Source organism: Enterobacter cloacae complex sp. P17RS (genome assembly GCF_014895885.1).
In the GTDB taxonomy this organism is placed as follows: domain Bacteria; phylum Pseudomonadota; class Gammaproteobacteria; order Enterobacterales; family Enterobacteriaceae; genus Enterobacter; species Enterobacter bugandensis.
Genome location: NZ_JADBQK010000010.1, coordinates 172,830 through 282,384 on the forward strand (window position 1 = coordinate 172,830; position 109,555 = coordinate 282,384).

Annotated in this window: 117 protein-coding genes, 3 tRNA genes, 1 pseudogene and 1 riboswitch (2 of these 122 only partly in view); of the genes and pseudogenes, 68 read left to right on the plus strand and 53 right to left on the minus strand. The window is 57.4% G+C overall.

Annotation, left to right across the window (positions count from 1 at the left end; all coding sequences use genetic code 11):
• Positions 1–445: the 5' end (the start) of a D-alanyl-lipoteichoic acid biosynthesis protein DltD gene (locus tag IM265_RS10860; protein WP_045630047.1), read on the minus strand. Its footprint begins 692 nt before the window's first position; the window shows 445 of its 1,137 coding nt (coding positions 1–445); the start codon lies at positions 443–445; its stop codon lies beyond the left edge, outside the window.
• 279 nt (positions 446–724) lie between these two features.
• Between IM265_RS10860 and IM265_RS10865 the strand changes: the two genes are divergently transcribed.
• Positions 725–812 (plus strand) — tRNA-Ser (locus tag IM265_RS10865).
• Positions 813–856: 44 nt separating this feature from the next.
• Here the strand turns inward: IM265_RS10865 and IM265_RS10870 are convergent.
• Genes IM265_RS10870 through hpxO form a run of 3 tightly spaced genes read right to left on the minus strand, consistent with a single transcriptional unit; the run spans position 857 to position 4,008 of the window.
• Positions 857–1,792, minus strand: coding sequence for a PDR/VanB family oxidoreductase (locus IM265_RS10870; protein WP_193030964.1), 936 nt, complete (start codon positions 1,790–1,792; stop codon positions 857–859).
• 11 nt (positions 1,793–1,803) lie between these two features.
• On the minus strand, positions 1,804–2,838 hold the full coding sequence (gene hpxD, locus IM265_RS10875) for a molybdenum cofactor-independent xanthine hydroxylase subunit HpxD (RefSeq protein ID WP_126817635.1): 1,035 nt from the start codon (positions 2,836–2,838) through the stop codon (positions 1,804–1,806).
• A 15-nt stretch (positions 2,839–2,853) separates the two neighbouring features.
• A complete protein-coding gene (hpxO, locus tag IM265_RS10880) occupies positions 2,854–4,008 on the minus strand; it encodes an FAD-dependent urate hydroxylase HpxO (RefSeq protein WP_048958408.1) in 1,155 nt (384 codons plus the stop codon).
• Positions 4,009–4,247: 239 nt separating this feature from the next.
• On the opposite strand from hpxO, the gene uraD reads away from it, so the two are divergent.
• Together uraD and uraH are read left to right on the plus strand one after the other, a co-directional pair.
• On the plus strand, positions 4,248–4,748 hold the full coding sequence (gene uraD / locus IM265_RS10885; protein ID WP_047368244.1) for a 2-oxo-4-hydroxy-4-carboxy-5-ureidoimidazoline decarboxylase: 501 nt from the start codon (positions 4,248–4,250) through the stop codon (positions 4,746–4,748).
• Positions 4,745–5,068: a hydroxyisourate hydrolase gene (uraH, locus tag IM265_RS10890; RefSeq protein ID WP_069732519.1), complete on the plus strand. Its 324-nt coding sequence runs from the start codon at positions 4,745–4,747 to the stop codon at positions 5,066–5,068. Before uraD ends, uraH begins: the two co-directional genes overlap by 4 nt.
• Here the strand turns inward: uraH and guaD are convergent.
• On the minus strand, positions 5,048–6,364 hold the full coding sequence (guaD, locus tag IM265_RS10895; RefSeq protein WP_193030966.1) for a guanine deaminase: 1,317 nt from the start codon (positions 6,362–6,364) through the stop codon (positions 5,048–5,050). The two genes, uraH and guaD, sit on opposite strands and share 21 nt — an antisense overlap.
• A gap of 101 nt (positions 6,365–6,465) precedes the next feature.
• Complete coding sequence (locus IM265_RS10900; protein WP_047368247.1) at positions 6,466–7,962, minus strand: NCS1 family nucleobase:cation symporter-1; 1,497 nt, start codon at positions 7,960–7,962, stop codon at positions 6,466–6,468.
• 144 nt (positions 7,963–8,106) lie between these two features.
• Between IM265_RS10900 and IM265_RS10905 the strand changes: the two genes are divergently transcribed.
• The 3 genes and pseudogenes from IM265_RS10905 to puuE all read left to right on the plus strand — a co-directional run bounded on the left by IM265_RS10905 (position 8,107) and on the right by puuE (position 10,510).
• Positions 8,107–8,823 carry a GntR family transcriptional regulator gene (locus tag IM265_RS10905; protein ID WP_193030968.1) on the plus strand — a complete coding sequence of 239 codons (717 nt, stop codon included), beginning with the start codon at positions 8,107–8,109 and terminating at the stop codon, positions 8,821–8,823.
• Positions 8,823–9,693: pseudogene (gene hpxA, locus IM265_RS10910) on the plus strand (allantoin racemase). Before IM265_RS10905 ends, hpxA begins: the two are co-directional and overlap by 1 nt.
• Positions 9,611–10,510, plus strand: coding sequence for an allantoinase PuuE (gene puuE / locus IM265_RS10915; RefSeq protein WP_370551780.1), 900 nt, complete (start codon positions 9,611–9,613; stop codon positions 10,508–10,510). Before hpxA ends, puuE begins: the two are co-directional and overlap by 83 nt.
• A gap of 48 nt (positions 10,511–10,558) precedes the next feature.
• Here puuE and hpxZ read toward each other — a convergent pair whose 3' ends face one another.
• From hpxZ to hpxW, 4 genes are read right to left on the minus strand one after another with little or no spacing between them, the layout of a single operon-like run.
• A complete protein-coding gene (gene hpxZ / locus IM265_RS10920; RefSeq protein ID WP_045261685.1) occupies positions 10,559–10,945 on the minus strand; it encodes an oxalurate catabolism protein HpxZ in 387 nt (128 codons plus the stop codon).
• The gene (locus IM265_RS10925; RefSeq protein WP_193030972.1) at positions 10,942–12,339 is read right to left on the minus strand and encodes an AtzE family amidohydrolase; all 1,398 of its coding nucleotides are present in this window, start codon (positions 12,337–12,339) and stop codon (positions 10,942–10,944) included. The genes hpxZ and IM265_RS10925 overlap by 4 nt, the downstream gene beginning before the upstream one ends.
• Entirely contained in the window at positions 12,336–12,524 is a 189-nt protein-coding gene (hpxX, locus tag IM265_RS10930) for an oxalurate catabolism protein HpxX (RefSeq protein WP_063943672.1), read from the minus strand. The genes IM265_RS10925 and hpxX overlap by 4 nt, the downstream gene beginning before the upstream one ends.
• Positions 12,525–12,534: 10 nt before the next feature.
• Entirely contained in the window at positions 12,535–14,118 is a 1,584-nt protein-coding gene (gene hpxW, locus IM265_RS10935; protein WP_193030974.1) for an oxamate amidohydrolase, read from the minus strand.
• A gap of 143 nt (positions 14,119–14,261) precedes the next feature.
• Here hpxW and hpxU point away from each other — a divergent pair, with 143 nt between their 5' ends.
• The 7 genes from hpxU to hpxK all read left to right on the plus strand — a co-directional run bounded on the left by hpxU (position 14,262) and on the right by hpxK (position 20,633).
• Positions 14,262–15,101, plus strand: coding sequence for a MurR/RpiR family transcriptional regulator HpxU (gene hpxU / locus IM265_RS10940; RefSeq protein ID WP_063437633.1), 840 nt, complete (start codon positions 14,262–14,264; stop codon positions 15,099–15,101).
• Positions 15,102–15,292: 191 nt separating this feature from the next.
• Positions 15,293–16,075 carry a transporter substrate-binding domain-containing protein gene (locus IM265_RS10945; RefSeq protein ID WP_063437634.1) on the plus strand — a complete coding sequence of 261 codons (783 nt, stop codon included), beginning with the start codon at positions 15,293–15,295 and terminating at the stop codon, positions 16,073–16,075.
• A gap of 4 nt (positions 16,076–16,079) precedes the next feature.
• Complete coding sequence (locus IM265_RS10950; RefSeq protein ID WP_041912033.1) at positions 16,080–16,745, plus strand: amino acid ABC transporter permease; 666 nt, start codon at positions 16,080–16,082, stop codon at positions 16,743–16,745.
• Positions 16,745–17,401, plus strand: coding sequence for an amino acid ABC transporter permease (locus IM265_RS10955; RefSeq protein WP_014883296.1), 657 nt, complete (start codon positions 16,745–16,747; stop codon positions 17,399–17,401). Before IM265_RS10950 ends, IM265_RS10955 begins: the two co-directional genes overlap by 1 nt.
• Positions 17,382–18,119, plus strand: coding sequence for an amino acid ABC transporter ATP-binding protein (locus IM265_RS10960; protein WP_008499843.1), 738 nt, complete (start codon positions 17,382–17,384; stop codon positions 18,117–18,119). The genes IM265_RS10955 and IM265_RS10960 overlap by 20 nt, the downstream gene beginning before the upstream one ends.
• Positions 18,120–18,132: 13 nt before the next feature.
• Positions 18,133–19,374, plus strand: coding sequence for an alanine--glyoxylate aminotransferase family protein (locus tag IM265_RS10965; RefSeq protein WP_045261679.1), 1,242 nt, complete (start codon positions 18,133–18,135; stop codon positions 19,372–19,374).
• Positions 19,371–20,633: an allantoate amidohydrolase gene (hpxK, locus tag IM265_RS10970; protein WP_182035290.1), complete on the plus strand. Its 1,263-nt coding sequence runs from the start codon at positions 19,371–19,373 to the stop codon at positions 20,631–20,633. Before IM265_RS10965 ends, hpxK begins: the two co-directional genes overlap by 4 nt.
• Here hpxK and IM265_RS10975 read toward each other — a convergent pair.
• Positions 20,599–21,600, minus strand: a complete 1,002-nt coding sequence (locus IM265_RS10975) for a magnesium transporter (protein WP_045630063.1) — start codon at positions 21,598–21,600, stop codon at positions 20,599–20,601. The two genes, hpxK and IM265_RS10975, sit on opposite strands and share 35 nt — an antisense overlap.
• Before the next feature lie 60 nt (positions 21,601–21,660).
• A riboswitch (M-box (ykoK) riboswitch) is annotated at positions 21,661–21,830 on the minus strand.
• A gap of 154 nt (positions 21,831–21,984) precedes the next feature.
• Here IM265_RS10975 and IM265_RS10980 point away from each other — a divergent pair.
• Positions 21,985–22,488 (plus strand): DedA family protein, encoded by a 504-nt coding sequence (locus tag IM265_RS10980; RefSeq protein WP_041910556.1) that lies wholly within the window; start codon positions 21,985–21,987, stop codon positions 22,486–22,488.
• Position 22,489: 1 nt separating this feature from the next.
• On the opposite strand, the gene IM265_RS10985 is transcribed toward IM265_RS10980, so the two are convergent.
• Positions 22,490–23,239 (minus strand): SDR family oxidoreductase, encoded by a 750-nt coding sequence (locus tag IM265_RS10985; protein ID WP_028012645.1) that lies wholly within the window; start codon positions 23,237–23,239, stop codon positions 22,490–22,492.
• A 100-nt stretch (positions 23,240–23,339) separates the two neighbouring features.
• On the opposite strand from IM265_RS10985, the gene IM265_RS10990 reads away from it, so the two are divergent.
• Positions 23,340–23,699, plus strand: coding sequence for a helix-turn-helix domain-containing protein (locus IM265_RS10990; protein ID WP_023335206.1), 360 nt, complete (start codon positions 23,340–23,342; stop codon positions 23,697–23,699).
• A 1-nt stretch (position 23,700) separates the two neighbouring features.
• Here IM265_RS10990 and IM265_RS10995 read toward each other — a convergent pair whose 3' ends face one another.
• Together IM265_RS10995 and IM265_RS11000 are read right to left on the minus strand one after the other, a co-directional pair.
• Entirely contained in the window at positions 23,701–24,495 is a 795-nt protein-coding gene (locus IM265_RS10995) for an SDR family oxidoreductase (RefSeq protein ID WP_028012646.1), read from the minus strand.
• A 125-nt stretch (positions 24,496–24,620) separates the two neighbouring features.
• A complete protein-coding gene (locus tag IM265_RS11000) occupies positions 24,621–25,064 on the minus strand; it encodes a helix-turn-helix domain-containing protein (RefSeq protein WP_028012647.1) in 444 nt (147 codons plus the stop codon).
• 151 nt (positions 25,065–25,215) lie between these two features.
• Here IM265_RS11000 and agp point away from each other — a divergent pair, with 151 nt between their 5' ends.
• Positions 25,216–26,457 carry a bifunctional glucose-1-phosphatase/inositol phosphatase gene (agp, locus tag IM265_RS11005; RefSeq protein ID WP_182035288.1) on the plus strand — a complete coding sequence of 414 codons (1,242 nt, stop codon included), beginning with the start codon at positions 25,216–25,218 and terminating at the stop codon, positions 26,455–26,457.
• A 32-nt stretch (positions 26,458–26,489) separates the two neighbouring features.
• Here agp and IM265_RS11010 read toward each other — a convergent pair whose 3' ends face one another.
• A complete protein-coding gene (locus IM265_RS11010; protein WP_028012649.1) occupies positions 26,490–26,717 on the minus strand; it encodes a YccJ family protein in 228 nt (75 codons plus the stop codon).
• Between the two features lie 18 nt (positions 26,718–26,735).
• On the minus strand, positions 26,736–27,332 hold the full coding sequence (gene wrbA / locus IM265_RS11015) for an NAD(P)H:quinone oxidoreductase (protein WP_041910554.1): 597 nt from the start codon (positions 27,330–27,332) through the stop codon (positions 26,736–26,738).
• Between the two features lie 390 nt (positions 27,333–27,722).
• Here wrbA and IM265_RS11020 point away from each other — a divergent pair, with 390 nt between their 5' ends.
• A complete protein-coding gene (locus tag IM265_RS11020) occupies positions 27,723–27,893 on the plus strand; it encodes a general stress protein (protein ID WP_001273664.1) in 171 nt (56 codons plus the stop codon).
• A gap of 116 nt (positions 27,894–28,009) precedes the next feature.
• Positions 28,010–28,930, plus strand: coding sequence for a DMT family transporter (locus IM265_RS11025; protein ID WP_150143326.1), 921 nt, complete (start codon positions 28,010–28,012; stop codon positions 28,928–28,930).
• Between the two features lie 109 nt (positions 28,931–29,039).
• Here the strand turns inward: IM265_RS11025 and rutG are convergent, their stop codons facing one another.
• The 7 genes from rutG to rutA are packed head-to-tail and all read right to left on the minus strand — an operon-like array spanning position 29,040 to position 34,474.
• Positions 29,040–30,362: a pyrimidine utilization transport protein G gene (gene rutG, locus IM265_RS11030; RefSeq protein WP_047364260.1), complete on the minus strand. Its 1,323-nt coding sequence runs from the start codon at positions 30,360–30,362 to the stop codon at positions 29,040–29,042.
• A 21-nt stretch (positions 30,363–30,383) separates the two neighbouring features.
• On the minus strand, positions 30,384–30,875 hold the full coding sequence (gene rutF, locus IM265_RS11035; RefSeq protein ID WP_206689346.1) for an NADH-dependent FMN reductase RutF: 492 nt from the start codon (positions 30,873–30,875) through the stop codon (positions 30,384–30,386).
• 12 nt (positions 30,876–30,887) lie between these two features.
• Positions 30,888–31,478 carry a malonic semialdehyde reductase gene (locus tag IM265_RS11040; protein ID WP_182035286.1) on the minus strand — a complete coding sequence of 197 codons (591 nt, stop codon included), beginning with the start codon at positions 31,476–31,478 and terminating at the stop codon, positions 30,888–30,890.
• A 9-nt stretch (positions 31,479–31,487) separates the two neighbouring features.
• Positions 31,488–32,288: a pyrimidine utilization protein D gene (rutD, locus tag IM265_RS11045; RefSeq protein WP_028012656.1), complete on the minus strand. Its 801-nt coding sequence runs from the start codon at positions 32,286–32,288 to the stop codon at positions 31,488–31,490.
• 7 nt (positions 32,289–32,295) lie between these two features.
• The gene (gene rutC, locus IM265_RS11050) at positions 32,296–32,682 is read right to left on the minus strand and encodes a pyrimidine utilization protein C (RefSeq protein ID WP_008499822.1); all 387 of its coding nucleotides are present in this window, start codon (positions 32,680–32,682) and stop codon (positions 32,296–32,298) included.
• A gap of 11 nt (positions 32,683–32,693) precedes the next feature.
• Entirely contained in the window at positions 32,694–33,383 is a 690-nt protein-coding gene (gene rutB / locus IM265_RS11055; protein ID WP_063943692.1) for a pyrimidine utilization protein B, read from the minus strand.
• On the minus strand, positions 33,383–34,474 hold the full coding sequence (gene rutA, locus IM265_RS11060) for a pyrimidine utilization protein A (protein ID WP_041910549.1): 1,092 nt from the start codon (positions 34,472–34,474) through the stop codon (positions 33,383–33,385). Before rutA ends, rutB begins: the two co-directional genes overlap by 1 nt.
• A gap of 245 nt (positions 34,475–34,719) precedes the next feature.
• Here rutA and rutR point away from each other — a divergent pair, with 245 nt between their 5' ends.
• Positions 34,720–35,358: an HTH-type transcriptional regulator RutR gene (rutR, locus tag IM265_RS11065; protein ID WP_182035284.1), complete on the plus strand. Its 639-nt coding sequence runs from the start codon at positions 34,720–34,722 to the stop codon at positions 35,356–35,358.
• Here rutR and IM265_RS11070 read toward each other — a convergent pair.
• Both IM265_RS11070 and putA read right to left on the minus strand, forming a co-directional pair.
• On the minus strand, positions 35,355–35,750 hold the full coding sequence (locus IM265_RS11070) for a lysozyme inhibitor LprI family protein (protein ID WP_041910548.1): 396 nt from the start codon (positions 35,748–35,750) through the stop codon (positions 35,355–35,357). The genes rutR and IM265_RS11070 overlap by 4 nt on opposite strands.
• Positions 35,751–35,801: 51 nt before the next feature.
• Complete coding sequence (putA, locus tag IM265_RS11075; protein ID WP_193030976.1) at positions 35,802–39,764, minus strand: trifunctional transcriptional regulator/proline dehydrogenase/L-glutamate gamma-semialdehyde dehydrogenase; 3,963 nt, start codon at positions 39,762–39,764, stop codon at positions 35,802–35,804.
• Between the two features lie 422 nt (positions 39,765–40,186).
• Here putA and putP point away from each other — a divergent pair, with 422 nt between their 5' ends.
• Both putP and IM265_RS11085 read left to right on the plus strand, forming a co-directional pair.
• Entirely contained in the window at positions 40,187–41,695 is a 1,509-nt protein-coding gene (gene putP, locus IM265_RS11080; RefSeq protein ID WP_136486161.1) for a sodium/proline symporter PutP, read from the plus strand.
• Positions 41,696–41,811: 116 nt separating this feature from the next.
• Positions 41,812–42,231, plus strand: a complete 420-nt coding sequence (locus tag IM265_RS11085) for a DUF3574 domain-containing protein (protein ID WP_048960511.1) — start codon at positions 41,812–41,814, stop codon at positions 42,229–42,231.
• A gap of 48 nt (positions 42,232–42,279) precedes the next feature.
• Here the strand turns inward: IM265_RS11085 and IM265_RS11090 are convergent, their stop codons facing one another.
• Entirely contained in the window at positions 42,280–43,464 is a 1,185-nt protein-coding gene (locus tag IM265_RS11090) for a NupC/NupG family nucleoside CNT transporter (protein ID WP_047368266.1), read from the minus strand.
• 251 nt (positions 43,465–43,715) lie between these two features.
• Between IM265_RS11090 and efeU the strand changes: the two genes are divergently transcribed.
• From efeU to phoH, 4 genes are all read left to right on the plus strand, one after another.
• Positions 43,716–44,549, plus strand: a complete 834-nt coding sequence (efeU, locus tag IM265_RS11095) for an iron uptake transporter permease EfeU (protein ID WP_028012665.1) — start codon at positions 43,716–43,718, stop codon at positions 44,547–44,549.
• Between the two features lie 40 nt (positions 44,550–44,589).
• Positions 44,590–45,717, plus strand: a complete 1,128-nt coding sequence (efeO, locus tag IM265_RS11100) for an iron uptake system protein EfeO (RefSeq protein WP_028012666.1) — start codon at positions 44,590–44,592, stop codon at positions 45,715–45,717.
• Between the two features lie 5 nt (positions 45,718–45,722).
• Positions 45,723–47,006, plus strand: a complete 1,284-nt coding sequence (gene efeB, locus IM265_RS11105) for an iron uptake transporter deferrochelatase/peroxidase subunit (protein ID WP_193030978.1) — start codon at positions 45,723–45,725, stop codon at positions 47,004–47,006.
• A 499-nt stretch (positions 47,007–47,505) separates the two neighbouring features.
• On the plus strand, positions 47,506–48,294 hold the full coding sequence (phoH, locus tag IM265_RS11110) for a phosphate starvation-inducible protein PhoH (protein WP_024908976.1): 789 nt from the start codon (positions 47,506–47,508) through the stop codon (positions 48,292–48,294).
• A 145-nt stretch (positions 48,295–48,439) separates the two neighbouring features.
• Here phoH and IM265_RS11115 read toward each other — a convergent pair.
• The 3 genes from IM265_RS11115 to IM265_RS11125 form a co-directional block, all read right to left on the minus strand.
• Positions 48,440–48,527, minus strand: a tRNA-Ser gene (locus tag IM265_RS11115).
• Between the two features lie 137 nt (positions 48,528–48,664).
• Positions 48,665–49,342, minus strand: a complete 678-nt coding sequence (locus tag IM265_RS11120; RefSeq protein WP_025755865.1) for an isochorismatase family protein — start codon at positions 49,340–49,342, stop codon at positions 48,665–48,667.
• Between the two features lie 20 nt (positions 49,343–49,362).
• Positions 49,363–50,223 (minus strand): pirin family protein, encoded by an 861-nt coding sequence (locus tag IM265_RS11125; protein WP_193030981.1) that lies wholly within the window; start codon positions 50,221–50,223, stop codon positions 49,363–49,365.
• Between the two features lie 109 nt (positions 50,224–50,332).
• Here IM265_RS11125 and IM265_RS11130 point away from each other — a divergent pair, with 109 nt between their 5' ends.
• On the plus strand, positions 50,333–51,238 hold the full coding sequence (locus IM265_RS11130) for a LysR family transcriptional regulator (protein ID WP_028012669.1): 906 nt from the start codon (positions 50,333–50,335) through the stop codon (positions 51,236–51,238).
• A gap of 243 nt (positions 51,239–51,481) precedes the next feature.
• On the opposite strand, the gene IM265_RS11135 is transcribed toward IM265_RS11130, so the two are convergent.
• A tRNA-Ser gene (locus tag IM265_RS11135) sits at positions 51,482–51,569 on the minus strand.
• Between the two features lie 232 nt (positions 51,570–51,801).
• On the opposite strand from IM265_RS11135, the gene ghrA reads away from it, so the two are divergent.
• The 4 genes from ghrA (at position 51,802) to IM265_RS11155 (ending at position 54,716) form a co-directional block, all read left to right on the plus strand.
• Positions 51,802–52,740 (plus strand): glyoxylate/hydroxypyruvate reductase GhrA, encoded by a 939-nt coding sequence (gene ghrA / locus IM265_RS11140; RefSeq protein ID WP_193030983.1) that lies wholly within the window; start codon positions 51,802–51,804, stop codon positions 52,738–52,740.
• Between the two features lie 84 nt (positions 52,741–52,824).
• Positions 52,825–53,562: a phosphatase gene (locus IM265_RS11145; protein ID WP_028012671.1), complete on the plus strand. Its 738-nt coding sequence runs from the start codon at positions 52,825–52,827 to the stop codon at positions 53,560–53,562.
• Positions 53,563–53,582: 20 nt separating this feature from the next.
• Positions 53,583–54,137: a molecular chaperone gene (locus IM265_RS11150; RefSeq protein WP_028012672.1), complete on the plus strand. Its 555-nt coding sequence runs from the start codon at positions 53,583–53,585 to the stop codon at positions 54,135–54,137.
• A gap of 96 nt (positions 54,138–54,233) precedes the next feature.
• Complete coding sequence (locus IM265_RS11155; RefSeq protein ID WP_074171828.1) at positions 54,234–54,716, plus strand: DUF1097 domain-containing protein; 483 nt, start codon at positions 54,234–54,236, stop codon at positions 54,714–54,716.
• A 45-nt stretch (positions 54,717–54,761) separates the two neighbouring features.
• Here the strand turns inward: IM265_RS11155 and csgG are convergent, their stop codons facing one another.
• Genes csgG through csgD form a run of 4 tightly spaced genes read right to left on the minus strand, consistent with a single transcriptional unit; the run spans position 54,762 to position 57,103 of the window.
• Positions 54,762–55,595, minus strand: coding sequence for a curli production assembly/transport protein CsgG (csgG, locus tag IM265_RS11160; protein WP_028012674.1), 834 nt, complete (start codon positions 55,593–55,595; stop codon positions 54,762–54,764).
• A 26-nt stretch (positions 55,596–55,621) separates the two neighbouring features.
• Entirely contained in the window at positions 55,622–56,035 is a 414-nt protein-coding gene (gene csgF / locus IM265_RS11165; RefSeq protein WP_028012675.1) for a curli production assembly/transport protein CsgF, read from the minus strand.
• A 23-nt stretch (positions 56,036–56,058) separates the two neighbouring features.
• Entirely contained in the window at positions 56,059–56,448 is a 390-nt protein-coding gene (gene csgE / locus IM265_RS11170) for a curli production assembly/transport protein CsgE (protein ID WP_028012676.1), read from the minus strand.
• A gap of 4 nt (positions 56,449–56,452) precedes the next feature.
• Positions 56,453–57,103 carry a biofilm master transcriptional regulator CsgD gene (gene csgD, locus IM265_RS11175; protein ID WP_028012677.1) on the minus strand — a complete coding sequence of 217 codons (651 nt, stop codon included), beginning with the start codon at positions 57,101–57,103 and terminating at the stop codon, positions 56,453–56,455.
• Between the two features lie 754 nt (positions 57,104–57,857).
• On the opposite strand from csgD, the gene csgB reads away from it, so the two are divergent.
• The 5 genes from csgB to ymdB all read left to right on the plus strand — a co-directional run bounded on the left by csgB (position 57,858) and on the right by ymdB (position 60,318).
• Positions 57,858–58,313, plus strand: a complete 456-nt coding sequence (csgB, locus tag IM265_RS11180; protein ID WP_028012679.1) for a curli minor subunit CsgB — start codon at positions 57,858–57,860, stop codon at positions 58,311–58,313.
• A gap of 41 nt (positions 58,314–58,354) precedes the next feature.
• Positions 58,355–58,807, plus strand: coding sequence for a curli major subunit CsgA (gene csgA / locus IM265_RS11185; protein WP_047368274.1), 453 nt, complete (start codon positions 58,355–58,357; stop codon positions 58,805–58,807).
• A gap of 61 nt (positions 58,808–58,868) precedes the next feature.
• Positions 58,869–59,201, plus strand: coding sequence for a curli assembly chaperone CsgC (gene csgC, locus IM265_RS11190; RefSeq protein WP_193030985.1), 333 nt, complete (start codon positions 58,869–58,871; stop codon positions 59,199–59,201).
• A gap of 150 nt (positions 59,202–59,351) precedes the next feature.
• Positions 59,352–59,672: a hypothetical protein gene (locus IM265_RS11195; RefSeq protein WP_063153821.1), complete on the plus strand. Its 321-nt coding sequence runs from the start codon at positions 59,352–59,354 to the stop codon at positions 59,670–59,672.
• A gap of 103 nt (positions 59,673–59,775) precedes the next feature.
• Positions 59,776–60,318: an O-acetyl-ADP-ribose deacetylase gene (gene ymdB, locus IM265_RS11200; protein WP_193030987.1), complete on the plus strand. Its 543-nt coding sequence runs from the start codon at positions 59,776–59,778 to the stop codon at positions 60,316–60,318.
• Between the two features lie 35 nt (positions 60,319–60,353).
• On the opposite strand, the gene mdoC is transcribed toward ymdB, so the two are convergent.
• Positions 60,354–61,493: a glucans biosynthesis protein MdoC gene (gene mdoC, locus IM265_RS11205; RefSeq protein WP_041910534.1), complete on the minus strand. Its 1,140-nt coding sequence runs from the start codon at positions 61,491–61,493 to the stop codon at positions 60,354–60,356.
• Between the two features lie 254 nt (positions 61,494–61,747).
• Here mdoC and mdoG point away from each other — a divergent pair, with 254 nt between their 5' ends.
• The 3 genes from mdoG to IM265_RS11220 all read left to right on the plus strand — a co-directional run bounded on the left by mdoG (position 61,748) and on the right by IM265_RS11220 (position 66,134).
• The gene (mdoG, locus tag IM265_RS11210; protein WP_028012685.1) at positions 61,748–63,301 is read left to right on the plus strand and encodes a glucans biosynthesis protein MdoG; all 1,554 of its coding nucleotides are present in this window, start codon (positions 61,748–61,750) and stop codon (positions 63,299–63,301) included.
• Entirely contained in the window at positions 63,294–65,822 is a 2,529-nt protein-coding gene (mdoH, locus tag IM265_RS11215; RefSeq protein WP_193030989.1) for a glucans biosynthesis glucosyltransferase MdoH, read from the plus strand. The genes mdoG and mdoH overlap by 8 nt, the downstream gene beginning before the upstream one ends.
• A gap of 84 nt (positions 65,823–65,906) precedes the next feature.
• Positions 65,907–66,134: a YceK/YidQ family lipoprotein gene (locus tag IM265_RS11220; protein WP_013097162.1), complete on the plus strand. Its 228-nt coding sequence runs from the start codon at positions 65,907–65,909 to the stop codon at positions 66,132–66,134.
• A 6-nt stretch (positions 66,135–66,140) separates the two neighbouring features.
• Here IM265_RS11220 and IM265_RS11225 read toward each other — a convergent pair whose 3' ends face one another.
• From IM265_RS11225 to IM265_RS11235, 3 genes are all read right to left on the minus strand, one after another.
• The gene (locus IM265_RS11225) at positions 66,141–66,515 is read right to left on the minus strand and encodes a MysB family protein (protein WP_028012687.1); all 375 of its coding nucleotides are present in this window, start codon (positions 66,513–66,515) and stop codon (positions 66,141–66,143) included.
• A 97-nt stretch (positions 66,516–66,612) separates the two neighbouring features.
• Positions 66,613–67,830: a multidrug efflux MFS transporter MdtG gene (gene mdtG, locus IM265_RS11230; protein WP_150143358.1), complete on the minus strand. Its 1,218-nt coding sequence runs from the start codon at positions 67,828–67,830 to the stop codon at positions 66,613–66,615.
• 140 nt (positions 67,831–67,970) lie between these two features.
• A complete protein-coding gene (locus IM265_RS11235) occupies positions 67,971–68,897 on the minus strand; it encodes a Kdo(2)-lipid IV(A) acyltransferase (RefSeq protein ID WP_047368277.1) in 927 nt (308 codons plus the stop codon).
• Between the two features lie 221 nt (positions 68,898–69,118).
• Between IM265_RS11235 and IM265_RS11240 the strand changes: the two genes are divergently transcribed.
• A complete protein-coding gene (locus tag IM265_RS11240; protein ID WP_048956746.1) occupies positions 69,119–70,168 on the plus strand; it encodes a rhodanese-related sulfurtransferase in 1,050 nt (349 codons plus the stop codon).
• 41 nt (positions 70,169–70,209) lie between these two features.
• Here IM265_RS11240 and IM265_RS11245 read toward each other — a convergent pair whose 3' ends face one another.
• The 9 genes from IM265_RS11245 to mdtH form a co-directional block, all read right to left on the minus strand.
• A complete protein-coding gene (locus IM265_RS11245; protein WP_028012691.1) occupies positions 70,210–70,788 on the minus strand; it encodes a YceI family protein in 579 nt (192 codons plus the stop codon).
• Position 70,789: 1 nt separating this feature from the next.
• Complete coding sequence (locus IM265_RS11250; RefSeq protein ID WP_028012692.1) at positions 70,790–71,356, minus strand: cytochrome b; 567 nt, start codon at positions 71,354–71,356, stop codon at positions 70,790–70,792.
• Positions 71,357–71,574: 218 nt separating this feature from the next.
• Entirely contained in the window at positions 71,575–71,688 is a 114-nt protein-coding gene (locus IM265_RS11255; protein WP_032644857.1) for a YceO family protein, read from the minus strand.
• A 60-nt stretch (positions 71,689–71,748) separates the two neighbouring features.
• The gene (gene solA / locus IM265_RS11260; protein WP_193030991.1) at positions 71,749–72,867 is read right to left on the minus strand and encodes an N-methyl-L-tryptophan oxidase; all 1,119 of its coding nucleotides are present in this window, start codon (positions 72,865–72,867) and stop codon (positions 71,749–71,751) included.
• Between the two features lie 116 nt (positions 72,868–72,983).
• Positions 72,984–73,238 carry a biofilm formation regulator BssS gene (bssS, locus tag IM265_RS11265; protein WP_023299782.1) on the minus strand — a complete coding sequence of 85 codons (255 nt, stop codon included), beginning with the start codon at positions 73,236–73,238 and terminating at the stop codon, positions 72,984–72,986.
• Positions 73,239–73,510: 272 nt separating this feature from the next.
• Entirely contained in the window at positions 73,511–73,756 is a 246-nt protein-coding gene (gene dinI / locus IM265_RS11270; protein ID WP_028012694.1) for a DNA damage-inducible protein I, read from the minus strand.
• Between the two features lie 74 nt (positions 73,757–73,830).
• Positions 73,831–74,877 (minus strand): dihydroorotase, encoded by a 1,047-nt coding sequence (gene pyrC, locus IM265_RS11275; RefSeq protein WP_028012695.1) that lies wholly within the window; start codon positions 74,875–74,877, stop codon positions 73,831–73,833.
• 126 nt (positions 74,878–75,003) lie between these two features.
• The gene (locus IM265_RS11280; RefSeq protein ID WP_028012696.1) at positions 75,004–75,564 is read right to left on the minus strand and encodes a lipoprotein; all 561 of its coding nucleotides are present in this window, start codon (positions 75,562–75,564) and stop codon (positions 75,004–75,006) included.
• Between the two features lie 123 nt (positions 75,565–75,687).
• The gene (gene mdtH, locus IM265_RS11285; protein ID WP_193030993.1) at positions 75,688–76,896 is read right to left on the minus strand and encodes a multidrug efflux MFS transporter MdtH; all 1,209 of its coding nucleotides are present in this window, start codon (positions 76,894–76,896) and stop codon (positions 75,688–75,690) included.
• 236 nt (positions 76,897–77,132) lie between these two features.
• On the opposite strand from mdtH, the gene rimJ reads away from it, so the two are divergent.
• The 4 genes from rimJ to murJ all read left to right on the plus strand — a co-directional run bounded on the left by rimJ (position 77,133) and on the right by murJ (position 80,965).
• Positions 77,133–77,717 (plus strand): ribosomal protein S5-alanine N-acetyltransferase, encoded by a 585-nt coding sequence (rimJ, locus tag IM265_RS11290; RefSeq protein ID WP_013097146.1) that lies wholly within the window; start codon positions 77,133–77,135, stop codon positions 77,715–77,717.
• 9 nt (positions 77,718–77,726) lie between these two features.
• The gene (locus tag IM265_RS11295) at positions 77,727–78,374 is read left to right on the plus strand and encodes a YceH family protein (RefSeq protein ID WP_069732489.1); all 648 of its coding nucleotides are present in this window, start codon (positions 77,727–77,729) and stop codon (positions 78,372–78,374) included.
• A 2-nt stretch (positions 78,375–78,376) separates the two neighbouring features.
• Positions 78,377–79,300: a Gfo/Idh/MocA family protein gene (locus IM265_RS11300; protein ID WP_047368281.1), complete on the plus strand. Its 924-nt coding sequence runs from the start codon at positions 78,377–78,379 to the stop codon at positions 79,298–79,300.
• Positions 79,301–79,429: 129 nt separating this feature from the next.
• Positions 79,430–80,965: a murein biosynthesis integral membrane protein MurJ gene (murJ, locus tag IM265_RS11305; protein ID WP_028012700.1), complete on the plus strand. Its 1,536-nt coding sequence runs from the start codon at positions 79,430–79,432 to the stop codon at positions 80,963–80,965.
• 59 nt (positions 80,966–81,024) lie between these two features.
• Here murJ and flgN read toward each other — a convergent pair whose 3' ends face one another.
• The 3 genes from flgN to flgA all read right to left on the minus strand — a co-directional run bounded on the left by flgN (position 81,025) and on the right by flgA (position 82,501).
• Entirely contained in the window at positions 81,025–81,450 is a 426-nt protein-coding gene (gene flgN, locus IM265_RS11310; RefSeq protein WP_028012701.1) for a flagella biosynthesis chaperone FlgN, read from the minus strand.
• A 4-nt stretch (positions 81,451–81,454) separates the two neighbouring features.
• Positions 81,455–81,748: a flagellar biosynthesis anti-sigma factor FlgM gene (gene flgM, locus IM265_RS11315; RefSeq protein WP_014883360.1), complete on the minus strand. Its 294-nt coding sequence runs from the start codon at positions 81,746–81,748 to the stop codon at positions 81,455–81,457.
• Between the two features lie 93 nt (positions 81,749–81,841).
• Complete coding sequence (gene flgA, locus IM265_RS11320; RefSeq protein WP_028012702.1) at positions 81,842–82,501, minus strand: flagellar basal body P-ring formation chaperone FlgA; 660 nt, start codon at positions 82,499–82,501, stop codon at positions 81,842–81,844.
• Between the two features lie 157 nt (positions 82,502–82,658).
• Between flgA and flgB the strand changes: the two genes are divergently transcribed.
• The 11 genes from flgB (at position 82,659) to flgL (ending at position 92,507) form a co-directional block, all read left to right on the plus strand.
• Positions 82,659–83,075 carry a flagellar basal body rod protein FlgB gene (gene flgB / locus IM265_RS11325; protein ID WP_008500815.1) on the plus strand — a complete coding sequence of 139 codons (417 nt, stop codon included), beginning with the start codon at positions 82,659–82,661 and terminating at the stop codon, positions 83,073–83,075.
• 3 nt (positions 83,076–83,078) lie between these two features.
• Entirely contained in the window at positions 83,079–83,483 is a 405-nt protein-coding gene (flgC, locus tag IM265_RS11330; RefSeq protein WP_013097138.1) for a flagellar basal body rod protein FlgC, read from the plus strand.
• Between the two features lie 11 nt (positions 83,484–83,494).
• Complete coding sequence (flgD, locus tag IM265_RS11335; protein ID WP_041910524.1) at positions 83,495–84,205, plus strand: flagellar hook assembly protein FlgD; 711 nt, start codon at positions 83,495–83,497, stop codon at positions 84,203–84,205.
• Between the two features lie 26 nt (positions 84,206–84,231).
• Positions 84,232–85,440, plus strand: coding sequence for a flagellar hook protein FlgE (flgE, locus tag IM265_RS11340; RefSeq protein ID WP_041910523.1), 1,209 nt, complete (start codon positions 84,232–84,234; stop codon positions 85,438–85,440).
• 20 nt (positions 85,441–85,460) lie between these two features.
• A complete protein-coding gene (locus IM265_RS11345; RefSeq protein ID WP_028012705.1) occupies positions 85,461–86,216 on the plus strand; it encodes a flagellar basal body rod protein FlgF in 756 nt (251 codons plus the stop codon).
• 11 nt (positions 86,217–86,227) lie between these two features.
• A complete protein-coding gene (flgG, locus tag IM265_RS11350) occupies positions 86,228–87,010 on the plus strand; it encodes a flagellar basal-body rod protein FlgG (RefSeq protein ID WP_000625853.1) in 783 nt (260 codons plus the stop codon).
• 57 nt (positions 87,011–87,067) lie between these two features.
• The gene (gene flgH / locus IM265_RS11355; protein ID WP_023311139.1) at positions 87,068–87,766 is read left to right on the plus strand and encodes a flagellar basal body L-ring protein FlgH; all 699 of its coding nucleotides are present in this window, start codon (positions 87,068–87,070) and stop codon (positions 87,764–87,766) included.
• A 12-nt stretch (positions 87,767–87,778) separates the two neighbouring features.
• Entirely contained in the window at positions 87,779–88,870 is a 1,092-nt protein-coding gene (locus tag IM265_RS11360) for a flagellar basal body P-ring protein FlgI (protein ID WP_193030995.1), read from the plus strand.
• Positions 88,870–89,823, plus strand: a complete 954-nt coding sequence (gene flgJ, locus IM265_RS11365; RefSeq protein ID WP_041910522.1) for a flagellar assembly peptidoglycan hydrolase FlgJ — start codon at positions 88,870–88,872, stop codon at positions 89,821–89,823. Before IM265_RS11360 ends, flgJ begins: the two co-directional genes overlap by 1 nt.
• A 75-nt stretch (positions 89,824–89,898) precedes the next feature.
• On the plus strand, positions 89,899–91,539 hold the full coding sequence (gene flgK / locus IM265_RS11370) for a flagellar hook-associated protein FlgK (protein WP_048956760.1): 1,641 nt from the start codon (positions 89,899–89,901) through the stop codon (positions 91,537–91,539).
• 14 nt (positions 91,540–91,553) lie between these two features.
• Complete coding sequence (flgL, locus tag IM265_RS11375; protein ID WP_041910520.1) at positions 91,554–92,507, plus strand: flagellar hook-associated protein FlgL; 954 nt, start codon at positions 91,554–91,556, stop codon at positions 92,505–92,507.
• A 75-nt stretch (positions 92,508–92,582) separates the two neighbouring features.
• On the opposite strand, the gene IM265_RS11380 is transcribed toward flgL, so the two are convergent.
• Positions 92,583–93,797, minus strand: coding sequence for an MFS transporter (locus IM265_RS11380; protein ID WP_045261646.1), 1,215 nt, complete (start codon positions 93,795–93,797; stop codon positions 92,583–92,585).
• 109 nt (positions 93,798–93,906) lie between these two features.
• Here IM265_RS11380 and IM265_RS11385 point away from each other — a divergent pair, with 109 nt between their 5' ends.
• The gene (locus IM265_RS11385) at positions 93,907–94,845 is read left to right on the plus strand and encodes a LysR family transcriptional regulator (protein ID WP_063437654.1); all 939 of its coding nucleotides are present in this window, start codon (positions 93,907–93,909) and stop codon (positions 94,843–94,845) included.
• Between the two features lie 41 nt (positions 94,846–94,886).
• Here the strand turns inward: IM265_RS11385 and rne are convergent, their stop codons facing one another.
• Positions 94,887–97,994 carry a ribonuclease E gene (gene rne / locus IM265_RS11390; protein ID WP_193030997.1) on the minus strand — a complete coding sequence of 1,036 codons (3,108 nt, stop codon included), beginning with the start codon at positions 97,992–97,994 and terminating at the stop codon, positions 94,887–94,889.
• A 572-nt stretch (positions 97,995–98,566) separates the two neighbouring features.
• On the opposite strand from rne, the gene rluC reads away from it, so the two are divergent.
• Positions 98,567–99,514, plus strand: a complete 948-nt coding sequence (rluC, locus tag IM265_RS11395; RefSeq protein WP_028012713.1) for a 23S rRNA pseudouridine(955/2504/2580) synthase RluC — start codon at positions 98,567–98,569, stop codon at positions 99,512–99,514.
• A 79-nt stretch (positions 99,515–99,593) separates the two neighbouring features.
• Here rluC and IM265_RS11400 read toward each other — a convergent pair whose 3' ends face one another.
• Positions 99,594–100,178 carry a nucleoside triphosphate pyrophosphatase gene (locus IM265_RS11400; RefSeq protein WP_063153829.1) on the minus strand — a complete coding sequence of 195 codons (585 nt, stop codon included), beginning with the start codon at positions 100,176–100,178 and terminating at the stop codon, positions 99,594–99,596.
• Between the two features lie 140 nt (positions 100,179–100,318).
• On the opposite strand from IM265_RS11400, the gene yceD reads away from it, so the two are divergent.
• The 12 genes from yceD to holB form a co-directional block, all read left to right on the plus strand.
• A complete protein-coding gene (yceD, locus tag IM265_RS11405; protein WP_021240759.1) occupies positions 100,319–100,840 on the plus strand; it encodes a 23S rRNA accumulation protein YceD in 522 nt (173 codons plus the stop codon).
• A gap of 16 nt (positions 100,841–100,856) precedes the next feature.
• Entirely contained in the window at positions 100,857–101,030 is a 174-nt protein-coding gene (gene rpmF / locus IM265_RS11410) for a 50S ribosomal protein L32 (protein ID WP_003857964.1), read from the plus strand.
• Positions 101,031–101,110: 80 nt separating this feature from the next.
• Positions 101,111–102,145: a phosphate acyltransferase PlsX gene (plsX, locus tag IM265_RS11415; RefSeq protein WP_028012715.1), complete on the plus strand. Its 1,035-nt coding sequence runs from the start codon at positions 101,111–101,113 to the stop codon at positions 102,143–102,145.
• Between the two features lie 6 nt (positions 102,146–102,151).
• Positions 102,152–103,105: a beta-ketoacyl-ACP synthase III gene (locus tag IM265_RS11420; RefSeq protein ID WP_041910515.1), complete on the plus strand. Its 954-nt coding sequence runs from the start codon at positions 102,152–102,154 to the stop codon at positions 103,103–103,105.
• Positions 103,106–103,120: 15 nt separating this feature from the next.
• Positions 103,121–104,050 (plus strand): ACP S-malonyltransferase, encoded by a 930-nt coding sequence (gene fabD, locus IM265_RS11425; RefSeq protein WP_028012717.1) that lies wholly within the window; start codon positions 103,121–103,123, stop codon positions 104,048–104,050.
• Between the two features lie 12 nt (positions 104,051–104,062).
• Positions 104,063–104,797: a 3-oxoacyl-ACP reductase FabG gene (gene fabG, locus IM265_RS11430; RefSeq protein ID WP_010429699.1), complete on the plus strand. Its 735-nt coding sequence runs from the start codon at positions 104,063–104,065 to the stop codon at positions 104,795–104,797.
• Between the two features lie 154 nt (positions 104,798–104,951).
• On the plus strand, positions 104,952–105,188 hold the full coding sequence (gene acpP, locus IM265_RS11435) for an acyl carrier protein (RefSeq protein WP_003857954.1): 237 nt from the start codon (positions 104,952–104,954) through the stop codon (positions 105,186–105,188).
• Between the two features lie 91 nt (positions 105,189–105,279).
• Entirely contained in the window at positions 105,280–106,521 is a 1,242-nt protein-coding gene (fabF, locus tag IM265_RS11440; RefSeq protein WP_045630098.1) for a beta-ketoacyl-ACP synthase II, read from the plus strand.
• 121 nt (positions 106,522–106,642) lie between these two features.
• Positions 106,643–107,458, plus strand: a complete 816-nt coding sequence (pabC, locus tag IM265_RS11445) for an aminodeoxychorismate lyase (protein WP_193030999.1) — start codon at positions 106,643–106,645, stop codon at positions 107,456–107,458.
• Positions 107,455–108,477 (plus strand): cell division protein YceG, encoded by a 1,023-nt coding sequence (yceG, locus tag IM265_RS11450; protein ID WP_041910512.1) that lies wholly within the window; start codon positions 107,455–107,457, stop codon positions 108,475–108,477. Before pabC ends, yceG begins: the two co-directional genes overlap by 4 nt.
• Positions 108,467–109,108, plus strand: a complete 642-nt coding sequence (gene tmk, locus IM265_RS11455) for a dTMP kinase (RefSeq protein ID WP_041910511.1) — start codon at positions 108,467–108,469, stop codon at positions 109,106–109,108. Before yceG ends, tmk begins: the two co-directional genes overlap by 11 nt.
• Positions 109,105–109,555 carry the 5' portion of a DNA polymerase III subunit delta' gene (gene holB / locus IM265_RS11460; RefSeq protein ID WP_045261638.1) on the plus strand. It continues 554 nt past the right edge of the window, so 451 of the gene's 1,005 nt are visible here — the first part of the coding sequence; its start codon is at positions 109,105–109,107; its stop codon lies off the right edge, out of view. Before tmk ends, holB begins: the two co-directional genes overlap by 4 nt.

Consider the following 109,555-nt stretch of genomic DNA (forward strand, 5'->3'; position numbering starts at 1 on the left):
AATTATCCGCATAGATAGCGGGCGGCAGGCCTTTTGAATAAAAGCCGTCAGGCGCCAGAAGCAGCACCACTTTGCTGTTTGCGTTAAGGCTATCTTTAAAACGCGAGAGAAGTAAAAATTGCGTTTCGTCATCGACAAACGCATCGCCATAGGCCACGACGGGCTGGTGCAATTGCTTATTAAAATAATTAAATACGGCGTAATGTTCCTCTTCTGAGGTGGCGACCTCAGACGCACCAAGGAAGAAAATAGCATTCCCTTCTAAAGCATGGGAAATAGTGGCTATTTTTTCCGCCTGTTCTTTTGTCGTCCCTGCCATAGACTTGATCAGCGGCTGGAATTTAAGCGGCGGATCAAAGCTTGTCACCAGCGGGTGAAAACTCAGGACTAAAATGGCCAAAACGGCCATCAGGATATGTAAGCAAAACGTATTTTTGATTTTCATCATCAACCAGTAAGGCGCTATGACAGTAATGCGTTAAAACCCGCATTACCCGGATTTATTACCATTACAAAACACATGGCCGTCTATTTTTTTGGGCATTCTATACCACGGTGATTTAAAAGGATGAGCGTTGCTGTGTAACGGTATGTACAAGGGGGGAAGGGGGGAGGGCAGGAAAGCGTCCGGGTGACTTTTTGCGCAGTCAAACGCCTGCAGGCAAAAATAGAAAAATTCCTGCTTTACAAGGCGCTAATAGATGTTTATAGTGCGCCTCACTTTGGAAGCGTGGCCGAGCGGTTGAAGGCACCGGTCTTGAAAACCGGCGACCCGAAAGGGTTCTAGAGTTCGAATCTCTACGCTTCCGCCAAATTCGAAAACCCTGCGATAGCAATATCGCAGGGTTTTTTCGTTTTACAGCGCAATTACCAGCTCCCCGGAGTGACTCCGCGAACAGCAGAGCGCCACCTGCTGGTCAGCCGCACTTTTTTCTGCCTCCGACTGCACGCTATCCCTGTGGTCCACCACGCCGTCAATCACCGGCGTCAGGCAGGCGCCGCAGATCCCCATTTCGCACGACAGCGGCACGTCCACGCCGTTTTCCTGTAATACCTGAGCGATGGTCTTATCCGCAGGCACCGGCCAGCGCTCGCCGGTAGAGGCAAGTTTGACCGTAAAGATCTCGCCTGCGACGCCGCTTGTGACAGGGGGTGCGGGCTGAAACGCCTCGCTGTGCATATGGGCGTCATCCCATCCCTTCGCCGCCGCCACATCGCGCGCTTTCTCCATAAACCCCGCAGGTCCGCACACCCACGCGTGCAGCCCCGCTTCAGGTGCGGGGAAATGCTCCGCCAGCGTGGTTCGTGGGGTGCTGGTATGAATAATGCAGTCACCGCACTGCGAGAGTTCGCGCGCAAACGCCGCGTTTTCCCGGTTTCTGACGTAATAGTGCAGCGTAAACGGCGTTCCGGTCGCTTTCAGCTGCAATGCCATCGCATACAGCGGCGTAATGCCAATCCCTGCTGCCAGCAGCAATACCCGCTCAGCCTGATGCAGCGGAAACAGATTGCGCGGGGCCGAGATTAAAAGCCTCTGGCCCGGACGCAGCGTTTCGTGAACGTAGCGCGACCCACCGCGCGAGGCGGCTTCTCGCCCCACGCAGATAAGATAGCTCTCGTCGCCACATGCCCCGGTCAGAGAGTACTGGCGGACCACGCCGCAGGGCAGGTGGACATCAATGTGCGCGCCGGGTTGCCACGCCGGTAGCGCGTCGCCGTTTTCGGCCACCAGCCTGACGGCGAGGCTTTTATGCCCCTCGCGCCACAGCCCGTCAACGATCACGTTCAGCATATTGGCCTCCGTCATACCAGGAAAAATTCGCCAAAGCCCATCTTCTTCAGTCCCCGACGGTAGGCAATCGAACTCTTATCTGCCGGAATATGGGCTTCCAGAGTGAGATCCAGCGGCAGACTTTCCGGGCGCTGGGTTTCGACCATCAGGCGATCCTCTTCAAAAATGCGCAGGTTAAAGGCATGCACGTCCTCCACCGGAATATGCAGATCAAAGTTGCGCGCGATGGGCGCGAACATGCGGGTCACCCGTGACGAGACGGGCGAGGCGGCGTTCATAATCACCAGCCGCGATTCACCCGGAAAATGAATCGTCAGGGTGGCGGTAAACGGCAGATGCATTTCAAAATGGCGCAGCCACTGGAATCCTTCTGGCGCCTGCACGGGTGAACTGGCGGGATAGTTGCTCACGGAACTCCAGTAATCGGCCACGAAACCGAAGGGCGTCTCCTGCGGCTGATAGCTAGGGACAAGCTGATTATTGGGATCGGCAAAGGTATCGGTATGGATCCACGCAAAGTGGGCAACATCCAGAAACCCTTCCACCTGGCGCCCGGCGAAGCCGTTCACCTCAAACGCCGGGCAGTTGATCTGCTGAAATCCGTCGTCGCTCCAGTGCGGCATGGTGGGCAGCGGCACGGGATTGTCCGGGTCAAACGCCAGGCAGGTCCAGATCAGGCCGAAGCGCTCTTCCACCGCGTAGTTAATCAGGTTCAGCTTCGCCGGAACGGGCTGGTCGGGGCTGGACGGAATGCGGTTGCAGCGGCCGTCTTCACCAAAGCGTAAGCCGTGGTAGGGGCAGATAATCCCGTGCTCGTCGTGAAAGCCGAGCGTCAGCGGCACGCCGCGGTGCGGACACACGTCCCGGGCAACCACGACCTGGTCGTTAATTCGGTAAATCACCAGCTGTTCATCCAGCAGGGTGGCCTTGACGGGGGCCGGGCCGACGTCGCAGGCGCGCGCAACCGGATGCCAGCATTTCGCCAGGCGCAGCCAGTCCTCTGGCTCAAACGTGCAGTGGGCGGGTGGTGTCGGTTCTCTTTTCATCGTTGTCCCTCTTGTTCAGCCTAACGGGCCGCCCTGAATGGTCTCGCACAGACCGTTGATAATGCGTTCCCCGGTCTCCTCTTTGAGTTCCTGATACCAGGCCTGCGTCAACGCCATATCTTTCCCGTGGGTGACGTCGCAGCGTTTACGCGCTTTCAGCACCAGGTCACGCACCCGGTCGCAGCGCAGGGCTTCGTACTGCCGCAGCGCCAGCGTAATGTTGTGGTTTTCACGCAGGCATTCGCCCAGTACCACGGCGTCCTCCATGGCCGCGCAACCGCCCTGGCCGATATCCGGCGTGGTGCTGTGCCCGGCATCGCCGAGCAGCGCGACGTTGCCGCGTACCAGGCTGTCGAACGGCTCGATGTCATGGATTTCAATGCGGTTGGTGGTATCGGGATCCAGCGCGGCGATAAGCTTCTGCACCGGCGGCGCCCAGCCGCGGAAGTAGCCCGTGAGATCGGCGCGCAGGGTGGTGCGATCCTCCGCCAGGCCCGCGGGCAGCGGCACGTCAAAAAAGAAGTAGAAACGACCGCCGGAGACGGGCATCAGCGACACGCGTTTGCCTTCGCCAACGAAGGTGGTCCACTGGTGCGCCGGGGCAATCTCTTCATCAATCTTCACCAGCCCGTTCCAGTTCACGTATCCGGCGTAGCGGCGCTCCGGGGTATAGCCCAGCACGTACGGACGAACCGCCGAGTGGCTGCCGTCGGCGGCAATCACAAAATCGCCTGTTGCCGTGGTGCCATCGGTAAAGGTGACGCTTACGCCCGCGTCGTCTTCGTGGACGTGTTCCACGCGCTTGCCGAACTGCACCTTGTCGCGCCCCCAGAAGTCCAGCATTTCGCGCTGGAGTTCAGCGCGCGAGACGGGGCAGGGGCGCCCGCCGGTACGCTCAACCAGCGGGGCAAGGCTGAAGCGGGTCAGGGTGTCGCCGCGCCGGTAATCTTTGTAGGCCATAAAACGCATCGGACCGCCGTAGGTTTCGATAATGTCGCCCATGCCGAGGTGCTGCATACACTTCACGCCGTTAGGCCAGATGGAGATGGCCGCCCCGACGGGCCGGATCTCTTTTACGGCTTCGAACACGGTACAGTCGATGCCCGCTTTCTTTAGCGCGACGGCAGCGCTCAGGCCACCAATACCCGCGCCAATGACGATTGCTTTCATGCTTCTCTCCTTTTGCAGGGTGTAAAAACATTCAGCAATTTGCGTACCAGGCTGCAGAGTGGCGAAAACGGCGTTGTAGGAGGTGAGTTTGCACTGCTAAGGTGCGCAAACACGGTGAATATGCCTTTTTATGAATCAATAATTTCCTGTCCAGCCATACAGAATCGACTGTTTCACATCGGCGACAAGAGTGGCGTGGTTTGTGCAACAACCCGGAGGAGGACAATAAAGGAGACACTATGATCGCACTGCACGACTTCAATCATCTTCCTGAGAAAGAGGCTCTCGCGCTGCTCACCCCCTGCGTGGCGCTCCCCGGCTGGGCTGAGGCGCTGGTTTATGGACGGCCTTACCCGAGCCGGAGTGAATTGACGATCGCGGCGCAGGCGCTGATGCAGCGCTGGGATGAGGCGTCGTTAGCGCAAGCCCTGAGCGCGCACCCGCGCATCGGGGAAAAGCCCGCGGGTGCACATGTGGAGGCGGCGCTGTCGCGTCAGGAGCAGGGAGCGGTGAATGACCGTGACGCGGCGCTCGCGCAGGCGCTGCGCGAGGGTAACGCCCGCTACGAGGCCCGCTTCGGCCGGGTATTTCTGATCCGCGCGAAGGGCCGCAGCGGCGAGGAGATATTACAGGCCCTGCGCGCGCGGCTGGAAAACAGCGACGCGCAGGAAGTTCAGGCGGCGCTGGAACAGCTGCGGGAAATTACGCTGCTGCGGCTGGAAGGAGTGATTAGCGAATGAGCACGCTCAGCACCCATATTCTCGATATTTCAACGGGCAAGCCCGCAGCGGGCGTGACGGTTCACCTTGAACGGGAGGGCGAAATCATGGCGACGGGCGTGACCAACGCTAATGGCCGCATCACCGAATTTGTCCCATTCCTGCCAAAAGGACACTATCGGCTGGTGGCGGAGATCGGCGGGTGGTTTCGCGCAACCGGCCGGGAGACGATCTACCCCTGCGCGCAAATTGATTTTGTGACGGAAGAAGCGGCAGACGAGCACTTCCATCTGCCGTTTGTGATTGCGCCAGGCGGGTGGTCAACCTACCGGGGCAGTTGACCACACCCGCTCGCCGTTGACCCAGGTCTCACTGATGTTGCGCTCGTCGCCCAGGGTCATCAGCACAAATAGCTGCTCGTAGATATCCTGACAGCGGCGATTGCGCAGGCGCTGCAGCGGCGTCACGTCAGGATCGATAACCACAAAATCCGCCTCTTTGCCGGGGGCGAAGTTGCCAATCTTATCGTCCAGCCTGAGGGCGTGCGCGCCGCCCAGCGTGGCGTGATAAAACGCCTCGCTGGCGCGCAGGCGGTAGCTCTGAAGCTGGCCGACCTTGTAGGCTTCTCCCAGGGTGCGCAGCATGCTGAAGGTGGTGCCCGCGCCGACGTCGGTGCCGATGCCCATCCGCACCTTGTGCTGCCAGCAGGCGGGCAGGCGAAACAGCCCGCTGCCGAGAAACAGGTTCGAGGTGGGGCAAAACGCCACCGCCGAACCGGTGTCGTGCAGGCACTGCCACTCGCTGTGGTGCAGATGAATCGCGTGGGCAAACACGCTGCGCTCGCCGGTCAGGCCGTAGTGGTGATATACGTCCAGATAGCGCTCGTGCTCCGGCCAGAGATCGTTCACCCAGGCCACTTCGTTTGGGTTTTCGCTGAGATGGGTCTGCAGCCAGGTATCCGGGAACTCCTCTCTGAGCAGGCTGACCGCGGCGAGCAGCTCGGGTGAGGACGTCGGGGCAAAACGCGGCGTAATGGCATACCCCAGCCGACCCCTGTGGTGCCAGCGCTGGATCAGCTCCCGCGTCTGCCGGTAGCTCTGCTTTGCATTTTCGCTCAGGTAGTCCGGCGCGTGCCGGTCCATCATCACCTTTCCGGCGATAAGGCGCATGTTGAGGCGCAGGGCTTCGGTAAACAGCGCTTCGACCGATTGCGGATGCAGCGTGCAAAACACCAGCGCGGTGGTGGTGCCGTTGCTCACCAGTTGGTGAATGAAAAATTCGGCGATCTCTTTCGCGTAGGCTTCATCGGCAAACTGGCTCTCCACCGGGAAGGTGTAGGTGGTCAGCCACTCCAGCAGCTGTTCGCCAAAGGCGCCGATCATCTCCGTTTGTGGATAATGAACGTGGGCGTCGGCAAAACCGGGCAGCAGCAGCCTGCCGCGCAGGTCCGTGTAGCCTTTGTGGGGGTCGAGATACTGCTCGCCCTCCTGCCACGCCATGTGCGCCAGAATTTTTCCGTTCTGGATAAACAGCAGCCCGTCCTCAAGGTAGCGGGCTTGTTGGGCAATCGCGTCTGCGCTGTCGCAGACCTGGGCGATATCGAAAAATGCACCGCGTATCGCAGTCTGGTATTCCATCGTGGGTCCTGCCTTAGTGTTTGCGTAGCGGGGTGAAAAAGCTCAGCAAGAACGATGCCAGAATGAACGGGCCGCAGATAAACTGCGGCCGGAGGGAGGGGTTACTCTTTTTGCGTCGCCACGCGGGAGCTGAACGAGGCCGCGCCTGCCGTCTCGCGCTCTTCCCGCGCCAGCCAGCGGTAGGTCACGCCGCCGAGGAAGACGCCGATAAACCAGCTGAAGTTTGCCACTTCATGCAGGGCCGGGATAAAGCCAATCACCAGACCTACGGCAACGGATGGGATCAGCGCGCCAATGGCCTTCGGGTTAAAGCCGTTGCGGTACCAGTATTTGCCCTTTGGCGTGTCGTCGAACAGATCGTCTACCGACACCTTGCCGCGCTTAATCAGGTAGAAATCGGCAATCAGAATGCCGAACAGCGGGCCGATAAACGCCCCGAGCACGTCCAGGGTGTAATGGATGAGCTCCGGCGAGTTGAACAGGTTCCATGGGGTGAGCAGGATCGAGCCGACGGCGGCAATCATCCCCCCGGTGCGGAAGCTGATCTTCTGCGGCGAGCAGTTAGAGAAATCAAACGCCGGTGAGACAAAGTTCGCGACGATGTTGATCCCGATGGTGGCGGTGATCATCGTCAGCAGGCCAATTGCCACGGCCAGATCGTTACCTACGCGACTGACGGTTTCGATCGGGTCGGTGATCATGCGGCCAAACAGCGACTGGGTGCCGGAGACAATCACCACAGTGACGATGGAGAACAGCAGGAAGTTAAACGGCAGCCCCCAGCGGTTGCCACGGCGGATCTCACCCATGCTTTTGCCGTAGCGGGAGAAGTCGCCAAAGTTGAGCAGCGGGCCGGAGAAGTAGGAGACCACCAGCGCGGTCGCGGTGATCATCTGCCAGGTCTGCTCGCCCGCGCTCAGGGATTTGCTGGCGAGGGTGAAAGAGATCCCGTCAAAACCGGTCTTGTATACAATCCAACCCGCAAGGGCCAGCATCACCACATAGACCGCCGGACCGGCGATATCAATAAAGCGCTTAATGGCGTTCATGCCGTGCCAGAAGACCATCGCCTGAAGAACCCACATGATGGCAAAGCAGATCCAGCCCAGCGGCGACAGGCCCAGGAAGGCACCGGTGGTAAGGCTCGCCAGAGAAGGCCAGAACTTCAGCACCACCAGCATCAGCGCGTTGGCGGCAAGCCAGGTCTGGATGCCGTACCACGCAAAGGCGATAAGCCCGCGGATCACCGCCGGAATATTGGCCCCGAAGACGCCAAACGCCTGACGGCTGATCACCGCATAGGGCACGCCCGCCATCTGGCTCGGTTTTGCTACCAGGTTGGCGCACAGCTGCACAATGCAGATCCCCACCAGCAGGCAGAGCAGTACCTGCCAGCTTGCCAGCCCGAGCGTAAAGAAGCTCGCGGCAACAACGTAACCCCCCATGCTGTGAACGTCGGACATCCAGAAAGAAAAGATGTTGTACCAGCTCCAGTTCTGGTCACGCGTCGGTGCCAGATCCTCATTGCAAAGACGTGGGCTGTAAACCGCACCGGAATCAGCGGCCGTACTCTGCTGTGCGTTTTGACTGTTTGGCATGAAACCTGCTCCTGTGAATGAAAACCCGTTGAGTGGGAGTGCAAACGGTGTTGCAGGATCCAGGCCAAAATAATAAATCTTGTATGCAATATTTTATTTTTATGTATACGATTCGATAACGGAAAGTAAAATTCGGAGTGGTGAATGAACAACATAAACGCCCTGCAGACCGCGCCAGACCTGCATGACAAAGACGAAACCATCTTCCAGGCGCTGATGACCGCGATTGTGGAACATCAGCTGCTGCCGGGGAGCAAATTGCCGGAAGAGGCGCTGGCCGAGGTGTTTGGCGTGAGCCGCACGGGCATCCGCAAGGTGCTTCAACGACTCGCCGCTGTGCAAATGGTCACCCTGACGCCCAAACGTGGTGCACAGGTCGCCAGCCCGACGGTGGAAGAGGCGCGGTACATCTTCCGCACCCGCGCGCTGCTGGAGGTCGCTAACCTGCCGGACGTGCTGGCGCACTGTCAGCCGCCGCACCTTGCCGCGCTGGAGGCCATTATTCGTAAGGAGCAGCAGGCGCACGAGGCGTACGACGGCCCGGCGGCAATCCGACATTCCGCCAGTTTCCACATACAACTGCAGGCCATCTCCGGCAACCAGGTGCTGACGGAGATGGTGACAAGCCTGAGCCAGCGCTCCTCGCTGGTGATTGCCACCTGGGGCGCGCCGTGGCGTCAGGGCTGCCGCTGCAACGACCACGAACAGCTTGTAGATCTGCTGCGCCAGAAGGCGCTGCAGCCGCTAAGCGATGCCCTCATGCACCATTTTGAACACATCGTTGCCAGCCTCTGCTTCGAGCGGGCGGGCGAGTGCCTGCCTGATTTTGCCCGGCTGTTTGCCGGCCACAAGGAGTCGTAATGTCTGTCTGTATACAAGTGATCAACCCCAACACCAGCCTCGCGATGACGGAAACCATCGGCGCGGCGGCCCGTGCGGTGGCGGCGCCGGGAACGGAGATCCTCGCGGTCTGTCCGGGCGCGGGCGTGCCGTCTATAGAAGGCCACTTTGATGAGGCCATCGCCGCCGTCGGTGTCCTGGAACAGATCAAAAAAGGCAGGGAGCAGGGCGTGGACGGTCACGTGATTGCCTGCTTTGGCGATCCGGGACTGCTGGCGGCGCGCGAGCTGGCGCAGGGGCCGGTTATCGGCATTGCCGAAGCCGCTATGCATATGGCGACGCTGGTGGCGACGCGCTTTTCGGTGGTCACCACGCTGCCGCGCACGCTGATTATTGCTCGCCATCTGTTGCACCAGTATGGCTTTCAGGACCACTGCGCAGCGCTGCACGCCATCGACCTTCCGGTGCTGGCGCTGGAGGACGGCAGCGGTCTGGCGCAGGAGAAGGTGCGCGCGCGCTGTATACAGGCGCTGAAAGAGGATGGCTGCGGCGCCATCGTGCTCGGCTGCGGCGGCATGGCGACGCTGGCGCAGGAGCTGACCCGCGAGCTGCGCGTGCCGGTGATCGACGGCGTCAGCGCGGCGGTGAAGATGGTGGAATCGCTGGTGGCGCTGGGGCTCTCGACCAGCAAGCATGGGGATCTGGCCTTCCCGGAGAGCAAACCGTTAAGCGGGCAGTTTCAGGCATTGAATCCATTTTAACTTTTGGGGGTGGTATGGGGCTTTTCGAACAGGATTATCCGCGGGATCTGCGCGGCTACGCGGGCAACCCGCCGCACGCGCGGTGGCCGAATCAGGCGCGCATCGCGGTGCAGTTTGTGCTCAATTATGAAGAAGGGGCGGAAAACCACGTTCTGCACGGCGATGCCGGGTCCGAGCAGTTCCTGTCGGACATCATCGGCGCGGCCAGCTATCCGGACAAACATATGTCGATGGACTCCCTTTACGAATACGGCAGTCGCGCCGGGTTCTGGCGGATCCACAGTGAATTTCAAAAACGCGGCCTGCCGCTGACGGTCTTTGGCGTGGCGATGGCGCTGGCGCGTCACCCGGAGATTGTTGAGGCGATCAAGGCCGCGGATTACGACGTGGTCAGCCACGGCTGGCGCTGGATCCACTATCAGAATATGGACATCAGCCAGGAGCGCGAACATCTGCACAAGGCGGTGCACGTTCTGACCGACCTGTTCGGCAAGCCGCCGACGGGCTGGTACACCGGGCGCGACAGCCCCAACACCCGCCAGCTGGTGGTGGAGCACGGTGGTTTTGACTACGACAGCGACTACTACGGCGATGATTTGCCCTTCTGGACGGAAGTGACCTGCGGCGACGGCACCCAAAAGCCGCACCTGATTGTGCCCTATACGCTGGATGCGAACGACATGCGCTTTGCGACCGCGCAGGGTTTTAACACCGCCGAGCAGTTTTATACGTACCTGAAGGACAGCTTTGACGTGCTGTACGAGGAGGGGGAGAGCGCGCCAAAGATGATGTCCATCGGCATGCACTGCCGCCTGCTGGGAAGGCCGGGACGTTTTCGCGCGCTGCAACGGTTTCTGGATTACGTGCAGCAGCACGATCGGGTGTGGGTCTGTACCCGCCAGCAGATTGCTGACCACTGGCGGGAAGTGCATCCGTTTCAGAAGTAATTGTGCGATGTTTTGCCGGGTGGCGGCTGCGCCTTACCCGGCCTACGGCTACGACATCAAACTCACCTGCGCCGCCACGATCCGCCACCCGCAGGCAAACCTTACCCACGTCTGCTGCTGGCGGCCAATCCGCTCCGTACCTTCACGGGTAAACTCGGTGCTGCACACGGCATAATCCTCCCCGAAGGTGGTAATCACGGTGTGGCGCAGCGTCCGCTGAAGCCCAGCAGACGGGCGCGCCGCCCTAAAGGCGCGGATTTCATCGATCCCGTACAGGTTTTCACCCGCCCCCAGACGCACCGTGTTTTTGTCGTGCCAGAACAGCTCGTCCAGCACGGCAATGTTGTTACTCACCAGCGCGTCTTCATAGCGATAAAACGCGGCGGTCACCTCGGCAACCACCCACGGCAGGTTAATGTCATCGTGATTGATCATGCTGCAACCTCCGCCGGGCGGGCATCGGTGATGCCGCTCTCTTCCAGCACGTGCGCGACGCGCAGGCAGGCCTGCTCGTTAAACGGCGCGGCAATCAGCTGCAGGCCAATCGGCGCGCCATGTGCGGTGCGCAGCGGAACGGTGGTCACGGGCAGGCCCAAAAATGAAATCGGCTGGGTCAGCATCCCCATGCTGGCGCGGATGGGGAGCGGCTGACCGTTAATCTCCATGGTTTGCTCGCCGATCCGCGTGGCGCTGCGCGGCGTCGCGGGGGCGATCAGCACGTCGGCCTGGGCAAACAGTGCGTGAAACGCCTGCCGCGCCTGCGCGCGGAACCGCTGGGCCTGAATATACCAGGCGGAGGGGATCATCGCGCCTGCCAGCAGTCGCTCCCGGGAGTGCGGCTCAAAGCGCTCGGGCTCGCGGCGAAGCGCGGGCAGGTACTGATTTCCCCCTTCGGCGGCGCTGATGATAAACGCCGCGGAGCGCGCCAGCTCGGCGTCCGGAAACTGCAGCTCATCCTGCACGTCGAGCGCCTTCGCCACCCGCGCCACGGCGTCTCTGGCCTGTGCGTCGCACCAGGTGGTGAAGTAGCCGCCGAGCACCGCGCAGCGCAGGCCGTCAAGCCCGCGGTCTAGCAGGGGGCGCGTCTGCTCGCGCGAGCTCTCTGCCTGAAAACGGTCGCTGCTGTCCCGGCCCTGCAGCGCGTCGTACACGGACGCCAGGTCGCACACGCGGCGGGCGAAGGGGCCTATATGATCCAGGCTCGCGACAAACGGATGGCTGCCGGATCGTGACAGGCGGCCAAAGGTGGGCTTGAGGCCATAGATGCCGCACAGGGAGGCTGGAACGCGAATCGACCCGTTGGTGTCGGTGCCGAGCGAAAAGTGCACCAGCCCGGCGGCTACGGCGGCGGCTGAACCGCCAGAGGACCCGCCCGCAATGCGCGTCAGGTCGTGCGGGTTACGCGTCGCGCCGTAGTGGCTGTTCTCGGTGGTAAAGCCGTAGGCGTAGGCGTCCATATTCACCATGCCGGACAGCAGCCCGCCCGCGCTGCGCAGCTGGCGCACCGCGAAGCTGTCAGCGGCCGCAGCGGGACGCTGGCTGAACAGCTCGGCGCCCGCGAGGGTGGTGTGTCCGGCAACGTCGAACAGGTTTTTCACCGCGTAGGGCACGCCCGCCAGCGGCGGCAGGGGGCGCTTCTCGCGGCGCAGGGTGTCGATGTTCTCGGCCTCGGCGAGCATGCGTGCTTCCGTCACGGTGGTCCAGGCATTGATCTGCGGATTAACTCGCTCAATCGCCTCCAGCGTCTGGCGGGCAATCTCATGGGCGCTCAGCTCGCCCGCGCTCAGCGCCTGTTGAATGTCGCTGATACTCATCTCGTGTAGCGTCATGCTTTATACACTCCTGCGATCTCCAGACGGTCGTCGAGCGGCCGCGCCATCAGCGGGGCGGCCATGCTGGCAATGCGGCTGAACTGCAACTGCAGTTCGGCGCGGCGGGCATCGTCCAGCGTCACGCCGAGCACGGACTCCATTTGCGCAAGATACGCCTGCCAGTCGGGTTGTTGTGTCGTCATTGTTTTCTCCTCAGTATCCGGCGGCCGCGCCGTTGCTGCGCGGGTCAAACGCCCCTTCAAACAGCCCGTTGGGGTGGCGGACAATCGCGCCCGCGTGGCCCATAGCTTCGCTAAAGTCCGGGAAGCGTTCGACCTCATGCCCCCGCGCCCGCAGTTCAGCGATCGTCTCAGCGCTAAAGCGTCCTTCCAGCTTTAACGTGTCCGAGGTTTGCCCCCAGGTACGCCCCAGCAGCCAGCGCGGGCGGGTGATGCTCTCCTGCAGCGGGACGCCCTGAACCACGTAGCGGGTAAAGAGCGCGGCCTGGGTTTGCGGCTGTCCGTCACCGCCCATCGATCCGTAGACCATTACGCGCCCGTCCTTAAGACGCGCCGCCGCCGGGTTCAGGGTATGGAAAGGCTGTTTGCCCGGCGCGAGGGCCAGAAGATGAGCGGGGTCGAGGCTGAATGACGCCCCCCGGTTCTGCCAGACGAGGCCGGTATCGGGCAACACCACGCCGCTGCCGAACTCGTGATAAATACTCTGGATAAACGACACGGCAAGCCCGCTGTTATCCATCACCCCCATCCACACCGTATCGCCGGGCCCTTTTCCGGTTCCCCACGGCGCGGCGTGGCCGTCGTCAACCCTGTCGGCAAGCGCCTGCAGGGCTGAGGGATCCAGCAGTTTCTGAATCTCGGTTTTCAGCTCACGCGGGTCGGTAATGTGGGCATCGCGCAGGCCAAAGGCCAGCTTGGTGGCTTCAACGATGCGGTGAATGGTGTCCGCGTCGTCGGCCTCCGCCATATTCAGGCGGTCGGTGATGCCGAGTATCGCCAGCGAGACCAGCCCCTGCGTCGGCGGGGCGTGGTTAAAGATCTCCCCCTGCTGATGCTGCAGCTTCAGCGGCGCGGTGCGCCGGGCAACGTGCGCGTTAAGATCGGCCAGCGTCACGGGCATGCCCAGCGTCTCCATACCGTGCGCCAGCACGTTCGCCAGCGGGCCGCGATAAAAGCTGTCCAGACCGTCCTCTACGAGGCGCGTCAGGGTTGAGGCCATGGCGGGCTGATAAAAACGGCTCCCGACCTGCGGCGGCTTACCGTTCACCAGCCACGTTTCCGCGAAGCCGGGGATGGCCTTAAGCTCGTCGAATTTACTGGCCGTGGCATGGGCCTGTGAGGCCGTGACCGGGGTGCCGTTCTGCGCATAGTCAATGGCGTCGGCCAGCAGGCGGGCCAGCGGCAGCGACTTGCCGGTCATCTCACGGGAGACCTTCAGCGCCTCGTCCCAGCCGCTCACCGTGCCGGCGACGGTCAGCGCCGCCTGCGGTCCGCGATGAGGAATGTGCGTGTGCCCGTCGTAGGCGGCAAGCGTCGCGCGCGATCCCGCCGCGCCGCTGGCGTCAATGGCGATGGGGTCGCCTTCTGGCGGCACGATAAGCCAGAAGCCATCGCCGCCCAGCCCGTTCATGTGGGGGTAAACCACGGCGATGGTGGCCGCCGCCGCGACCATCGCTTCAATCGCGCTGCCGCCTTCGCGCAACACCGCCAGCGCGCTCTGGCTGGCAAGATGGTGGGGCGCAACGGCCATGCCGTGCGTGGAGACGTTGCTTTGCATGAGAAGTCCTCGTAACACTGAAAGTCACAAGGCGCTGCAAAAGCTGTTCCAGTTCTGAAAGAAAAGTTTCAGTAAACTGGCACGTATAATGAATACGTATAAAGAAAGGTATAATGTGATGAAACAAAAGTTACAGAGGCGCTATGGAACAACTGGATGAACGTCTGAAAGCACAATACCCGTCGCTGTCGCCGCAGGAGCAACGGGTGGCAGACTTTATATTCGACCATTTTGACGACCTGATCAGCTACAACAGCGCCGAGCTGGCGCAGCTGAGCGGGGTGTCGAAAGCCACGGTCAGCCGCCTGTTTAAGCGTCTGGGCTATGAGAAATATAAGGATATGCGCGACGAGCTGCGCACCCTGCGCCAGAGCGGGATGCCGCTCACCGATAACCGCGACGCAGTGCAGGGCAACACGCTGCTGGCGCGCCACTACAAGCAGGAGATGGCGAACCTGACCCAGTGGGTTAATGCCCTTGATGCGCAGCAGTTTGCCGACGCCATGACCTGCATGGTCAAGGCGCGGCGCATTGTGATTATCGGCATGCGTAACGCCTATCCGGCGGCGCTGCACCTGCGCCAGCAGCTGCTGCAGGCGCGCGGTCAGGTGCTGGTCCTGCCGCAGCCGGGGCAGAGCCTGAGCGAGGAACTGGTGGACCTAACGCCGGACGATCTTGTGGTGATGATGGCCTTCCGCCGCCGCCCGCGCATCATTCGTCCGCTGATGCAGCAGCTTCAGAGTAGTGGTATTCCGGTGCTGCTGATGTGCGAGCCGCAGGCCCACAGCCTATTTCCGCTGGCGAGCTGGCAGCTCTGCGCCCCGCTGGACAGCGTCTCCGCCTATGACAGCTATTCCTCGGTCAACAGCCTGATCAACCTGCTGGCGAACGCCTTCCTGCATGACATTCTCGATAAAGGCCGCCCGCGCATTCACGAGATTGCCTCCCTCTACCAGCAGCTGGACGAACTCGAACAACGATAATGGGGCATCAGGCTGGTGCTTTGCATTGAAATGGTGCAATTGAACGGGGCGAAAATAGAGAGTATTTTCGCCCCGTCCGCGTTTTATAAGGCTTTAAGAGAAAATTCCCCGCTTCGCCTTATCTGGCACATTAGTTGCAAAATCACATTCAAAGAATCTTTTGTTTCATGTTAACGTTACGGGGAAGCACCATGAAAAAACTGTTTATTGCACTGGCCGGGGCCGCATGTCTCTTCACTCAGCTGCCCGCAAAGGCCGACCAGCTTCAGGATATCGAGAAGCGCGGCACCATTCGCATTGCCGTTCCGCAGGATTTCCCGCCGTTTGGCTCGGTAGGGACCGATCTGCAGCCGCAGGGCTACGACATAGACATGGCGCGCTATCTGGCGAAACAGATGAAGCTCAAGCTGCAGCTGGTGCCGGTGACCAGCGCCAACCGCGTGCCGTACCTGCAAACCGATAAGGTGGATCTGGTCATTTCCAGCCTCGGTAAAAACCCGGAGCGCGAGAAGGTGATCGACTTCAGCCGCGCCTACGCGCCGTTCTTCCTCGGCGTGTTTGGCCCGAAAGGGGCCGAGCTGAAGGACGCCGCCGCGCTGAGCGGAAAAACCATCGGCGTGACGCGCGGGGCGGTGGAGGATATGGTGCTGACCGGCCTGGCACCGAAAGACGCCAACGTGAAACGCTACGAAGACAACAACACCACGCTTTCGGCCTACCTCTCCGGTCAGGTGCAGTACGTGGCGACCGGCAACCTCGTGGTGGCGGCCATTTCGCGCCAGAACGCGGATAAAGCCCCGGTGCCGAGCTTTATGCTGAAAGACTCACCGTGCTTTATCGGCCTGAAGAAAAACGAACCGGCCCTGAAGGCAAAAGTGGACGCGCTGATCGAGCAGGGCATCCAGGACGGCACGCTGAACGGCCTGTCCGAGCAATGGCTGAAGGCCCCGCTGCCGGCAAACCTTGGCGCCTGAGCCGATGACGGAGCAACTTGATTTTTCAGCCCTCTGGCCGCACTGGCCGGAGCTGCTGGCCGGGCTGTGGGTCACCATTCAGCTGACGGTAATGGCAACCGTCGGCGGGCTGGCAATCGGGATTTTCGGCGCGGCGATCCGCAGCGGACGCACCACCTGGTACAGCCGGATCTGGGGCGGCTACGTGGAGATCATCCGCAACACGCCGTTTGTGGTGCAGCTGTTTTTCATCGTCTTCGGCCTGCCGAATCTTGGCCTGAAGATGACGGCGGGGGAGGCGGCGCTATTGGCAATGGTGGTGAACCTGGGCGCGTACAGCACCGAAATTATCCGCGCGGGCATTCAGGTCACGCCGAAAGGACAGTGGGAGGCCGGGCGCGTGCTGGGGCTAACCCGTCTGCAGACGTTTATTCGCGTGGTGCTGCCGCCCGCGCTGCAGCGCATTTATCCGGCGCTGGTGAGCCAGTGCATCATCGTGATGCTCGGTTCGTCGGTGGTGTCGCAGGTCTCGTATGAAGAGCTGACCTTCGCCGCTAACCTCATCCAGTCCAGAACGTTTTTGAGCTTTGAGGTCTATCTGGTGACAACCGGGATTTACTTAGCGCTGTCGATTACCCTGCGCCAGCTGATGATGGCGGCAGGACGCAAATGGCTGGGGGTGCAGGCATGATGACCACCTTTACCGACTGGGACATTATTCGCAACCTGCTGCTGGCCGGACGCTGGACGGTACTGCTGTCGCTGGTGGCGTTTGTCGGCGGGGCGGTGGTAACGCTGCCGCTCCTGCTGCTGCGCCTGACGGGCGGACGCACGGTGAAGCGCATTATCCGCGGCTATATCGAGCTGTTTCAGGGCACCCCGCTGCTGATGCAGCTGTTCCTGGCCTTCTTCGGCGTGGCGCTGTTCGGCATCGACGTTTCGCCGTGGACCGCCGCCTCGCTGGCGTTAACCTTTTACACTAGCGCATTTCTGCTCGATATCTGGTACGGCAGCATTCGCGCCCTGCCGAAGGGGCAGTGGGAAGCCTCGCGCTGCCTGGGCCTGACCTTCGGCCAGACCCTGTTTCGCGTGGTCGCTCCGCAGGCGCTGCGCATCGGCATCGCCCCGACGGTGGGCTTTGCGGTGCAGGTGATCAAAGGTACCGCGCTGGCGTCGATTATCGGCTTCATCGAGCTGACCAAGGCCGGCACCATGCTGACCAACGTGACCTATCAGCCGTTTAAGGTCTTTGCGCTGGTGGCGCTGGGCTACTTTATTCTGTGTTATCCGCTGTCGCGCTACAGCCGCTATCTGGAGACCAAATTCAATGCCTCTCATCACCATTAATCAGGTGCAGAAGTACTACGGCGATAACCACGTGCTCAAGGGCGTCGATCTGGATATCGATATGGGCCAGGTGATCTCCATTATCGGGCGCAGCGGATCGGGCAAAAGCACGCTGCTGCGCTGCATCAACGGCCTGGAAGGGTATCAGGACGGAAGCATCAAGCTGGGCGGCATGACCATTACCGACCGGGATTCTCAGGCGCGTGAAATCAGCCGCTCGGTCGGGATGGTGTTCCAGAGCTTTAACCTGTTCCCGCACATGACGGCGCTGGAGAACGTGATGCTCGCCCCGCGTCGGGTGCTGAAGAAAAGCGCCGCCGAATGCCGCGAACTGGCCCAGCGCATGCTAGAGAAAGTGGGGCTTGGCGATCGTCTGGATTACTACCCGTCGAGCCTCTCCGGCGGCCAGCAGCAGCGCGTGGCGATTGCCCGCGCGCTGGCGATGTCGCCTAAAGTTTTACTCTGCGACGAGATCACCTCCGCGCTCGACCCGGAGCTGGTGGGCGAAGTGCTCAAGGTGCTGGAGCAGCTGGCGGCCGAGGGGATGACCCTGATTCTCGTGACCCATGAAATGAATTTTGCCCGCGAAGTGGGCGACCGCGTGGTGTTTATGCACCAGGGGAAAGTCTGGGAGCAGGGCGACAGCAAAACGCTGTTCGCCAACCCGCAGACCACGGAACTGAAGCAGTTCATCTCCTCCGTGCGCGGCCTCAACTGATAAGGACTTAACAATGGATATCGCACGCTTTCCGCAAATCAACCCGCCCCAGCGCCTGCTGATGGGGCCGGGGCCGATCAACGCCGACCCGCGCGTGCTGCGCGCTATGTCGAGCCAGCTGATCGGCCAGTACGATCCGGCCATGACCCACTACATGAACGAGGTGATGGCGCTCTATCGCGGCGTGTTTCGCACCGAGAACCGCTGGACGATGCTGGTGGACGGCACCTCCCGGGCGGGGATTGAAGCCATTCTGGTCTCCGCCATCCGCCCCGGAGATAAAGTGCTGGTGCCGGTCTTTGGCCGCTTTGGACACCTGCTGTGCGAAATTGCCCGCCGCTGCCGCGCGGAGGTGCACACCATCGAGGTGCCGTGGGGCGAGGTGTTTACCCCGGACCAGGTCGAAGATGCGATTAAGCGTATTCGTCCGCGCCTGCTGCTGACCGTGCAGGGCGACACCTCCACCACCATGCTGCAGCCGCTCGCGGAGCTCGGCGCCATCTGCCGCCGCTACGACGTGCTGTTTTACACCGATGCCACCGCATCGCTCGGCGGCAACGCGCTGGAGACCGACGCATGGGGGCTGGACGCCGTCTCGGCCGGGATGCAGAAGTGCCTCGGCGGCCCGTCGGGTACGTCGCCGATCACCCTGAGCGCGCGCATGGAGGAGGCGATCCGCCGCCGCAAATGCGTTGAGGAGGGCATTCGCACCGACGCCCACCGCGACGGCGACGAGGAGATGATCTACTCCAACTACTTCGATCTCGGCATGGTGATGGACTACTGGGGGCCGGAGCGCCTCAACCACCACACCGAAGCGACCACCGCGCTGTTTGGCGCCCGCGAGTGCGCGCGTCTGATCCTGCAGGAAGGGCTGGATAACGGCATCGCCCGCCACAGGCTGCACGGCGATGCGCTGCTGAAGGGCATTCAGGCGATGGGGCTGGAGACCTTTGGCGATCTGAAGCACAAGATGAACAACGTGCTGGGCGTGGTCATCCCGCAGGGCATCAACGGCGACCAGGTGCGTAAGCTGATGCTGGAGGATTTCGGGATTGAAATCGGCACCTCGTTTGGCCCGCTGCACGGCAAGGTGTGGCGCATTGGCACCATGGGCTATAACGCGCGCAAGGACTGCGTGATGACCACCCTGAGCGCGCTGGAGTCGGTGCTGAACTACCTGAAATTCACCACCACGCAGGGTGCGGCGATGCAGGCCGCGTGGGACCACTATCGCCGCGAGACGCCGCAATGAGCCCGGCGGCAGAACGGGTGATGGCCCGCGCCGACGCGCTGGCCACCATCAGCGAAACCCCGGATGCGCTGACCCGGGTCTATCTCTCCACGCAGCATCTGCATGCCAACCAGCTGGTGGGGCAGTGGATGAGCCAGGCGGGAATGACCGTCTGGCAGGACAGCGTGGGCAACATCTGCGGACGCTATGAGGGGGCGCAGGAAGGGGCGCAGGCGGTGCTGCTTGGATCGCATCTGGATACCGTGCGCAACGCGGGACGCTACGACGGCATGCTCGGGGTGCTCACGGCCATTGAAGTGGTGGACAGCCTGCATCAGCAGGGAATGCATCTGGCGCAGGCCATCGAGATTGTCGGCTTTTGCGATGAAGAGGGCACCCGCTTCGGCATTACGCTGTTAGGCAGCCGGGGGCTGACGGGCACCTGGCCGCAGGGCTGGCTGGAAAAAACTGACGCCAGCGGCATCAGCGTGGCGCAGGCGATGACCCAGGCGGGGCTCGATCCTGCCCGCGTGTCGCATGCCGCAAGGCGTCAGGAAGATTTCAGCGCCTATCTCGAGCTGCATATTGAGCAGGGGCCGTGCCTTGAGCAGGAGGCGCTCGCACTTGGCGTGGTGGAAGCCATTAACGGCGCCCGTCGCCTGAACTGTCGCTTCACCGGCGAGGCCGGACATGCGGGAACCGTGCCGATGCTCCACCGCAGAGACGCGCTGGCCGCCGCCGCCGAGTGGATGGTTATCATTGAAAACGCTACCCGACAGCAGGGCGGCAACCTGGTGGCGACGGTCGGGGAATTGCGCTGTCTGCCGGGAGCGGTGAACGTGATCCCCGGTGAGGTTCAGCTCTCGCTCGATATTCGCGGCCCGCAGGATGCACCGCTGGACAGGTTGCTCAACGACCTGCTGGAACATGCCCGGGCGATCGCATCGCGCCGCGGGCTGGCATTTAGCGCCGAGGAGTTTTACCGCATTGCCGCCACGCCGTGCGATCTGCACTTGCAGAACGTGCTGGGGGAGGCCGTAAAATCGGTACAGGGACGCTCGCTGTCGCTGCCCAGCGGCGCGGGCCACGATGCGATTGCCATCGCGGAACGCTGGCCGGTGGGCATGCTGTTCGTGCGCTGCAGGGGCGGAGTCAGCCACCACCCGGCGGAATCGGTGATGGCTGAGGATGTTGCGCTGGCGATTGAGGCGTTTTCGCGTGCGGTGATTCAGCTGGCGGATCGCGTTACTCCAGCCCCAGCGTATACTGCGCGATCTTAAAGTAGATAATCAGCCCGGTACCGTCGATAAGCGTCGCGATAAACGGCGCGGAGACGACCGCCGGGTCAATGCCGCAGCGCTTGAGCACCATCGGGATCACTGACGACACAATCGCGCTCCAGAGCGTAATGCATACCAGCGTCAGGCTGACGATAAGCGTGATTTCCAGCCCGATACCCATCATCCAGGCGCGGATGCACCCGGCAATACCGAGCGTCACGGCAATCATCAGCGAGGTGGTCATCTCTTTGCGCAGCACGCGGCCCACGTCGCGCAGATGCACTTCACCCAGCGCCATGGCGCGCACCAGCGTGGAGGTGATCTGCGTTCCGCTGTTGCCGCCCGTGCCGATCAGCAGCGGAATAAAGAACGCCAGCGCGATGGCAGACTCCAGCGCCTCTTCGAAGTGCTGGATCACCGAGCTGGTGTAGGCTTCCGCGACAAACAGCAGCAGCAGCCAGACGGAGCGTTTCTTCCACAGGCTGAAGGCGCTGGTTTCCAGATAGGGCTTCTCCAGCGGCAGCGTTGCCCCCTGAAGCTGGGCGTCTTCGGTGACGTCATCTTCCAGCAGATGGGCGATTTCGCGCTCGGTCAGGCAGCCGACGAGCTTGCCGTGGGTCACCACCGGCACGACGTCCGCGTCGCCGTGGGCCAGAAGTCCGGCGACATCGGCTCGTTCATCTTCCGGTTTGACCTGCAAAAACTGTGAAATCATCAGGCTTTTAATTGGCTGCACGGTATCCGTGACCTGCAATAATTTGCGTACCGCAATCATGCCCGCCAGGCGTCCATGGTCTTCAATAAAAATATGCGACGGAATATCATCGTCTTTTAATTTTTCGAAGAATTGCTCGCGCGCCAGCGCCACGCATAATGAAACGTCGAGGACAATAAAATCGGTATTCATATATTGCGCGACCGCGCTGTCATTGAATGCCAGGTTGTGGTTGTGAATAGCGTAAGACATAGTGAATTCCCTTTGAATAATAAAATCTCTCAGGGGCGAGCAAGACAGGGCATGTCGGAAAGGAGATCCCCACGTCCTGGGTTCAGCACTGTACACCGTATCCCGCAAGGGAAGTTATACTGACAAAGCCTTGATTCGACAGTGCCTGTTTTACCCTGTGCCGGTTCTCTCGAACCCACCAGAGCGATAACGTGTATTTGTACAGGAGCCTCGCCATAACGAGATCGTTGTAAAGTGTGAGGAATAATACGCTTGTTTAAATTTATCGCTCAGGAAATTAAATAATGTTTAAGAAAGGTTTAGGTAAATCTTATTAATAAAATGTTGAGGGTTTATTTAAGGTTATTCCTTTTAAATGGAGGATTAATTAACGGGGGAAGGAAAATGGCGTGGTTTGATAATCTGCTGAATCATTTTGCGCTTTATCCGGCACATCTGTTCGCGCTGTTATTCGTAATGGCGCTGAGCAAGTCCACGGTGCTGATCTCCTCCGTGCTGCCGCCCGCCTCGGTGATGCTGCTGGCGGGCATCGGCGTCAGCCAGGGGAGCATGCACCCGGCGCTGGCGTGGCTCGCCGTGGTGCTGGGGGCAACGGCGGGATCGGTGCTGAACTACCATATCGGCCAGCTGATGGGGCATACCCGGCTGGTCGCGCGCTTTACGGCGAAGCATGCCGCTACGTTTTTACGGGTTCAGCATCAGCTGCAAAAAAACGGTGTCATCGTACTGTTTACGTCGCGCTTTCTGGCGGTGTTGCGTTATGTCGTGCCGCTGGCGGCGGGGATGCTCAGGCTGAACGCCGTCAAAGTTTACGCCGTCAGCCTGCTTTCCGCCTGTGCATGGGCGGCGCTGTATGTCGGCGCGGTCACCGGCATCAGCGCCTTTTGAGTTACAGACTCCCCATTCCGCCGTCCACCAGCAGTTCCGTTCCTACCGTGTAGCTCGACTCGTCGGACGCCAGATAGAGCGCGGCTTTTGCCAGCTCCGTCGTCGAGCCCATTCTGCCGAGCGGCACCAGCTTGATGATCTCCGCCATCATCGCGTTAAGCGTCTCTTCGCTTAAGCCCGTCTTCGTAAATGCCGGCGTTTCCACCGGACCGGGGCTCAACCCGTTGACGCGGATCCCGCGCGGCAGCAGCTCCGCCGACAGCGTACGCGCCAGCGACAGGAGGGCGGCCTTGCTCGCGGCATACACGCTGCTGGTGGGCAGGCCGATGCGTGCGCTCACGGAGCCGCAGAGGATCACCGACGACGGATTATTCAGCAGCGGCAGCAGCGCCTGAATTAAAAAGAACGGTCCCTTCAGGTTGATGCCCATCAGGCGGTCCCACGCATCCTCCTGCCAGGCTTCCAGCGGCGCGTGCGTCACGTCGCCAGCGTTGAGAAACACCGCGTCCAGGCGTGGCCAGCGAGCGGCGAGAGTTTCCGCCAGCGCTTTTTGCGACGCGATATCGCCTGCGTCGGTTGGGATCACCCAGGCCTTATCGCCCAGAATGCGCTCTGCTTCGGCGAGGGTGTCCGGGTTGCGTCCGGTCACGGCGACGCGCGCCCCTTCGGCGATAAACGCCTGCGCGGTGGCAAGACCAATGCCGCTGGTGCCGCCGGTAATCAGCGTATATTTATCGGTTAAACGACCCATGTTCTTCTCCTGAAATGTCACTGGAGAAAGCACTATAGAAACGTTAGTATCGAAAGGAAACCAGGTACCAAATGAATACTAACGAGGCAAGAGGTGTGCTATGGCAGAAATGCTGGAGGTGTGCTGCGAAAAAAAATCTGAGGCGTATACCTGCCCGATGACGCAGTTTGTCAACCTGATATCCGGTAAGTGGGCGATCCCCATTCTCTATCGCCTGATTGTGTTCAACACGCCCGTACGCTTTGGCGATCTGCTGCGTGCCGCTGCCCCCATCACGCAGAAAGAGCTGACGAAGCAGCTCCGCCTGTTTGAGCAGCGCGGGCTGGTGACGCGGACGGTCTACCCGGAGATCCCCCCGCGCGTGGAGTATCAAATTACCGAGCTGGGGTTAACCCTGCAGGACGCACTTTCGCCGCTGGCCGCCTGGATGAGCGAGTACGGCGACCAGCTTGAGCGTTAGGCTACTGTTTCACGTAGCGCGGTGCCGGAACCCCGGTGCGCGCGCTGTTAAACAGCTCAAGGCGCGCCGCTTCGTAGCGATCCCACAGGGCGGCGTCATGCATCGGCGGAATAGTGATCTGTTCGCCCTGATCCAGACCCGCCAGTGACGCATCGACCATATCGTCGGTGGTCATCACCGACCCTTCCGGCAGATCGTTCACCGTAACCCCTGAATGGCTCCAGATCTCCGTCGCCGTCGCGGCGGGCAGCACGGCCTGAATGCGCACGCTGCTATCGGCAAATTCTTCCTGCAGTCCGCGGGTAAAGCTCAGTACCCAGGCTTTGGTGGCGCTGTACAACGCGCTGCCCGCACGGACATGGAGCGATAACACCGAGGCGATATTGATCAGCGTCCCGCGATTGTTCTGCGCCAGGCGGGGCAGGATAGCGTAGGTCAGACGCATCAGCGCCGTGGTGTTGAGGGTGTTGATGGCCTGATGCTGCGCCACATCGCCCGCGAGGAACGGGGCCATCTGCGCGGTGCCCGCGTTGTTTACCAGCGTATCGATGGCGGTATTGTGGCGCAGTTCATTTTCCACGGCGCGGATCCCGGCTTCATCGCTGAGATCGGCCACCAGTATAGCGACGGCCACGCCATAGCGCGCGCGCAGGTCGGCGGCGAGGGTTTTCAGGCGATCCTCGCGGCGGGCGACCAGGACCAGGTTAGCGCCGCGCGCGGCCAGGCGATCGGCATAGACGGCCCCGATCCCGGAAGAGGCGCCGGTAATTAAGGCGGTGGTGATTTGCGTAGTCATCATGTGTTACCTCAAAGCAAAGTAGGTTATTTGGTTTCAATATGAAACTGAATTAACTCTCTGCTATTTGGTTTTATAATGCAACCATTTTGCCGGGCATTTTGTGCTTTTGCCGTTGGGAACGATCAGGAGGGGAGTTTAGCCACGATCTCTTCAGGCGTCAGCTCGCGCCCATCGTCGGCGATAAGCGCCAGTTTACGCAGGGGTTTGCGCTGTTCGCTATCGACGAGAACGGTGCCGCATTCGTTTTCCGCGAACAAAAATTCATTGCCCCACTGGGAGAGAGCAACCAGCACCGTCTGGAGCGCGCGTCCCTTGTCGGTCAGAACGTATTCCTGCCAGGCGCTGCCGTCGGAGGCGGGCTGAAGCCGGAGGATGCCTTCATCGACCAGCAGCTTCAGCCGCGAGGTGAGCATGTTTTTCGCGATACCGAGGCTTTTCTGAAACTCACCGAAGCGTTTAATCCCGCGCAGCGCGTCGCGAACGATCAGCAGCGACCACCAGTCGCCAATGATATCCAGCGAACGGGCGACGGGGCAGGTGCTCTCTTCAAGGCGGGTGCGTTTCACGGTCAGGTCTCCGGTGGGTGTGGTTTTATTATAAAACTAATTAGCGCCCACCGTAAGCACGTTAATCATCAGTTTGAGAAATGCTTCCCGAAAAAACTGTCACGAATCTGTCACACTCACTGGAACATTAAAAAAACGTGAGGAACGAGGGATGAGAAAAGCACTACTCGCAGTGGCCGTGGCAGGTACCATTTCAATGACCTTTGGCGCACAGGCGCAGGAGACGCCGAAAGGCTATCAGCTGGAGCAGGTGTTAATCATGAGCCGTCACAACCTGCGCGCGCCGCTCGCCAACAACGGCAGCGTGCTGGAGCAGTCCACGCCGAAGCAGTGGCCGGAGTGGGACGTGCCGGGCGGTCAGCTCACCACCAAAGGCGGCGTGCTGGAAGTCTATATGGGCCATTACATGCGCGAGTGGCTGGCAGAGCAGGGGATGGTGAAGACGGGAGAGTGTCCGCCAGCGGATAGCGTTTATGCTTACGCCAACAGCCTGCAGCGTACTGTCGCCACCGCGCAGTTCTTTATCACCGGCGCGTTCCCGGGCTGCGACGTTCCTGTGCACCATCAGGAAAAAATGGGCACCATGGATCCGACCTTCAATCCGGTGATTACCGATAACTCGCCGGAATTCCGCGAAAAAGCGCTGAAGGCGATGGAGACCGAGCGGCAGAAAATGCAGCTTGGCGAAAGCTATAAGCTGCTGGAGCAGATGACAAATTACGCCGATTCCCCGTCCTGCAAAGAGAAAAAAGTCTGCTCGCTGGCAGACGCGAAAGATACCTTCAGCGCCGACTATGAAAAAGAGCCTGGCGTATCCGGGCCGCTGAAGGTGGGTAACTCGCTGGTGGACGCGTTCACGCTGCAGTATTACGAAGGTTTCCCGGCCGACCAGGTGGCCTGGGGTGAAATCAAGACCGACCAGCAGTGGCGCGTGCTGTCGAAGCTGAAGAACGGCTATCAGGACTCGCTGTTTACCTCCACCGAGGTGGCGCAAAACGTGGCGAAGCCGCTGGTGAAATATATCGATAAAACGCTGGTCACCGAACAGGCGAAAGCGCCTAAGATTACTCTGCTGGTAGGGCACGATTCGAACATCGCTTCACTGCTCACCGCGCTGGATTTCAAGCCGTATCAGCTGCATGACCAGCAGGAACGGACCCCGATTGGCGGCAAGATTGTCTTCCAGCGTTGGCACGACAAAAACAGCAATCAGGAGCTGATGAAAATTGAGTATGTCTACCAGAGCGGGGAGCAGCTGCGCAACGCCAGCGTGCTGTCATTGCAGTCGCCCGCGCAGCGCGTGACGCTGGAGCTGAAGGGCTGTCCGGTGGACGCGAACGGCTTCTGTCCGGTTGATAAATTCAATGCGGTCATGAATAACGCGGCGAAGTAAAAGAGAACCCCCCGCATGGCGGGGGGAAACGCTTAGACGTTTTTACGTTCGATGGTTTGCTCGCCCCAGAAGAGCGAGTCTTTGTCCGTTTTTTCGAAGGCGCGAATCAGCACTTCATCGTTGCCTTCTTCCCAAATCTGCTCGGCCAGCTTTTCGTCGTAGTTCGCGACTTCAAAGATGGCTTCGGCAATCTCCGGAGAGGTGTTGCGTAAACTTGCCCATTCGCCCACGTGGTGAGCTTTGGATTCCTGTGTTGGCATACTTTTCCTCCTGTTGGGTTAGCCGTTCAGTTTTTTAGCGAGACCCGCGACGTATTCACCCTGATAGCGGGCGATAGAGAGTTCTTCATTGCTTGGCTGACGTGAGCCATCCCCACCGGCAATGGTGGTTGCGCCGTACGGCGTCCCGCCGCGCACCTGAGAAACGTCAAACAGCTCCTGCGCGCCGTAGCCAATTGGCACAATCACCATCCCATGATGAGCAAGGGTAGTCCAGGTTGAGGTAATCGTCTGCTCCTGGCCGCCGCCGGTGCCGGTAGAGCTGAATACGCTGGCGAGTTTGCCGTACAGCGCCCCGGATGCCCAGAGCCCGCCGGTTTGATCGAGGAAGGTACGCATCTGGCCTGACATATTGCCGAAGCGGGTCGGGGTGCCGAAGATAATGGCATCATACTCCGCCAGCTCCTGCGGGGTGGCGACCGGGGCATTTTGTGTTTTTCCCCCGGCTTTGGCGAACGCTTCCGCCTGCATGGTTTCCGGTACGCGTTTTACCACAACCTCAACGCCGTCCACTCTGTTTGCACCTTCTGCTACCGCGTGAGCCATGGTTTCAATGTGTCCATACATGGAATAATAGAGCACCAGAACTTTTGCCATTTTGCATCACTCCTCGTTGGTTTTTCTGACAGCGGATCGCTGCGTTCATTTAAAGATATGACATCACGGCCAGACTGCAAAAATGAACGACATTTCTTTGATTTATAACAACATGGTTACAATACGGTGCTGTAGCAAAATGAAACAACTTTCTGGTCGTCGAATTTTAAAATGATAAGAAAGGCTTATAGATTTCCGTCGCGTTATCTGACCCGAAAGGCGGATATCATGTTGCAGAATATTACCCGTGGCTTGCCGGATAGCCTCAGTCCACTAAGCTTAGTTTCACGCGGCACAGATAAAGGCCCTGTCCTTTAGCCGCGAGGTGAAAGAATCCTCTTTTACTGAATGCAATATGATGTCTAATGTTTCACACTCTGGAGGTTAGAGATGGCAAACCATCGTGGTGGTTCAGGTAATTTCGCTGAAGACCGTGAAAGAGCATCAGAAGCAGGTCGTAAAGGTGGCCAGTCTAGCGGGGGTAACTTCAAGAACGACCCTCAGCGCGCATCAGAGGCTGGTAAAAAAGGGGGTAAAAATAGCCACGGCAGCAATAAGTAGTACGCCGGGTTGACTCCCTGCCGCCGGGTTTCCCGGCGGTTTTTTTGTGTCTGCAACATTGAACTGTAACCAAAGGCAACGCACACTACAGAATTGATCTCACTTGTTGGTGTCGCATGTCCGTCTCACGCTTTAAATTCTCCATAAAACCGCAGGAAGCTATCCTTATTCTCATCACCATGTTCTGGGGCGGGACCTTTCTTGCCGTCCAGTACGCGGTGACCCTCAGCGATCCGTTCTTTTTTGTCGGCCTGCGCTTTGCGACGGCGGCGATAGCCGTGGGGCTGATCTCCCTTAAAACGCTGCGGGGTCTGACGCTGAAGGAACTCAAGGCCGGCGTGGCGATTGGAGTTGCGATAGCGATGGGCTACAGCCTGCAGACGTGGGGATTGCAGACCATCTCCAGCAGCAAATCCGCTTTTATTACCGCCATGTACGTGCCGCTGGTGCCGCTGCTGCAATGGTTATGCCTCGGGCGGCTACCGGGGCTGATGTCCTGCATTGGCATCGTGCTGGCGTTTATCGGCCTGATTTTATTAGCCGGGCCGGAAAATAACCTGCTGGCGCTGGGGCCGGGCGAGATCATTACCCTCGTCGGGGCCATTGCCATCGCGGCGGAAATTATTCTGATCAGCGCCTGGGCTGGGAAAGTGGACGTCAAGCGCGTGACGGTGGTGCAGCTCGCGACGGCGTCGCTGGTGGCCTTCGCGACGATGGTGCCAGCCGGGGAATCCGTGCCGCCGATGTCCACGGGGCTGGTGGTGGTCGCGCTGGGGCTTGGCATCTTCAGCGCCATTATCCAGGTGACCATGAACTGGGCGCAGCGCAGCGTATCGCCAACGCGGGCGACGGTGATCTACACCGGTGAACCGGTCTGGGCGGGGATTTTCGGACGACTGGCCGGCGAGCGTTTACCGCTGCTGGCGCTGGTGGGCGCGGCGTTTATTGTCGCCGGGGTGCTGGTGAGCGAGTTGAAGTTAAAAAAACGACGTAAGGCGATTGCCGGGGTAGGTGCTGAACAAGGTGCAGATAGCTAACAACGCGCACGCTACCGTTTTGCCCGGCGGCGCTACGCTTGCGCGGGCCTACATCCCAACTGTAGGCCGGGTAAGCGTAGCGTCACCCGGCAAGAAAGTGACACACATATCAGGTGGACGGGGTGATGGCTTCCCCCTGCGCCACATCCCCTTTCCGGCGGCTCAGCAGGGCGTTAAGCAGGATCGCGCCGAAGGTCGCCGTACCAATCCCGCCAATCGTAAACCCGCCCAGCGTCAGGGCAAAATCGCCCGCGCCCAGCACCAGCGTGACGGCCACCATGATCAGGTTGCTGTTCTGGCTGAGGTCAACCCGATGCTGCACCCAAATGCGCGCCCCGGCCACGGCGATCAGCCCGAACACCACAATCGACGCGCCGCCGATGACCGGTGACGGAATGGTGTGGATCAGTGCGCCGAACTTCGGTGAGAAACCAAGAAGGATCGCCATTACCGCCGCCGCCACGAAGACCAGCGTTGAGTAGACCTTGGTCACCGCCATCACGCCGATGTTTTCCGCGTAGGTGGTCACGCCGCTGCCGCCCACGGAGCCTGAGAGCATGGTCGCCAGCCCGTCGCCGACGAACGCGCGGCCCATGTACGGATCCATGCTGCGCCCGGTCATTCCCGCCACCGCCTTCAGGTGCCCTAAGTTTTCCGCCACCAGGATCACCGCCACCGGGGCGATAAGCATCATCGCCTGCGTGTTAAAGGTGGGCGAGGTCACCTGCGGCAGACCGAACCAGGCGGCCTGATGGAGCAGGGTAAAATCGACCGGCTTGCCCATGCCGAACACGTTCGCCAGCAGGGCGTAGATCAGACAGGCGACAATCAGCCCGACCAGGATCAGCAGACGCTGGATCATCCCGCGCGTAAAGACTGCCACCAGGCCGATGCACAGCACCGTGATCACCGCCATCCAGCTTTCAAACGGCGAAGCGGAGACGCTTTTCACCGCAATCGGCGCGAGGTTCAGGCCTATCGCCATCACCACCGCGCCGGTGACGACGGGGGGCATCATCCGTTCGATCCAGCGCGTGCCGATCTTCATCACAACGAGACCAATCAGGGTATAGACCAGCCCGCAGGCGATGATGCCGCCGAGGGCCACGCTCAGGTTGGGGTTGATCCCCTGGCCGTTAAAACCGGTAGTGGCGATGACCACGCCGACAAAGGCGGCGCTGGAGCCCAGGTAGCTGGGCACGCGCCCGCCGGTAACAAAAAAGAACAGCAGGGTGCCGATTCCCGACATCAGAATAGACAGGTTGGGATCGAGCCCCATCAGCATCGGCATCAATACCGTCGCGCCAAACATCGCGACTGCATGCTGGACGCCCATCACCATGGTTTGCCCGAGCGGGAGGCGTTCATCCGGCGCGACCACGCCTGCTTCAGTAGAGGTCGATTTCAACTGCCAGTGGGGAAATCCGAACATGGTCTGTCTCCTTAAAGCGCCTTAGCAGGCGGGTCGCATAAGCGCGTGGTAGCTGCGGTCAAACCACACCAGACCTTGCGGGGCGGGGTGGCGAATAATCGATACGATGTCGCAAAACAGAATGTCGTGAGTACCGACGCTGACCACCTGACTGATGCGGCAGTCAAACGAGGCCAGCGCATCCTCCAGACGCGGGCAGCCCGTGTCGCCCGTCTGCCAGCGGGCGGCGGTAAAGCGTTCCGCCATCGGCGTTTTGCCGCCAAACAGATTGGATAAAGGCTCCTGTCCGGCGCTCAGGGTATTCACGCACAGGGTGCGGTTTTCGCTGAACGTGGGCCAGACCGACGCGCCGCGGTTCAGGCACACCAGCAGGGTGGGAGGGGAATCCGTGACGCTGCATACCGCGCTGGCGGTAAAGCCCGCCATCCCCGCCGGGCCGTCGGTGGTGATGATGTTGACCGCCGCGCCGAGGCAGGCCATGGCGTCGCGAAAGGTTTGTTTATCCGGTGTCATCACGATCGCTCCTTACGCCAGTCCGCAGGCATCGTCGAAGGTCAGGCGCGGCAGGCGCCCGTAAAGTTTGCGCGTATCGCCATAGCCAATGTTGATCAGCAGGTTGCTTTTAAGCGTTGTGCCGGTGAAAAAGGCCTCGTCGACCTTTTGTCGGTTAAAGCCCGACATCGGGCCGGTGTCCAGCCCCAGGGCGCGACAGGCGAAAATCAGATACGCGGCCTGCATTGAGCTGTTGCGAAAGGCCGTCTCTTCCGCCAGCGCGGGGCTTGCGGTAAACCAGCTTCTGGCATCGCCGTGCGGGAACAGCTCTGGCAGGCGCTCGTAGAATTCCCCGTCCCAGGCGACAATCGCTGTCACCGGGGCGGTAAGCGTTTTATCGAGGTTGCCGCTGGAGAGCGCCGGGCGCAGCTTCTCTTTTCCCTCTACGCTTCGCACAAAGACAATGCGCGCCGGTGAGCAGTTGGCAGACGTTGGGCCCCATTTCATCAGGTCATACATCTCGCGCAGCGTCTCGTCGCTGACCGGCATATCCAGCCAGCCGTTGTGGGTGCGGGCACCGGTGAACAGCGTTTCCAGCGCGGCGGGGGTAATGGCTTCGCTCATTAAAGCTCCTTATAAAGCGGGTTCAGGGCTGTGCAGTAGGCTGGCAAGCCCGTTCAGCAGCAGGGTGTTAAAGGTGTCCGGCTCGGTGACGTTGCAGGCATGTCCGCCCTGGCGCATGACCGTTTTGTGGGCGTGCGGGAGGGCGGCGTGCAGTTCAGCGGAACAGACGGACGGCACCAGCACGTCGTCGGCGGAACAGATAATGTGCACCGGGCAGCGAATGCGTGCGGACTGGCGGCGGAAGTCGGCTTTTTTCAGGGCGCTGAGCCTGCGCAGCAGGTTGGTTTTACCCTGGAAATGGGCCAGCGCCAGCGCTTCTTCGGCCTCCAGACGCGGCGCGCGGGCGGCCATCCAGTCTGCCGGGTAGAGAAACAGCGGCTGCGCCTCGACCCACGCCTGCGCGCCGCCGGAATGCAGCAGCCGCTCGCGAACGTCAAAACAGCGGCGGGTGTGGGCATTGAGGGTCAGCCAGCCGTTGACGCACACCAGCGCGGTGAGGGCGTCGGGCCTGTCGAGGGCCAGCTGCAGGCCGACCAGCGCGCCGAGCGCGTGCCCGACGACGCTGTAGCGCGCAATGCCTGCGTCAGCCAGCGCCTGGGCGAGCTCGTCTGCCATCTGCGCAAGGCTGTAACCCTCCGGCAGGGTGTCGGGGTTATTGCCCGTTCCCCGCTGGTCATAGCACACCACCTGATACTCCGGCTCCAGCGCGGCCTGCTGGGGCAGCCAGTAGCTGCCGCTGCCGCCGAGACCGGAAATAAAGACCACCACGGGCGCACCCTCGTACGGCGGCGGCGAGACGGAAAGTTTCATGCCTGCCTCACTTCGCGATGTGCGCAACGGTGGCGATCTCAACCAGCGCGTCCGGTTTTACCAGCCCGCACTGAATGCAGAACCGCGCCGGTTTATCGCCGGGGAAGAACTCGGCGTAGATTTCGTTAATCGCGGCGTAGTTTTTCCAGTCGGTGATAAAGATGCTGTTGAAGGTCACGTCCTCCATGGTGCCACCCGCCGTTTCGATCACGGTTTTGATCGTCTCCAGTACGTGGCGGGTTTGCGCCTTTGGGTCGTTGATAAACACCACGTTGTTGTCTTTGTCAAACGGCAGCGTGCCCGAGACATACACCACGCCGTCGGCGAGGGTGCCGGGGACGAACGGGGCGATGGGCGTGCTGGTGCCCGGCGGGATGATTACGGATTTCGGCATCGTGTGTCTCCTCAGGCGATACGGGCGAGCGGAGGATTCAGGGCGTCGCAGAAATCCGCAACGTTACTGACCCAGCCAAAAAAGGTTTCGATATTGAACAAAGCTGCCTTTTGGGCGAATTCCGGCCCGGCCTGGTGGGTGGCGTCTTCCAGCACCACGCCGAAATACTCGAGGAAAAAGCCGTCGCGCAGGGTCGATTCCACGCACACGTTGGTGGCAATGCCGGTGAACACCAGGTGGCGAATGCCCCGGCTGCGCAGCAGGCTGTCGAGCGGGGTGTTGAAAAAGCCGCTGTAGCGTGGTTTCGGCAGGACGATATCACCCGCCTGCGGGACCAACTCATCCACCAGCTGATAATCCCAGCCGCCTTTGGCCAGCAGCTTGCCCTGCAGTTCGGGCCGCTTGCGCATGGTTTTCAGGGCGTTCGACTTGTGGAAGTTGGGCGAGCCGGGGCCGCCTGCCTCGACGTACTGGTCATCCCAGCCGTTCTGGAACCAGACGATGAGCATGCCCGCCGCGCGCGCGGCGGCGACGGCGGTTTTGATGTTCTCGATCACAGGCCTTGTGGCGGAGACGTCGAACCCCGCCAGATCCAGATAACCGCCCTGGCTGGCATAGGCGTTTTGCATGTCCACCACGATCAGCGCGCTCTGCTGCGGCGCAAAGGTGATGGCTTCCGGGCGAGCGTTTAAGGTCGTCATTACGCCACCTCCTTCGTGACGGCAGGGATATGGGCGCGGCACTGCATCAGCGGCTGGATGCGCTCGCCGAAGGTTTCCACGCCGGTGAGGAAATCATCGAAGGTCAGCAGGACGCCCTCCGCCCCGGGAACGGCTGCCACTTCGTCGAGCATCCTGGCAACGCTGGCGTACGAGCCAACCAGCGTGCCCATGTTGATATTGACGGCGGAGGTCGGGTCGGCCATCTGGCGCACGTTGGTGTCTGCGCCGGAACGGGTGTCTTTCTGGCTCTGCTCGGTAAGCCAGCTCAGGGCTTCGTCGTCAGCGCCGTCCTTATACCGCTCCCATTTGGCGCGCGCGGCGTCGTCCGTTTCGTCGGCAATGACCATGAACAGCACGTACGAGCCCACGTCGCGCCCGGTTTTGTCGGCGGCCTCCTTCATGCGTGCCGCGGTCGGGGCAAAGGCGGCAGGGGTGTTAACGCCTTTGCCGAAGCAGAAGTTGAAGTCAGCATATTTCGCGGAGAATTCCATCCCCGCGTCGCTCTGCCCGGCGCAAATCACCTTCATCGGCACCGACGGCTGCGGGCTGACGCGGCAGTCGTTCATGGTAAAGAAGTCGCCTTTGAAGTCGCTTTTGCCGGTGCCCCACAGGTCGCGCAGCACCTGTACGTATTCGGTCAGGTAGTCGTAGCGACGGGAGAAGTAATCGTCCCCCGGCCAGAGTCCCATCTGCTCGTACTCCGGTTTTTGCCAGCCGGTGACCAGGTTAACGCCAAAGCGCCCGCCGGAGATGGAGTCGATGGTGGAGGCCATGCGTGCCACGATCGCGGGCGGAAGGGTGAGGGTGGCCGCGGTGGCGTAGATCTGGATCCGCGAGGTAACCGCTGCCAGCCCGGCCATCAGTGTGAAGGACTCCAGGTTGTGATCCCAGAATTCCGTTTTGCCGCCAAAGCCGCGCAGCTTGATCATCGAAAGCGCAAAGTCGAAATGGTAGTGCTCCGCTTTCTGCACGATGGCTTTGTTCAGCTCAAAGGTCGGCATGTACTGCGGTGCAGTGGTCGAGATAAGCCAGCCGTTGTTGCCGATGGGTACAAATACGCCAATTTTCATCACGAACCTCTCTTCATTACGTCGCAGGTGTAACGGTGGTTTTGCAAAGGCAATGCCAGTTTTGAAAACGCTTGTGTTATTAATGTGTTAATGGGGGGTTGGGGAATTGATGCCGCTAAATGTGGACTAAATGGTCAAAAACATTGCACAGAAAACAGGCACTCATGCGCGATGGGAGTGCAGAAGGTCGTGGCGAGGCGGGGGTTTTGCTATGCTGAGCGCAGGAAAGAAAATGGAGAGCGGAAATGACACAAGGCGCAGTGAAAACACCCGGAAAACGTTCGCAGGCGGTGAGCGCCAAAAAGCAGGCGATCCTCAGCGCCGCGCTGGAGACCTTTTCACAGTTTGGCATTCACGGCACGCGCCTGGAGCAGGTGGCGGAGCAGTCCGGGGTGTCTAAAACCAATCTGCTCTACTATTACCCGTCGAAAGAGGCGCTGTATGTGGCGGTGATGCAGCAGATCCTCGATATCTGGCTGGCGCCGCTGAAAGCGTTCCGCGAGGAGCTGGCCCCGCTGGTGGCGATTAAAGAGTACATTCGCCTGAAGCTGGAGGTGTCGCGCGATTACCCGCAGGCGTCAAGGCTGTTCTGCCTCGAGATGCTGCAGGGCGCGCCGCTGCTGCAGGCGGAGCTGACGGGGGATTTAAAGCAGCTGGTGGACGATAAGTCGGCGATTATCGCCGGATGGGTTGCCAGCGGAAAGCTGGCCCCGGTCGACCCGCAGCACCTGATCTTTATGATTTGGGCCGCTACCCAGCATTACGCTGACTTTGCGGCCCAGGTCGAGGCGGTAACCGGTAAAACGCTCCAGGACGAGGCGTTTTTCCAGAGCACCCTCGAAAACGTGCAGCGGATGATTATCGAAGGGATCCGCGTGCGTTAATTGCCCGGCGGGAGAGGGCAGCTTAAGTCGCCCTCTTCACATTGCATCAGCGAGGCCAGAAACGCCTCGCGCTCCACGGTTTTTTCCGCCAGGCACTGGTTAACAATCATTGGCTGGACGCTCCCGCCTTCCGTCCCCGAACCGATAAACGCGCAGTCCGCGTCGCGCAGGGTAATCCACGCCTGTTGCGCTTTTTTCAGCAGGTCGCGCTGGGGGGCCGCCGCGCGTTTGATGGCGGCCTGGTAGGTCTGGTTGAGTTTTTTATCGGCTGCCTGGTACTGCTGCGCGCTACAGGTGTTCAGTTCAAGCTGCGTAGTGGCGTTGTCGCACTCGTTGGCCAGCGCGCTGGTGCTGAGCAGCAGTGCCGCACCGGCGATAAGATATCGTTTCATATACTCCCCAATAAAATAAGGCTCCGTCTCCGGAGCCTTATTAGCACAGCGTTAGCCGATTGTCATCAGGCTGGCGTTACCGCCCGCCGCCGCGGTGTTGACGCTGAGCGAGCGCTCCACGTACAGACGCTCCAGCAGCAGGTTGGTTTCCCCGCGGGCGAAGCCCTGCACGGAAACAATCGCCCCGCTGCGGGCCGCCACCTGCTCGCACAGCTCGCGCAGCTGGTCGGAATCACCGTGGTAGATCACCGCGTCAAACGGCTGGGTTAGCAGGGCATCGGCTTTTGCGAAGTGAATACGGGCCGAGACCGCTTTCGGCAGCTGTTTGGCGAGATCGCGATGCAGCGCATCGTCCGGCCACAGCACTTCACACCCGGTGGCCATCGCCGCGGCTAGCTGTACCAGCGCGTCCTGCTCGTTATCCGCCACGCACAGTACGCGCTCGCGCGGCATCAGCGTCCAGGTGTTGCGCTCGCCGGTTGGCCCCGGCAGCAGACGCTGGGTACCGGCCTGCGCCAGCTCGCCGTACTGCTGCGCAACCGCACGCAGCTCAGGACGTTTTTCCGCCCAGGCGATCAGCGCCTCCAGCGGCTGGGTTAGCACGGTTTTCAGCTGCGCATCCACCGGATACTCCGCATCCTGACGCGCCAGGGTGACTCCCAGTGCGTTCTCAGGACGGTTCGCCAGCAGACGATACAGGTAGAGCGGGCCGCCCGCTTTCGGACCCGTACCGGAGAGGCCTTCGCCGCCGAACGGCTGCACGCCCACGACCGCGCCAACCATGTTGCGGTTGACGTACAGGTTGCCGACTTTGGCCGTGCCGGTGACCTGCGCAATGGTCTCGTCGATACGGGTATGCACGCCGAGCGTCAGGCCGTAGCCGGAGGCGTTGATCTGGTCGATAAGCGCGTTGAGGTTGTTACGGTTGTAACGCACCACGTGCAGCACCGGGCCGAAGACCTCTTTTTTCAGCTCGTCGAAGCTTGCCAGCTCAATCAGCGTAGGCGGCACGAAGGTGCCAGTCTGCCACTCGCGGGCATCTTCGCTGTTCTCGCGCACCGCCTGGAACACCGGACGGCCTTTGGCGCGCATGGCCTGAATATGGTTTTCAATGTTGGCTTTGGCTTCCGCGTCGATCACCGGCCCGATGTCGGTGGTGAGACGGCCCGGGTTGCCCATGCGGCATTCCGCCATCGCGCCGCGCAGCATCTTCAGCGTGTGGTCAGCCACGTCATCCTGTAAGCACAGCACGCGCAGGGCGGAGCAGCGTTGACCGGCGCTGTCGAAGGCGGAGGCCAGCACGTCAACAACCACCTGCTCGGTGAGCGCGGAGGAGTCAACAATCATGGCGTTCATGCCGCCAGTTTCGGCGATAAGCGGGGTAGGACGACCCTGCGCATCCAGACGGGTGGCGATGTTGCGTTGCAGCAGGGAGGCCACTTCGGTCGAACCGGTAAACATAACGCCGCGAACGCGGTTATCGGAGGTGAGTTTGGCGCCCACCGTTTCACCACGCCCTGGCAGCAGTTGCACCACGCCCGCCGGAACGCCTGCTTCCAGAAGAATGTTGATGCCCTGGGCGGCAATCAGCGGGGTTTGCTCTGCCGGTTTCGCCAGCACGCTGTTGCCTGCGGCAAGGGCGGCTGCAATCTGGCCGGTGAAGATGGCCAGCGGGAAGTTCCACGGGCTGATACAGACCACCGGACCGAGCGGACGGTGCGTTTCGTTGTCGAAATCATCGCGCACCTGACCGGCGTAGTAGTGCAGGAAGTCGACCGCCTCACGCACTTCGGCGATGGCGTTGCTGAAGGTTTTACCCGCTTCGCGCACCAGAATGCCGATGAGCTGCTGCATCTGATCTTCCATCAGCACCGCGGCGCGTTCCAGAATGGCGGCACGCTCCTGCGGCGGGGTGGCGAACCAGATTGGCGCGTTATTCACCGCGCTCTCCAGCGCCTGTTCCACTTCCGCTTCGGTTGCTTCACGCGCGTAGCCGACGATGTCCTTCGGCTCTGCCGGGTTGATCACCGGCTGCATTTCACCGTCCTCAACGGACTGCTCAAGGATCGGTTTGGCCTGCCATTTCTGCAATGCGCTGTTGAGCAGGGCAGAGGAGAGCGACGCCAGACGGTGTTCGTTCGCCAGATCCAGGCCCGCCGAGTTGACGCGGCCCGCGCCGTACAGCTCGCGCGGCAGGGCAATTTTCGGATGCGGCAGACCAATCTGGCCTTCCTGCGCCGCCAGCTTCTCAACGGCCTGCACCGGATCGGCCACCAGTTCGTCGAGCGGCAGGGTGGTGTCGGCGATGCGGTTAACGAAGGAGGTGTTCGCCCCGTTCTCCAGCAGACGACGCACCAGGTACGCCAGCAGGGTTTCGTGGGTGCCCACCGGGGCATAGATGCGGCACGGGCGGTTCAGCTTGCCGTCCGCCACTTTACCGGTGACCTGCTCGTACAGCGGTTCGCCCATGCCGTGCAGGCACTGGAACTCGTACTGGCCCGGATAATAGTTCTGCCCGGCCAGGCTGTAGATCGCCGCCAGGGTATGGGCGTTGTGGGTCGCGAACTGCGGATAAATCAGGTTCGGCACGCCGAGCAGTTTTTTCGCGCACGCGAGGTAAGAGACGTCGGTGTAGACCTTGCGGGTATAAACCGGATAGCCTTCCAGACCTTCCATCTGGGCGCGTTTGATTTCGCTGTCCCAGTAGGCGCCTTTCACCAGGCGGATCATCAGGCGGCGACGGCTGCGGCTGGCCAGGTCAATCAGGTAATCAATGACGAACGGACAGCGTTTCTGGTAGGCCTGGATGACGAAACCAATCCCGTTCCAGCCTGCCAGTTCCGGCTCGAAGCACAGTTTTTCCAGCAGATCGAGGGAGATCTCCAGACGGTCAGCCTCTTCGGCGTCGATATTAATGCCGATGTCATACTGGCGCGCCAGCAGGGTCAGGGACTTCAGGCGCGGATAGAGCTCTTCCATCACCCGGTCGTACTGCGCGCGGCTATAGCGCGGGTGCAGGGCGGAGAGCTTAATAGAGATGCCCGGGCCTTCATAAATACCGCGACCGTTGGACGCTTTACCGATGGCGTGGATCGCCTGCTGGTAAGAGACCATGTAGGCCTGCGCATCGGCGGCGGTGAGCGCCGCTTCGCCCAGCATGTCATAGGAGTAGCGGAAACCTTTGTCTTCCAGCTTGCGGGCATTCGCCAGCGCTTCGGCAATGGTTTCCCCGGTGACGAATTGCTCGCCCATCAGGCGCATCGCCATGTCCACGCCCTTGCGGATCAGCGGCTCGCCGCTCTTGCCGATAATGCGGTTCAGAGAGCGTGACAGGTTGGCTTCGTTATGGGTGGAGACCAGCTTGCCGGTAAACAGCAGACCCCAGGTGGCGGCGTTGACGAACAGCGACGGGCTGCGGCCAATGTGGGAGTGCCAGTTGCCGTTGCTGATCTTGTCGCGGATCAGCGCATCGCGGGTAGCTTTATCCGGAATACGCAGCAGCGCTTCCGCCAGGCACATCAGCGCCACGCCCTCCTGTGAGGAGAGGGAGAACTCCTGCAACAGGCCCTGCACCATCCCGGCGCGGCCGGTGGCGGTTTTCTGGTTGCGCAGCTTGTCGGCTAACTGATACGCCAGGCTGTGCGCCTGGGCGGCAACGGCTTCCGGCAGGCGGGCCTGCTCCAGCAGCATCGGCACGGCGTCGGTTTCGGCGCGGCGGTAAGCCCCGGTAATGGCGGCGCGGCTGACGGACTGAGGCAGGATCTGCTCGGCAAATTCGAGGAACGGCTGGTGGTTCTCTTCCACCGCCGTCGCGGCGTCTTCGCTTTCGTTCGCTGCGCCCGCCAGCAGGGCAGGCAGCTCCGGCAGGCCGTCTTCGCTCTCCAGCCTTTCCAGATAGTTAAAAATCGCCTGCTTGATTAACCAGTGCGGTGTGCGGTCAATGCGGGTTGCTGCGGTCTTAATCCGTTCGCGGGTCGCGTCATCCAGCTTAACCCCCATGGTGGTCATCCCCATGCCAAAACTCCTGTTGTTCTGTAATAGCGTTCTGTTGATAGCGTGAAATATCCACCATGTTGCAACTTTGTGCAACCGTGTTAAATGTGACCTGGTTTGCAAGCTGGAAAATGAATGGATTGTTAACGAATAGTTAGCTGGAAAAAAGCGCTGGCTTCTGCATGTGAAGCCTGTTTTTATGCGGTGCTTAACACTTTTAAAAGGTGCAACCCGTATAAATGTGAGCGAGTGCAACCTATAGGAAAGACGTATAAAACCAGGGATGAAATTCATGTAAATGCAGTGTTAAATCGTTTGTCAGTGGGAAGCGTATACGGCAGGATAGCGCGCCCAACGGAAACACATACACACATCACTACGTTCCGGTGATGACATAACAAGGCAACCCGGACGGTTGTCGCTCGACATTTTGGAGAATTTGAATGGCTATTAGCACACCGATGCTGGTGACATTTCTCGTTTATATTTTTGGCATGATCCTGATAGGGTTTTTGGCATGGCGTTCCACTAAAAACTTTGACGACTACATCCTTGGCGGGCGCAGCTTAGGCCCAATGGTCACCGCGCTCTCTGCGGGCGCATCCGACATGAGCGGCTGGCTGCTGATGGGGCTGCCGGGCGCGATTTTCATCTCCGGTATCTCCGAAAGCTGGATCGCCATCGGCCTGACCGTCGGCGCGTGGATCAACTGGAAGCTGGTGGCAGGCCGTCTGCGCGTGCATACCGAGGCTAACAATAATGCCCTGACGCTGCCGGACTACTTCACCGGACGCTTTGAAGATAACAGCCGCATTCTGCGCATTATCTCCGCGGTGGTGATCCTGCTGTTCTTCACCATCTACTGCGCCTCCGGCATCGTGGCGGGTGCGCGTCTGTTCGAAAGTACCTTCGGTATGAGCTACGAAACCGCCCTGTGGGCCGGTGCGGCGGCAACCATCCTCTATACTTTCGTGGGCGGCTTCCTGGCCGTCAGCTGGACCGACACCGTGCAGGCGAGCCTGATGATCTTCGCCCTGATCCTGACCCCGGTGATTGTGATTTTCACCGTTGGCGGCTTTGGCGATTCACTGGAAGTGATCAAGCAGAAGAGCATCGAAAACGTCGACATGCTGAAAGGGCTGAATTTCGTTGCCATCGTCTCCCTGATGGGCTGGGGCCTGGGCTACTTCGGTCAGCCGCACATTCTGGCGCGCTTTATGGCGGCGGATTCTCATCACACCATCGTTCACGCGCGTCGCATCAGCATGACGTGGATGATCCTGTGTCTGGCGGGCGCGTGTGCGGTCGGCTTCTTCGGTATCGCCTACTTCAGCAATAACCCGGCGCAGGCGGGCGCGGTGAACCAGAACGCCGAGCGCGTGTTCATCGAGCTGGCGCAGATTCTGTTTAACCCGTGGATTGCCGGTATTCTGCTCTCCGCGATCCTGGCGGCGGTGATGTCCACCCTGAGCTGCCAGCTGCTGGTTTGCTCCAGTGCAATCACCGAAGACCTCTACAAGGCCTTCCTGCGTAAAAATGCGAGCCAGAAAGAGCTGGTGTGGGTAGGGCGCTTTATGGTACTGGTGGTGGCGCTGGTAGCCATTGCGCTGGCAGCCAACCCGGAAAACCGCGTGCTGGGTCTCGTGAGCTACGCGTGGGCGGGCTTCGGTGCCGCGTTTGGGCCGGTGGTGCTGTTCTCCGTTATGTGGTCACGCATGACCCGCAACGGCGCGCTGGCGGGGATGATCATCGGTGCGGCGACCGTCATCGTCTGGAAGCAGTTCGCGTGGCTGGGCCTGTACGAAATCATTCCGGGCTTCATCTTCGGCAGCATCGGTATTGTGGTGTTCAGCCTGCTGGGTAAAGCGCCGTCTGCCTCTATGCAGAAGCGCTTTGCGGAAGCGGATGCGCACTACCACACTGCGCCGCCGACTAAGCTTCAGGCAGAATAATTTTCTCACGCAGTACCGTAGGCCGGGTAAGCGCAAGCGCCACCCGGCTTTTTTCTTGCCAAAATCCGTATTTTCCTGTGATATCCATGTGCTTATAACAATGAGGATAGCGACACATGACAATCAAAACAGGGTTAATGGCGGTGGCAATATTGATGCTGGCGGGTTGTAACGCACCCTCGCAGCGTGCGGCGGTGGAGACCTGCAAAGCGGATAACCAGATGCAGCAGACCACGCTCTATTTTGGCTTGAATCGCCCGGCAGGGGCGCAGATTACCGGCAGCGAGTGGCAGCAGTTTGTTGACCAGGACGTGACGCCGCGTTTTCGCGATGGCTTAACGGTGTTTGATGCGCGCGGGCAGTGGCTGGGGAACGACGGGAAAGTGGCGCGTGAATCCAGCAAAGCGTTAATGCTTATCCACGGTAAAGATGCGCAAAGCGAGAAGAACATCGAAGCATTGCGCGGGATCTATAAGTCTCGTTTCGCGCAGGAATCGGTGATGCGGGTCGACCAGCCGGTGTGCGTACAGTTTTAATAAAAAACGGCGGGATAACCCGCCGTTGTTGTTTTGTAGCAAAGCTATTTACAGCACTAATCCCGCAAAGCTCGCCGACAGCAGGCTCACCAGCGTCGCACCGTATACCAGGCGCAGACCAAACCGCGACACCACGTTGCCCTGCTGCTCGTTCAGCCCCTTAATCGCCCCGGCGACGATGCCGATGGAGGCGAAGTTGGCAAACGAGACGAGGAAGACGGACAAAATACCCAGCCCGCGCGGTGACATTTCATGAGCAATTTTTTGCAGCTCAATCATCGCTACAAATTCATTCGCCACCAGCTTGGTTGCCATAATGCTGCCCGCGTTTAACGCATCGCTGAGCGGAATCCCGATAAGCCACGCCAGCGGATAAAACACATAGCCCAGGATCTGCTGGAAGCTCATGCCGAATACGCTGGAGAAGAGGGCGTTAACGGCGCTGATGAGGGCGATAAACCCAATCAGCATCGCCAGAATAATCATCGCCACCTTAAAACCGGCCAGAATATACTCGCCCAGCATTTCAAAGAAGCTCTGGGATTCGTGCAGTTTTTCCAGCTTGATATCCGGCTCGGCTTCCGGACGCACCGGGTTAATGACCGAGAGAATAATAAAGGTGCTGAACATATTCAGGATCAGCGCGGCAACGACAAATTTGGCGTCGAGCATGGTCATATAGGCACCGACAATCGACAGGGAGACCGTCGACATGGCCGTGGCCGCCATGGTGAACAGACGACGCGAGGAGAGATCCCCCAGCACGCCTTTATAGGCAATGAAGTTTTCCGACTGGCCGAGGATCAGCGAGCTCACCGCGTTGAACGATTCCAGCTTGCCCATGCCATTCAGCTTTGACAGCAGCGTCCCGATGATTCGAATAAAAATCGGCAGGATCCGCCAGTGCTGGAGAATACCAATCAGTGCGGAAATAAAAATAATCGGACACAGCACGCCGAGGAAAATAAACGCCAGCCCTTTTTCTCCCATTCCGCCAAAGACGAAATTCGTCCCTTCCGAGGCAAATTTCAGCAGTGACTCAAAGAAGCCGGAAACGTATTTAATCAGGAATAGCCCGCTTTCGGCGTGCAGGAAAAAGAACGCCAGGGCAATTTCAATAACAATCAGCTGTAAAACATAACGAATGCGAATTTTTCGGCGGTCGAAACTCACCAGCCAGGCTAGCGCAAGAATAATCACCAGCGCCAGCAGGAAATGGACAATCTTAAACATGGAATATTTTCGGTTGGTTTTTGAGGCGGATATTTAGCCACAGCACTGGTTAACCGTAAATGGGCATTTTTATTATAACTTATAAACTTAACGGTAACGGCGGCAACTATTAACAGGCTTTGCGTTTACAACTCGTCATCAAATCACCACACATTTCGCTTGTGTTTCCTTTCGCCGTAATGATAATCACTATCACAAGAATTTACCTTTCTTTGCATCAGTTGACCGCGATAAACATTTAAGGTGTCGGCATGTTTGTTCCATTTCTCATTATGTTACGTGAAGGCCTTGAAGCGGCCCTGATTGTCAGCCTTATCGCCAGCTATCTGAAGCGCACCCAGCGTGGGCGCTGGATTGGCGTGATGTGGGTTGGCGTCTTCCTTGCCGCGGCGCTCTGCCTGGGCTTAGGTATCCTCATCAATGAAACCACCGGCGAATTCCCGCAGAAAGAGCAGGAGCTGTTTGAAGGTATCGTCGCCGTGATTGCGGTGTTCATCCTGACGTGGATGGTCTTCTGGATGCGCAAAGTTTCCCGCAACGTGAAGGTGCAGCTGGAGCAGGCGGTGGATAACGCCCTGCAGAAGGGGAATCACCACGGCTGGGCGCTGATTATGATGGTCTTTTTCGCCGTGGCGCGCGAGGGTCTGGAATCGGTTTTCTTCTTGCTGGCGGCATTCCAGCAGGATGTGGGCATCTGGCCGCCGCTGGGCGCAATGCTCGGTCTGGCAACGGCGGTGGTGCTGGGCTTTCTGCTCTACTGGGGCGGCATTCGCCTCAACCTGGGCGCCTTCTTTAAGTGGACCAGCCTGTTCATTCTGCTGGTGGCCGCGGGGCTGGCGGCAGGGGCGATCCGCGCCTTCCACGAGGCGGGCCTGTGGAACCACTTCCAGGACGTGGCGTTCGATCTTAGCAACGTTCTCTCCACCCATTCACTGACCGGCACCCTGCTCGAAGGCATCTTCGGCTACCAGGAAACGCCGAGCGTCAGCGAAGTGGCGATGTACTTTATCTATCTGGTTCCGGCGCTGGTGCTGTTCGCGATGCCGCCGCGTACCGGTTCGCAGGCGTCGCGCGTTGCGCCGTAATTATTGTTTTAGTTACAACATACTTTTTAAGGGAAGAGTCATGGCAATTCAGTTTCGTCGTAGTGCATTGTGCGCAGGCATTGCCGCGCTGTTCGCTTCTGCATTCGCTGCGCAGGCTGCGGATATTCCGCAGGTAAAAGTCACCGTTAACGATAAGCAGTGCGAGCCGATGACCATCACGGTTAACAGCGGTAAAACCCAGTTTATCATTCAGAACCACAGCCAGAAGGCGCTGGAGTGGGAGATCCTCAAAGGCGTGATGGTGGTGGAAGAGCGCGAGAACATCGCGCCAGGCTTCAGTCAGAAGATGACCGCCAACCTGCAGCCGGGTGAATACGACATGACCTGCGGCCTGCTGACCAACCCTAAAGGCAAGCTGATCGTCAAAGGTGCAGCGACGGCGGACGCGGCCAAAGGCACGGCCCTGCTGAGCCTGGGCGACGCCATCACCGCCTATAAAGCCTACGTCACCAAAGAGACGGCGGACCTGGTCACGGGTACCAAAGCCTTCACCGACGCCGTGAAAGCGGGCGATATCGAAAAAGCGAAATCCCTGTACGCGCCAACCCGTCAGCACTACGAGCGCATCGAGCCGATTGCCGAGCTGTTCTCTGACCTCGACGGCAGCATTGATGCCCGCGAAGATGACTACGAGCAGAAGGCCGCCGATCCGAAATTCACCGGCTTCCACCGTCTGGAAAAAGCCCTGTTTGGCGATAACTCCACCAAAGGAATGGAGAAATACGCCGGGCAGCTGAACACCGACGTGCTGGAGCTGCAAAAGCGCATCAGCGAGCTGGCCTTCCCGCCGTCGAAGGTGGTGGGCGGCGCGGCCGGTCTGATTGAAGAAGTGGCCGCGAGCAAAATCAGCGGTGAAGAAGATCGCTACAGCCACACCGACCTGTGGGACTTCCAGGCCAACGTCGACGGCGCGCAGAAGATTGTCGAGCTGCTGCGTCCTCAGCTGCAGAAAGAGAACGGCGAACTGCTGGCGAAAGTAGATGCCAACTTCAAAAAGGTCGATACCATCCTGGCGAAGTACCGTACCAAAGATGGGTTCGAAACCTACGACAAGCTGACCGACGCCGACCGTAACGCGCTGAAAGGCCCGATTACGACGCTGGCGGAAGATCTCTCCCTGCTGCGCGGCGTACTGGGTCTGGATTAAGCACGATGAACAAGCATGACGAGTTCGACGTCGCGGAACCTTCACGGCGTCGGTTGTTAAAAGGGGTAGGGGCGCTGGGCGGCGCGTTTGCCCTGGCGGGAGGTTGCCCGGTGGCGCATGCGGCGAAACCGCAGAGCGCGCCCGGTACGCTCTCGCCGGATGCCCGCATGGAGACACAGCCGTTTTATGGCGCGCACCAGGCGGGTATTCTCACGCCGCAGCAGGCTTCCATGATGCTGGTGGCCTTTGATTCACTGGCCAGCGATAAGGCGGATCTGGAGCGTCTGTTCCGCCTGCTGACGGCGCGCATCGCGTTTCTTACCGCGGGCGGGCCGGCACCGGATACGCCGAACCCGCGCCTGCCGCCGATGGATTCCGGTATCCTCGGGGCGTTTATCGCGCCGGATAACCTGACCATTACCGTGTCGGTAGGGGAGTCGCTGTTTGACGGCCGCTACGGCCTGGCAAAACAGAAGCCTAACGCGCTGCAGAAGATGACGCGCTTCCCGAATGACTCCCTCGACGCGGCGCTGTGCCACGGCGATCTGCTCTTGCAGATTTGTGCCAATACCCAGGACACGGTGATCCACGCCCTGCGCGATATCATCAAGCACACGCCGGATCTGCTGAGCGTGCGCTGGAAGCGGGAAGGGTTTATCTCTGACCACGCCGCCCGCAGCAAAGGCAAAGAGACGCCGGTTAACCTGCTGGGCTTTAAGGACGGCACGGCCAACCCGGACAGCAGCGATGCGGCGCTGATGAAAGACGTGGTGTGGGTGACGGCAGATCAGGGGGAACCCGCATGGGCGGTGGGCGGCAGCTACCAGGCTGTGCGCATTATTCAGTTCCACGTGGAGTTCTGGGACCGCACGCCGTTGAAAGAGCAGCAGACGATTTTTGGCCGCGACAAGCAGAGCGGGGCGCCGCTGGGCATGAAGCACGAGCATGATGTGCCGGACTACGCGAACGACCCGGATGGCGACGTTATCGCGCTCGACAGCCATATTCGCCTTGCCAACCCGCGCACCAAAGAGACGCAGTCCAGCCTGATGATGCGCCGTGGCTACAGCTATTCGCTGGGCGTGACCAATTCCGGCCAGCTTGATATGGGTCTGCTGTTCGTCTGCTATCAGCACGATCTGGAGAAAGGCTTCCTGACCGTGCAGAAGCGGTTAAACGGCGAAGCGCTGGAAGAGTACATTAAGCCCATCGGCGGCGGCTATTTCTTTGCCCTGCCCGGCGCGCGCGATGCTGGCGCGTATCTCGCACAAGGTCTGATGGAAGCCTGATAATCGTCCCTGCGATAGTTCGCGGGGACATTATTTTTTCATATGACTATCTTATTGTTATATTTCTGTAATATTCATATATAAGACTGATTCCGCTGCAGGAACAGTCTTAAAAGTTGCATCCAGGTAAAATAAATGTTGCATTTATGATAACTCCTGATGTACTTAAGATAAGACAGCGGTAGTTCCCGGCAGTGATGCTGAATCACTATGGAGATCGCGAATGGTTGCGTCCTGTACTGGACAAGGTAAACATAACAACCGCAGCACCCGGCGCGGAGGCTCAGACTCCGGCAGCGATTTCCTCACCACTAAATTCTCCCCCACACCTCAAGAATCTGATTCGACCGACGTGCAGACCGGTGCGCGTAGCCGTTCTGTATCGTCATCTGATAAAGCAAGCAATGGCTTACAAGGAAGCCAACCCTCTGATGTTCGTGCGCATAATCGTGCCGAAGCTGGCGCGTGTGATGAATACCAACAACTCAAGGTGCTATCCATGGGAAGACAAAAAGCAGTGATCAAAGCTCGTCGCGAAGCAAAACGTGTGCTGAGACGGGACTCACGTAGCCATAAACAGCGTGAAGAAGAATCGGTCACCTCGCTTGTGCAGATGAGTGGCGTAGAAGCAATTGGCATGGCCAGAGACAGCCGTGATAATTCTCCAATTGTGGCGCGCAATGAGGCTCAGGCGCACTACCTGAATGCTATCGAGAGTAAACAGCTCATCTTTGCAACCGGTGAAGCCGGATGCGGGAAAACCTGGATCAGTGCAGCCAAAGCAGCGGAAGCGCTGATCCATAAGGACGTGGAGCGCATTATTGTTACCCGTCCTGTACTGCAAGCTGATGAAGATCTCGGCTTCCTGCCCGGCGATATTTCGGAGAAGTTTGCTCCGTACTTCAGGCCCGTCTATGACGTGCTGGTGAAGCGACTGGGTGCATCCTTTATGCAGTACTGCCTGCGACCAGAGATTGGCAAGGTGGAAATCGCGCCGTTCGCCTATATGCGCGGACGTACATTTGAAAATGCGGTCGTTATTCTCGACGAGGCTCAGAACGTGACCGCTGCGCAAATGAAGATGTTTTTAACGCGCCTCGGGGAGAACGTGACGGTTATCGTCAACGGCGATATTACCCAGTGTGACCTGCCGTCGGGCGTGAAGTCCGGCCTCAGCGACGCCATGTCACGTTTTGAGGAAGATGAGATGATTGGGGTGGTACGCTTCACCAAAGAGGACTGCGTGCGCTCGGCGCTCTGTCAGCGCACGCTGCAAGCGTATTACTGAGTTTGCTGTTGTGTTCAAGGCCCGGGAAACCGGGCTTTGTTTTATGTGCAGGCATAAAGAGCGCAGGGAGTCTCAAGGTTCGAATCCCCAGGTGCGATCCAAAAGAAAAAAGCCCGTACTTTCGTACGAGCTCTTATCTCAAATATGGCGGTGAGGGGGGGATTCGAACCCCCGATACGTTGCCGTATACACACTTTCCAGGCGTGCTCCTTCAGCCACTCGGACACCTCACCATATTGTTTTGCTGCCTGACCGCTTGGGGGGCAACGGGGCGCTACTATAGGGAGTTGCGCGAAAGCGGTCAAGCAGATTTTCTGCATTCGTGCTTGTTCGGTTAAGCCTTAATCAGCTTATGACGCACAGCGCAGGATTAACGCTGCGAATCGAGCACTTCGCTGTTTTTCACCACCTCCTGCGCTTTGCCGTAGCTTTCGATCAGCAGCTGGTAGGCCGGGAAGATGTGGGTGTATACCTCAGCCCATTCAGCCGCATCTTCACGGTTCCAGGTTCGCTGGATCTCAGAGGCCACAGCGGCGGTATCCATCGGCACCACGCCTGCCTGGACCACGCGGGCCAGGGTGATCTCCTGCGCCATTTTGCTGTAGGTGCCGGAGGCATCAATCACCGCAAACACTTTATATCCGTCCGCCACCGCGCTGATGGACGGGAAGGCCATGCAGACGCTGGTGATCGTGCCTGCAATAATTAACGTCTTGCGACCGGTAGCTTTTACCGCCGCCACGAATTCCGGGTTATCCCAGGCGTTGATCTCACCTTTGCGGGCCACATACTGCGCATGCGGCGCGTTGGCGTGGATCTCCGGGATAAGCGGGCCGTTCGGTCCCTGTGGAACGGAGGCGGTGGTGATCACCGGGATCTTCGCCAGCGTGGCGATCTTTGCCAGCGCCGCCGCACGGGCGCGCAGCTCCGGCATGGGCATGTCGCCGACGGTCTGGAACAGCCCGCTCTGGTGGTCGATAAGCAGCATGACGGCATCATTTACGTCAATGACGGGACGTGCACCGTTGAAGTTTGCAGGGGTAGACATATTGCGCTCCTTAATTACGTTCAGATCTGGCCAAAGCGGCCGGAGTTGAAATCACGAATGGCTTCCGCGATCTCGGTTTTACTGTTCATCACAAACGGGCCGTAGCCCACAATCGGTTCATTCAGCGGCTCACCGGCCATCAGCAGCAATTTCGCGTCGCTGTTCGCTTCCAGATGCAGCTTTTCACCGCTCTGACTTAGCACAACCAGCTGCGCTTCACCCGCTGGCGTGGTGCCGTTCACCGTTACGCTGCCCTCAAGTACCACCAGCGCCGTGCTCCAGCCTTCGGGCTGGTTGAGCGTCAGATGGCTGCCCTGGTTAAGCGCGATGTCCCAGACGTTCAGCGGTGAGAAGGTATGGGCCGGGCCCGTCACGTCCTCAAGGCGACCGGCGATGACCCGCAGCGTGCCGCTGTTATCCGGCAGCGTGACCACCGGGATATCCGCTTTGGTGATACTCTGGTAGCCGGGCGTCGCCATTTTGTCTTTGGCGGGCAGGTTGACCCACAGCTGCATCATTTTTAGTTCACCGCCTTTCTGCGCGAAGGCGCTGGAGTGGAACTCCTCGTGCAGGATGCCTGCGCCCGCCGTCATCCACTGCACGTCGCCGGGGCCAATAACGCCGCCTCTGCCGGTGGAGTCGCGATGCTCCACTTCGCCGGCGTAAACGATGGTCACCGTTTCAAAGCCGCGATGAGGATGCTCGCCCACGCCGCGTTTCGCGCCGTCCGCCGGGAAGGTGTACGGTCCGGCATAGTCCAGCAGCAGAAACGGGCTCAGCGGCTCGCAGAGCGTCTGGTAAGAAAACATTGAACGAACCGGGAAACCGTCACCGACCCAGTGCGGACGAGGTGCGGTATAAACGCCTGTTACGTTTTTCATGATGAACTCCTGATGTTCTGTTGATGTAATTAGCTTATATTCAGGGTTAATATCCCGGTAGATAGTGAAAATGACATTCACTGTTCTGAATATGGAACGATGAGGGCGTATGCAGGATCTCAATGATTTCGCGTGGTTTGTGAAGGTGGTGGACCATGGTGGATTTGCGGCGGCGGGTCGGGCGCTCGATCAGCCCAAGTCAAAACTGAGCCGGCGAATTGCCCAGCTGGAAGAGCGCCTTGGCGTGCGGTTGATCCAGCGCACCACCCGGCAGTTTACGGTGACGGAAGTGGGGCAGACGTTCTATCAGCACTGTAAAGCCATGCTGGTAGAGGCCGAAGCAGCGGAAGAGGCGGTGGCGGCGTTGCAGGCCGAGCCACGCGGCGTGGTCAGGATCACCTGTCCGGTCACCTTGCTGCACGTGCACGTGGGGCCCATGCTGGCGCGGTTTATGGCGCGCTATCCGGGGATCAATCTTCAGCTTGAGGCCACCAACCGACGGGTTGATCTGGTGGGTGAGGGTATCGACGTGGCGATCCGCGTTCGTCCACGTCCGTTTGATGACAGCGACCTGGTGTTAAGAGTGCTGGCAGACAGGGGACACTGCCTGGTGGCGAGCCCTGCACTGATTGAGCGGATGGGTCACCCTGCCGTGCCCTCTGAGCTGAGCGAGTGGCCGGGTTTGAGCATGGGGGTGGGAAAGCAGCTGCACAGATGGGAACTGAGCGGGCCGGAGGGAGCGAAAGCCGCGATTCATTACACGCCGCGCTTTATTACCACCGACATGCTGGCGCTGCGTGAAGCGGCGATGGCGGGGGTGGGCGTGGTGCAGCTGCCGATTTTGATGGTCAAGGATCAGCTGGCATCCGGGGAACTGGTAAGGGTGCTGGACGCATGGGAACCCCGACGGGAAGTGATTCACGCTGTTTATCCTTCCAGGCGAGGTTTGCTGCCGTCCGTCAGAACGCTGGTGGATTTTCTTACTGAAGAGTATGCGCGGATGGTGGAGGAGTAACGATCCCCTCGCCCTTTTGGGGAGAGGGTTAGGGTGAGGCGCTCAGGCTGCACCGAGCTGAATATAGCACCGGGGGGGGATTGACTCGCTTCGCTCGCCCTGCGGGCAGCCTGTTCGCTTTGCTCACAGTCTGTCCAACTGGCTGCGCCAGTTGTCGAACCCCGGTCGGGGGTTCTTATCCCCCCTTACGGAGAATATAAAAGAAAAAAGCCCGTACTTTCGTACGAGCTCTCATCTTGAATATGGCGGTGAGGGGGGGATTCGAACCCCCGATACGTTGCCGTATACACACTTTCCAGGCGTGCTCCTTCAGCCACTCGGACACCTCACCATATTGTCATCCCGTTGTTGCTGGGACGGGCGCTAATGTAAGGAAAAGCCGAACTGCCGTCAACCCACTTTTTCAGTAATTTAGCGCGTTTAGACAAACTTCAGGCAACATGATTCTTAAATGTGCTGAAAGCGTCTTTTTTATCAACAACACGGTCACGCAATAAATTTGCTATGCTGACCGTCCAGTTAAAAAGCAAAATAAATCAGCGCAATAAAAGGCAGGATTGACTATGGATATACTCTTCTATCACCCCACTTTTGATACGGCTTACTGGATTAAGGCACTTTCTGCGGCACTGCCGGGCGTTCGCGTTCGTGAGTGGAAGCGGGGCGATAACGAACATGCTGACTACGCGCTGGTCTGGCATCCGCCGGTAGAAATGCTCCAGGGCCGTAAGCTGAAGGCCGTGTTCGCGCTTGGAGCCGGCGTGGATTCCATTCTGAGCAAGCTGAAAGCACACCCTGAAATGCTGCCGGAAGATATTCCTCTGTTCCGCCTGGAAGATACCGGTATGGGCCAGCAAATGCAGGAATATGCCGTCAGCCAGGTGCTGCACTGGTTCCGCCGCTTTGATGACTATCAGGCGCTTAAGCAGCAATCCCGCTGGGAGCCGTTGCCTGAATATCCGCGCGAAGCGTTTACCGTTGGTATCCTCGGCGCGGGCGTGCTGGGTTCGAAAGTGGCTGAAGCGCTCGCGCCGTGGGGCTTCCCGCTGCGCTGCTGGAGCCGCAGCCGTAAAGACTATCCGGGCGTTGAGAGCTTTGCCGGAACGGATGAGCTTCCGGCCTTCCTGAACGGCACGCGTGTGCTGATTAACCTGCTGCCTAATACGGCGGAAACGGTGGGGATTATCAATGAAGGCCTGCTCAACCAGCTGGACGACCAGAGCTACCTGATGAACCTGGCGCGCGGCGTGCATCTGGTCGAGCCGGATCTGCTGAAGGCGCTGGATAGCGGGAAGCTTAAAGGCGCCATGCTGGATGTCTACAGCCGTGAGCCGCTGCCGGAGGAAAGCCCGCTGTGGCGACACCCGCGCGTGGCAATGACTCCGCACGTTGCCGCCGTGACGCGACCTGCCGAGGCGGTGGCCTATATCTCGCACACGATCGGTGAAATAGAGAAGGGTAACCCGGTCACCGGACAGGTCGACCGACAGCGCGGCTACTGAGAGAAACCCGGCGTTCGCCGGGTTTTTGCTAATATTCGCCGCTGATAACTGCTATCCTTTGGAAAAAACGCAGAGGAGAGAAAGATGTATCCCGTTGACCTGCATATGCACACCGTCGCCAGCACCCACGCGTATAGCAACCTCCATGATTATATTGCCCAGGCGAAGCTTAAGGGCATCAAGCTGTTCGCGATAACCGATCACGGCCCGGATATGGCGGATGCGCCGCACTACTGGCATTTTGTGAATATGCGTATCTGGCCACGTCTGGTGGACGGCATTGGGATACTGCGCGGCATTGAGGCGAACATCAAAAACACCGACGGTGAAATTGACTGTACCGGCCCGATGCTGACCTCCTTAGATCTGATCCTTGCCGGCTTCCATGAGCCGGTTTTCCCGCCGCAGGATAAAGAGACCAATACCGCGGCGATGATTGCCACTATTGCCAGCGGCAATGTGCACATCATCAGCCATCCGGGCAATCCGAAATACCCGATCGATATTCAGGCCGTGGCGCAGGCCGCGGCGAAACACCGCGTGGCGCTGGAGATTAACAACTCCTCGTTCGTGCACTCGCGTAAAGGCAGTGAAGCCAACTGTCGCGAAGTGGCTGCCGCCGTGCGTGATGCGGGTGGCATGGTGGCGCTGGGCTCTGATTCGCACACGGCCTTCACGCTGGGGGATTTTAGCGAGTGCCTGAAAATATTGCAGGATGTGGATTTCCCGGAAGAGCGCATCCTGAACGTCACGCCGCGTCGTATGCTTGATTTCCTCGAGTCGCGTGGCATGGCACCGATTGATGAATTTGCCGATCTTTAATTGAATAACGGAATAGAACAATGAATGAATTTTCCATCCTTTGCCGCGTGCTGGGCTCCCTGTATTACCGCCAGCCGCAGGACCCGCTGCTGGTGCCGCTGTTTACGCTGATTCGCGAAGGTAAACTGGCGCAGAACTGGCCGCTGGAACAGGATGAGTTACTGGAGCGCCTGCAGAAAAGCTGCGATATGCAGCAGATCTCAACGGACTACAATGCTCTGTTCGTGGGCGAAGAGTGCCGCGTGTCGCCGTATCGTTCCGCCTGGCAGGAAGGCGCGACCGAAGCGGAAGTGCGGGCATTCCTTTCAGAACGCGGGATGCCCCTGAGCGATACCCCAGCCGATCATATCGGTACGCTGCTGCTGGCCGCGTCCTGGATCGAAGACAACGCTGGCGACGATGAAAATGAAGCCATCGGGATCCTCTTCGAAACCTATCTGCTGCCGTGGGTGGGGACCTTCCTGGGTAAAGTGGAAGCTCATGCCACCTCTCCGTTCTGGCGAACGCTGGCCCCGCTGACGCGTGACGCCATCGCAGCAATGTGGGACGAGCTGGAAGAAGAGAGCGAGGAGTGATGTAAATCACAAAAATCCTGCAACGATACATTTCAACTTGCACGTAATGTGCTTCTGATCTCATTTCTATGGCGCGCTTCTGCTAAGATGCGCGCCATGAACATATTACTTTGTATTGCAATCACGACGGGTATCCTCTCCGGTATTTGGGGATGGGTAGCGGTGTCTCTCGGTCTGTTAAGCTGGGCTGGCTTCCTGGGTTGCACGGCCTATTTCGCCTGTCCTCAGGGCGGGCTGAAAGGGCTCTTTATCTCAGGCTGCACGCTGATGAGCGGCGTTATCTGGGCGCTGGTCATCATGAAAGGCAGCGCGCTGGCGCCGCATCTGGAGATGCTGGGGTACGTCATGACGGGTGTCGTCGCCTTCCTGATGTGCATCCAGGCGAAGCATCTGCTGCTGTCGTTTGTGCCGGGAACCTTTATGGGGGCCTGCGCAACCTTTGCCGGGCAGGGGGACTGGAAGCTGGTGGTTCCTTCCCTGGCGCTGGGGCTGCTGTTTGGCTACGCCATGAAGAACAGCGGTCTTTGGCTGGCGACGCGACGGGAAAAAACGCAAAACATCACCGCGGTGAGTGAATAAAAAAAAGGCGAGATAATCATCTCGCCTTTTTTTATGCGCTGCCCGTCAGGATTCCGGAGGCACCGACATATCACGGTATTTCACCAGGATCGGGTTCTGCACGTCCGCTTTGTTTTGCAGATCCCACAGCCCGCGATCGATACCATCGTTGATTAAGAAGATCACGCCGGTTTCAATGGCTGACATCAGACACATCATGACCGGTTCGTTAGAGGTGTAGCCAATTTCTCCCTCCAGCAGACGCTGGTAATCGATGAAGCGGAATACCCCAGCCTGAACTTCATAAGACAATATCGTTTTGCTGGTGTTGACCGAAGAGAGCACTTCACCGGTACTGACGTTCACGACGCGCAGGTTAACCGCAATTTGGTCGAGCTGGTACTGGGTATCTGCGCCGATACCGAAGTAGCGCGCGCCCACGCCACCCGATTTCACGTTGCTCTCGTAACCGATAATCGACCCTTCAATCATCACGTTTGCGGCGGCCAGAGACTGCAGAGGCATCCGGTTATTGTCCGCAACGGTGCCATTCTCCTGCGCGGCACGAATGATTTTTCGTTCATTTAACAGGTTCTGAAGCCCCTGGCGTTCCAGCGGAATAAACCAGTGCGAATCTTTAAGTGCAGTCACCAGCATGGCGGTGGCGCTTTGCGGCACCGCGGTGGAGAAGTTACTTGCCGGATAAGGCTTAAATTGTCCGGTTTCATCCTGAATGTTGTATACCGAGACAAATATCTTGCCCGTAGGTGAAGGCAAATGGGTTAAATCACGGTAACTTTGGGCCCGCGGCATTAATGTGGGTTTTGCAGCTTCTTTAGGCGGAGCAGTTAAACAACCGCTCAATAAGCACACTGCAACAAATATCAGGAAGCGCTGCATGGTCGTTGTCCTTATTTAGCTATTGTTTAAAAGTCAGTTGAATTATTTTGCAGGCCGGAAACCTCTATGGTGGAAGTTTTTCCGGTTTTACGATCGGTCACATTCAACTGGAGCTGTCCGTCCCTGTTGGCGATGTCGACGATAAAGTCGTTGGTCATCATTCGGCCGGGTTTGCCGGTATTAATGTTGGTCAGCAATCCCCCTAAAATCTGCGACTGGATAGCCTGGGTGAAGTTATCCAGTGCGGAAGGGGTATCAACGGTAAAATCCTGAAAGCTCGGATCTTTATAGGAGTTTTGTGCCTGAGCTTGATTCAGCAGAAAGGCACCGTTGTTGGGGTTACCGCCAAAGTTAGGGTTACGGAACTGGAAGGTCATATTTCCAGCCCAGCTCAGGGGAGCAATAAGCATGATCGAAACAACTGCATATGCAATACGCATGACAGCCTCCGCATATCGGTTCGCTAGAACTCATCTTTTGCTAAATCGCTGGTGCTTAATAGGGCTTTATCTATTTGCAGGCGATTAATAGCGTCTTCAGTTTGAGCCAGTGCTAAGGCTACGTTTTTTTCGAAGTCTGTTTTCGAGGGGAATAAAAACGTTTGATAAATAACGTCCTGATTGGCCGTTATGGTTATCCAGCTTCCCCATCGTGCACTGGGCCGCTCGTTGATTGTTAAATTACCCGTGTAGGGACTGTCCCATTTATCGCTGAAGGCCCGGTAAAAACTGTGCCCGATCGATGAGACAGTGTGGTCAGTTAACAATCCGGGAACTTCGACCTCAACGGCCTGCAGGTTCCCTGCAGCGAGCAGGAGACTCGCTGCGGCGATCCAACTCAACGTGCGCTTCATGTGATTAACGCCTGAGGTTATCGTTTGCCCATGAAACCGCCTGAGTTCGGTTTTTAACAGCTATCTTCTTGAAAAGATTATAAAGGTGCGTCTTTACCGTATTTTCGCTGATAAATAACGAACGGGCGATTTCAATATTTGAAGCACCAATGCGTAATTTGTTCAGGATCTCTTTCTCACGGTGGGTGAGCAGCGCTGATTCCGAACTGTTATAGCGGTAATTTCCGGAGTGCGTGATGAGGTAGCTGGCCAGCTTTTGCGAGAAATAGCATTCGCCGCGCAATATGCCTTGCAGACCATCTACCACCCGAACCTCTTCTTCAGTGACGTAGAACACGCCATTGATATGCGGCCAGCTTTCAATATCTCTGAAAGGATATTCATCAGGCGTATTCAATAATAACACGCGGATATTATTGTTTTTCCTGCTTAAGTTATCTTGCCAGTAATGGATAAGCTTTTTATCGGCTTCCATCATATCAAACAGAATGATGCTGCCAGGCGCAATATCATCAAAAGAACGTTGAATATTATGCAATTTCCCGTTCAGTGATAGAGATTGCTTTAAATGTTGTAATAAAGCTGTCGCTTGCAGAGAAGGTTTTGTGATCAACAGTAATGTATGACCATGTAAACTATGGACTTCATTATACATGATGAAACCCCACTTATTTTTGGCACCTGACAGCCGCCCTCTCTGTAAAGAAGAGGGCACCAGAAGTACTGACAGATGTTGCACTGCTGTGTGTAGAATCAGAACATAACCTCCACAGGGAGGTAAATATAAAACCAATTTCGTACATCTAATTTCAATCTAGCTTTTACGAATTTTAAAGCAAGTGTTAATCATGTAACAAGATGTAAAAATCAATATTAATTTGTGAAAATTGCAGATTTTTAATGTTGTTATTTGATATTAAAGTTGTACATGGAAATAGTTGTGCATAGATTTTAAAAATCATACAAATATAATTAACTGGTTAATATTTATAAGTATTTATTATTTTGTTTAGTTTGTACCCAGGTATGAGTAACTGATACTTTCTAAGTCATGCCGTTCTGGTTTTTCTGGCTTAAGAAAACTCGCCTTGTGTCACGCCCTGAAGAAAATCTCATCCTGGCGTTACGCTTAAACAACGCGGGAAGGGGCATGGACGGCTGTCTCGCCGTTGTACAACATGTCGCGCATAAATATTTCATAAAAAATAAAAACGGCCTGTGTCATGCCTTTTATGGTGCAAATTACAACTTTGTGGTGACCTGAAAAATAAAAATAAGCCGCGCGGGTGAGATATTTAAAATGTTTCAGCGGACATACTCTTCACCGTAACGACGCGTTAACAAAAACGAGTCGTTTAATACGAAATACGATCAGGGTGTTTTCAGGTAGCCGGGTCCAGGGTGACAACATGAAAAACACATCGTTATTTTTGATGTTTACATTACTGGGTGCGCCTGGATTTGTAACCGCCGCGAATTCAGATTTAGCAAACGCTGAATATAATTTTGCGGTTAATGAATTAAGTTATTCATCATTAAATCAGGCAGCCATTATTGGTCAACAGGGCGTATTTAATGACGCTCAGCTTCGCCAGGAAGGATCGAAACTCTTGTCCGTCATTTCTCAGGATGGGGCAGGCAACAGAGCGAGAGTTGATCAATCAGGGACTTACAATATTGCCTGGATCGATCAGAGCGGTAACGGGAACGATGCAGGTATTACGCAGGATGGATATGGTAATAGTGCGAAAATTATCCAGAAAGGGTCGGGTAATAGAGCAAATATTACGCAGTACGGTACGCAGAAAACCGCAGTTGTAGTGCAGAAACAGTCGCAGATGGCAATTCGCGTTATTCAGCGCTAGCTATTTCGCGACGACGTTAATCAATCCGATGGGGGTTTACCATGAAATTTATCAAAGTGGCAGCACTTGCAGCAATCGTCGTTTCTGGTAGTGCTATGGCTGGTATGATTAATCAGGGCGGATGGGGTCATGGACACGGTCATGGCGGAAACAGTGGTCCAAATTCAACCCTGAATATTTATCAGAACGGTGGCGGTAACTCCGCGCTGGCGTTGCAGACAGATGCCAGAAATTCCGTTCTTAATATTAGCCAGACCGGTGGCGGTAACGGGGCTGATGTCGGTCAGGGTTCTGACGACAGCAAAATCAACCTGACCCAGAACGGCTTTGGCAACAGTGCGACACTCGATCAGTGGAACAGCAAAAAATCCGTTATGAATGTTAGCCAGTACGGCGGCCTTAACGGTGCGCTCGTAGACCAGACGGCGTCTAACTCCACCGTCAACGTTACCCAGATCGGCTTTGGTAACCACGCGACAGCGCATCAGTACTGATACTGAAATCTGTACTACAAAAAAACAGGGCCGATGCCCTGTTTTTTTTCGGGAGTTCCTCATGAATACCTTCATTCTCCTTGCCGCGCTTTCCGGGCAGATAACCTTTCAAACGTCACAGCAGGGAAATATGACGACCATTATTCCGCAGGTCATTTTGACGGAACCGTGTGATTGTCAGGTTCAGATCCTCTCTTTGAAGGAAGGGCAGAGTGGGCAAAGTGCTTCGCGACAGCAAAATACCCTTTTTATTCCCGCTAATCAGCCGATTGATTTAACGCGGTTGAGTTTAACTATTTCTGCGGAAGACACGATCAACATCGTTGTCACCGTCACGGATGGAAGAGCGCTTCATTTATCACAGCAGTGGTCGCCAGCCGGGGGTGCGCTGTAAATATTCATGAAATCAATGCATTGTGAATATTTGCCGTTGAACTAAGCTGTTATCAGGAACTGCGTTGTTAGGTTCCGTAACGTCAGCCTTCGTTTGCATAATGAAGCGCGTTTGCCCCTCATGGACGATTTTCATTGAGGAGTACATATCGTGACCCACTCTTTTGCACATCTTATTTCAGGTCTGGGCCTGCTTGTTTCGGCATTTATCGCTCCAGCTTATTCGGCCACGCTCGCGCAGGGCGGCGTTATTCACTTTCGCGGCGCAATCGTTGCTGACCCTTGCGAAGTTACCCACCAGCAGCGGCAGCTGGCGGTGTCGTGTCCGGAAAAAAATCGTATGCAAACGCGTATGGTGAGTTACGGCGACGCGCTGAACGGCAAGGCGACGGCTTCCGGCCTGGCGACAGTGAATATGACGTACCTGAATCCTGAAAAAACGCTCGCGGTTGTTCAGATCCAGTACCGTTAATACCCGTGCGCGCCCGTCGGCGGGGGCGGTTTTACGCCTATCGTTTTTCTCAATAACCCCTCTGCGATACACTTATAAAAAAGGCGGGCAGCAGAGGGGCTTTATGAAACCGCAAATTGAAATTATTCATGGCGATATTACGACAGTTCATGTCGACGTCATCGTCAATGCGGCCAATCCTTCCCTGATGGGGGGAGGAGGCGTAGACGGCGCTATTCACCGGGCTGCCGGACCGCAGTTACTGGAAGCCTGTAAAATCGTGCGTCAGCAACAGGGTGAATGCCCTCCGGGCCATGCGGTGATTACGCTGGCGGGCAACCTTCCTGCCAAAGCGGTGATTCATGCTGTCGGGCCCGTGTGGCACGGCGGAGACCAGCATGAAGCGAGCCTTCTGGAGGAGGCATACCGAAACTGTCTGCGGCTTGCCGCCGACAACGGCTATAAAACGATGGCGTTCCCGGCCATCAGCACCGGCGTGTATGGATATCCTAAGGCGGCAGCGGCGACCATCGCCGTCGAAACGGTTTACCGCTATTTGTCGCTTAAACCGCTGCCAGAGAAGGTGATTTTTGTCTGCTTCGATGAAGACACCACGCATCTTTATCAGCGGCTTCTGACTCAGCGCAGACAAGAGCTGGAGAGCTGAAGCGAAGGCGGCGCACCGTGAGTGCGCCGCGCTGCTCAGGCGGCTTTCGGCTGAGGTTTTCCTGAAAACAGGAAGCGCAGAAGAGGGATCCGCAGATGGATCTCGTAGAGTACGACGGCAATCCCCACCACAAACACCAGCCCGGTAAAGAAGCCCAGCGTGTTGGATGCGATATGCGGCGTGATGTATGCCCCGAAGAACAGCGTCAACGGGTGGTGCACCAGATAGATAAACAGTGAGGCATTGACGAAGTAGGTCACGCGGCTGGACTTAAAGTTCAGCAAACGGTGGCCGAGCGCGAACACTACGTTCACCATCCACAAGCCCAACAGCATGGTGATCACGCTTTCTGTTTCATACATCCAGGCGTCGCCACTCCCGTAGCGCTGGTTCAGCAGGTAGGCCGCAAACGCGATGGCCGCACCCACCGCGCACCACGGTGACGGGGTGGTAAACAGCGCTTTAAGCCTCGGATGAATAAAGGCCAGCGCGCCAATTAAAAAGAACGGAATGTAGAACAGCGACTGCATCACCACAAAATTGAACAGGCCGTCGCTCAGTATTGGTGGATAGACGATAAACAACGTGCGTCGCACCGCGGCATAGGCGATCCCCAGCAGTAAAAAGAGCACCGACAGTTTGCCCAGCGTGACGTTAGCGAAGAAAGAGTCTGCTGTCGTGCTGAGATGACGGCGCAGGCGGCTGAAAATCACCAGACTGACCGTGGTCAGCACCACCAGAACCAGCAGGAACCAGAGGTGAGACACCAGCTCCCAGACCAGCGTGTTGTACTTTTCATACAGCGAGAGATTCGGCCAGTTCTCCGCCTTGCCTTTAACGTATTGCAGCATAATGAACTGCGGCAGCGTCAGCAGCGGTATGGCGGTTAACATGGGAATACCTACGCGCTCCACGCGCACTTTCCACCAGCGCTTAAGCGGATAGCGTAAAAAAAGCATGTACGAGAAATAGCCGGAGATGACAAAAAACACCTGCATGCGGAAGGCGTGAATAAAGTCATTAAACAGCGTCAGCCACCAGGAGGGCATCTGGCTATTAACATGCCACGTGTGGCTGGAGTAAATCAGTGAAATATGAAAGGGGATCCCCAATAGCATCAGCCATGCCCGGATCGAGTCGAGGAAATATTCCCGTTGTATCGGTGTTGTGCTCATATAACGTTGCGCATTCTCAGACTTTTCGCCTTATCCCTAAGGCTCATAATGGTTACATTCGACGCCAACCCTACACCAAGACCGACACACTGTCTCCAGGATAAGCACGCAAAGTGAATAACGGGTTCTTTCATTTGCTTAATCCATGAGCCAGCAGCTGAACAAAGCAGTGATTATGTTGTCGGATTGCCTGAGTTTCCATTAAAATGGATCGGATCGATATAAGCACACAAAGGGGGAAGTGCTTACTTATTATGAAACATAAACCACAGATGATGAAAATGCGTTGGTTGGGTGTTGCGGTGGTGTTATCACTGTATACCTCATCGGCACTGGCCTTTAACATCGACGATGTCGCAAAACAGGCAAAATCGATGGCAGGCAAGAGCTACGAAGCGCCGAAAAGTAACCTGCCCTCCGTTTTCCGCGACATGAAGTATGCGGACTATCAGCAGATCCAGTTCAACCACGATAAAGCGTACTGGAATAACGTTAAAACCCCGTTCAAGCTTGAATTTTATCATCAGGGTATGTACTTCGACACGCCTGTTGCCATCAATGAAGTGACGGCGACCGCGGTACGTAAGATCAAGTACAGCCCGGATTACTTCAATTTTGGCAATGTGCAGCACGACAAAGATACGGTGAAAGACCTGGGCTTCGCAGGCTTCAAGGTGCTTTACCCGATCAACAGCAAAGATAAAAACGACGAAATCGTTAGCATGCTTGGCGCCAGCTACTTCCGCGTGATTGGCGCGGGGCAGGTGTACGGGCTTTCTGCGCGCGGTCTGGCTATTGATACCGCGCTGCCATCAGGTGAAGAGTTCCCGCGTTTCCGCGAGTTCTGGATTGAGCGTCCAAAACCAACGGACAAACGTCTGACTATTTATGCGCTGCTGGATTCCCCACGCGCAACCGGTGCCTATCGCTTTGTGATTATGCCAGGTCGTGACACGGTCGTTGACGTGCAGTCCAAGGTTTACCTGCGTGACAAAGTGGGCAAACTGGGCGTCGCTCCGCTGACCAGTATGTTCCTGTTTGGGCCGAACCAGCCGTCACCGGCAACCAACTTCCGCCCGGAACTGCATGACTCCAACGGTCTGTCTATTCATGCCGGTAACGGTGAGTGGATCTGGCGTCCGCTGAATAACCCGAAACATCTGGCGGTCAGCAGCTTTGCGATGGAAAACCCGCAGGGCTTTGGCCTGCTGCAACGTGGCCGTCAGTTCTCTCGCTTTGAAGATCTTGACGACCGCTATGACCTGCGTCCAAGCGCCTGGGTTACGCCGAAAGGCGACTGGGGTAAAGGCAAGGTAGAGCTGGTTGAAATTCCAACCAACGACGAAACCAACGACAACATCGTCGCATACTGGACGCCGGATCAGCTGCCGGAAGCCGGTAAAGAGATGAACTTCAAGTACACCATTACCTTCAGCCGCGACGAAGATAAGCTGCATGCGCCGGATAACGCGTATGTGACGCAGACTCGCCGCTCGACGGGTGACGTGAAGCAGTCTAACCTGATCCGTCAGCCTGACGGTACGGTAGCGTTTGTCGTGGACTTCACCGGCCAGGATATGAAGAAACTGTCTCCTGATACTGCGGTGTCGGCCCAGGCCAGCATCGGTGACAACGGTGAAATCGTAGAGAACACCGTGCGTTACAACCCGGTAACCAAAGGCTGGCGTCTGACCCTGCGCGTGAAAGTGAAAGATCCGAAACAGACCACTGAAATGCGTGCTGCGCTGGTCAGTGAAGATCAGCCGCTGAGTGAAACCTGGAGCTACCAGCTACCTGCCAATGAATAATACATCTGAATATATTGATGCCATGCCGCTGACGGATATCGAAAAAGCGGCGCTGCCTAAGAGCGACATCCGCGCGGTTCACACCGCGCTGGATGGCGAACATCGTCAGTTTTCCCGTGATGATGATACGCCGCTGGGGTCAGTCAAGGCGCGTCTGGAGCAGGCCTGGCCGGACTCGCTGGCAGAAGGGCAGTTGATTAAAGACGACGAAGGACGCGATCAGCTTCAGGCGATGCCGAAAGCGACGCGTTCCTCAATGTTCCCCGATCCATGGCGCACCAACCCGGTTGGCCGCTTCTGGGATCGCCTGCGCGGGCGTGACGTCACGCCGCGCTATCTGTCGCGCCTGACGAAAGAAGAGCAGGCCTCCGAACAGAAATGGCGTACCGTGGGGACAATTCGCCGTTATATCCTGCTGCTTCTGACGCTGGCGCAGACGGTTGTCGCGACCTGGTATATGAAAACCATTCTGCCTTACCAGGGCTGGGCGTTTATCAACCCGACGGACATGATGGGCCAGGATCTCTGGGTCTCCTTCATGCAGCTGCTGCCGTATATCCTGCAGAGCGGCATTCTCCTGCTGTTCGCGGTCCTCTTCTGCTGGGTCTCGGCCGGGTTCTGGACCGCGCTGATGGGCTTCCTGCAGCTGCTGATGGGACGGGACAAGTACAGCATTTCGGCGTCAACGGTCGGGGATGAACCCCTCAATCCCGAGCACCGTACCGCGCTGATTATGCCTATCTGTAACGAAGACGTTGACCGCGTATTTGCGGGCCTGCGTGCAACCTGGGAGTCCGTAAAGGCAACCGGTAATGCGGCGCATTTCGACGTTTACATCCTGAGTGACAGTTACAACCCGGATATCTGCGTTGCAGAGCAAAAAGCCTGGATGGAGCTGATTGCAGAAGTGCAGGGCGAAGGGCAGATCTTCTACCGCCGCCGCCGCCGTCGCGTGAAGCGTAAAAGTGGCAACATCGATGACTTCTGCCGCCGCTGGGGTAACCAGTACAGCTACATGGTCGTGCTGGATGCTGACTCCGTCATGAGCGGTGACTGCCTGAGCGGTCTGGTGCGTCTGATGGAAGCCAACCCGAACGCGGGGATCATTCAGTCTTCGCCAAAAGCATCCGGCATGGACACCCTGTACGCGCGCTGCCAGCAGTTCGCCACCCGTGTTTACGGCCCGCTGTTTACCGCCGGTCTGCACTTCTGGCAGTTGGGTGAGTCGCACTACTGGGGCCACAACGCCATTATCCGCGTGAAGCCGTTCATCGAACACTGTGCGCTGGCGCCGCTGCCGGGCGAGGGTTCGTTTGCCGGTTCGATTCTGTCGCATGACTTCGTGGAAGCGGCGCTGATGCGTCGTGCGGGCTGGGGCGTCTGGATTGCCTACGACCTGCCGGGATCGTACGAAGAGCTGCCGCCGAACCTGCTGGACGAGCTCAAGCGCGACCGCCGCTGGTGTCACGGTAACCTGATGAACTTCCGCCTGTTCCTCGTAAAAGGGATGCATCCGGTTCACCGTGCGGTGTTCCTGACGGGCGTAATGTCTTATCTCTCCGCACCGCTGTGGTTTATGTTCCTCGCGCTCTCCACTGCGCTGCAGGTCGTCCATGCCCTGACGGAGCCGCAATACTTCCTGCAACCGCGCCAGCTGTTCCCGGTGTGGCCGCAGTGGCGTCCGGAGCTGGCGATTGCGCTGTTTGCTTCCACCATGGTGCTGCTGTTCCTGCCTAAGCTGCTCAGTATCATCCTGATCTGGTGCAAAGGCTCGAAAGAGTACGGCGGATTCTTCCGCGTCACCCTTTCGCTGCTGCTGGAAGTACTGTTCTCCGTGCTGCTGGCGCCGGTGCGTATGCTGTTCCACACCGTGTTTGTGGTCAGTGCGTTCCTGGGCTGGGAAGTGGTCTGGAACTCACCGCAGCGTGATGACGACTCCACGCCGTGGAGTGAAGCCTTCATGCGCCACGGGTCTCAGCTGCTGCTGGGCCTGGTGTGGGCGGCCGGAATGGCCTGGCTGGATCTGCGCTTCCTGTTCTGGCTGGCGCCGATTGTCTTCTCGCTGATCCTGTCGCCGTTTGTGTCCGTGATCTCCAGCCGTTCAACGGTAGGGCTGCGTACCAAACGCTGGAAACTGTTCCTGATCCCGGAAGAGTATTCTCCGCCGCAGGTGCTGGTTGATACCGATACCTATCTGGAGCAGAACCGCAACCGCACGCTGGACGATGGCTTTATGCACGCCGTGTTTAATCCGTCATTTAACGCTCTGGCGACGGCAATGGCCACCGCGCGCCACCGCGCAAGCCAGGTGCTGGAGATTGCCCGCGATCGTCACGTTGAGCAGGCGCTTAACGAGACCCCGGAAAAACTCAATCGCGACCGTCGTCTGGTGCTGCTGAGCGATCCGGTCACGATGGCAAGACTTCACTATCGCGTATGGTCCGCTCCGGAGAAGTACTCTTCGTGGGTGAACTACTACAAAGATCTGAAGCTGAACCCGCTGGCGCTGAAGGCGAAGTAAGCGGTTAAGCAAGGCGGGTAAGCAAAGCGCCACCCGCCAGATAAAATACCGGCTGTGAGGCCGGTATTTTTTTAGAGGTTACTGATGAAAATAATCATCGTCGTCATGATGGCATGCCTGCTGAGCGGCTGCGGCAGCATCATCAGCCGCACCATTCCAGGTCAGGGCCATGGCAACCAGTACTACCCGGGCGTAAAATGGGATGTCCGTGATTCCGCATGGCGCTACCTGACGGTGCTCGATCTGCCGTTCTCGCTGATTTTCGACACGCTGTTGCTGCCCATCGATGCCAGCCACGGCCCGTACGAGTAGCGTAAATTAACGCTCGTCCCATTCATCGGCTGCGGTTTGACCTTCTTCCGTATCCAGCGGTGGCTCGAGCTGAAATTCGCCCTCATCCCACTCGTGCAGCGTATTCTCCTCCAGCCATTCCTGGCGTAACTCGATTTCGTCATAGTCGCCATCAAACACGGCCTGCGCACCTGCACCGCTCAGGACCGGCAAACATTCCCCTTCTTCACCTTCGTCGGCAAAGAATTCGGCCTGCCACATAATATCCCCATCCTGCAGAACATATTTTTGGATATTAAGTTGTTGCACGTCAGCATCTTCTTCCTCAACGCCGGGATTATCGGCAAGGAACTCTTCACGAGCGGCATCAATAGCTTCTTCCAGCGTGGCGTACATGGTCATTGGTGTCTCCCTGTTTTCCAGAAGGTTTCAGGGAAAGAATAGCTGAATATCAGATTCTGCAAGTATGAATGCGAAAATAAGCCGTCAGGCGTTCTTCTTATTCCGTCACCGGCCGTAACGCGCGGGATAAACTGAACCACGAGTAAATCGCGTTGAACACCACCACGCCTGCCGTCACGATAAAGACGGCGCGAAAACCGAAGCTGGCGGAAATACCCGCCCCGAGAAGCGGCCCGGTGACGTTACCGATATCGCGAAACGACTGGTTATAGCTAAAGATACGCCCGGCAATCTGGTTCGTGGAGTTGTAGACCAGCAGGGTCTGTACGGCGGGCAGCAACGCCCCGTCGGCGGCGCCCAGCAAAAAGCGAAGCACGCCCAGCTGCCACGGAGAGTGCACCATCGACATGGGGATAAGCAGCAGGACGGAAATGATCAGTGCGCAGATCAGGATCTTTTCCGGGCCGACCCGGTCACCCAATTTCCCCAGTCTCGGTGCGCTAACCAGCGCCGCCACGCCGGGTACGGAGGCAATCAGTCCGCTGATAAACGCAATATTGCTGACGTTACCCGCCAGGTCGCGAACGTATAGGGTGAGAATAGGAGCGATCGATCCGGTTGCCACCTGAATGATCAATGTCGTTACGAACAGGCTCAGCACCAGTCTGGGATTTTTAAGCGAGGTCAGCACGTCTCTGGCGTGAAGCATCTCTTTTTTGGCGACGGGCGTAAATTTTTCACGGATGCAGACCAGGGTGACGATAAAGCACAGGAACAACACGCTGGCGGTGATGAAAAAGACCGGGCGCAGGCCGTAGTTATCCGCCAGTAATCCCCCCGCCAGCGGCCCAAGCAGGGCGCCGCTCACGCCACCGGTTGAGAGCGTGCCAAGCGCCCAGCCGCTCTTATGGCGAGGAATTTGCGTGGCGATCAGGGCGTTCGCGTTGGGAATAAACCCGCCCAATAAGCCCAGCAATGCGCGCAATATCAGGAACTGCCAGACGTTCTGCGCCACGCCCATCAGCGCCATGATTATCGCCATCCCCAGCGCCGAACGCAGCAGCATGATTTTACGTCCCTTGCGGTCGGCAAGGCCGCCCCAGAAGGGTGAGGCAATGGCGGAAAAGAGAAACGTGATGCTGAATACCAGGCCAGACCACATGTTGAGTGCGCTATGGCCCGTCACGCCCAGCTGTTCGACGTAGAGCGGCAGGAAAGGCATGACCAGGCTAAACGCCGCGCCGGTAAGAAAACAGCCAAGCCACGCAACCGTGAGGTTACGCTTCCAGTTTATGGGGGCATCTGAGGGTGTCATAACAATCCGCATAGTGAGGTGCAGAGCACCTGAGGCATGAAGTAATAAGCCTGCTAATTATGCGCCTGGGTTATGATTGCCGCAATGAGGGGGAGCTTTTAAAGCTAAAATAGCATGCGGCCCTGAGGGCCGCATGAGGATCAATAGCGGGAAGGCGTGCCTTCTGGCCGCGTTTTAAAGCGTCGATGCAGCCACATGTACTGCTCGGGTGCCAGCATGATGCACTTCTCCACAACGCCGTTCATCCAGCGCGCGGTAGTTTCCGCATCTTCCAGCGGCGGCGCGAGTTCCGGCTCAAGCATCATCAGCTCGTAACCTGAGCCATCCGGCATACGGCGGGGAACAAAGGGAACGATGGCGGCTTTGGACATCCGCGCCAGCATCCAGGTGCCGGTCGTGGTAGCGGCCTCATCAACGGCGAAGAAGGGGACAAAGACGCTGGCCTGGGGGCCATAGTCGTGATCGGGGGCATACCAGACCACTTCACCGGCCTTCAGCGCGCGGATCATGCCCTTCAGATCCTTACGGTCGATCATGCTTTTGTTGGAGCGCATGCGGCCATTGGTCTGGATGAGGTCGATAACCGGGTTGTCGTTAGGACGATAAACCCCGATGCCGGGCGCCTGCATGCCAAACATACGCGCCCCGATTTCGAGCGTCAGGAAATGGACGCCGATCAGCAGCACGCCGGTCTGATTGGCCTGAAGCGTATGCACCGGCTCCATGCCGGTGCCTGTAACCTTGCTCCAGCGGGCCATACGTTTGTCCGACCAGAACCACGCCATTCCGGTCTCCATGAGACCCATGCCGACGGATTCGAAATTCTTCGAGACCATATCATGGCGCTCTGCCTCGCTCATCTGCGGAAAGCACAGCTCAAGGTTACGATACGCGATGCGGGCGCGGCGCTTCATAAGCGTTTGCGCGAGTCGGCCTAATGATGTACCTAACCGGAAGATAACAGGGTAGGGAAGCTGTACCAGTAGCCATAAAAAGCCAATGCCAAGCCAGGTCATCCAATAGCGGGGGTGCAAAAGGGCGACGGTAAATTTTGGTAACTGGGTCATGTCTTTCCTGTGTTCAAACGTCCTGTTTCGCTATTGTCGCATTTTTTGAGACGTAGCCAAAATATCTGCCGTCGAAACCTGCACGACGACGGCAATTGTTAAGCCTGATTCATCAGGGTGTGTGAAATGTAGCGTAAATTGTGTGGATGTAAATTGGTTTTGTTTGCTATATGATGCCGACCGATTTTGATTCTCTCTGACGATTGCAGGACTTGTACACCATGCCAGTGTTACACAACCGCGTTTCGAATGAGATGTTAAAGGCGCGCATGTTGGCTGAAACCGAACCGCGCACGACCATCTCCTTCTACAAATACTTCACCATCGACGATCCGCAGGCGACCCGCGATGCGCTTTATCAGGCCTTCACGGCACTGAACGTTTTCGGGCGCGTCTACCTTGCCCGCGAAGGCATTAACGCGCAGATTAGCGTGCCGGAAAGTAAAGTGGATGCGTTCCGCGACGCGCTTTATAGCTTCGATCCGGCCCTCAACGGCTTACGCCTGAACATTGCCCTGGATGACGATGGAAAATCGTTCTGGGTGCTGCGCATGAAGGTGCGTGAACGCATCGTGGCGGACGGTATTGACGATCCTGAGTTTAACCCGGCGGACGTCGGCGAATATCTGAAGGCCGCGGAAGTGAATGCGATGCTGGACGATCCGGATGCCGTGTTCATTGATATGCGTAACCACTACGAGTACGAAGTGGGGCATTTCGAAAACGCGATGGAGATTCCGGCCGATACCTTCCGCGAGCAACTGCCTAAAGCGGTGGAGATGATGCAGGAGCATAAGGATAAAAAAATCGTTATGTACTGCACCGGCGGTATCCGCTGCGAGAAGGCCAGCGCGTGGATGAAGCACAATGGGTTCAACAAGGTCTGGCACATTGAAGGCGGTATTATCGAGTACGCCCGCCGCGCCCGTGAGCAGGGCTTACCGGTACGCTTTATCGGTAAAAACTTCGTCTTTGACGAGCGCATGGGCGAGCGCATTTCTGAAGATGTGATTGCCCAGTGCCACCAGTGCGGCGCGCCGTGCGATACCCACACCAACTGCAAAAACGACGGTTGCCACCTGCTGTTTATTCAGTGCCCGGCCTGTGCCGAGAAGTTTAACGGCTGCTGTAGCGAGCTGTGCAGCGAAGAGAGCGTCCTGCCGGAAGAAGAGCAGCGTCGTCGTCGCGCGGGGCGTGAAAACGGTAATAAGATTTTTAATAAATCACGCGGCCGTCTGAATACCAAACTGGGTATTCCTGACCCGGAATGATAATAACGCCCGGCACGGCGAAAGCCTGCCGGGCGAATCTATTACGACTTCTGCTGTACACCTTCAACGGAAATAACCAGCTCAACGTCCTGCGACGCCGGGCCTAAATCCGTTGTGATATTAAAATCTTTCAGGTGAATTTTACCCGCCGCTTCAAAACCTGCGCGTTTTCCGCCCCACGGATCGTCGCCCTGACCGATCAATTTCGCATCCAGAGTAACGGGTTTGGTTACGCCATTCAGCGTCAGATTCCCGGTAATAGCCAATTTATCACCGTCTTTCTTAACTTCCGTGGAGGTGAAGGTGGCCTGTGGGAATTTTGTGACGTTGAGGAACTCTGCGCTGCGCAGGTGTTTATCGCGCTCAGCATGGTTCGTGTCGACGCTGTTCGTATTAATGGTCACATTGACTTTGTCTGCCGCAGGATTTTTCTCGTCAAAAGTAAATGTGCCGTCGAAATCTTTAAAGGTGCCGTACAGCCAGCTGTATCCCAGGTGCTGAATGCGGAAATTGACGAAAGCGTGCTGGCCCTCTTTATCAATTTTATAGTCAGCCGCTACGGCAGAACCGGTGGTGAATAACAGAGAACCGAGGGCAATACCCAGCAGGTGTTTTTTCATTTTATGCTCCAGAGTCAACTGACGAGCGGCCAAGCATGCGCTTAAGCGTATCGTCTTTATCAATAAAATGGTGTTTAAGGGCGGCGAGCCCGTGCAGTACGGACAGGATCACCACGCTCCAGGCAAGCCAGAGGTGAACGACGCCTGCCGTATCGGCCTGAGCCCCGGCATCGCTGAGCGTTGCCGGAACCTCGAACAGGCCAAAAACGCTAATCGGTTTGCCGTCTGCCGTTGAAATGAGATAGCCGCTGATCAGAATGGCGAAGAGCAGCGCGTAGAGCGCAATATGCGCGGCAACGGCGCTGACGCGGGTTATTTTTCCATATGTCTTTAGTGGCGCGGGCGGTGGGGAAATATGTCGCCAGATGGCGCGAAATACCAGCCCCAGCATCAGCAGAACCCCGATGCTTTTATGCAGCTCGGGTGCCTGATGATACCAGCCATCGTAATAGCTGAGCGTGACCATCCAGAGTCCAAGTCCGAACATACCGTAGACGGCAATGGCAAATATCCAGTGCAAACTTATGGATATTATTCCGTAGCGCCGGGAGGAGTTACGCAATTGCATCAGAATGTCCATTTTCAAATTAACCGAAAGGTAAAAATGAACGGGAAGGCGCGATATTGCAACTGAAATAATTGACTATTGATTTTTATTTTATTTATTTCAGCGATTTTGAAAAGAAACGGCAAGATTAATTCAATGGCTTCGTGCAAGACGTATTTGGCAGAAGAAAAAATCTTAAATAAACATAAAGTAACGTCAGTTAACGTCAATTGTCACTTTCAATAAAACACAATGTAAATAACATCAACGATAGCGAGCAGCGCCCACAATAAGATGTAGAGCATAAAGTGTTCGCGAATGTTATTGATGAGGAAATCCACTATCCTGCGCATAACGCCCCACAATTGAGTACGAAGAAAACGGGCCCCGATACCCCCGGAGCCCGTGGCCGATTATCCGTTAAAACGCGAGAGTGAGAACGGGGTCAGATCAAACTGCGGCGTGATACCCTGGGCAAACTGCGCGGCGATTTCACCCAACACCGAAGCGAACTTAAAGCCGTGGCCACTCAGCCCGGTAATCAGCAGGGTGTTGTCATGTCCCGGCAGCGTATCAATGATAAAGTCTTCATCCGGCGTGTTGTCATAGGTGCAGGCCGCGCCATAAAGCAGGCCACCGACGCCCGGGAGAATATTGCGCAGGAACGAGAAGGCTTCTGAGCCGTCCTGCGGGCAGGCGCCAAACGGCTTGCGCTCCTCAGGTGAGGAGATGACCTGCCCGCCGTTGTGTTTTCCAATCTTGAGAGCGTCCTTCTCGGAAGGGAAACCGTAGAACTGATCGCCGTTGGGTAACTCGCCGGTAAAGGCCGGGAATTTATTTTGCGCGCTGTAACGCCCGTCAGACTGGAACCAGGAGAAGACCTTGCGTACCGGCTGGATCGGCAGGTCCGGGAGCAGGCGGGTAACCCAGGTTCCTGCGCTAATAAGCAGGCGGGAAGCCGAATATTCCCCGTCTACGGTTTTCACCGTAACGCCGTTTGCATCATGCGTGATGGCCTCTACGGGGCAATTGAACAGCTGCGCACAGCCCGCTTTGGCGGCAAGATCGACCCAGGTTTTGATCGCCGTTTCACAGTGCAGTACACCGGAGTTGGCTTCAAAGAGGCCGATATAATCCTCCGGGACGGTAATTTCAGGCCAGCGCGAGGTAATGGCCGCCGCGTCCAGCTTCTCTACGTCAAGATTAAAGGCTTTCGCGCTGCGTTCGACGTTGGCGAGAAATTCTGAACGGGCCGGACCGAGGTTGATGATCCCCGTGCGTTCGAAAATGCGCTCTTCAGTCTGTTTCGCCAGTTCATCCCACAGCGTCTGGGCGCGAAGCACCAGCGGGACATAGCGCTCGCCTTCGCCATACGCATGGCGGATAAGGCGGGTATCGCCATGATGGCTGCCCTCCGCATGAGGCGGAAGATGGCTATCGATCATCAGGACCTTCAGGCCTGCCTGCGTTGCGTAATAACCGGCGGCCGATCCAACGGAGCCGCTACCAATAATGATTAAGTCGTATCTCATATGCATCTCGTAAACTTACGGTTTGTTAGCAGAGTAATTAACAACGCGGGCGTAAACAAGCGGGAAATAAATAAGGCACCGCGAGGGTGCCTGTTGAGTGAAAAGTGGGCATAAGGTTAGTGCCGTTTATACTCATTTTCCTGATAGTCGCCAGATTCTATTTTTGCAATGCCTGCCTCTAAAATAGAAATAAACTGACGGGCGACGTCTGTTGTTAGCCACAGCGTCTGTCCCACTTCCGCTTCGTCACGGTTGAGTTGATTTGGGGTCTGGTAGTGCAAACGCAGCATCAGTGCATCGTAGCTATCTACGGTACTGATATCCCAGCCTACAAGCGGATGGGTCTGGATGACTTCGTTATTCTTTTCCATTATAACCCCCTTAATGCGTGTTAGAAGACAACGGCTCTGAGGTTCAATGCATGTTTTTCTGAAAGCTTCTTCAGTATACCAAGTAATAAGGGTTCCAACGGGAAAAATAAACAGGTAGCAACACATTTTTCTGCTTTTTAGGATTGTTCGAACAATAAAACACCATCTCGTTCACGATTTTTTAAGAACACGCTGAATTAATTTGAACTTTCGAAATTACAGGCAAAAAAAAGCCGGGGCGACCCGGCAAAAAACACAATGAGGGAGCAGTGTTAATCGGTTATGAACCAGTCGTCTGCGCTTTCCCACGTTTCCTGCAGGATTTCGCTGATGCGATCTTTATCTTCTTTTGCGGCACCCATGACGGAGAGGTTGTTCGCTGCGGCGTAACGCACCGTTACGGCGCCCGCGTTGTCGGGAAAGGTGTTGTTAATACGACGGGATAATTCGCCTGCCAGAGCGTCAAGCGCGCCGGCAGGCAGAACGGTAGTTTTGGCTATGGTGACTTCAATACGCATAAATGCCCCCTGTGTAATATACTGTTTATTTATACAGGCATATTATCGGTTTGACAACAAGGGGCGTTGATTTTTTAGCGTTTTACCGTCCAGCTTACGGTTTCACCTGCCAGGAAGGGGATCAGCGTGTCATCCGTCAGCGCGATAGACTCCTCAACCTGGCTCGCTTTGCGCTCCAGCTCAATGAAGGTGTCATTGACCGGCAGGCCGTAGAAGCGCGGGCCGTTGAGGGAGCAGAACGCTTCGAAATGTTCCAGCGCGTTCATCTCTTCAAATACGGTTGCGTAGCTGGCAAGCGCCGTTGGGGCGTTGAAACAGCCCGCGCAGCCGCAGCTTGCCTCTTTGCGATGGCGGGCGTGAGGCGCGGAGTCCGTGCCCAGGAACGCACGCGTGAATCCGCTGGCGACCAGCTCGCGCAGCGCCTGCTGGTGAACGTTGCGCTTGAGGATCGGCAGGCAGTACAGGTGAGGGCGCACTCCGCCCACCAGCATATGGTTACGGTTAAACATCAGATGCTGTGGGGTGATGGTCGCAGCGATCAGCTCGTTACCGTCGCGAACATACTCTGCCGCGTCTTTGGTGGTGATATGCTCAAAGACCACCTTAAGCGCCGGCAGGCGCTGGCGCAGGGGCTCCATCACGGTTTCGATAAAACGGGCTTCACGGTCGAAGATGTCAATCTCCGCATGCGTTACTTCACCGTGTACCAGCAGCGGCATGCCCAGTTTCTGCATGCGCTCCAGCACCGGCATGATGGCATCAATACTGGTGACGCCGTGGCTGGAGTTGGTGGTGGCGTTCGCCGGGTAGAGTTTCGCCGCCGTAAATACGCCTTCGTTAAACCCGCGTTCCACTTCGTTCGGATCCAGTGAATCGGTCAGGTAGCAGGTCATCAATGGAGTGAAATCATGTCCCGCCGGAACGGCATCCAGAATGCGCTGACGGTAGGCAATGGCGGCATCGACGGTGGTGACTGGCGGAACCAGGTTTGGCATGACAATCGCGCGGCCATAAATTTCACTGGTATAGGGCACGACGGTTTTCAGCATATCGCCATCGCGCAGATGGATATGCCAGTCGTCTGGGCGGCGGATTTTAAGAACCTGGGGTTGTGCAGTCATGGAAGCTCCGGCTTGTCAGGAATCAGTCATAAGGATGGCTGTTTTTGCCGGACACAAATCATAAGCGGAAACGTTTTCGTTTGCACACTTTTCCATAAAAAAAAGGGCGCCGCAGCGCCCTTCAGGTTAATCGGTGAAAGGAATAACGATCTCTCCCGGTTTCACCTCTATCCCTTTTGCGTATTTCTTCGCGAGGGCTTCACCCTTGCTGTTGTCTTCGCTTAAGACGTACGCCGGCTGCTGGTTAAAGTAGTTTCGCAGCGACTGGTTCAGATAGGGCATCAGGGTTTGCAGTACCGGCGCCATTTTGTCCGGCGAAACCTGCGCATCGACCACTTCCATCTCTTGCAGGAATATCGCCCCTTTCTCTTTGTTGAAAACGGGGAGCGCCTTCAGCTTGAGCTTGATGTTGGCTTTCTGATTGCCAAAAAGGGACGTCATATCAAGCGCGGCATCGCCTGCGAGAGTGACTTTATTCGGCTCTTCGCGACCAATCTGGCTGGTGAGATTGGTGAGCACGATGTGGGCATCGGCCAGCCCCGGCACGCCAATGTCTTTAGAGAAATTGTTATGTTTTTCCAGCGCCTGATTAATTTCCTGCTCACTGACGGTATATTGCGTAAGCTGGTTACAGCCCACCAGCAGACCGCTGACAACGAATGCCGCGGCTAAGACAATTTTCTTCATAGTGCTCCTCAACGAAAAATCGGCGCTTCTGTCCTGTTACGCCAGTATGTCAGCGTGAATGGGCAGAAACCAGCAGAAAAAACTGAGAAGTGGGGCGGGAGAGGCTCCCGCCCGAGGGAAAGGCTACGCGCCAGGCTCCAGCATGCCGCTCGCGCTGCGATTCTGGCTGAACTGCCACCACAGGGCGAGAAGCGTCATGACGCCCACCACGCCGAGCATCATCCAGGGGAGTTCCGGCTGGTTCAGCGCTTTGCCGGCATCGAACAGCCAGCCGCCGCCGGCGTAACCCAGCGCACCGCCAAAGGCCAGACCCAGGCGGCTGAAGCCCATATAGCTGCCGCGCGCACGCGCATCCGCAAGCGAGGCGCTCAGCGTTTCGCGGGCGGGCTCGGCGATGATGGAGCCGATATAGAAGGTGCAGATCAGCGTAAAAAGCTGCTGAAGCGTGTTTACCAGACCGATCGGCATCATGCTCAGCGTCATCAGAAACAGCCCTGCCATCAGACGATGCTCCAGGCGAAAACGCCGTTCACTCCAGCGGGCAATCGGGTAGAGCAGCGTTAATGACAGACAGGCTTCAATGGCGTACATCCATTTTACGGCAGCAGGCGTGCCCGCAATATCGTTCACCATGATTGGCAACATCAGCATCACCTGTACGGCGAGCATGTAATAGCCGGTCAGGGTCAACACGTAGGTGACAAAACGCCTGTCGCGCAGGACGCGTCCTAGCCCCTCCCGCACCGGGGCTTTTACCGTCGACAGCTTCCAGGCCGGAAGGTAGAGGCCGTTAAACAGGGCGCACAGAATAAACAGCACCGCCCCGGCCGCGCAAACCAGACGGAAATCGTACTGCAGCAGCCAGCTGCCCAGCAGGGCGCCAACAACCGCCCCGGCGCTGTCCTGCATCATCAGAATGGAGAAGAAACGGCCGCGGTGCTGAGGACGAATCAGCTTTACCACCAGCGCGGTGCGTGGCGGGTCAAACAGGGTGCCCCCGATGCCGGAGAGAAAGCAGGAGAACCACAGCAGCCAGGGCTCGTGGGCGATCGCCATCGTGGCAAAGCCTGCCGCGCGGAGCAGCATACCGGTCACGATCATCGGTTTAGCGCCAAAGCGGTCGGCAATAGCCCCGCCAAAGACGCCCAGACCCTGCTGGACAAACTGGCGTAGCCCCAGGGCAATCCCAACCATTAATGCCGCCCAGCCCATTTGATCGACAAAGCGGATCGAGATGAGGGGGAACACGACAAAAAAGCCGAGCACGACCAGCATGTTATCGACGAGCAGGAAATATTTACCCAGGCTCCTGGCCTGTGATACGCGGGACATTTTCCCTCCAGGGAAAATAAGAAGGTGAGCACGCTAACATTCTGCGGTGTCGCCGCGTTTTTTCCCACCCCCGGGCGCGACAATATTTTTTTATCAAAACGGTGCTTTGATAGAGAGTTCTCATCGAAAAATGTGAAAAGAGGTCAAAATGGTATGTCACTGTTTTCACAGACGGCACGGGCGCAGGTATAGTAAAGCTAATGGGTAAGCTGAAGTGACGGGAAGGAGTGGTATTGATGTTTGGCTATCGCAGTAATGTGCCAAAAGTGCGTCTGACAACGGACAGGCTGGTCGTTCGTCTTGTGCATGAGCGTGATGCCTGGCGTCTGGCGGATTATTACGCCGAGAATCGCCAGTTTTTAAAACCCTGGGAACCCGTTCGGGATGAGAGCCATTGTTACCCCTCCGGCTGGCAGGCACGCCTCAGCATGATCGCTGAATTTCATAAGCAGGGCAGCGCGTTTTATTTCGCGCTGCTGGATCCAGAAGAGAAAGAGATTATCGGGATCGCCAATTTTTCAAACGTGGTGCGGGGATCGTTTCACGCCTGCTACCTTGGCTATTCCATCGGCCAGAAATGGCAGGGGCAGGGGCTGATGTACGAGGCGTTAACGGTAGCCATCCGCTATATGCAACGCACGCAGCATATCCATCGCATTATGGCGAACTACATGCCGCATAATCAGCGCAGCGGGAATTTGCTGGCGCGTTTAGGGTTTGAGAAAGAGGGTTATGCCAAAGACTATCTGCTGATAGACGGAGAGTGGCGCGACCACGTTCTGACGGCATTAACCACCCGTGACTGGACCGCAGGTCGTTAAGGAGAAAAGATGAAGTATCAGCTAAACGGTACGGAAGCGCGCGTGATTGGGTGCTTACTCGAAAAACAGGTCACCACGCCGGAGCAGTATCCGCTCTCTGTTAATGCCGTGACCATGGCCTGCAACCAGAAGACCAACCGCGAGCCGGTGATGAATCTCAGCGAGCATGAGGTTCAGGACGTGCTGGATGCGCTGGTGAAGCGCCACTATCTGCGCACCGTCAGCGGCTTCGGCAACCGCGTGACCAAATACGAGCAGCGCTTCTGTAACTCCGAATTTGGCGATCTGAAGCTGAACAGCGCGGAAGTGGCGGTTATTACCTCGCTGCTGCTGCGCGGGGCGCAAACGCCGGGGGAACTGCGAACGCGCGCTTCCCGAATGCATGAGTTCAGCGACATGCAGGAAGTCGAGCAGACCCTGGAAGGGCTGGCCGCGCGTGAGGATGGCCCTTACGTGGTGCGCCTGGCGCGCGAGCCGGGTAAACGTGAGAGCCGCTACATGCATCTCTTCAGCGGCGACGTTGACGCCGCAAGCGTGGCGACGGAATCGAGCCCTGCAACCCGTGACGACCTTGCCGCGCGCGTAGAGGCGCTGGAAGACGAGGTGGCCGGGCTGAAACAGCGTCTGGATGCACTGCTGGCACATTTGGGAGACTAACGGTGAAAAAATTACGCATTGGCGTGGTGGGGCTGGGCGGTATTGCACAGAAAGCCTGGCTGCCCGTATTGGGCGCTGCGTCTGACTGGACGCTGCAAGGGGCATGGTCACCCACCCGAGAAAAGGCAGAACGTATCTGTGAAACCTGGCGTATCCCGTATGCGGCATCGCTCCAGGATCTGGCCCGCGAGTGCGATGCGGTCTTTGTGCATACCTCAACGGCAACCCACTATCAGGTGGTGAGCGAGTTGCTCAATGCGGGGGTTCACGTCTGCGTGGATAAACCGCTGGCGGAAAATGTTCAGGACGCCGAACGGCTGATTGAGCTGGCGGCACGTAAAAAACTGACGCTGATGGTCGGTTTCAACCGCCGCTTCGCGCCGCTTTACCAGCAGCTGAAGGCGCAGTCCGGCAATATGGCCTCGCTGCGCATGGATAAGCACCGCACCGACAGCGTGGGTCCAAACGATCTACGCTTTACCCTTCTCGATGACTACCTCCACGTGGTGGACACCGCGCTGTGGCTGACTAACGGCGAAGCCCTGCTGAAAAGCGGCACTCTTGTCACCAACGAACAGGGGCAGATGGTGTATGCGGAACACCATTTTGCCGTTGAGCATCTTCAGGTCACCACCAGCATGCACCGCCGCGCGGGCAGCCAGCGGGAATCCGTGCAGGCGGTAACCGACGGCGCGCTGTACGACGTTACCGACATGCGTGAATGGCGGGAAGAGAAGGGCGGCGGCGTGGTGATGCAGCCGGTACCCGGCTGGCAAAGCACTCTGGAGCAACGAGGTTTCGCTGGATGTGCCCGCCACTTTATCACCTGCGTGCAAAATCAGACGGTTCCTGAAACGTCCGGCGAGCAGGCCATTCTGGCTCAGCGCATTGTGGAACGGCTCTGGCGCGAGGCCATGAGTGAATAACTCGCTGTAACATCTGCGGATAGTAATTCGTTGAAATCGGGTTAGACTAAGCGCCGCTTGTTGGCATTGCCGGGTGGCGCTTATGCGTTCCCGGTCTATAAATCCGTATGGTTCTGGAAATTCACGTTAATGAACTTATTAAAATCGCTGGCGGCCGTCAGCTCGATGACCATGTTCTCTCGCGTTCTCGGTTTTGCGCGCGATGCCATTGTGGCAAGGGTCTTTGGTGCAGGGATGGCAACGGACGCCTTTTTCGTGGCGTTCAAGCTGCCGAACCTGCTGCGTCGCATTTTTGCTGAAGGGGCGTTCTCCCAGGCGTTTGTGCCCATTCTGGCGGAATATAAAAGCAAGCAGGGTGAAGACGCGACGCGCGTGTTTGTCTCTTATGTCTCCGGGTTGCTGACGCTGGCGCTGGCCGTGGTGACGGTAGTCGGTATGCTGGCCGCGCCCTGGGTCATTATGGTGACCGCGCCCGGCTTTGCCGACACGGCGGATAAATTTGCTCTGACCTCGCAGCTTCTGCGCATTACCTTCCCCTATATTCTGCTGATCTCGCTGGCCTCGCTGGTGGGGGCGATCCTGAACACCTGGAACCGCTTCTCCGTTCCGGCGTTTGCGCCGACGTTTCTCAACGTCAGCATGATCGGTTTTGCGCTGTTCGCCGCGCCGCACTTCAACCCGCCGGTGCTGGCCCTGGCCTGGGCGGTCACCGTGGGCGGCGTGCTGCAGCTGGCGTATCAGCTGCCGCACCTGAAAAAAATCGGCATGCTGGTGCTGCCGCGTATCAACCTGAAAGATGCCGGGGCGATGCGCGTTATCAAGCAGATGGGGCCCGCCATTCTTGGCGTCTCCGTCAGCCAGATCTCGCTGATTATCAACACCATTTTTGCCTCTTTCCTGGTGTCGGGTTCTGTCTCGTGGATGTACTACGCTGACCGCCTGATGGAGTTCCCGTCCGGCGTGCTGGGCGTGGCGCTGGGGACCATCCTGCTGCCGTCGCTGTCGAAAAGCTTTGCCAGCGGCAACCATGACGAATACTGCCGCCTGATGGACTGGGGCCTGCGTCTCTGCTTCCTGCTGGCCCTGCCAAGCGCGGTAGCGCTGGGGATCCTCGCCAAGCCGCTGACGGTATCGCTTTTCCAGTACGGGAAATTCACCGCGTTTGACGCCGCGATGACCCAGCGCGCGCTGGTCGCTTACTCGGTGGGATTGATGGGGCTGATTGTCGTCAAAGTGCTGGCACCAGGGTTCTATTCACGTCAGGACATTAAAACGCCGGTGAAAATTGCCATTGTGACGCTGATTATGACGCAACTGATGAACCTGGCATTTATCGGCCCGCTGAAGCATGCCGGCCTGTCGCTGTCTATTGGTCTGGCGGCCTGTCTGAATGCCGGGCTGCTTTACTGGCAGCTGCGCAAGCAGGATATCTTTACGCCGCAGCCGGGGTGGGCAAGTTTCCTCGTGCGTTTGGTCGTGGCGGTGCTGGTGATGTCTGCGGCACTCATCGGGATGATGTACGTCATGCCGGAGTGGTCTCTGGGCACGATGCCTTATCGTCTGATGCGGCTGATGGCCGTGGTGGGCGTTGGGGTGGTAGCGTATTTTGCCACGCTCGCCGTGCTGGGCTTCAAAGTGAAAGAGTTTACCCGCCGGACGGCATAAACGCCAAAAGGGGAGTTCACCTCAGGGTGCTCCCCACTGCAAGATTTGTCGCTTACGCGTCAAATCGAAATCTTTTTTACACCCGCAATACGTGCCGTCGCCGTCTGACCATCCGCGCCGTACAGTCCGGTTTCTTTATGCGGCTTCAGCACCTCAAGCGCCTGCTGATTACGCTCTATCTGGCCTTCAAGCAGCCAGCCGTTATGCTGGTTGAGATCGCGCAGATGCTGGGTTTTTTCAGTAATGGTCTGCCAGCGCTCGGCAATATCGTCATTGGCGCTGCGCTTCGAGTCCTGCTCGGCGCGGCGCTGCTGCTCCAGATAATCCAGCGTGGCCAGCAGCGAACTCTTATCTTCAGTAATACGCTGCAGCGCGCTGCCGTTAATGTGACCGGAAGAGAGATGCTGCTGTTCAGCGTCCATTACCGTTTTCAGGTCGTTCAGGACAACCGTCATTTGATCCAGTATTTCTGACAGTCGACTCATACGGTTAGTTACTCTGTAAGAAACTCTGTGCTTCCTGAATCAGGGCATCAGCGATTTTGCTGGTGTCCATTTTCAGCTCACCGTTGCGAATAGCCGTTTTCAGCGCTTCAACACGTTCCATATTGATATCGTTGCTGCCTGGCTGCATCAGTTTTGCCTGGGCATCGCTCAGGGTCACGCTGGTGCTGTTAGACGTTGACGGTTTTTCCAGACGCGTTTTCTGAGGGGTAGCGTCGTTCGTTTCGCGAGGCTGTACAGCGCTTACCGGCTTCAGGGCTGATGTACGATCAATGCTCATAGTGTTGTCCTCATCGAGGGTTCGCGGCGTTTGCGCCTGACATCATCATTAGTGGAATATTTATCGGCACGCGCCGCGAAATCTTTAAAAAGATTATAGGTTAATCAGAATATTCCCATCAGAATCGACGGTTCCGCTCACCACCTGGCCTGAGGACATTCTGACGCGGGCGTTTTGCGCTACCGCGGCATTGTTTAACGCTTTCCCTTCACTGTTGATGCTAAAGCCGTCTCCGTTGGCAACGACCATCACCTGCTGTCCCGCTTTGACACGCCACGCCTGGCGCAGCATGGAGAGCTGAATCGGCTGGCCCGGCGCGACATCGCGCAGGCTGACGGCGTCCTGTGCCTGGTTAATGTCCAGCATTGTCCGCGGCGGGAGCTGATCCAGACGCCCGCGCTTTAACGTCACGCTGTTTGCCTGCAGTGCGCTGCCACGCACAATGGGTACGGCGGCGACAACATAATTGCCCGTCGCCTGAACTGCAACCTGTAAATAGCGTTTTTCGTTGGCGCAGCGTGCCAGGACGTTCACATTGCCCCACAGCTTCGTGGTCCCCGTCACGCTGAATGACGGTTGCTCGCAGGTCGGATACAGATTCGGCGGCGTGCGGATAGTCACGTTAACGTCATCGCTAAAGCCCGCCAGCTTCTGGGCAAAAAAATTCGTCAGCGCATCCTGTAAATCCCCGGCATTCACCAGAGGGCTAAACAGCAAGAAAGTTGCCATCAGGCCACGTTTTAACGTTTGCATCGCAAGTTCCACCGTTTCCAGAGTTGGATGAATTCTACCTGCAGTGGTTTTGCATCAACGGAATAAATAGCGACGCATTTTGTGCTTATTCCGTCGATAGGGGAGACCGGGTGAGATTTAAGCTGTGAACTGAAATTTTGCCATCAGCGGAGGAGACATGCTCGATAAACTCGACGCCGCGTTACGTTTTCAGCAGGAAGCGCTCAATTTACGCGCCCAGCGGCAGGAGATTTTAGCCGCCAACATCGCTAACGCCGATACGCCCGGGTATCAGGCGCGCGATATTGATTTTTCCAGTGAGCTCAAAAAGGTGATGGAGCGTGGACGTGCCGAAGGAACCGGTGTTGCACTCGCCATGACATCCTCTCGCCATATTCCCGCTCAGGCGATGACCGCGCCAGCGACCGATTTACTTTATCGCATCCCTGACCAGCCTTCACTCGACGGTAACACCGTGGATATGGACCGGGAGCGTACGCAGTTTGCCGATAACAGCCTGAAATACCAGACGGGCCTGACCGTACTCGGCGGACAAATCAAAGGCATGATGAACGTCCTGCAGGGGGGCAACTGATAAATGGCCTTGCTGAATATTTTTGATATCGCCGGCTCGGCGTTAACCGCCCAGTCCAAACGTCTGAACGTGGCCGCCAGTAACCTGGCGAACGCCGACAGCGTGACCGGACCTGACGGACAGCCTTATCGTGCCAAACAGGTTGTGTTTCAGGTCGACGCTGCGCCAGGCGCGGCAACGGGCGGCGTGAAGGTGTCTGACGTGGTTGAGAGCCAGGCGCCGGACAAGCTGGTGTATGAGCCAGGTAACCCGCTCGCGGACGCTAACGGATACGTGAAGATGCCAAACGTGGATGTGGTAGGCGAGATGGTGAACTCCATGTCGGCGTCCCGTAGCTACCAGGCGAACGTCGAAGTGCTTAATACCGTGAAGAGCATGATGCTCAAAACACTCACTCTCGGCCAGTAAAGGAGACATGCATGTCCATCGCCGTAAATGTGAATGATCCGACGAACACGGGTGTTAACAACACCAAAAGTTCGACAAGCTCCAGCTCCCTGACGGGAAGCAATGCCTCCGATTTGCAGAGCAGTTTTCTGACGCTGCTGGTGGCGCAGCTTAAGAACCAGGATCCGACTAACCCAATGCAGAACAACGAACTGACCACGCAGCTTGCGCAGATCAGTACCGTGAGCGGCATTGAGAAACTGAACACCACCCTCGGTTCCGTCTCCGGTCAGATTAACAGCGCTCAGTCCCTGCAGGCGGCAAGCCTGATTGGTCACGGCGTGATGATCCCGGGGACCACGATCCTGGCGGGCACCAGCACCACCGACGGAACATCGACCACCACCACTACGCCGTTCGGCGTTGAATTGCAGCAGGCGGCTGACAAAGTGACGGCGACGATCACCGACTCAACCGGCGCCGTGGTTCGCACCATCGACATCGGCGAACTGAAAGCGGGCGTTCACACCTTTACCTGGGACGGCAGCCTGACCGACGGCACGAAAGCACCAAATGGCTCCTACAAAGTCGCGATTAGCGCCAGCAACGGGACGACCCAGCTGGTGGCGCAGCCGCTGCAGTTCGCGCTGGTTCAGGGCGTAATTAAAGGGGGCGACGGCAACAAACTGGATTTGGGTACTTCAGGTACCACCACACTCGACGAAGTTCGGCAGATTATCTAAGCCTTAACACTTATCAGGAGTAAGTCATGGCCTTTTCTCAAGCGGTCAGCGGCCTGAATGCTGCGGCCACCAACCTGGACGTCATTGGCAACAACATCGCCAACTCCGCGACCTATGGTTTCAAATCCGGTTCTGCGTCTTTTGCAGATATGTTTGCCGGTTCCAAAGTGGGTCTGGGCGTAAAAGTTGCGGGCATCACTCAGGACTTTACCGACGGTACCACCACCAACACCGGTCGTGGCCTGGACGTTGCCATCAGCCAGAACGGTTTCTTCCGTATGGTCGATGCAAACGGCTCGGTGTTCTACAGCCGTAACGGCCAGTTCAAGCTGGACGAAAACCGTAACCTGGTGAACATGCAGGGGATGCAATTAACGGGGTATCCGGTTGCCGGAACGCCATCAACGGTTCAGACCGGTGCGAATCCGCAGGCGATTAATATCCCGACCACGCTGATGGCCGCGAAGTCCACCACCACGGCTTCCCAGCAGATTAACCTCAACTCCACCGATGCCGCACCAACCGCCGCCTTCGATCCGGCCAACCCGGATACCTACAACAAAAAAGGTACGGTAACCGTCTTTGATAGCCAGGGTAATGCGCACAACATGAACCTGTTTTACGTCAAAGATGCAACCCCGGCGAACTCCTGGAAAGTGTATGCCCAGGACGGCAGCGTGGCAGGCAGCGCGGCGGCAGTGGCCACGACCTTGACCTTCGATAATAACGGTACGTTGATCGGGGGTGGAAACATCAACATCACTACCGCGACTATCCCAGGTGCGGACCCGGCGACCTTCGCGATGAGTTTTGCTAACTCCATGCAGCAGAACACCGGTGCAAACAATATCGTGGCGACCAACCAGAACGGCTTCAAGCCGGGCGATCTGGTCAGCTATCAGATTAATGATGACGGCACCGTCGTCGGGAACTACTCCAACGAGCAGACTCAGGTGCTGGGCCAGATCGTGCTGGCAAACTTCGCCAACAACGAAGGTCTGAAATCTGAAGGCGATAACGTCTGGTCTGCCACGCAGTCTTCCGGTGTTGCCCTGCTGGGCACCGCGGGCTCCGGTAACTTCGGCACGCTGACCAACGGCGCGCTGGAAGCCTCTAACGTGGACCTGAGTAAAGAACTGGTGAACATGATTGTCGCGCAGCGTAACTATCAGTCGAATGCGCAGACCATCAAGACCCAGGATCAGATCCTCAACACGCTGGTTAACCTGCGTTAAGCGGCTAACAGGAAAGCGCAATGGATCACGCAATATATACCGCGATGGGCGCGGCAAGTCAGACGCTCAGCCAGCAGGCCGTTACCGCCAGCAACCTGGCAAACGCCTCTACGCCGGGCTTTCGCGCGCAGCTGAATGCGCTGCGCGCGGTGCCGGTAGAAGGGCTCTCTCTGCCGACCCGTACGCTGGTGGCGGCATCCACCCCGGGCGCAGACATGACGCCAGGGCAGATGGATTACACCTCACGCCCGCTGGACGTTGCTCTGCAGCAGGACGGCTGGCTGGCGGTGCAAACGGCGGACGGTGGCGAAGGCTATACCCGTAACGGGAATATCCAGGTCAGCGCGACCGGCCAGCTGACGATTCAGGGGCATCCGGTGATGGGTGAAGCGGGCCCGCTGACCGTGCCGGAAGGCTCTGAGCTGACCATCGCCGCGGACGGCACCATCTCGGCGCTGAACCCGGGCGATCCGGCCAACACCGTTGCCCCCGTTGGGCGTCTGAAGCTGGTCAAAGCGGAAGGCAAAGAGGTGCAGCGCGGCGACGACGGCATGTTCCGTCTGACCCAGGCAGCTCAGGCTACCCGTGGTGCCACATTACAAGCCGATCCGAGCATCCGCGTGATGTCCGGCGTTCTGGAAGGCAGCAACGTTAAGCCGGTAGCCGCTATGAGCGACATGATCGCCAGCGCCCGTCGTTTTGAAATGCAGATGAAAATTATCAGCAGCGTGGACGAAAACGCGGGCAAGGCTAACCAACTTCTGTCGATGAGTTAACAGGACTCTTTATGATCAGTTCTTTATGGATCGCGAAAACTGGCCTGGACGCGCAGCAAACCAACATGGATGTGATTGCCAACAACCTGGCAAACGTGAGCACCAATGGTTTCAAGCGTCAGCGCGCCGTTTTCGAAGATTTGCTTTATCAAACCATCCGCCAGCCGGGCGCGCAGTCTTCTGAACAGACGACGCTGCCGTCAGGCCTGCAGATCGGTACCGGCGTTCGCCCGGTGGCGACCGAGCGTCTGCACAGCCAGGGCAACCTGTCTCAGACCAACAACAGCAAAGACGTGGCGATCAAAGGCCAGGGCTTCTTCCAGGTGCAGCTGCCTGACGGGACCTCTGCCTACACCCGTGACGGTTCCTTCCAGGTCGATCAGAACGGTCAGCTGGTGACGGCGGGCGGTTTCCAGGTTCAGCCTGCGATCACCATTCCGGCGAACGCCCTGAGCATTACCATCGGCCGCGACGGCATCGTGAGCGTGACCCAGCAGGGGCAGGCCGCGCCGGTCCAGGTCGGCCAGCTCAACCTGACCACCTTCATGAACGATACCGGTCTGGAAAGCATTGGTGAGAACCTCTACACCGAAACGCAATCCTCCGGTACGCCAAATGAAAGTACGCCAGGCCTGAACGGTGCCGGTCTGCTGTATCAGGGGTATGTTGAAACCTCCAACGTGAACGTGGCGGAAGAGCTGGTGAATATGATCCAGGTCCAGCGCGCGTATGAAATTAACAGTAAAGCAGTCTCGACGACCGATCAGATGCTGCAGAAACTGACGCAACTCTAAGGTGTAGCCCGGTGCGGTAAACCCCGCACCGGCTCCCTGTTTTCGAAGATGAAGGCAATGCAAAAAAACGCGGCGTTTCGTTATCCGATACTGACTGTTCTGGCCGTCACCCTCAGCGGGTGCGCTTTGATCCCGTCTAAACCATTGGTCCAGGGTGCGACGACTGCCCAACCCGTTCCTGGCCCTGCGCCAGTTGTAAACGGCTCCATTTTCCAGACCGCGCAGCCGATTAACTACGGCTATCAGCCGCTGTTTGAAGATCGCCGCCCGCGTAATGTCGGCGATACATTGACCATTGTGCTGCAGGAAAACGTCAGCGCGAGCAAGAGCTCGTCGGCGAACGCCAGCCGCGATGGCAAAACCAATTTTGGCTTTGACACCGTTCCACGCTATCTGCAGGGCCTGTTCGGCAATGCCCGTGCGGATGTTGAGGCCTCCGGCGGCAACACCTTTAACGGTAAAGGTGGCGCGAACGCCAGCAACACCTTCAGCGGTACGCTGACGGTCACGGTTGACCAGGTGCTGGTTAACGGCAATTTACACGTCGTGGGTGAAAAACAGATCGCCATTAACCAGGGCACTGAATTCATTCGCTTCTCGGGCGTGGTGAATCCACGCACCATCAGCGGCACCAACACCGTTCCGTCCACCCAGGTGGCGGATGCGCGCATTGAGTACGTCGGTAACGGCTACATTAATGAAGCGCAGAATATGGGTTGGCTGCAGCGCTTCTTCCTTAATTTATCGCCGATGTAAGCGAGGTGACCCATGTTTAAATCGATCTTCGCCGCGGCGCTGGTTCTTGTCGCAACGTTTGCCCAGGCCGATCGCATTCGCGATCTCACCAGCGTTCAGGGCGTCCGCGGGAACTCGCTGATTGGCTATGGCCTGGTGGTGGGGCTGGACGGTACCGGTGACCAGACCACCCAGACGCCGTTTACCACCCAAAGCTTAAACAACATGCTTTCCCAGCTCGGCATTACCGTGCCGGCGGGAACCAACATGCAGCTAAAAAACGTGGCCGCGGTTATGGTCACTGCCTCCTACCCGGCGTTTGCGCGCCAGGGGCAGACCATTGACGTGGTGGTCTCCTCAATGGGTAACGCCAAAAGCCTGCGCGGCGGTACGCTGCTGATGACCCCGCTGAAAGGCGTCGACAGCCAGGTCTACGCGCTGGCGCAGGGGAACATCCTGGTCGGCGGGGCAGGCGCATCCGCTGGTGGAAGCAGTGTACAGGTGAACCAGCTGAACGGCGGGCGCATCACCAACGGTGCGATCATCGAGCGTGAACTGCCGACCCAGTTTGGCGCGGGCAACACCATCAACCTGCAGCTGAATAATGAAGACTTCACGATGGCGCAGCAGATTGCCGACACCATCAACCGCAGCTATGGCAATGCCACGGCACTGGATTCGCGTACCGTGCAGATCCGCACCTCCACCGGCAGCAGCAACCAGGTGCGCATGCTGGCGGATATCCAGAATCTGGAAGTGAACGTGCCGGTGCAGGATGCCAAAGTGATCATCAACTCCCGTACGGGCTCCGTGGTGATGAACCGGGAAGTGTCGCTGGATAGCTGTGCCGTGGCGCAGGGTAACCTGTCGGTGACGGTTAACCGCTCCGCCAACGTCAGCCAGCCGGATACACCGTTTGGTGGCGGCCAGACAGTAGTGACGCCGCAAACGCAGATTGATTTACGCCAGAGCGGTGGTTCCCTGCAGAGCGTGCGCTCCAGCGCCAACCTGAACAGCGTGGTGCGTGCCCTGAACGCGCTGGGCGCGACGCCGATGGATCTGATGTCCATTCTGCAATCGATGCAAAGCGCGGGCTGCCTGCGCGCCAAACTGGAAATCATCTGATGTTGACCGATAGCAAACTGTTGACCAGTGCCGCCTGGGACGCCCAGTCGCTCAACGAACTGAAAGCCAAAGCAGGTAAAGACCCGGCGGCGAATATCCGCCCGGTTGCCCGCCAGGTGGAAGGGATGTTTGTACAGATGATGCTGAAGAGCATGCGCGAAACCCTGCCGAAAGACGGGATGTTCAGCAGCGATTCAACGCGTCTCTACACCAGCATGTATGACCAGCAGATTGCGCAGCAGATGACCGCCGGTAAAGGCCTCGGTCTGGCTGACATGATTGTCAAACAGACCGCTGCCGCACAGGGTGTTCAGCCAGAAGAGCAGCCGCCGCAGGTGCCGATGAAGTTCGACCTCGAAACGGTGACCAGTTATCAGAACCAGGCGCTGACGCAGATGGTGCGTAAAGCGATACCGAAGGCAACGGGCAGCGGCGACGAGGCGCTCTCCGGTGACAGCAAAGACTTCCTGGCGCAGCTTTCTCTGCCGGCACGGCTTGCCAGTGAACAGAGCGGCGTGCCTCACCACCTGATTCTGGCCCAGGCCGCACTGGAGTCGGGCTGGGGCCAGCGCCAGATCCGCAAGGAAAACGGCGACCCGAGCTTCAACATCTTCGGCGTGAAGGCCACCTCCAGCTGGAAGGGGCCGACCACCGAGATCACGACTACGGAATACGAGAACGGCGCGGCGGTGAAGGTGAAAGCTAAATTCCGCGTTTACAGCTCGTATCTGGAAGCGTTGTCTGACTATGTAGGCCTGCTGAGCCGAAATCCGCGTTATACCGCCGTTACGCAGGCGGCAACGGCGGAGCAGGGCGCTCAGGCCCTGCAAAACGCGGGCTACGCGACCGACCCGAACTACGCGCGCAAGCTTACCAGCATGATCCAGCAGCTGAAATCCATGGGCGAGAAGGTCAGCAAAGCCTATAGCACAGATATCGAAAATCTGTTCTGAAAGTTCTCAAGTCCCGGTGGAGGTTGCCGATAACCTTCATCAGGACTCGTGTCTGAACGTATAAAAGGAACCCCCATGTCCAGTTTGATTAACAGCGCCATGAGTGGCCTCAGTGCCGCACAGTCGGCACTCAATACCGTCAGTAATAATATTTCAAGCTATAACGTGGCAGGTTACACCCGCCAGACGACGGTGCTGGGTGCATCTAACAGCACGCTGACCGGCGGTGGCTGGGTGGGTAACGGGGTGTATGTCTCCGGTGTCCAGCGTGAATATGACGCTTTCATCACCAACCAGCTGCGCGCCGCGCAGACCCAGAGCAGCGGCCTGACCACGCGCTATCAGCAGATGTCAAAAATTGACGATGTGCTCTCCGATACCACCAACTCGCTTTCTACCACTCTGCAGGATTTCTTTAAGAGCCTGCAAACGCTGGTGAGCAACGCGGAAGACCCGGCTGCGCGTCAGACGGTGCTGGGAAAAGCGGGCGGCCTGGTCAATCAGTTCAAAACCAACGATCAGTATCTCCGCGATCAGGATACGCAGGTGAATACGGCGATCGGGACCAGCGTTTCGCAGATCAACAACTATGCCAAACAGATTGCCAATCTGAACGATCAGATTTCCCGCCTCACCGGTGTCGGCGCGGGCGCATCGCCTAACGATCTGCTCGACCAGCGCGATCAGCTCGTCAACGAGCTGAACAAAATCGTGGGTGTGGAAGTTTCGGTTCAGGATAGCGGCACGTTTAACATCTCTTTCGGCAACGGCTACAGCCTGGTGCAGGGCAGCAAAGCTAACCAGCTGGCTGCCGTGAAGTCCAGCGCCGATCCTTCCCGCACCACTATCGCCTACGTCGATGAAGTTGCGGGTAATGTCGAGATCCCGGAAAAGATGATCACCACCGGCTCGTTAGGCGGTTTGCTGACCTTCCGCGCGGAAGATCTGGATAAGGCTCGTAATAACCTGAACCAGATGGCGCTGGCGTTTGCTGACGCGATGAACAAGCAGCATGAGGCTGGCTTTGATGCCAACGGCGATGCGGGCGGCAAGCTGTTCGGCTTCGGTTCTCCGGCTGTGCTTTCCAACAGCAAAAATAGCGGCACGGCGGTCGTCAATGCCACCGTTGCGGACAGCACCAAAGTTCAGGCAACGGACTATAAGCTGCAGTTTAACGGCACCGACTGGACCATCACCCGCACGTCGGACAAGACCAGCTTTACCATGAGCCCGGATGCCAGCGGCAATCTGTCGTTTGACGGTCTTAACGTGAACGTCAGCGGTTCGGCCAACGCCAAAGACAGCTTTACCGTGAAGCCCGTCTCTGACGTCATCATGAACATGGAACTGTCCATCAGCGACGAATCCAAACTGGCCATGGCCGCGGTGCAGAACGGCGGTGAGAGCGACAACCGCAACGGGCAGAAAATGCTCGATCTGCAAAACAGCAAAGTGGTTGGCGGGAACAAAACCTTTAACGATGCCTATGCCTCACTGGTGAGCACCGTAGGGAGCACCACCGCTTCACTGAAAGTCAGTAGCCAGACGAAAGCCAATGTGGAAACGCAGTTAATTAAGCAGCAGCAGACCATCTCTGGGGTAAACCTCGACGAAGAGTATGGCAACCTGCAGCGTTATCAGCAGTATTACCTCGCCAACGCGCAGGTGCTTCAGACTGCCAGTACGCTCTTCGATGCAATTATCAACATTCGTTAAGGTTGAGGTGAAAAATGCGTATTAGCACCCAGATGATGTACGAACAGAACATGCGCGGGATCACCGATTCCCAGAGCAGATGGCTGAGCTACGGTGAGCAAATGTCCACCGGCAAGCGCGTTAACCGTCCGTCGGACGATCCTATCGCGGCTTCACAGTCTATTGTGCTGTCACAGTCTCAGTCTCAAAACAGCCAGTTCGCGTTAGCGCGCACCTTTGCCACGCAAAAAGTGTCGCTGGAAGATAACGTGCTGACCCAGGTGAACACCGCGTTATCAAGCGTGCGTGAGAAGCTGGTCTACGCGTCAAACGGCACCTTAAGCGATGACGACCGTCTCTCTCTGGCGACCGATATCCAGGGGATCCGCGACCAGCTGATGAACCTGGCTAACACGACGGATGGCAATGGTCGCTTTATCTTTGCGGGATACAAAACCGAGAGTGCACCGTTTGATGCCGCAACCGGCACCTACAATGGTGGTACTGAGGCGATCACTCAACAGGTCGATACGGCGCGAAACATGGCGATCAGCCATACCGGCCAGCAGATCTTTGAGAGCATTACCAGCAATGCACAAGAGCTGCCGGGCGGTGGGTATGGCGATACCAACATGTTTAAAATTCTTGATTCCGCCATTGCTTCGCTGAAGACGCCGATTGAGAACGATCCGGCCGCGGCCGCCGCGCAAGGTCAGGTGATTTCCAACGCGCAGATCGGTATTAAAAATGCTCAGAACAACGTCCTGACGGTCGTTGCGGATGTGGGTACTAAACTGAACGAACTGGAAAAACTCGATACCCTGGGTGACGACCGCGCGCTGGGTCAGACTAAGCAGATGAGCGACCTGGTGGACGTGGACTGGAACGAAGCGATTTCCTCTTACACCATGCAGCAGGCGGCCCTGCAGGCCTCTTATAAAGCGTTTAGCGATATGCAGGGCATGTCTCTGTTCCAGCTGAACAAATAACATCTTGACCTCTTGGAACATGTCTTGACACTGGGCATGTTTTACTGCCCAATCCGTCTGGATTGGGCATTTTTTTTATGCCATTTCTGCTGGTGCCGAGGCGACCCGCGCGCTTTCAATCATACGGATTGCCAGCGCAATGATGCCGCAGACCGTTGCCAGCGCAACTACGCCCGTCCAGCCAGCCAGCGTGTAAATATTGCTGCCTAACGCGGAACCCAACGCCATGCCGATAAAGATCACGGTAAAGAGCAGGGCGTTCAGACGACCCCGTGCCTGTGGCTCAAGGCTGTAAACCAGATTCTGGTGCGCGACCAGGCTGGACTGCAGGCCCAGATCGAACCCAATAGCAGAGACGGCAATCAGAATCAGCTGTCCGTGAACTCCCAGGGCGGGCATCAGGAACATCAGGGCAAACGAGACGGTCACAAGGACGGCACCAAGCTGCGTGACTTTCCCGGCACCCAGTTTATCCGCCAGGCCGCCCGCCAGCGGGGCTGCCAACGCACCGGCTGCACCTGCGATACCAAAACCACCTGCGACGGCACTCCCGAGGTGATAGCGTTCCAGCAGCATGACCGCAAGCGTAGACCAGAAGGCGCTAAAGGCTATCGACAGAAAACCCTGGGCCAGCGCGGCACGGCGCAGAGCGGGATAGCGACGCCACAGATGTTCCATCGAGCGCAGCAGAGCGGGATAGCTCAGCGTGGAGTGAACGGCGAAACGAGGGAGTACGGCCCACATCACCACGCCGATAAACGCAATACTTGCCGCAGCCAGCTGATACATCACGCGCCAGCCAAACGCTTCGCCCACCACGCCGCTGACGGTTCGGGAGAGCAAAATGCCCAGCAGCAGACCGGTCATCACCGTACCCACGGTTTTCCCCTGTTTGCCTTCCGGCGCAAGGATCGCCGCAGCCGGGACAATATCCTGCGCCATGGTGGCGGCCATGCCGATGAGCAGGCTTGCCAGCAGCAGGGAGTGGATCTGTCCGGTCAGGCTACAGCCCAGCAGGAACAGCGCCAGGGCCGCGCTCTTTATCAGGATTAATGTTCTGCGGTCGTGGCGATCGCCGAGCGGCAGCAGGAACAGGATCCCTAAGGCATATCCCGCCTGGGTGAGGGTCGGGACCAGGCCCATTCCTTCGATACTCAGGTGAAGGTCGGCGCCCATCAGAGGCAGCAGAGGCTGGGCATAATAGATGGATGCCACGCTGAAGCCTGCACCGAGCGCCAGCATTAAGATTACCCAGCGGCTTACGGCATGGGCGGCGGTTGTTGTATTCATAAGACGTTCCTCATTCATCGTGTGAGGCTATTTTTCATCAGTACGCCTTGCGGCGGTAGCGAGCGCGGTGGTAAAACGCTTATACGTTGAACGTATAGATGAAAAGTAAATGAAAAGAGTTGAGCGTATAGACAGGGTAGAGCTGATGCGGACGTTTGTCCGCATTGTGGAGGCGGGTTCCCTTTCTGCGGCGGCACGGCAGCTGGACACCACCCAGGCCACGGTGAGCCGGCGGCTGCAGTCGCTTGAGACAATGCTGGGCGTGCGTCTGATGTTGCGCACCACCCACACGACGCGGTTGACGGATGACGGGGAGCGCTGCTATCAGCATGCCCGTCGGGTAATTGACAGCTGGCTGGCGCTGGAAGATGAGGTGGGGCAGACGGAAGATGAACCTGTAGGCGTGCTGCGGGTGCGGGCACCGCATGCGTTTGGTCAGGATCAGCTCCTGAAACCACTAACCGAATTTCTACAGCGTTATCCGCAGCTTTCTATTGAGTGGATGCTCAACGATCGGTCGGCAGATTTTCTGGGCGACAACCTTGACTGCGCTATTCGGGTGGGAATGGAAGTCGACCCGGCGACCGTGTCCGTGCTGCTGGCCGAAGTGCCGCGCTCGGTGGTAGCTTCTCCGGCATTGCTGGACCGCTTTCCGACGGTTAACGCCCCGGAGGATTTGCAGCAGCTTCCCTGGATTGCCATTAGCTCTTTCTACCAGCGCCATGTGGAGCTTTTTCACGAGGCATCATCCGCCACCGCACGCGTGATAATTACCCCACGCCTGAGCACTGACAGTCTGTATGTCGCACGCAATACGGCACTCACCGGTCTTGGCGTGGCGGTAGTATCCAGCTGGACGGTACAGGATGATATCCGGGAAGGTCGGCTGGTACATTTGCTGCCAGAGTGGCAGCCGGCGGCGTTACCGGTGCATCTGGTTTACCCCTGGTCCCGGTATTATCCTGCGCGCTTGCGGCGATTTCTGGAGCTAATGCGGCAGATCATGCCGGAGGTCACCGGGATGAGAAAGCCCGTGCAGCAGCCATAAAAAAAGCCGACCCGAAGGTCGGCTTTTTACTTTCTGCGTCGTTATTCGACAGACTGTGGACGCGTCGCTGGTGCAGTCGCCTGATGCGTTGCACTGTGGCCGCCTGCAGCGCCTTTACCGTCAAAGCTGAACGCCGGGCGAACCCAGTCGCTGTGACGCGGTGCTTCAGGCACATACTCTGGTGCCGGAGCGCGCGTCATCGGCGCTGTCGCAACGTGAGCAGGCGCAGGAGCGGTAACAATCTTAACCGGCTCTGGCTCCACTTCAGGCGCTTTCGCTTCTTCAACAACCGGTTCAACCTGAATCTCAACGTCCTGAACGATTTCTTCAGTGGTGGTTTCGACGAGGGTTTCAGCGGCTTCTTCCACTGCGGCTACTGGTTCAGCCTCTTCAGCGACTTCCTCAGCCACCACGACATCTTCTTCGGCGATAATCTGCGGTGCGGCATCAACCGGCGCGGCAATCACTTCAGGATGGGTGGTTTCGACGTCCACTGCGTGTGGTTCTGCTGCTTCAACAACCTGAGGTTCAACCACGGTTGCTGCTTCGGTCACAGCGTCTTCAACCGCTGCTACAGGAGCAATCACCTCTTCGGTCACAGCCTGCTCTTCAACAGCCTGCTCCAGGCGAGCGACCGGATAACGGATCCAGACTTTGCCGGATGCCATTTCTGGTGACGCGCACGCCACGGTCAACGGCATTGGAGACTGAGTCGGATAACGCTCGTCACGGTAGCGACGACGACGCTGGCCACTCACGCGCAGATGACGCGGAGAACGGCGGGAGCGACGCGGCATACCTGCGTTGTCACGGTTTTCACCGTTTTCATCCTGCTCAACGTTATTGTCCACGACGGCTGGCAGGTCAACTTTTGCAACCTGCGTGCCTGTTGCGGTTTCTGCCGCTTCAGCCGCAACTACGGTGGTTTCTTCTACCGGAGCCGCACCAACGCGCACTTTCTGTGCCAGCTGGCGCTGCTTACGACGAGGCATCACCTGAGTACGTTCTTCCTGCTCGCCGTCCTGCTGCTCAGCGGGCTCTTCGCGGTTCAGGTTTTTAACTTCCTGCTGCGCCTGACGCTTCTCCTCGTTACGACGACGGTTGCGTTCGCGGCGTGGCTGCTGCTCGTCGCGCTGTTTGCTCTTCTCAGACTCATCGCCCGCCTGCTGGCGAATTTCACGATCTTCAACATTCTGCTGCTGTTTCTCGCGACGGTTGCGACGGTTGTCTTCGCGCTGCTCACGGCCTTCATTATTGTCTGAGCGGCTGTCACGACGCTCGTTACGGTCGCTGCGGTCGTTACGATCGCGGCGGTTGTTCTGACGCTTGCGACGGTCCTGCTGACGTTCAGGTTTGGCTGCTTTAGGTTCTTCTTTCGGCTGCTCTGGCTGAACTTCTTCACCCGCAAACATCTTCTTCAGCGCGCCGAAGAAGCGGCTCAGCAGACCCGGTTGCGCCGGCTGGACTTTCGCGGCCGTTGCTTCTGGTTTCTGCGCCGCCGGTTTGGCTGCCGGTTTTTCCAGCGCCGCTTCCGGTGGTGCTTCAGGCATAATGAAGGTCGCTAACGCAGGCTGCTCTGGGAGTTTGCGCTCGGCAGGTTCTTCATCGGAAGGCAGCGCCATCTCTTCTTCATGCAGCTTCGGCAGCAGGTAGCTGAGGGTGCTGGTCTCTTCGCCCTTACGGACACGCAGCACGTGATAGTGCGGGGTTTCCATCTGGTCGTTTGGCACGATGATGCAGCGAACGCCGCCCTGACGCGCTTCGATTGCGCTGACCGCTGCACGTTTTTCGTTCAGCAGGTAGGAGGCAATCGGCACAGGCACAATGGCGTGAACCTCTTTGGTGTTCTCTTTCAGCGCTTCTTCTTCAATCAGACGCAGGATAGAGAGAGACAGAGATTCGTTATCACGCACGGTACCGGTGCCGGAGCAGCGCGGGCAGACGTGATGGCTGGACTCACCCAGCGACGGGCTCAGACGCTGGCGGGACATCTCCAGCAGGCCGAAGCGCGAGATGTGGCTAATCTGGATACGCGCGCGATCCTGACGCACCGCTTCACGCAGGCGGTTTTCAACCGCGCGCTGGTGGCGAACAGGGGTCATGTCGATGAAGTCGATAACAATCAGACCGCCCAGGTCGCGCAGGCGGAGCTGGCGGGCGATTTCATCAGCGGCTTCAAGGTTGGTGTTGAAGGCCGTCTCTTCGATGTCCCCGCCGCGGGTTGCACGCGCGGAGTTGATGTCGATAGCGGTCAGCGCTTCGGTGGTATCGATCACGATAGAACCGCCGGACGGCAGGCGCACTTCACGCTGGAAGGCGGACTCGATCTGGGATTCGATCTGATAATGGCTGAACAGCGGGATTTCACCGGTGTACAGTTTAATTTTGCTGGTGAAATCCGGACGACCCAGCGCGGCGATGTGCTGGCGAGCCAGCTCAAGCACTTTCGGGTTATCGATCAGAATCTCACCGATGTCCTGACGCAGGTAATCACGGAAGGCACGCACGATAACGTTGCTTTCCTGGTGGATCAGGAACGGAGCAGGGCGGCTTTCTGCGGCTTTCTGGATAGCTTCCCAGTGCTTCAGACGGAAGCTCAGGTCCCACTGCAGCGCTTCGGCAGATTTGCCCACGCCCGCGGTACGCACGATAAGCCCCATGCCATCCGGCAGCTCAAGGCTTGCCAGCGCTTCTTTCAGCTCGGTACGGTCATCACCTTCGATACGGCGAGAGATGCCCCCCGCGCGCGGGTTGTTTGGCATCAGCACCAGATAGCTCCCCGCCAGGCTGATAAAGGTGGTCAGTGCGGCACCCTTGTTGCCGCGCTCTTCTTTATCAATCTGAACGATAACTTCCTGACCTTCACGCAGAACATCTTTGATGTTTGGGCGGCCATGGGCGTTGTAGTTTGCAGGGAAATATTCGCGGGCGATTTCTTTCAGAGGGAGGAAACCATGACGCTCAGCACCGTAATCGACAAATGCAGCTTCAAGGCTTGGTTCAATGCGGGTGATTTTACCTTTGTAAATGTTCGCTTTTTTCTGTTCGTGTCCAGGACTTTCAATATCCAGATCGTACAGGCGCTGCCCATCCACAAGGGCGACACGCAACTCTTCTTGCTGAGTTGCGTTGATTAACATTCTTTTCATCGTAACTTACTCGTTATTCTTACATTGACGACAAAGCTGCGGGCAAGGTGACGCTTTCCGGGGTATGAACCGATGGCCTCGTGTCTGTTCACGTCGCCAACCTCACGGTTGTCGCTCGCTTAAGAGGCGCAGAGTGTCGGTTGCCTGTATTTCATACGGAAACACAGCGCAATTATCAGGGGAATTGCCTGGGTAGAACTCTCCAGAGAACAATCCTTATACCGGGAAGTACTGCAACCCGCAGCCCGCTAACTGCCTGAAAGATCAATACGTCTTACGCCATTGCTGCGTGGATGATCGGTCAGACAAAATTGGTCATTCCGTCGACATCCTTACAAAACCCGGATTTAACGCGGAAAACAGCCCCATTATTCCACTGCTCGCCGGGTTATAGCAAGATGACTTTTACCAATTATCACCCGGTTACTCACAGTTTCTTCACCTCAAGGTGGTGATTGGTTTAATAACCACCAAATCGATTGCGTGAAACGGGGCGCAGGCCGGATAAAAGTAAATATAAGCATAGAAAAATGAGTGGCGCTAATGGCTGACGATATTTAGAATCGCCAACCATGAAAACAGAGACTCCAGCCGTAAAAATGGTTGCTATCGCGGATGACTACGCGGGGCAACGCATCGATAACTTCTTGCGCACCCAACTGAAGGGCGTGCCAAAGAGTATGATTTACCGCATCCTGCGTAAGGGCGAGGTGCGGGTGAATAAAAAACGCGTGAAGCCTGAGTATAAGCTCGAAGCCGGTGATGAAGTGCGTATTCCACCGGTGCGCGTGGCTGAACGTGAAGAAGAGGTGGTTTCGCCGAAACTGCAAAAAGTCGCGGCCCTGAGCGATGTCATCCTTTATGAGGACGATCATATTCTGGTGCTGAATAAGCCATCGGGTACCGCGGTCCACGGTGGTAGCGGTCTGAGCTTCGGCGTGATTGAAGGGTTACGTGCGCTGCGTCCGGAAGCCCGTTTCCTCGAACTGGTTCACCGCCTGGACCGTGATACCTCAGGCGTGCTGCTGGTAGCGAAAAAGCGTTCAGCGCTGCGTTCCCTGCACGAGCAGCTGCGTGAAAAGGGCATGCAGAAAGATTATCTGGCGCTGGTGCGCGGTCAGTGGCAGTCCCACGTGAAGGTGGTGCAGGCCCCGCTGCTGAAGAACATTCTGCAAAGCGGCGAGCGCATTGTGCGCGTGAGCCAGGAAGGGAAACCGTCGGAGACGCGCTTTAAGGTTGAAGAGCGCTATGAGTTTGCCACGCTGGTGCGCTGCAGCCCGGTGACGGGGCGTACCCATCAGATTCGCGTGCATACCCAGTTTGCGGGCCATCCGATTGCGTTTGATGACCGCTACGGCGATCGCGAGTTCGATAAGCAACTGGCGGGTACGGGCCTGTCGCGTCTGTTCCTGCATGCGGCAGCGCTGAAGTTTACCCATCCGAATACCGGGGAAGTTATCCGTATTGAAGCGCCGCTGGACGAGCAGTTGAAACGCTGCCTGAAGGTTCTGCGCGGCTGATTAGGTGCCGGGTGGCGCTGCGCTTACCCGGCCTACGAAACCCGTAGGCCCATGCAAGCGAAGCGCCGCTGGGCATAACTTACACGATCAGCGGATTACACTCTTCTCGCCGTAACATCTGGCACAAGGCAATCAGCGGCAATCCCACCAATGTGTTCGGATCCCGCCCATCCATTTTGTCGAACAGCGCAATCCCCAGTCCTTCACTCTTAAAGCTTCCTGCGCAGTTCAGCGGACGTTCCCGGCGCACGTAGTCCATAATCTCCTGCTCGCTAAGATGGCGGAAGTGCACGTCGAACGGCTCGCATTCGGTTTGCAGATGGCCGGAGGCGGAGTTATAGAGCGCCAGGCCCGTGTAAAAGGTCACGATAGTGCCCCGCGCACGCAGAAGCTGCTGGCAGGCATTCTCCTCCGTATGAGGCTTGCCGGTGATTTCGCCGTCCAGCACGCAAACCTGATCGGAGCCTATAATCAAATGTGCAGGATAACGTGCGGCCAGCGATTGCGCTTTCTCCTTAGCGAGACGCGTTACCAGATGACGCGGTGATTCACCCGGCTGCGGCGTCTCATCAACGTCCGGCGCGGCGCATTCAAACGGGATCCCGAGCTTTTCCAGCAGCGTTCGACGGTAGGGAGAAGTGGAAGCAAGGACGAGATTTGGCATATTTTTATCACCAGATATAGCGTATCGATGCCAGCCATTTTAAACTACAGGCCGCAATGTGTGCGAATAATTGGCAAAAGGCAGCTCTGGTTGCCTTTTTCTTTGACTCTATGACGTTACAAAGTTAATATGCGCGCCCTATGCAAAAGGTAAAATTACCCCTGACTCTTGATCCGGTTCGTACGGCTCAAAAACGCCTTGATTACGAAGGTATCTATACTTCCGATCAGGCCGAGCGTATTGCCGAATCTGTAGTCAGTGTGGACAGTGATGTAGAATGCTCCATGTCGTTCGCTATCGACAACCAGCGTCTCGCCGTTTTAACCGGTGATGCAAAGGTAACGGTAACGCTCGAGTGTCAGCGTTGCGGGAAACCGTTTGTACAGCATGTTCACACAACGTATTGTTTCAGTCCGGTTCGTTCTGACGAACAGGCTGAAGCACTCCCGGAAGCGTATGAGCCGATTGAGGTTAACGAATTCGGTGAAATCGATCTTCTGGCTCTGGTTGAAGATGAAATCATCCTCTCCTTGCCAGTTGTTCCGGTGCATGATTCTGAACACTGTGAAGTGTCCGAGGCGGACATGGTCTTTGGGGAACTGCCTGATGAAGCGCAAAAACCAAACCCATTTGCCGTATTAGCCAGCTTAAAGCGTAAGTAATTGAGGAGTAAGGTCCATGGCCGTACAACAGAATAAACCAACCCGTTCCAAACGTGGCATGCGTCGTTCCCATGACGCGCTGACTGCAGTTACCAGCCTGTCTGTAGACAAGACTTCTGGTGAGAAACACCTGCGTCACCACATCACCGCTGACGGTTTCTACCGCGGCCGCAAGGTTATCACTAAGTAATCGCGCGAAAGCGTGATTAGGCTTAGTGAGGATTTCCCCGTGCAAACGGGGAAGTTACCGAACCAGGCTGCGACGATACCTTGACACGTCTAACCCTGGCGTTAGATGTCATGGGGGGAGATTTTGGCCCTTCCGTGACAGTGCCTGCAGCATTGCAGGCACTGAATTCTAATTCGCAACTCACACTTCTTTTAGTCGGCAATCCCGACACAATCACGCCATTACTTGCAAAAGCTGACTTTGAACAACGTTCGCGTCTGCAGATTATTCCTGCGCAGTCAGTTATTGCCAGTGATGCACGCCCCTCACAGGCGATTCGTAATAGCCGTGGCAGCTCTATGCGCATGGCGCTGGAGCTGGTAAAAGAAGGGCGAGCGCAGGCTTGCGTCAGCGCCGGCAATACCGGCGCGCTGATGGGGCTGTCGAAATTACTGCTCAAGCCGATTGAGGGCATTGAGCGCCCGGCGCTGGTGACGGTGTTACCGCATCAGCAGAAGGGGAAAACGGTGGTGCTCGATTTGGGCGCTAACGTGGATTGTGATAGTACCATGCTGGCTCAGTTCGCCGTGATGGGGTCGGTGCTGGCAGAAGACGTGGTCGGGATCAACAATCCCCGCGTTGCGTTATTGAATATTGGTGAAGAAGAGACCAAAGGCCTGGACAGCATTCGCGACGCTGCTGAAATGCTCAAACAGGTTCCCTCCATCAACTATATTGGTTATCTCGAAGCCAATGAGTTGCTGACGGGAAAAACGGATGTTCTGGTGTGCGATGGCTTCACCGGAAACGTAACGTTGAAGACCATGGAAGGGGTCGTGCGCATGTTCCTTTCTCTGCTGAAATCTCAGGGAGAAGGCAAAAAAAGCGCCTGGTGGTTGATTTTATTGAAGCGTTGGTTACAAAAGAGCCTGACGCGGCGATTCAGTCACCTCAACCCCGACCAGTATAATGGCGCCTGTCTGTTAGGATTGCGCGGCATCGTGATTAAGAGTCATGGCGCCGCCAATCAGCGAGCATTTTCTGTCGCCATTGAACAGGCAGTGCAGGCGGTGCAGCGACAAGTCCCTCAGCGGATTGCCGCTCGCCTGGAATCTGTATTAGCTAAAAGTGACTGAGCGTACATGTATACGAAGATTTTAGGTACCGGCAGCTACCTGCCAAAACAAGTGCGTACCAACGCCGATCTGGAAAAAATGGTAGATACGTCTGACGAGTGGATTGTCACGCGCACAGGTATCCGTGAACGTCGTATCGCCGCGCCAGACGAAACCGTGTCCACCATGGGTTACGAAGCCGCACAGCGCGCTATCGAAATGGCGGGTATCGATAAAGAAGAGATTGGCTTGATCGTGGTTGCCACGACGTCTGCCACGCATGCTTTCCCAAGCGCGGCGTGTCAGGTGCAGAACATGCTCGGTATTAAAGGCTGCCCGGCGTTTGACGTTGCCGCTGCGTGCGCAGGTTTCACCTACGCGCTGAGCATTGCCGATCAGTATGTTAAATCTGGCTCCGTCAAATATGCGCTGGTTATCGGTGCTGACGTTTTGGCGCGTACCTGCGATCCAACCGATCGCGGAACGATCATTATTTTCGGTGATGGTGCCGGTGCGGTGCTGCTGGGGCAGTCCGAAGAGCCGGGTATCATCTCCACGCATCTGCATGCCGATGGCCGCTACGGCGAGCTGTTAACGCTGCCTAACGCCGATCGCGTTAATCCGGACAGCTCCATCTACCTGACCATGGCGGGTAACGAGGTGTTCAAGGTGGCGGTGACCGAGCTTGCGCACATTGTCGATGAGACGCTGGAAGCAAATAACCTTGAACGCACCGCGCTCGACTGGCTGGTGCCGCATCAGGCGAACCTGCGTATCATCAGCGCCACCGCTAAAAAGCTGGGCATGTCGATGGATAACGTTGTGGTGACGTTGGATCGTCACGGCAACACCTCTGCGGCGTCGGTACCGTGCGCATTTGATGAAGCGGTACGCGACGGACGAATCAAACGGGGCCAGTTGGTCTTGCTTGAAGCCTTCGGTGGCGGGTTCACCTGGGGTTCCGCGCTGGTTCGTTTCTAGTATAAGGAATAAAAAATGACGCAATTTGCTTTTGTGTTCCCGGGCCAGGGTTCTCAAACCGTTGGGATGTTGTCTGAAATGGCAGCAAACTACCCGGTCATTGAAGAGACTTTTCGTGAAGCTTCTGATGCGCTGGGTTATGATCTGTGGGCGCTGACCCAACAGGGTCCGGCCGAAGAGCTGAACAAAACCTGGCAAACTCAGCCAGCGTTGCTGACTGCGTCCGTTGCGCTGTGGCGCGTATGGCAGCAGCAGGGCGGTAAAGCGCCAGCGCTGCTCGCGGGTCATAGCCTGGGTGAATACTCTGCGCTGGTGTGCGCCGGTGTGATTGCGTTTGCTGACGCGGTGCGCCTGGTAGAACTGCGCGGTAAATTCATGCAGGAAGCGGTGCCAGAAGGAACGGGTGGCATGTCTGCCATTATTGGTCTGGATGATGCCGCGATTGCAAAAGCGTGTGAAGAATCTGCTGAAGGGCAGGTGGTTTCTCCGGTTAACTTCAACTCGCCGGGCCAGGTTGTTATTGCTGGTCATAAAGAGGCCGTTGAACGTGCCGGTGCTGCCTGTAAAGCCGCGGGCGCCAAACGCGCACTGCCGCTGCCGGTCAGCGTACCGTCTCACTGCGCACTGATGAAGCCCGCAGCCGAGAAACTGGCGGCTGAGCTGGAAAAAATTACCTTTAACGCACCGACGATTTCTGTTGTGAACAACGTCGATGTGAAATGCGAAACCGCGCCGGAGGCTATCCGTGACGCACTGGTTCGCCAGCTCTATAGCCCGGTACAGTGGACTAAAACCGTTGAGTTTATGGCCTCTCAGGGCGTTGAGCACCTTTATGAAGTCGGTCCTGGTAAAGTCCTCACCGGTCTGACGAAACGTATTGTTGACACCCTGACTGCCTCGGCGATTAACGAGCCGGAAGCGATGTCAGCGGCACTCTCGCAATAAAAGAGGAATACCATGAGTTTTGAAGGAAAAATTGCCCTGGTTACTGGCGCAAGCCGCGGTATCGGGCGTGCAATTGCTGAAACACTGGTCGCGCGCGGCGCGAAGGTGATTGGTACAGCAACCAGCGAGAATGGCGCTCAGGCCATCAGCGAGTATCTGGGTGCGAACGGTAAAGGTCTGGTACTGAATGTGACCGAACCTGCATCTATCGAATCTGTTCTGGAAAATATTCGCGCAGAGTTTGGTGAAGTGGATATTCTGGTCAATAATGCCGGGATCACTCGCGACAACCTGCTGATGCGAATGAAAGATGATGAGTGGAACGATATTATCGAAACCAACCTGTCATCTGTATTCCGTCTGTCAAAAGCGGTAATGCGCGCTATGATGAAAAAGCGTCATGGTCGTATTATCACTGTTGGTTCTGTGGTTGGTACCATGGGAAATGCTGGTCAGGCTAACTACGCTGCGGCGAAAGCAGGTCTGATCGGTTTCAGTAAGTCGCTGGCGCGTGAAGTCGCGTCCCGCGGGATTACTGTAAACGTTGTTGCTCCGGGCTTTATTGAAACGGACATGACGCGTGCGCTGACTGATGATCAGCGTGCGGGTACGCTGGCGGCAGTTCCGGCGGGTCGTCTTGGCGACCCTAAAGAAATCGCCAGTGCGGTTGCATTTTTAGCCTCTGACGAAGCGGGTTACATCACTGGTGAGACCCTCCACGTCAACGGCGGGATGTACATGGTTTAATCACGATCGAAAATATTTGCGTTATTAGGGCAAATGGCCTCAAAATAACGTAAAATCGTGGTAAGACCTGCCGGGATTTAGTTGCAAATTTTTCAACATTTTATACACTACGAAAACCATCGCGAAAGCGAGTTTTGATAGGAAATTTAAGAGTATGAGCACTATCGAAGAACGCGTTAAGAAAATTATCGGCGAACAGCTGGGCGTTAAGCAGGAAGAAGTTGTGAACTCCGCTTCCTTCGTTGAAGACCTGGGCGCAGATTCTCTTGACACCGTTGAGCTGGTAATGGCTCTGGAAGAAGAGTTTGATACTGAGATTCCGGACGAAGAAGCTGAGAAAATCACCACCGTTCAGGCTGCCATTGATTACATCAACGGCCACCAGGCGTAAGTGAACATCTCCAGGCGGTCATTCGACCGCCTGAGTTTTATCTTTTTTAGTCCCACGTATCTCTTTTTTTATCCCTCCCTGGAGGACAAACGTGTCTAAGCGTCGTGTAGTTGTGACCGGACTTGGCATGTTGTCTCCTGTCGGCAATACCGTAGAGTCCACCTGGAAAGCTCTCCTTGCCGGTCAGAGCGGCATCAGCCTAATCGACCATTTCGATACTAGCGCCTATGCAACGAAATTTGCTGGCTTAGTAAAGGATTTTAACTGTGAAGAGATCATCTCGCGCAAAGAACAGCGCAAGATGGATGCCTTCATTCAATATGGAATTGTCGCTGGCGTTCAGGCCATGCAGGATTCTGGCCTTGAGATTACGGAAGAGAACGCAACCCGTATCGGCGCCGCTATCGGCTCCGGGATTGGTGGTCTTGGCCTGATCGAGGAAAACCATACATCGCTGATGAATGGCGGACCGCGTAAGATCAGCCCGTTCTTCGTTCCGTCCACGATTGTTAACATGGTGGCAGGTCACCTGACCATTATGTTCGGCCTGCGTGGGCCAAGCATCTCTATCGCTACCGCGTGTACGTCTGGCGTACATAACATCGGCCAGGCCGCGCGTATCATTGCGTACGGCGATGCAGATGCTATGGTTGCGGGCGGTGCTGAAAAAGCCAGTACCCCACTGGGTGTTGGTGGTTTCGGCGCAGCGCGTGCGCTCTCAACCCGTAACGATAACCCTCAGGCGGCGAGCCGTCCGTGGGATAAAGACCGCGATGGTTTCGTGCTGGGTGACGGCGCAGGTATGCTCGTACTGGAAGAGTACGAACATGCGAAAAAACGTGGCGCGAAAATTTATGCTGAAGTCGTTGGCTTCGGGATGAGCAGCGATGCGTATCACATGACGTCTCCTCCGGAGAACGGCGCGGGTGCTGCGCTGGCGATGGAAAATGCGATCCGTGATGCGGGTATTACCCCTGCACAGATTGGCTACGTTAACGCGCACGGCACTTCTACGCCTGCAGGCGATAAAGCAGAAGCGCAGGCGGTTAAGTCTATCTTCGGCGAGGCTGCCAGCCGCGTAATGGTCAGCTCCACGAAATCCATGACCGGTCACCTGCTGGGTGCGGCGGGTGCAGTAGAGTCAATCTACTCTATCCTTGCGCTGCGCGATCAGGCTGTGCCGCCAACCATCAACCTGGATAACCCGGATGAAGGTTGCGATCTGGACTTCGTTCCGCACGAAGCGCGTCAGGTTAGCGGTATGGAGTACACCCTGTGTAACTCCTTCGGCTTTGGCGGCACGAATGGTTCTCTGATCTTCAAAAAGGTCTGAGCCTGACTGCCCGAAAGCTATAAAAAAAGGTCCGCTTAGCGGGCCTTTTTTATTAGGGAAAATCCCCTTGTCCGGCTTTTAACATCCTGCCAGACTGAGCCTCCACGCATAAGGAGCCACCATGTTTTTAATTAATGGCCTTGAGCAAGAAACGCTGCCGGCAAGCGACAGGGCAATCCAGTTTGGCGATGGCTGTTTCACCACTGCGCGTATTCTTGACGGTGAGGTGAGCCTGCTTGACGCCCATATCCGTCGTTTACAAAAAGCCTGCGAGAAATTGCTGATTCCCTTCATGCAGTGGGACATTCTTGAGCGCGAGATGCGCCGGCTGGCGTCAGGTAATACAAACGGCGTTTTAAAAGTTATTCTTAGCCGCGGCAGCGGCGGGCGAGGGTACAGCGGTTCCGCCTGTCAGCATCCCACGCGTATTCTTTCCGTATCAGCGTATCCTGCTCACTATGCGCGCTGGCGTGAGGAGGGGATAACGCTGACGCTGAGCCCGGTACGGCTGGGGCGAAACCCTATGCTCGCCGGAATAAAACATCTTAACCGCCTTGAACAGGTGCTTATTCGTACTCATCTTGAACAGACGGACGCCGATGAGGCGCTAGTCCTTGACAGCGAAGGGTTCATTACGGAATGCTGTGCGGCTAATTTACTCTGGCGGAAGGGCCGTGAGGTCTTCACCCCTTCGCTGGAGCAGGCTGGGGTTAACGGCATCATGCGCCAGTTTTGTTTGCAACAGCTGGCACATGCAGGCTTTCGCGTTGTCGAAGTAAACGCGAAGGAAGAGGCGCTGCTGTCCGCCGATGAAGTTGTGATCTGCAATGCGCTGATGCCTGTTATACCCGTTCGGGCGTATAGTCAACAGCGCTGGTCTTCGCGAGAGCTCTTTACGTTTTTAGCCCCGATATGTGAGCAAATCAAAAAGTCATGAAGAAAATGTTGCGCTTTGTCCTTCTCCTGATCGTTGCGCTGGGTATTGCCGGCGGAGCGGGAGTATGGAAGGTTCGCCAGCTGGCGGACAGTAAAATCCTGATTAAAGACGAGACGATTTTTACCCTGAAAGCCGGTACCGGGCGGATGGCGCTGGGCGAGCAGCTTTACGGGGATAAAATCATCAACCGTCCACGCGTGTTCCAGTGGTTATTGCGTATCGAGCCTGAACTGTCTCACTTCAAGGCTGGTACCTATCGCTTTACGCCCGGCATGACCGTCAGAGAGATGCTGCAGCTGCTGGAAAGCGGTAAAGAGGCACAGTTCCCGCTGCGCTTTGTTGAAGGGATGCGCTTAAGCGATTACCTCAAGCAGCTGCGTGATGCGCCTTACATCAAGCACACGCTCAAAGATGACCGCTATGAGACGGTCGCTGAGGTGCTGAAATTTGAACATCCTGAGTGGGTGGAAGGCTGGTTCTGGCCAGACACCTGGATGTATACGGCGGGCACGACCGATGTGGCGATTCTTAAACGGGCACACAAAAAGATGGTCGAGGCAGTTGATTCCGCCTGGGAAGGGCGCATGGACGGGCTGCCTTATCAAGATCAAAACCAGTTTGTGACAATGGCCTCGATCATTGAGAAAGAGACGGCCGTGGCGGCTGAGCGCGACCGGGTCGCGTCGGTATTTATCAACCGCCTGCGCATCGGCATGCGTCTGCAAACCGACCCGACCGTTATCTACGGCATGGGCGAGAGCTATGCCGGTAAGATCTCCAGAAAAGATCTGGAGACGCCAACGGCGTATAATACCTACGTGATTAACGGCTTACCGCCGGGCCCGATAGCCACGCCGAGCGAGGCTTCGCTCAAAGCCGCCGCGCACCCGGCCAAAACACCATACCTCTATTTTGTGGCTGATGGAAAAGGGGGGCATACCTTTAACACCAACCTTGCCAGCCATAATCGCTCTGTTCAGGACTATCTGAAGGCACTTAAGGAAAAAAATGCGCAGTAAATACATTGTCATTGAGGGACTCGAAGGGGCGGGTAAAACCACCGCCCGTAACGTGGTAGTGGATACGCTGAAATCGCTTGGCGTCGCTGACATGGTCTTTACCCGTGAGCCGGGCGGTACTCAGCTGGCGGAGAAACTGCGCAGTCTGGTGCTGGATATTAAATCCGTTGGTGACGAGGTTATTACTGACAAAGCCGAAGTGCTGATGTTCTATGCGGCGCGCGTCCAGCTGGTTGAGACCGTGATTAAACCTGCTCTGGCCGACGGCAAGTGGGTGATCGGCGACCGTCACGATCTGTCGACTCAGGCCTATCAGGGTGGCGGACGCGGTATTGACCAGGCGATGCTGGCAACCCTTCGCGATGCCGTACTGGGGGATTTTCGCCCGGACCTGACCCTCTACCTGGATGTGACCCCGGAAGTGGGCCTCAGGCGCGCCCGCGCGCGCGGCGAACTGGATCGCATTGAGCAAGAGTCATTCGATTTCTTTAACCGCACGCGCGCGCGCTATCTTGAGCTGGCCGCGCGGGACAGCGCAATTCGTACCATTGACGCCACGCAATCTCTGGACGACGTCACGCGCGATATTCAACAGACCGTTACGCAGTGGCTACAGGAGCAGCAGGCATGAAATGGTATCCATGGTTGCGCCCGCACTTTGAACAGCTGATCGCCAGCTATCAGGCCGGTCGGGGGCATCATGCGTTACTGATTCAGGCGTTGCCGGGAATGGGGGATGATGCGTTGATCTACGCCATCACTCGTTTTCTGATGTGCCAGCAGCCGGAAGGGCATAAAAGCTGCGGTAAATGCCGCGGCTGCCAGCTGATGCAGGCTGGCACGCATCCTGACTATTACACGCTTGAGCCTGAGAAGGGCAAAAGCGCGCTTGGCATTGATGCCGTGCGTGAAGTCAGCGAGAAACTGTACGAACATGCGCGTCTGGGCGGGGCAAAAGTGGTCTGGCTCAACGACGCTGCGTTGCTTACCGAGGCGGCGGCGAACGCGCTGCTTAAAACCCTGGAAGAGCCGCCGGAAAAGACGTGGTTTTTCCTTTCCTGCCGGGACCCGGGACGTT

What these genes read in the sequence shown, in the direction of transcription:
- IM265_RS10870 (WP_193030964.1), bottom strand. Translation starts at nt 1,792, where the DNA reads ATGCTGAACGTGATCGTTGACGGGCTGTGGCGCGAGGGGCATAAAAGC.
- hpxD (WP_126817635.1), bottom strand. Translation starts at nt 2,838, where the DNA reads ATGAAAAGAGAACCGACACCACCCGCCCACTGCACGTTTGAGCCAGAG.
- hpxO (WP_048958408.1), bottom strand. Translation starts at nt 4,008, where the DNA reads ATGAAAGCAATCGTCATTGGCGCGGGTATTGGTGGCCTGAGCGCTGCC.
- uraD (WP_047368244.1), top strand. Translation starts at nt 4,248, where the DNA reads ATGATCGCACTGCACGACTTCAATCATCTTCCTGAGAAAGAGGCTCTC.
- uraH (WP_069732519.1), top strand. Translation starts at nt 4,745, where the DNA reads ATGAGCACGCTCAGCACCCATATTCTCGATATTTCAACGGGCAAGCCC.
- guaD (WP_193030966.1), bottom strand. Translation starts at nt 6,364, where the DNA reads ATGGAATACCAGACTGCGATACGCGGTGCATTTTTCGATATCGCCCAG.
- IM265_RS10900 (WP_047368247.1), bottom strand. Translation starts at nt 7,962, where the DNA reads ATGCCAAACAGTCAAAACGCACAGCAGAGTACGGCCGCTGATTCCGGT.
- IM265_RS10905 (WP_193030968.1), top strand. Translation starts at nt 8,107, where the DNA reads ATGAACAACATAAACGCCCTGCAGACCGCGCCAGACCTGCATGACAAA.
- hpxZ (WP_045261685.1), bottom strand. Translation starts at nt 10,945, where the DNA reads ATGATCAATCACGATGACATTAACCTGCCGTGGGTGGTTGCCGAGGTG.
- IM265_RS10925 (WP_193030972.1), bottom strand. Translation starts at nt 12,339, where the DNA reads ATGACGCTACACGAGATGAGTATCAGCGACATTCAACAGGCGCTGAGC.
- hpxX (WP_063943672.1), bottom strand. Translation starts at nt 12,524, where the DNA reads ATGACGACACAACAACCCGACTGGCAGGCGTATCTTGCGCAAATGGAG.
- hpxW (WP_193030974.1), bottom strand. Translation starts at nt 14,118, where the DNA reads ATGCAAAGCAACGTCTCCACGCACGGCATGGCCGTTGCGCCCCACCAT.
- hpxU (WP_063437633.1), top strand. Translation starts at nt 14,262, where the DNA reads ATGGAACAACTGGATGAACGTCTGAAAGCACAATACCCGTCGCTGTCG.
- IM265_RS10945 (WP_063437634.1), top strand. Translation starts at nt 15,293, where the DNA reads ATGAAAAAACTGTTTATTGCACTGGCCGGGGCCGCATGTCTCTTCACT.
- IM265_RS10950 (WP_041912033.1), top strand. Translation starts at nt 16,080, where the DNA reads ATGACGGAGCAACTTGATTTTTCAGCCCTCTGGCCGCACTGGCCGGAG.
- IM265_RS10955 (WP_014883296.1), top strand. Translation starts at nt 16,745, where the DNA reads ATGACCACCTTTACCGACTGGGACATTATTCGCAACCTGCTGCTGGCC.
- IM265_RS10960 (WP_008499843.1), top strand. Translation starts at nt 17,382, where the DNA reads ATGCCTCTCATCACCATTAATCAGGTGCAGAAGTACTACGGCGATAAC.
- IM265_RS10965 (WP_045261679.1), top strand. Translation starts at nt 18,133, where the DNA reads ATGGATATCGCACGCTTTCCGCAAATCAACCCGCCCCAGCGCCTGCTG.
- hpxK (WP_182035290.1), top strand. Translation starts at nt 19,371, where the DNA reads ATGAGCCCGGCGGCAGAACGGGTGATGGCCCGCGCCGACGCGCTGGCC.
- IM265_RS10975 (WP_045630063.1), bottom strand. Translation starts at nt 21,600, where the DNA reads ATGTCTTACGCTATTCACAACCACAACCTGGCATTCAATGACAGCGCG.
- IM265_RS10980 (WP_041910556.1), top strand. Translation starts at nt 21,985, where the DNA reads ATGGCGTGGTTTGATAATCTGCTGAATCATTTTGCGCTTTATCCGGCA.
- IM265_RS10985 (WP_028012645.1), bottom strand. Translation starts at nt 23,239, where the DNA reads ATGGGTCGTTTAACCGATAAATATACGCTGATTACCGGCGGCACCAGC.
- IM265_RS10990 (WP_023335206.1), top strand. Translation starts at nt 23,340, where the DNA reads ATGGCAGAAATGCTGGAGGTGTGCTGCGAAAAAAAATCTGAGGCGTAT.
- IM265_RS10995 (WP_028012646.1), bottom strand. Translation starts at nt 24,495, where the DNA reads ATGACTACGCAAATCACCACCGCCTTAATTACCGGCGCCTCTTCCGGG.
- agp (WP_182035288.1), top strand. Translation starts at nt 25,216, where the DNA reads ATGAGAAAAGCACTACTCGCAGTGGCCGTGGCAGGTACCATTTCAATG.
- IM265_RS11010 (WP_028012649.1), bottom strand. Translation starts at nt 26,717, where the DNA reads ATGCCAACACAGGAATCCAAAGCTCACCACGTGGGCGAATGGGCAAGT.
- wrbA (WP_041910554.1), bottom strand. Translation starts at nt 27,332, where the DNA reads ATGGCAAAAGTTCTGGTGCTCTATTATTCCATGTATGGACACATTGAA.
- IM265_RS11020 (WP_001273664.1), top strand. Translation starts at nt 27,723, where the DNA reads ATGGCAAACCATCGTGGTGGTTCAGGTAATTTCGCTGAAGACCGTGAA.
- IM265_RS11025 (WP_150143326.1), top strand. Translation starts at nt 28,010, where the DNA reads ATGTCCGTCTCACGCTTTAAATTCTCCATAAAACCGCAGGAAGCTATC.
- rutG (WP_047364260.1), bottom strand. Translation starts at nt 30,362, where the DNA reads ATGTTCGGATTTCCCCACTGGCAGTTGAAATCGACCTCTACTGAAGCA.
- rutF (WP_206689346.1), bottom strand. Translation starts at nt 30,875, where the DNA reads ATGACACCGGATAAACAAACCTTTCGCGACGCCATGGCCTGCCTCGGC.
- IM265_RS11040 (WP_182035286.1), bottom strand. Translation starts at nt 31,478, where the DNA reads ATGAGCGAAGCCATTACCCCCGCCGCGCTGGAAACGCTGTTCACCGGT.
- rutD (WP_028012656.1), bottom strand. Translation starts at nt 32,288, where the DNA reads ATGAAACTTTCCGTCTCGCCGCCGCCGTACGAGGGTGCGCCCGTGGTG.
- rutC (WP_008499822.1), bottom strand. Translation starts at nt 32,682, where the DNA reads ATGCCGAAATCCGTAATCATCCCGCCGGGCACCAGCACGCCCATCGCC.
- rutB (WP_063943692.1), bottom strand. Translation starts at nt 33,383, where the DNA reads ATGACGACCTTAAACGCTCGCCCGGAAGCCATCACCTTTGCGCCGCAG.
- rutA (WP_041910549.1), bottom strand. Translation starts at nt 34,474, where the DNA reads ATGAAAATTGGCGTATTTGTACCCATCGGCAACAACGGCTGGCTTATC.
- rutR (WP_182035284.1), top strand. Translation starts at nt 34,720, where the DNA reads ATGACACAAGGCGCAGTGAAAACACCCGGAAAACGTTCGCAGGCGGTG.
- IM265_RS11070 (WP_041910548.1), bottom strand. Translation starts at nt 35,750, where the DNA reads ATGAAACGATATCTTATCGCCGGTGCGGCACTGCTGCTCAGCACCAGC.
- putA (WP_193030976.1), bottom strand. Translation starts at nt 39,764, where the DNA reads ATGGGGATGACCACCATGGGGGTTAAGCTGGATGACGCGACCCGCGAA.
- putP (WP_136486161.1), top strand. Translation starts at nt 40,187, where the DNA reads ATGGCTATTAGCACACCGATGCTGGTGACATTTCTCGTTTATATTTTT.
- IM265_RS11085 (WP_048960511.1), top strand. Translation starts at nt 41,812, where the DNA reads ATGACAATCAAAACAGGGTTAATGGCGGTGGCAATATTGATGCTGGCG.
- IM265_RS11090 (WP_047368266.1), bottom strand. Translation starts at nt 43,464, where the DNA reads ATGTTTAAGATTGTCCATTTCCTGCTGGCGCTGGTGATTATTCTTGCG.
- efeU (WP_028012665.1), top strand. Translation starts at nt 43,716, where the DNA reads ATGTTTGTTCCATTTCTCATTATGTTACGTGAAGGCCTTGAAGCGGCC.
- efeO (WP_028012666.1), top strand. Translation starts at nt 44,590, where the DNA reads ATGGCAATTCAGTTTCGTCGTAGTGCATTGTGCGCAGGCATTGCCGCG.
- efeB (WP_193030978.1), top strand. Translation starts at nt 45,723, where the DNA reads ATGAACAAGCATGACGAGTTCGACGTCGCGGAACCTTCACGGCGTCGG.
- phoH (WP_024908976.1), top strand. Translation starts at nt 47,506, where the DNA reads ATGGGAAGACAAAAAGCAGTGATCAAAGCTCGTCGCGAAGCAAAACGT.
- IM265_RS11120 (WP_025755865.1), bottom strand. Translation starts at nt 49,342, where the DNA reads ATGTCTACCCCTGCAAACTTCAACGGTGCACGTCCCGTCATTGACGTA.
- IM265_RS11125 (WP_193030981.1), bottom strand. Translation starts at nt 50,223, where the DNA reads ATGAAAAACGTAACAGGCGTTTATACCGCACCTCGTCCGCACTGGGTC.
- IM265_RS11130 (WP_028012669.1), top strand. Translation starts at nt 50,333, where the DNA reads ATGCAGGATCTCAATGATTTCGCGTGGTTTGTGAAGGTGGTGGACCAT.
- ghrA (WP_193030983.1), top strand. Translation starts at nt 51,802, where the DNA reads ATGGATATACTCTTCTATCACCCCACTTTTGATACGGCTTACTGGATT.
- IM265_RS11145 (WP_028012671.1), top strand. Translation starts at nt 52,825, where the DNA reads ATGTATCCCGTTGACCTGCATATGCACACCGTCGCCAGCACCCACGCG.
- IM265_RS11150 (WP_028012672.1), top strand. Translation starts at nt 53,583, where the DNA reads ATGAATGAATTTTCCATCCTTTGCCGCGTGCTGGGCTCCCTGTATTAC.
- IM265_RS11155 (WP_074171828.1), top strand. Translation starts at nt 54,234, where the DNA reads ATGAACATATTACTTTGTATTGCAATCACGACGGGTATCCTCTCCGGT.
- csgG (WP_028012674.1), bottom strand. Translation starts at nt 55,595, where the DNA reads ATGCAGCGCTTCCTGATATTTGTTGCAGTGTGCTTATTGAGCGGTTGT.
- csgF (WP_028012675.1), bottom strand. Translation starts at nt 56,035, where the DNA reads ATGCGTATTGCATATGCAGTTGTTTCGATCATGCTTATTGCTCCCCTG.
- csgE (WP_028012676.1), bottom strand. Translation starts at nt 56,448, where the DNA reads ATGAAGCGCACGTTGAGTTGGATCGCCGCAGCGAGTCTCCTGCTCGCT.
- csgD (WP_028012677.1), bottom strand. Translation starts at nt 57,103, where the DNA reads ATGTATAATGAAGTCCATAGTTTACATGGTCATACATTACTGTTGATC.
- csgB (WP_028012679.1), top strand. Translation starts at nt 57,858, where the DNA reads ATGAAAAACACATCGTTATTTTTGATGTTTACATTACTGGGTGCGCCT.
- csgA (WP_047368274.1), top strand. Translation starts at nt 58,355, where the DNA reads ATGAAATTTATCAAAGTGGCAGCACTTGCAGCAATCGTCGTTTCTGGT.
- csgC (WP_193030985.1), top strand. Translation starts at nt 58,869, where the DNA reads ATGAATACCTTCATTCTCCTTGCCGCGCTTTCCGGGCAGATAACCTTT.
- ymdB (WP_193030987.1), top strand. Translation starts at nt 59,776, where the DNA reads ATGAAACCGCAAATTGAAATTATTCATGGCGATATTACGACAGTTCAT.
- mdoC (WP_041910534.1), bottom strand. Translation starts at nt 61,493, where the DNA reads ATGAGCACAACACCGATACAACGGGAATATTTCCTCGACTCGATCCGG.
- mdoG (WP_028012685.1), top strand. Translation starts at nt 61,748, where the DNA reads ATGAAACATAAACCACAGATGATGAAAATGCGTTGGTTGGGTGTTGCG.
- mdoH (WP_193030989.1), top strand. Translation starts at nt 63,294, where the DNA reads ATGAATAATACATCTGAATATATTGATGCCATGCCGCTGACGGATATC.
- IM265_RS11220 (WP_013097162.1), top strand. Translation starts at nt 65,907, where the DNA reads ATGAAAATAATCATCGTCGTCATGATGGCATGCCTGCTGAGCGGCTGC.
- IM265_RS11225 (WP_028012687.1), bottom strand. Translation starts at nt 66,515, where the DNA reads ATGACCATGTACGCCACGCTGGAAGAAGCTATTGATGCCGCTCGTGAA.
- mdtG (WP_150143358.1), bottom strand. Translation starts at nt 67,830, where the DNA reads ATGACACCCTCAGATGCCCCCATAAACTGGAAGCGTAACCTCACGGTT.
- IM265_RS11235 (WP_047368277.1), bottom strand. Translation starts at nt 68,897, where the DNA reads ATGACCCAGTTACCAAAATTTACCGTCGCCCTTTTGCACCCCCGCTAT.
- IM265_RS11240 (WP_048956746.1), top strand. Translation starts at nt 69,119, where the DNA reads ATGCCAGTGTTACACAACCGCGTTTCGAATGAGATGTTAAAGGCGCGC.
- IM265_RS11245 (WP_028012691.1), bottom strand. Translation starts at nt 70,788, where the DNA reads ATGAAAAAACACCTGCTGGGTATTGCCCTCGGTTCTCTGTTATTCACC.
- IM265_RS11250 (WP_028012692.1), bottom strand. Translation starts at nt 71,356, where the DNA reads ATGCAATTGCGTAACTCCTCCCGGCGCTACGGAATAATATCCATAAGT.
- IM265_RS11255 (WP_032644857.1), bottom strand. Translation starts at nt 71,688, where the DNA reads ATGCGCAGGATAGTGGATTTCCTCATCAATAACATTCGCGAACACTTT.
- solA (WP_193030991.1), bottom strand. Translation starts at nt 72,867, where the DNA reads ATGAGATACGACTTAATCATTATTGGTAGCGGCTCCGTTGGATCGGCC.
- bssS (WP_023299782.1), bottom strand. Translation starts at nt 73,238, where the DNA reads ATGGAAAAGAATAACGAAGTCATCCAGACCCATCCGCTTGTAGGCTGG.
- dinI (WP_028012694.1), bottom strand. Translation starts at nt 73,756, where the DNA reads ATGCGTATTGAAGTCACCATAGCCAAAACTACCGTTCTGCCTGCCGGC.
- pyrC (WP_028012695.1), bottom strand. Translation starts at nt 74,877, where the DNA reads ATGACTGCACAACCCCAGGTTCTTAAAATCCGCCGCCCAGACGACTGG.
- IM265_RS11280 (WP_028012696.1), bottom strand. Translation starts at nt 75,564, where the DNA reads ATGAAGAAAATTGTCTTAGCCGCGGCATTCGTTGTCAGCGGTCTGCTG.
- mdtH (WP_193030993.1), bottom strand. Translation starts at nt 76,896, where the DNA reads ATGTCCCGCGTATCACAGGCCAGGAGCCTGGGTAAATATTTCCTGCTC.
- rimJ (WP_013097146.1), top strand. Translation starts at nt 77,133, where the DNA reads ATGTTTGGCTATCGCAGTAATGTGCCAAAAGTGCGTCTGACAACGGAC.
- IM265_RS11295 (WP_069732489.1), top strand. Translation starts at nt 77,727, where the DNA reads ATGAAGTATCAGCTAAACGGTACGGAAGCGCGCGTGATTGGGTGCTTA.
- murJ (WP_028012700.1), top strand. Translation starts at nt 79,430, where the DNA reads ATGAACTTATTAAAATCGCTGGCGGCCGTCAGCTCGATGACCATGTTC.
- flgN (WP_028012701.1), bottom strand. Translation starts at nt 81,450, where the DNA reads ATGAGTCGACTGTCAGAAATACTGGATCAAATGACGGTTGTCCTGAAC.
- flgM (WP_014883360.1), bottom strand. Translation starts at nt 81,748, where the DNA reads ATGAGCATTGATCGTACATCAGCCCTGAAGCCGGTAAGCGCTGTACAG.
- flgA (WP_028012702.1), bottom strand. Translation starts at nt 82,501, where the DNA reads ATGCAAACGTTAAAACGTGGCCTGATGGCAACTTTCTTGCTGTTTAGC.
- flgB (WP_008500815.1), top strand. Translation starts at nt 82,659, where the DNA reads ATGCTCGATAAACTCGACGCCGCGTTACGTTTTCAGCAGGAAGCGCTC.
- flgC (WP_013097138.1), top strand. Translation starts at nt 83,079, where the DNA reads ATGGCCTTGCTGAATATTTTTGATATCGCCGGCTCGGCGTTAACCGCC.
- flgD (WP_041910524.1), top strand. Translation starts at nt 83,495, where the DNA reads ATGTCCATCGCCGTAAATGTGAATGATCCGACGAACACGGGTGTTAAC.
- flgE (WP_041910523.1), top strand. Translation starts at nt 84,232, where the DNA reads ATGGCCTTTTCTCAAGCGGTCAGCGGCCTGAATGCTGCGGCCACCAAC.
- IM265_RS11345 (WP_028012705.1), top strand. Translation starts at nt 85,461, where the DNA reads ATGGATCACGCAATATATACCGCGATGGGCGCGGCAAGTCAGACGCTC.
- flgG (WP_000625853.1), top strand. Translation starts at nt 86,228, where the DNA reads ATGATCAGTTCTTTATGGATCGCGAAAACTGGCCTGGACGCGCAGCAA.
- flgH (WP_023311139.1), top strand. Translation starts at nt 87,068, where the DNA reads ATGCAAAAAAACGCGGCGTTTCGTTATCCGATACTGACTGTTCTGGCC.
- IM265_RS11360 (WP_193030995.1), top strand. Translation starts at nt 87,779, where the DNA reads ATGTTTAAATCGATCTTCGCCGCGGCGCTGGTTCTTGTCGCAACGTTT.
- flgJ (WP_041910522.1), top strand. Translation starts at nt 88,870, where the DNA reads ATGTTGACCGATAGCAAACTGTTGACCAGTGCCGCCTGGGACGCCCAG.
- flgK (WP_048956760.1), top strand. Translation starts at nt 89,899, where the DNA reads ATGTCCAGTTTGATTAACAGCGCCATGAGTGGCCTCAGTGCCGCACAG.
- flgL (WP_041910520.1), top strand. Translation starts at nt 91,554, where the DNA reads ATGCGTATTAGCACCCAGATGATGTACGAACAGAACATGCGCGGGATC.
- IM265_RS11380 (WP_045261646.1), bottom strand. Translation starts at nt 93,797, where the DNA reads ATGAATACAACAACCGCCGCCCATGCCGTAAGCCGCTGGGTAATCTTA.
- IM265_RS11385 (WP_063437654.1), top strand. Translation starts at nt 93,907, where the DNA reads ATGAAAAGAGTTGAGCGTATAGACAGGGTAGAGCTGATGCGGACGTTT.
- rne (WP_193030997.1), bottom strand. Translation starts at nt 97,994, where the DNA reads ATGAAAAGAATGTTAATCAACGCAACTCAGCAAGAAGAGTTGCGTGTC.
- rluC (WP_028012713.1), top strand. Translation starts at nt 98,567, where the DNA reads ATGAAAACAGAGACTCCAGCCGTAAAAATGGTTGCTATCGCGGATGAC.
- IM265_RS11400 (WP_063153829.1), bottom strand. Translation starts at nt 100,178, where the DNA reads ATGCCAAATCTCGTCCTTGCTTCCACTTCTCCCTACCGTCGAACGCTG.
- yceD (WP_021240759.1), top strand. Translation starts at nt 100,319, where the DNA reads ATGCAAAAGGTAAAATTACCCCTGACTCTTGATCCGGTTCGTACGGCT.
- rpmF (WP_003857964.1), top strand. Translation starts at nt 100,857, where the DNA reads ATGGCCGTACAACAGAATAAACCAACCCGTTCCAAACGTGGCATGCGT.
- IM265_RS11420 (WP_041910515.1), top strand. Translation starts at nt 102,152, where the DNA reads ATGTATACGAAGATTTTAGGTACCGGCAGCTACCTGCCAAAACAAGTG.
- fabD (WP_028012717.1), top strand. Translation starts at nt 103,121, where the DNA reads ATGACGCAATTTGCTTTTGTGTTCCCGGGCCAGGGTTCTCAAACCGTT.
- fabG (WP_010429699.1), top strand. Translation starts at nt 104,063, where the DNA reads ATGAGTTTTGAAGGAAAAATTGCCCTGGTTACTGGCGCAAGCCGCGGT.
- acpP (WP_003857954.1), top strand. Translation starts at nt 104,952, where the DNA reads ATGAGCACTATCGAAGAACGCGTTAAGAAAATTATCGGCGAACAGCTG.
- pabC (WP_193030999.1), top strand. Translation starts at nt 106,643, where the DNA reads ATGTTTTTAATTAATGGCCTTGAGCAAGAAACGCTGCCGGCAAGCGAC.
- yceG (WP_041910512.1), top strand. Translation starts at nt 107,455, where the DNA reads ATGAAGAAAATGTTGCGCTTTGTCCTTCTCCTGATCGTTGCGCTGGGT.
- tmk (WP_041910511.1), top strand. Translation starts at nt 108,467, where the DNA reads ATGCGCAGTAAATACATTGTCATTGAGGGACTCGAAGGGGCGGGTAAA.